Annotated in this window: 105 protein-coding genes, 2 tRNA genes and 1 pseudogene (2 of these 108 cut by a window edge); 66 read left to right on the top strand and 42 right to left on the bottom strand. The window is 68.7% G+C overall.

What is annotated here, in order from left to right; genetic code table 11:
- Window positions 1-162, top strand: partial view of a hypothetical protein gene (locus ED208_RS06030; protein WP_123210971.1) — the 3' portion only. 525 nt of this gene lie to the left of the window's left edge; the window shows 162 of its 687 coding nt (coding positions 526-687); the start codon falls outside the window, past its left edge; the stop codon is at window positions 160-162.
- 49 nt (window positions 163-211) lie between these two features.
- On the opposite strand, the gene ED208_RS06025 is transcribed toward ED208_RS06030, so the two are convergent.
- The 6 genes from ED208_RS06025 to rnt all read right to left on the bottom strand — a co-directional run bounded on the left by ED208_RS06025 (window position 212) and on the right by rnt (window position 7,263).
- A complete protein-coding gene (locus ED208_RS06025; RefSeq protein ID WP_123210970.1) occupies window positions 212-670 on the bottom strand; it encodes a CoA-binding protein in 459 nt (152 codons plus the stop codon).
- Between the two features lie 41 nt (window positions 671-711).
- Window positions 712-1,494, bottom strand: a complete 783-nt coding sequence (locus tag ED208_RS06020) for a lysophospholipid acyltransferase family protein (RefSeq protein WP_158608461.1) — start codon at window positions 1,492-1,494, stop codon at window positions 712-714.
- 91 nt (window positions 1,495-1,585) lie between these two features.
- Window positions 1,586-2,374 carry a GNAT family N-acetyltransferase gene (locus ED208_RS06015; RefSeq protein ID WP_233574879.1) on the bottom strand — a complete coding sequence of 263 codons (789 nt, stop codon included), beginning with the start codon at window positions 2,372-2,374 and terminating at the stop codon, window positions 1,586-1,588.
- A gap of 112 nt (window positions 2,375-2,486) precedes the next feature.
- Window positions 2,487-4,910 carry a glucans biosynthesis glucosyltransferase MdoH gene (gene mdoH, locus ED208_RS06010; protein ID WP_123210968.1) on the bottom strand — a complete coding sequence of 808 codons (2,424 nt, stop codon included), beginning with the start codon at window positions 4,908-4,910 and terminating at the stop codon, window positions 2,487-2,489.
- A 16-nt stretch (window positions 4,911-4,926) separates the two neighbouring features.
- Window positions 4,927-6,519 carry a glucan biosynthesis protein G gene (locus ED208_RS06005; RefSeq protein WP_123211225.1) on the bottom strand — a complete coding sequence of 531 codons (1,593 nt, stop codon included), beginning with the start codon at window positions 6,517-6,519 and terminating at the stop codon, window positions 4,927-4,929.
- Between the two features lie 102 nt (window positions 6,520-6,621).
- The gene (gene rnt, locus ED208_RS06000) at window positions 6,622-7,263 is read right to left on the bottom strand and encodes a ribonuclease T (protein ID WP_123210967.1); all 642 of its coding nucleotides are present in this window, start codon (window positions 7,261-7,263) and stop codon (window positions 6,622-6,624) included.
- A 126-nt stretch (window positions 7,264-7,389) separates the two neighbouring features.
- On the opposite strand from rnt, the gene ED208_RS05995 reads away from it, so the two are divergent.
- The 3 genes from ED208_RS05995 to ED208_RS05985 all read left to right on the top strand — a co-directional run bounded on the left by ED208_RS05995 (window position 7,390) and on the right by ED208_RS05985 (window position 11,857).
- A complete protein-coding gene (locus tag ED208_RS05995) occupies window positions 7,390-9,876 on the top strand; it encodes a TonB-dependent receptor (protein WP_123210966.1) in 2,487 nt (828 codons plus the stop codon).
- A 63-nt stretch (window positions 9,877-9,939) separates the two neighbouring features.
- On the top strand, window positions 9,940-11,163 hold the full coding sequence (locus ED208_RS05990) for an argininosuccinate synthase (RefSeq protein ID WP_123210965.1): 1,224 nt from the start codon (window positions 9,940-9,942) through the stop codon (window positions 11,161-11,163).
- A 118-nt stretch (window positions 11,164-11,281) separates the two neighbouring features.
- On the top strand, window positions 11,282-11,857 hold the full coding sequence (locus ED208_RS05985) for a YjbF family lipoprotein (protein WP_123210964.1): 576 nt from the start codon (window positions 11,282-11,284) through the stop codon (window positions 11,855-11,857).
- A 67-nt stretch (window positions 11,858-11,924) separates the two neighbouring features.
- Here the strand turns inward: ED208_RS05985 and ED208_RS17045 are convergent, their stop codons facing one another.
- A complete protein-coding gene (locus ED208_RS17045; protein ID WP_148044701.1) occupies window positions 11,925-12,191 on the bottom strand; it encodes a hypothetical protein in 267 nt (88 codons plus the stop codon).
- Window positions 12,192-12,386: 195 nt separating this feature from the next.
- Here ED208_RS17045 and ED208_RS05980 point away from each other — a divergent pair, with 195 nt between their 5' ends.
- Genes ED208_RS05980 through ED208_RS05970 form a run of 3 tightly spaced genes read left to right on the top strand, consistent with a single transcriptional unit; the run spans window position 12,387 to window position 18,352 of the window.
- Window positions 12,387-15,329: an SLBB domain-containing protein gene (locus tag ED208_RS05980; protein WP_123210963.1), complete on the top strand. Its 2,943-nt coding sequence runs from the start codon at window positions 12,387-12,389 to the stop codon at window positions 15,327-15,329.
- 3 nt (window positions 15,330-15,332) lie between these two features.
- On the top strand, window positions 15,333-17,474 hold the full coding sequence (locus tag ED208_RS05975) for a YjbH domain-containing protein (RefSeq protein ID WP_123210962.1): 2,142 nt from the start codon (window positions 15,333-15,335) through the stop codon (window positions 17,472-17,474).
- Entirely contained in the window at window positions 17,471-18,352 is an 882-nt protein-coding gene (locus ED208_RS05970; RefSeq protein WP_123210961.1) for an alpha/beta fold hydrolase, read from the top strand. Before ED208_RS05975 ends, ED208_RS05970 begins: the two co-directional genes overlap by 4 nt.
- 21 nt (window positions 18,353-18,373) lie before the next feature.
- On the opposite strand, the gene ED208_RS05965 is transcribed toward ED208_RS05970, so the two are convergent.
- From ED208_RS05965 to ED208_RS05925, 9 genes are read right to left on the bottom strand one after another with little or no spacing between them, the layout of a single operon-like run.
- Window positions 18,374-19,375 (bottom strand): STELLO glycosyltransferase family protein, encoded by a 1,002-nt coding sequence (locus ED208_RS05965; protein WP_123210960.1) that lies wholly within the window; start codon window positions 19,373-19,375, stop codon window positions 18,374-18,376.
- Window positions 19,376-19,388: 13 nt separating this feature from the next.
- Window positions 19,389-20,615 (bottom strand): glycosyltransferase, encoded by a 1,227-nt coding sequence (locus tag ED208_RS05960; protein ID WP_158608460.1) that lies wholly within the window; start codon window positions 20,613-20,615, stop codon window positions 19,389-19,391.
- Window positions 20,615-21,511, bottom strand: coding sequence for a glycosyltransferase family 2 protein (locus ED208_RS05955; RefSeq protein WP_123210958.1), 897 nt, complete (start codon window positions 21,509-21,511; stop codon window positions 20,615-20,617). Before ED208_RS05955 ends, ED208_RS05960 begins: the two co-directional genes overlap by 1 nt.
- A 3-nt stretch (window positions 21,512-21,514) precedes the next feature.
- On the bottom strand, window positions 21,515-22,411 hold the full coding sequence (locus tag ED208_RS05950) for a glycosyltransferase family 2 protein (protein ID WP_123210957.1): 897 nt from the start codon (window positions 22,409-22,411) through the stop codon (window positions 21,515-21,517).
- Complete coding sequence (locus ED208_RS05945) at window positions 22,408-23,598, bottom strand: glycosyltransferase family 4 protein (RefSeq protein ID WP_123210956.1); 1,191 nt, start codon at window positions 23,596-23,598, stop codon at window positions 22,408-22,410. The genes ED208_RS05950 and ED208_RS05945 overlap by 4 nt, the downstream gene beginning before the upstream one ends.
- A complete protein-coding gene (locus ED208_RS05940) occupies window positions 23,595-24,824 on the bottom strand; it encodes a glycosyltransferase family 4 protein (RefSeq protein WP_158608459.1) in 1,230 nt (409 codons plus the stop codon). The genes ED208_RS05945 and ED208_RS05940 overlap by 4 nt, the downstream gene beginning before the upstream one ends.
- A 38-nt stretch (window positions 24,825-24,862) precedes the next feature.
- Window positions 24,863-25,990 carry a glycosyltransferase gene (locus tag ED208_RS05935; protein WP_123210954.1) on the bottom strand — a complete coding sequence of 376 codons (1,128 nt, stop codon included), beginning with the start codon at window positions 25,988-25,990 and terminating at the stop codon, window positions 24,863-24,865.
- Complete coding sequence (locus ED208_RS05930) at window positions 25,987-26,559, bottom strand: LbetaH domain-containing protein (protein WP_123210953.1); 573 nt, start codon at window positions 26,557-26,559, stop codon at window positions 25,987-25,989. Before ED208_RS05930 ends, ED208_RS05935 begins: the two co-directional genes overlap by 4 nt.
- Window positions 26,556-28,007, bottom strand: coding sequence for an O-antigen polymerase (locus ED208_RS05925; RefSeq protein WP_123210952.1), 1,452 nt, complete (start codon window positions 28,005-28,007; stop codon window positions 26,556-26,558). Before ED208_RS05925 ends, ED208_RS05930 begins: the two co-directional genes overlap by 4 nt.
- Window positions 28,008-28,132: 125 nt before the next feature.
- Between ED208_RS05925 and ED208_RS05920 the strand changes: the two genes are divergently transcribed.
- The 20 genes from ED208_RS05920 (at window position 28,133) to ED208_RS05830 (ending at window position 49,439) form a co-directional block, all read left to right on the top strand.
- Window positions 28,133-29,176, top strand: coding sequence for a glycosyltransferase family 4 protein (locus ED208_RS05920; protein ID WP_123210951.1), 1,044 nt, complete (start codon window positions 28,133-28,135; stop codon window positions 29,174-29,176).
- An 81-nt stretch (window positions 29,177-29,257) separates the two neighbouring features.
- Window positions 29,258-30,484 carry an outer membrane beta-barrel protein gene (locus ED208_RS05915; protein ID WP_158608458.1) on the top strand — a complete coding sequence of 409 codons (1,227 nt, stop codon included), beginning with the start codon at window positions 29,258-29,260 and terminating at the stop codon, window positions 30,482-30,484.
- 23 nt (window positions 30,485-30,507) lie between these two features.
- Window positions 30,508-31,071 carry a polysaccharide biosynthesis/export family protein gene (locus tag ED208_RS05910; RefSeq protein WP_158608457.1) on the top strand — a complete coding sequence of 188 codons (564 nt, stop codon included), beginning with the start codon at window positions 30,508-30,510 and terminating at the stop codon, window positions 31,069-31,071.
- Window positions 31,068-33,272, top strand: coding sequence for a GumC family protein (locus ED208_RS05905; protein WP_123210948.1), 2,205 nt, complete (start codon window positions 31,068-31,070; stop codon window positions 33,270-33,272). Before ED208_RS05910 ends, ED208_RS05905 begins: the two co-directional genes overlap by 4 nt.
- A 3-nt stretch (window positions 33,273-33,275) precedes the next feature.
- Entirely contained in the window at window positions 33,276-33,968 is a 693-nt protein-coding gene (locus ED208_RS17280; RefSeq protein ID WP_158608456.1) for a tetratricopeptide repeat protein, read from the top strand.
- The gene (locus tag ED208_RS05900; RefSeq protein ID WP_158608455.1) at window positions 33,965-35,434 is read left to right on the top strand and encodes an O-antigen ligase family protein; all 1,470 of its coding nucleotides are present in this window, start codon (window positions 33,965-33,967) and stop codon (window positions 35,432-35,434) included. The genes ED208_RS17280 and ED208_RS05900 overlap by 4 nt, the downstream gene beginning before the upstream one ends.
- A 2-nt stretch (window positions 35,435-35,436) precedes the next feature.
- On the top strand, window positions 35,437-36,516 hold the full coding sequence (locus ED208_RS05895) for an OmpA family protein (RefSeq protein ID WP_148044700.1): 1,080 nt from the start codon (window positions 35,437-35,439) through the stop codon (window positions 36,514-36,516).
- Window positions 36,517-36,812: 296 nt separating this feature from the next.
- Window positions 36,813-39,101 carry a TonB-dependent receptor gene (locus ED208_RS05890; RefSeq protein WP_123210945.1) on the top strand — a complete coding sequence of 763 codons (2,289 nt, stop codon included), beginning with the start codon at window positions 36,813-36,815 and terminating at the stop codon, window positions 39,099-39,101.
- Between the two features lie 23 nt (window positions 39,102-39,124).
- Window positions 39,125-39,805, top strand: a complete 681-nt coding sequence (locus ED208_RS05885) for a Fe2+-dependent dioxygenase (RefSeq protein WP_123210944.1) — start codon at window positions 39,125-39,127, stop codon at window positions 39,803-39,805.
- A 7-nt stretch (window positions 39,806-39,812) separates the two neighbouring features.
- Window positions 39,813-40,487, top strand: a complete 675-nt coding sequence (locus ED208_RS05880) for an energy transducer TonB (protein ID WP_123210943.1) — start codon at window positions 39,813-39,815, stop codon at window positions 40,485-40,487.
- A 26-nt stretch (window positions 40,488-40,513) separates the two neighbouring features.
- Window positions 40,514-41,251: a MotA/TolQ/ExbB proton channel family protein gene (locus ED208_RS05875; protein ID WP_123210942.1), complete on the top strand. Its 738-nt coding sequence runs from the start codon at window positions 40,514-40,516 to the stop codon at window positions 41,249-41,251.
- A 2-nt stretch (window positions 41,252-41,253) separates the two neighbouring features.
- The gene (locus tag ED208_RS05870; protein WP_123210941.1) at window positions 41,254-41,691 is read left to right on the top strand and encodes an ExbD/TolR family protein; all 438 of its coding nucleotides are present in this window, start codon (window positions 41,254-41,256) and stop codon (window positions 41,689-41,691) included.
- Window positions 41,691-42,329, top strand: a complete 639-nt coding sequence (locus tag ED208_RS05865) for a PepSY-associated TM helix domain-containing protein (RefSeq protein ID WP_123210940.1) — start codon at window positions 41,691-41,693, stop codon at window positions 42,327-42,329. The genes ED208_RS05870 and ED208_RS05865 overlap by 1 nt, the downstream gene beginning before the upstream one ends.
- A gap of 20 nt (window positions 42,330-42,349) precedes the next feature.
- Window positions 42,350-42,922, top strand: a complete 573-nt coding sequence (locus tag ED208_RS05860; RefSeq protein WP_123210939.1) for a DUF2271 domain-containing protein — start codon at window positions 42,350-42,352, stop codon at window positions 42,920-42,922.
- Window positions 42,923-42,945: 23 nt separating this feature from the next.
- The gene (locus tag ED208_RS05855; protein WP_123210938.1) at window positions 42,946-43,764 is read left to right on the top strand and encodes a DUF4198 domain-containing protein; all 819 of its coding nucleotides are present in this window, start codon (window positions 42,946-42,948) and stop codon (window positions 43,762-43,764) included.
- 22 nt (window positions 43,765-43,786) lie between these two features.
- Complete coding sequence (locus ED208_RS05850; protein ID WP_233574878.1) at window positions 43,787-44,788, top strand: FAD:protein FMN transferase; 1,002 nt, start codon at window positions 43,787-43,789, stop codon at window positions 44,786-44,788.
- The gene (locus ED208_RS05845; protein WP_123210937.1) at window positions 44,785-46,200 is read left to right on the top strand and encodes a flavodoxin domain-containing protein; all 1,416 of its coding nucleotides are present in this window, start codon (window positions 44,785-44,787) and stop codon (window positions 46,198-46,200) included. The genes ED208_RS05850 and ED208_RS05845 overlap by 4 nt, the downstream gene beginning before the upstream one ends.
- A gap of 121 nt (window positions 46,201-46,321) precedes the next feature.
- Entirely contained in the window at window positions 46,322-46,885 is a 564-nt protein-coding gene (locus tag ED208_RS05840) for an HNH endonuclease (RefSeq protein WP_123210936.1), read from the top strand.
- Window positions 46,886-46,969: 84 nt separating this feature from the next.
- Window positions 46,970-47,998: a ParM/StbA family protein gene (locus ED208_RS05835; protein ID WP_123210935.1), complete on the top strand. Its 1,029-nt coding sequence runs from the start codon at window positions 46,970-46,972 to the stop codon at window positions 47,996-47,998.
- A gap of 112 nt (window positions 47,999-48,110) precedes the next feature.
- Entirely contained in the window at window positions 48,111-49,439 is a 1,329-nt protein-coding gene (locus ED208_RS05830) for a DNA recombination protein RmuC (RefSeq protein WP_123211223.1), read from the top strand.
- Window positions 49,440-49,621: 182 nt separating this feature from the next.
- Here the strand turns inward: ED208_RS05830 and arsS are convergent, their stop codons facing one another.
- Together arsS and ED208_RS05820 are read right to left on the bottom strand one after the other, a co-directional pair.
- The gene (gene arsS / locus ED208_RS05825; protein ID WP_123210934.1) at window positions 49,622-50,647 is read right to left on the bottom strand and encodes an arsenosugar biosynthesis radical SAM (seleno)protein ArsS; all 1,026 of its coding nucleotides are present in this window, start codon (window positions 50,645-50,647) and stop codon (window positions 49,622-49,624) included.
- Between the two features lie 62 nt (window positions 50,648-50,709).
- Complete coding sequence (locus ED208_RS05820) at window positions 50,710-51,045, bottom strand: arsenosugar biosynthesis-associated peroxidase-like protein (protein WP_123210933.1); 336 nt, start codon at window positions 51,043-51,045, stop codon at window positions 50,710-50,712.
- A 94-nt stretch (window positions 51,046-51,139) separates the two neighbouring features.
- On the opposite strand from ED208_RS05820, the gene ED208_RS05815 reads away from it, so the two are divergent.
- The 15 genes from ED208_RS05815 (at window position 51,140) to ED208_RS05745 (ending at window position 60,465) form a co-directional block, all read left to right on the top strand.
- On the top strand, window positions 51,140-51,406 hold the full coding sequence (locus ED208_RS05815; RefSeq protein ID WP_123210932.1) for a hypothetical protein: 267 nt from the start codon (window positions 51,140-51,142) through the stop codon (window positions 51,404-51,406).
- Between the two features lie 21 nt (window positions 51,407-51,427).
- A tRNA-Gly gene (locus tag ED208_RS05810) sits at window positions 51,428-51,501 on the top strand.
- Window positions 51,502-51,552: 51 nt separating this feature from the next.
- Window positions 51,553-51,756: a sulfur carrier protein ThiS gene (gene thiS, locus ED208_RS05805; protein WP_123210931.1), complete on the top strand. Its 204-nt coding sequence runs from the start codon at window positions 51,553-51,555 to the stop codon at window positions 51,754-51,756.
- Window positions 51,757-51,947: 191 nt separating this feature from the next.
- On the top strand, window positions 51,948-52,730 hold the full coding sequence (locus tag ED208_RS05800; protein WP_123210930.1) for a thiazole synthase: 783 nt from the start codon (window positions 51,948-51,950) through the stop codon (window positions 52,728-52,730).
- The gene (locus ED208_RS05795; protein WP_199720525.1) at window positions 52,727-53,131 is read left to right on the top strand and encodes a helix-hairpin-helix domain-containing protein; all 405 of its coding nucleotides are present in this window, start codon (window positions 52,727-52,729) and stop codon (window positions 53,129-53,131) included. The genes ED208_RS05800 and ED208_RS05795 overlap by 4 nt, the downstream gene beginning before the upstream one ends.
- Before the next feature lie 2 nt (window positions 53,132-53,133).
- Window positions 53,134-53,751 carry an FMN-binding negative transcriptional regulator gene (locus ED208_RS05790; RefSeq protein ID WP_123210929.1) on the top strand — a complete coding sequence of 206 codons (618 nt, stop codon included), beginning with the start codon at window positions 53,134-53,136 and terminating at the stop codon, window positions 53,749-53,751.
- Window positions 53,752-53,782: 31 nt separating this feature from the next.
- Window positions 53,783-54,457: a tRNA (guanosine(46)-N7)-methyltransferase TrmB gene (gene trmB, locus ED208_RS05785; protein ID WP_233574876.1), complete on the top strand. Its 675-nt coding sequence runs from the start codon at window positions 53,783-53,785 to the stop codon at window positions 54,455-54,457.
- A gap of 31 nt (window positions 54,458-54,488) precedes the next feature.
- Window positions 54,489-55,361 carry a phosphoribulokinase gene (locus ED208_RS05780; RefSeq protein ID WP_123210927.1) on the top strand — a complete coding sequence of 291 codons (873 nt, stop codon included), beginning with the start codon at window positions 54,489-54,491 and terminating at the stop codon, window positions 55,359-55,361.
- A gap of 13 nt (window positions 55,362-55,374) precedes the next feature.
- Window positions 55,375-56,406 carry an NADP(H)-dependent aldo-keto reductase gene (locus ED208_RS05775; protein ID WP_123210926.1) on the top strand — a complete coding sequence of 344 codons (1,032 nt, stop codon included), beginning with the start codon at window positions 55,375-55,377 and terminating at the stop codon, window positions 56,404-56,406.
- Window positions 56,397-57,044 (top strand): glycerol-3-phosphate 1-O-acyltransferase PlsY, encoded by a 648-nt coding sequence (gene plsY, locus ED208_RS05770; RefSeq protein WP_233574873.1) that lies wholly within the window; start codon window positions 56,397-56,399, stop codon window positions 57,042-57,044. The genes ED208_RS05775 and plsY overlap by 10 nt, the downstream gene beginning before the upstream one ends.
- Entirely contained in the window at window positions 57,041-58,027 is a 987-nt protein-coding gene (locus ED208_RS05765) for a biotin--[acetyl-CoA-carboxylase] ligase (protein WP_123210925.1), read from the top strand. The genes plsY and ED208_RS05765 overlap by 4 nt, the downstream gene beginning before the upstream one ends.
- Complete coding sequence (locus tag ED208_RS05760) at window positions 58,024-58,758, top strand: type III pantothenate kinase (RefSeq protein ID WP_123210924.1); 735 nt, start codon at window positions 58,024-58,026, stop codon at window positions 58,756-58,758. Before ED208_RS05765 ends, ED208_RS05760 begins: the two co-directional genes overlap by 4 nt.
- Before the next feature lie 41 nt (window positions 58,759-58,799).
- Window positions 58,800-58,874 (top strand) — tRNA-Thr (locus ED208_RS05755).
- A 287-nt stretch (window positions 58,875-59,161) separates the two neighbouring features.
- Window positions 59,162-60,220, top strand: coding sequence for a GGDEF domain-containing protein (locus ED208_RS05750; RefSeq protein WP_123210923.1), 1,059 nt, complete (start codon window positions 59,162-59,164; stop codon window positions 60,218-60,220).
- Window positions 60,217-60,465 carry a DUF1653 domain-containing protein gene (locus tag ED208_RS05745; RefSeq protein ID WP_123210922.1) on the top strand — a complete coding sequence of 83 codons (249 nt, stop codon included), beginning with the start codon at window positions 60,217-60,219 and terminating at the stop codon, window positions 60,463-60,465. The genes ED208_RS05750 and ED208_RS05745 overlap by 4 nt, the downstream gene beginning before the upstream one ends.
- On the opposite strand, the gene ED208_RS05740 is transcribed toward ED208_RS05745, so the two are convergent.
- Together ED208_RS05740 and ED208_RS05735 are read right to left on the bottom strand one after the other, a co-directional pair.
- Window positions 60,462-61,244 carry an alpha/beta fold hydrolase gene (locus ED208_RS05740; protein WP_123210921.1) on the bottom strand — a complete coding sequence of 261 codons (783 nt, stop codon included), beginning with the start codon at window positions 61,242-61,244 and terminating at the stop codon, window positions 60,462-60,464. The genes ED208_RS05745 and ED208_RS05740 overlap by 4 nt on opposite strands.
- Window positions 61,241-62,266, bottom strand: a complete 1,026-nt coding sequence (locus ED208_RS05735) for a M14 family zinc carboxypeptidase (RefSeq protein ID WP_123210920.1) — start codon at window positions 62,264-62,266, stop codon at window positions 61,241-61,243. The genes ED208_RS05740 and ED208_RS05735 overlap by 4 nt, the downstream gene beginning before the upstream one ends.
- 158 nt (window positions 62,267-62,424) lie before the next feature.
- Between ED208_RS05735 and ED208_RS17275 the strand changes: the two genes are divergently transcribed.
- On the top strand, window positions 62,425-62,562 hold the full coding sequence (locus ED208_RS17275) for a hypothetical protein (RefSeq protein WP_158608454.1): 138 nt from the start codon (window positions 62,425-62,427) through the stop codon (window positions 62,560-62,562).
- Window positions 62,563-62,569: 7 nt separating this feature from the next.
- Here ED208_RS17275 and ED208_RS05730 read toward each other — a convergent pair whose 3' ends face one another.
- Both ED208_RS05730 and ED208_RS17270 read right to left on the bottom strand, forming a co-directional pair.
- Window positions 62,570-63,094: a TlpA family protein disulfide reductase gene (locus ED208_RS05730; protein WP_158608453.1), complete on the bottom strand. Its 525-nt coding sequence runs from the start codon at window positions 63,092-63,094 to the stop codon at window positions 62,570-62,572.
- Window positions 63,091-64,155: a phospholipase A gene (locus ED208_RS17270; protein WP_158608452.1), complete on the bottom strand. Its 1,065-nt coding sequence runs from the start codon at window positions 64,153-64,155 to the stop codon at window positions 63,091-63,093. Before ED208_RS17270 ends, ED208_RS05730 begins: the two co-directional genes overlap by 4 nt.
- Before the next feature lie 115 nt (window positions 64,156-64,270).
- Between ED208_RS17270 and ED208_RS05725 the strand changes: the two genes are divergently transcribed.
- Window positions 64,271-66,079, top strand: a complete 1,809-nt coding sequence (locus ED208_RS05725; RefSeq protein ID WP_123210918.1) for a monovalent cation:proton antiporter-2 (CPA2) family protein — start codon at window positions 64,271-64,273, stop codon at window positions 66,077-66,079.
- Window positions 66,076-67,386, top strand: a complete 1,311-nt coding sequence (locus ED208_RS05720) for an adenylate/guanylate cyclase domain-containing protein (protein WP_233574870.1) — start codon at window positions 66,076-66,078, stop codon at window positions 67,384-67,386. The genes ED208_RS05725 and ED208_RS05720 overlap by 4 nt, the downstream gene beginning before the upstream one ends.
- On the opposite strand, the gene ED208_RS05715 is transcribed toward ED208_RS05720, so the two are convergent.
- From ED208_RS05715 to ED208_RS05695, 5 genes are all read right to left on the bottom strand, one after another.
- On the bottom strand, window positions 67,383-68,573 hold the full coding sequence (locus ED208_RS05715; protein WP_123210917.1) for a GGDEF domain-containing protein: 1,191 nt from the start codon (window positions 68,571-68,573) through the stop codon (window positions 67,383-67,385). The two genes, ED208_RS05720 and ED208_RS05715, sit on opposite strands and share 4 nt — an antisense overlap.
- A 116-nt stretch (window positions 68,574-68,689) precedes the next feature.
- On the bottom strand, window positions 68,690-70,045 hold the full coding sequence (locus ED208_RS05710) for a hypothetical protein (protein ID WP_123210916.1): 1,356 nt from the start codon (window positions 70,043-70,045) through the stop codon (window positions 68,690-68,692).
- Window positions 70,027-72,288: an efflux RND transporter permease subunit gene (locus ED208_RS05705; protein WP_158608451.1), complete on the bottom strand. Its 2,262-nt coding sequence runs from the start codon at window positions 72,286-72,288 to the stop codon at window positions 70,027-70,029. The genes ED208_RS05710 and ED208_RS05705 overlap by 19 nt, the downstream gene beginning before the upstream one ends.
- 1 nt (window position 72,289) lies before the next feature.
- Window positions 72,290-73,087, bottom strand: a complete 798-nt coding sequence (locus tag ED208_RS05700) for an outer membrane lipoprotein-sorting protein (RefSeq protein WP_123210914.1) — start codon at window positions 73,085-73,087, stop codon at window positions 72,290-72,292.
- Window positions 73,088-73,156: 69 nt separating this feature from the next.
- Entirely contained in the window at window positions 73,157-74,137 is a 981-nt protein-coding gene (locus tag ED208_RS05695; protein ID WP_123210913.1) for an isoaspartyl peptidase/L-asparaginase family protein, read from the bottom strand.
- Between the two features lie 111 nt (window positions 74,138-74,248).
- Between ED208_RS05695 and ED208_RS05690 the strand changes: the two genes are divergently transcribed.
- Together ED208_RS05690 and ED208_RS05685 are read left to right on the top strand one after the other, a co-directional pair.
- Window positions 74,249-74,908 carry a CsgG/HfaB family protein gene (locus tag ED208_RS05690; protein ID WP_123210912.1) on the top strand — a complete coding sequence of 220 codons (660 nt, stop codon included), beginning with the start codon at window positions 74,249-74,251 and terminating at the stop codon, window positions 74,906-74,908.
- A gap of 10 nt (window positions 74,909-74,918) precedes the next feature.
- A complete protein-coding gene (locus ED208_RS05685; RefSeq protein WP_123210911.1) occupies window positions 74,919-75,737 on the top strand; it encodes a CsgG/HfaB family protein in 819 nt (272 codons plus the stop codon).
- Window positions 75,738-75,856: 119 nt separating this feature from the next.
- On the opposite strand, the gene ED208_RS05680 is transcribed toward ED208_RS05685, so the two are convergent.
- Window positions 75,857-76,531 (bottom strand): DUF4386 domain-containing protein, encoded by a 675-nt coding sequence (locus ED208_RS05680; protein ID WP_123210910.1) that lies wholly within the window; start codon window positions 76,529-76,531, stop codon window positions 75,857-75,859.
- A 163-nt stretch (window positions 76,532-76,694) separates the two neighbouring features.
- Here ED208_RS05680 and ED208_RS05675 point away from each other — a divergent pair, with 163 nt between their 5' ends.
- Window positions 76,695-78,068, top strand: a complete 1,374-nt coding sequence (locus ED208_RS05675; RefSeq protein ID WP_233574868.1) for a high affinity choline transporter 1 — start codon at window positions 76,695-76,697, stop codon at window positions 78,066-78,068.
- Here ED208_RS05675 and ED208_RS05670 read toward each other — a convergent pair.
- The 6 genes and pseudogenes from ED208_RS05670 to ED208_RS05645 all read right to left on the bottom strand — a co-directional run bounded on the left by ED208_RS05670 (window position 78,065) and on the right by ED208_RS05645 (window position 87,282).
- Window positions 78,065-79,159: a CaiB/BaiF CoA transferase family protein gene (locus tag ED208_RS05670; protein WP_123210908.1), complete on the bottom strand. Its 1,095-nt coding sequence runs from the start codon at window positions 79,157-79,159 to the stop codon at window positions 78,065-78,067. The two genes, ED208_RS05675 and ED208_RS05670, sit on opposite strands and share 4 nt — an antisense overlap.
- Entirely contained in the window at window positions 79,156-80,217 is a 1,062-nt protein-coding gene (locus ED208_RS05665; protein ID WP_123210907.1) for an STAS-like domain-containing protein, read from the bottom strand. Before ED208_RS05665 ends, ED208_RS05670 begins: the two co-directional genes overlap by 4 nt.
- A 73-nt stretch (window positions 80,218-80,290) precedes the next feature.
- Window positions 80,291-82,561, bottom strand: a pseudogene (locus ED208_RS05660) (acyl-CoA dehydrogenase); the annotation flags it as partial.
- A gap of 30 nt (window positions 82,562-82,591) precedes the next feature.
- Complete coding sequence (locus ED208_RS05655; protein ID WP_233574907.1) at window positions 82,592-83,722, bottom strand: SMP-30/gluconolactonase/LRE family protein; 1,131 nt, start codon at window positions 83,720-83,722, stop codon at window positions 82,592-82,594.
- 157 nt (window positions 83,723-83,879) lie between these two features.
- Window positions 83,880-86,015 carry a 3-hydroxyacyl-CoA dehydrogenase NAD-binding domain-containing protein gene (locus tag ED208_RS05650; protein ID WP_123210904.1) on the bottom strand — a complete coding sequence of 712 codons (2,136 nt, stop codon included), beginning with the start codon at window positions 86,013-86,015 and terminating at the stop codon, window positions 83,880-83,882.
- 61 nt (window positions 86,016-86,076) lie between these two features.
- The gene (locus tag ED208_RS05645; protein ID WP_123211219.1) at window positions 86,077-87,282 is read right to left on the bottom strand and encodes an acetyl-CoA C-acetyltransferase; all 1,206 of its coding nucleotides are present in this window, start codon (window positions 87,280-87,282) and stop codon (window positions 86,077-86,079) included.
- A gap of 194 nt (window positions 87,283-87,476) precedes the next feature.
- Here ED208_RS05645 and ED208_RS05640 point away from each other — a divergent pair, with 194 nt between their 5' ends.
- The gene (locus ED208_RS05640) at window positions 87,477-88,115 is read left to right on the top strand and encodes a TetR/AcrR family transcriptional regulator (RefSeq protein WP_123210903.1); all 639 of its coding nucleotides are present in this window, start codon (window positions 87,477-87,479) and stop codon (window positions 88,113-88,115) included.
- Window positions 88,116-88,130: 15 nt separating this feature from the next.
- Here ED208_RS05640 and ED208_RS05635 read toward each other — a convergent pair whose 3' ends face one another.
- Window positions 88,131-88,763: a LysE family transporter gene (locus ED208_RS05635; RefSeq protein ID WP_123210902.1), complete on the bottom strand. Its 633-nt coding sequence runs from the start codon at window positions 88,761-88,763 to the stop codon at window positions 88,131-88,133.
- 172 nt (window positions 88,764-88,935) lie between these two features.
- Between ED208_RS05635 and ED208_RS05630 the strand changes: the two genes are divergently transcribed.
- The 4 genes from ED208_RS05630 (at window position 88,936) to ED208_RS05615 (ending at window position 91,389) form a co-directional block, all read left to right on the top strand.
- Complete coding sequence (locus tag ED208_RS05630) at window positions 88,936-89,517, top strand: RNA polymerase sigma factor (protein ID WP_436286621.1); 582 nt, start codon at window positions 88,936-88,938, stop codon at window positions 89,515-89,517.
- On the top strand, window positions 89,514-90,164 hold the full coding sequence (locus ED208_RS05625; protein WP_123210900.1) for a hypothetical protein: 651 nt from the start codon (window positions 89,514-89,516) through the stop codon (window positions 90,162-90,164). The genes ED208_RS05630 and ED208_RS05625 overlap by 4 nt, the downstream gene beginning before the upstream one ends.
- Before the next feature lie 11 nt (window positions 90,165-90,175).
- Complete coding sequence (locus tag ED208_RS05620; RefSeq protein ID WP_123210899.1) at window positions 90,176-91,054, top strand: DUF4097 family beta strand repeat-containing protein; 879 nt, start codon at window positions 90,176-90,178, stop codon at window positions 91,052-91,054.
- Window positions 91,055-91,164: 110 nt separating this feature from the next.
- Complete coding sequence (locus tag ED208_RS05615) at window positions 91,165-91,389, top strand: hypothetical protein (protein ID WP_123210898.1); 225 nt, start codon at window positions 91,165-91,167, stop codon at window positions 91,387-91,389.
- 33 nt (window positions 91,390-91,422) lie between these two features.
- Here ED208_RS05615 and putA read toward each other — a convergent pair whose 3' ends face one another.
- Complete coding sequence (gene putA, locus ED208_RS05610) at window positions 91,423-94,584, bottom strand: bifunctional proline dehydrogenase/L-glutamate gamma-semialdehyde dehydrogenase PutA (RefSeq protein WP_123210897.1); 3,162 nt, start codon at window positions 94,582-94,584, stop codon at window positions 91,423-91,425.
- Between the two features lie 46 nt (window positions 94,585-94,630).
- Window positions 94,631-95,119 carry a GNAT family N-acetyltransferase gene (locus ED208_RS05605; RefSeq protein ID WP_199720524.1) on the bottom strand — a complete coding sequence of 163 codons (489 nt, stop codon included), beginning with the start codon at window positions 95,117-95,119 and terminating at the stop codon, window positions 94,631-94,633.
- Window positions 95,120-95,227: 108 nt separating this feature from the next.
- Between ED208_RS05605 and cutA the strand changes: the two genes are divergently transcribed.
- The 10 genes from cutA (at window position 95,228) to purH (ending at window position 103,301) form a co-directional block, all read left to right on the top strand.
- Window positions 95,228-95,554, top strand: a complete 327-nt coding sequence (gene cutA / locus ED208_RS05600) for a divalent-cation tolerance protein CutA (protein WP_123210895.1) — start codon at window positions 95,228-95,230, stop codon at window positions 95,552-95,554.
- Window positions 95,551-95,976 carry a protein-disulfide reductase DsbD N-terminal domain-containing protein gene (locus tag ED208_RS05595; RefSeq protein ID WP_158608449.1) on the top strand — a complete coding sequence of 142 codons (426 nt, stop codon included), beginning with the start codon at window positions 95,551-95,553 and terminating at the stop codon, window positions 95,974-95,976. The genes cutA and ED208_RS05595 overlap by 4 nt, the downstream gene beginning before the upstream one ends.
- The gene (locus tag ED208_RS05590; protein WP_158608448.1) at window positions 95,973-96,557 is read left to right on the top strand and encodes a TlpA family protein disulfide reductase; all 585 of its coding nucleotides are present in this window, start codon (window positions 95,973-95,975) and stop codon (window positions 96,555-96,557) included. Before ED208_RS05595 ends, ED208_RS05590 begins: the two co-directional genes overlap by 4 nt.
- A gap of 119 nt (window positions 96,558-96,676) precedes the next feature.
- The gene (aroQ, locus tag ED208_RS05585) at window positions 96,677-97,123 is read left to right on the top strand and encodes a type II 3-dehydroquinate dehydratase (RefSeq protein WP_123210892.1); all 447 of its coding nucleotides are present in this window, start codon (window positions 96,677-96,679) and stop codon (window positions 97,121-97,123) included.
- A 74-nt stretch (window positions 97,124-97,197) separates the two neighbouring features.
- The gene (gene accB, locus ED208_RS05580; RefSeq protein WP_123210891.1) at window positions 97,198-97,686 is read left to right on the top strand and encodes an acetyl-CoA carboxylase biotin carboxyl carrier protein; all 489 of its coding nucleotides are present in this window, start codon (window positions 97,198-97,200) and stop codon (window positions 97,684-97,686) included.
- 378 nt (window positions 97,687-98,064) lie between these two features.
- Complete coding sequence (gene accC, locus ED208_RS05575; protein ID WP_123210890.1) at window positions 98,065-99,414, top strand: acetyl-CoA carboxylase biotin carboxylase subunit; 1,350 nt, start codon at window positions 98,065-98,067, stop codon at window positions 99,412-99,414.
- A gap of 120 nt (window positions 99,415-99,534) precedes the next feature.
- Window positions 99,535-100,341 carry an HDOD domain-containing protein gene (locus ED208_RS05570; protein ID WP_158608447.1) on the top strand — a complete coding sequence of 269 codons (807 nt, stop codon included), beginning with the start codon at window positions 99,535-99,537 and terminating at the stop codon, window positions 100,339-100,341.
- A gap of 57 nt (window positions 100,342-100,398) precedes the next feature.
- Window positions 100,399-101,277, top strand: coding sequence for a 50S ribosomal protein L11 methyltransferase (gene prmA, locus ED208_RS05565; RefSeq protein ID WP_123210888.1), 879 nt, complete (start codon window positions 100,399-100,401; stop codon window positions 101,275-101,277).
- 108 nt (window positions 101,278-101,385) lie between these two features.
- Window positions 101,386-101,703 carry a helix-turn-helix domain-containing protein gene (locus tag ED208_RS05560; RefSeq protein ID WP_123210887.1) on the top strand — a complete coding sequence of 106 codons (318 nt, stop codon included), beginning with the start codon at window positions 101,386-101,388 and terminating at the stop codon, window positions 101,701-101,703.
- Window positions 101,704-101,744: 41 nt separating this feature from the next.
- Entirely contained in the window at window positions 101,745-103,301 is a 1,557-nt protein-coding gene (gene purH, locus ED208_RS05555) for a bifunctional phosphoribosylaminoimidazolecarboxamide formyltransferase/IMP cyclohydrolase (protein ID WP_123211218.1), read from the top strand.
- A 59-nt stretch (window positions 103,302-103,360) separates the two neighbouring features.
- On the opposite strand, the gene ED208_RS05550 is transcribed toward purH, so the two are convergent.
- Window positions 103,361-103,714: a hypothetical protein gene (locus ED208_RS05550; protein WP_199720523.1), complete on the bottom strand. Its 354-nt coding sequence runs from the start codon at window positions 103,712-103,714 to the stop codon at window positions 103,361-103,363.
- A gap of 143 nt (window positions 103,715-103,857) precedes the next feature.
- On the opposite strand from ED208_RS05550, the gene ED208_RS05545 reads away from it, so the two are divergent.
- Entirely contained in the window at window positions 103,858-104,730 is an 873-nt protein-coding gene (locus tag ED208_RS05545; RefSeq protein WP_123210886.1) for a UDP-2,3-diacylglucosamine diphosphatase, read from the top strand.
- 12 nt (window positions 104,731-104,742) lie between these two features.
- Here the strand turns inward: ED208_RS05545 and ED208_RS05540 are convergent, their stop codons facing one another.
- Window positions 104,743-105,552: an FHA domain-containing protein gene (locus ED208_RS05540; protein WP_123210885.1), complete on the bottom strand. Its 810-nt coding sequence runs from the start codon at window positions 105,550-105,552 to the stop codon at window positions 104,743-104,745.
- A gap of 124 nt (window positions 105,553-105,676) precedes the next feature.
- Between ED208_RS05540 and ED208_RS05535 the strand changes: the two genes are divergently transcribed.
- On the top strand, window positions 105,677-106,582 hold the full coding sequence (locus tag ED208_RS05535; RefSeq protein ID WP_123210884.1) for a recombination-associated protein RdgC: 906 nt from the start codon (window positions 105,677-105,679) through the stop codon (window positions 106,580-106,582).
- A 162-nt stretch (window positions 106,583-106,744) separates the two neighbouring features.
- Here the strand turns inward: ED208_RS05535 and ED208_RS05530 are convergent, their stop codons facing one another.
- The 3 genes from ED208_RS05530 to ED208_RS05520 all read right to left on the bottom strand — a co-directional run bounded on the left by ED208_RS05530 (window position 106,745) and on the right by ED208_RS05520 (window position 110,070).
- Entirely contained in the window at window positions 106,745-107,140 is a 396-nt protein-coding gene (locus tag ED208_RS05530) for a tautomerase family protein (protein ID WP_123210883.1), read from the bottom strand.
- A gap of 3 nt (window positions 107,141-107,143) precedes the next feature.
- Entirely contained in the window at window positions 107,144-108,841 is a 1,698-nt protein-coding gene (gene ilvB, locus ED208_RS05525) for a biosynthetic-type acetolactate synthase large subunit (protein WP_123210882.1), read from the bottom strand.
- A gap of 344 nt (window positions 108,842-109,185) precedes the next feature.
- Window positions 109,186-110,070 (bottom strand): DMT family transporter, encoded by an 885-nt coding sequence (locus tag ED208_RS05520; protein WP_199720522.1) that lies wholly within the window; start codon window positions 110,068-110,070, stop codon window positions 109,186-109,188.
- Window positions 110,071-110,292: 222 nt separating this feature from the next.
- Here ED208_RS05520 and ED208_RS05515 point away from each other — a divergent pair, with 222 nt between their 5' ends.
- Window positions 110,293-111,139, top strand: the 5' portion of a protein-coding gene (locus ED208_RS05515; protein ID WP_123210880.1) for a WG repeat-containing protein. 842 nt of this gene lie beyond the right edge of the window; 847 of the gene's 1,689 nt are visible here — the first part of the coding sequence; the start codon lies at window positions 110,293-110,295; the stop codon falls past the right edge of the window.

Here is a 111,139-nt window from a genome sequence, read left to right as displayed (position 1 = left end):
GGCTATTACCGCGACATGGGCGCCTCGCGCTTCCACATGGCTTCGCGGCATCCGCTGGCAGACGAATTCGGTCTGACCGCGACCTACCGCGAACTGGCGCAGCGCTTCGACTATTACCGTGGCGGACTGCAGAAGATGGCCGCCGAGCACTTGTACAACTGAGTCCGAGGCCCGGTCGTCGTTCGGGGAGAACCGCTCGCTGCGTGCGGCCTCAGGCGCGCGACCGGCCTGGCTGGTCCCGGTTCCGGTACTCGACCATCAGGCAGCGGTCCTGCACCACCGCGATGCCGGCTTCGGTCAGACGCTGCGCCACCTCGTCGTTGCGGATGCCCAGTTGAAACCACACCGCCCTTGGGGCCTTGGCCCGCAGATCGTCGAAATGTGCCGCGAGATCGGCCGGGCGGCGGAACACGTTGACCAGGTCCACCGGGCCGGGAATCTCGGACAGCCGGCGGTATACCGGTCGGCCGAGGATCTCCCGCGCCTCCGGGTAGTAGACCGGCACCGGCACGATCTCCACGCCGCGCGCGGCGAGATCGGCGGCGACGTAGTAGGCGGGCTGGTCGCGTTGCTGTTCGGTCTTGATGCCGAGCACCGCGACCCGGCGAAGCTCGCCGAGCAGGCTGGCGATGGCCTCGTCGGTATCGAGCAGCAAGGGGTTTCCGGACATGACGGCATCATGCCGCAGGCAATCGCCGCCGTCGCGGCGGCCTAGGCTGCCGCGCGGGCCTGCTGCTGATGCCTCAGCAGCGCCGGCTGGCGCGACAGCCGCTCCGGCGACACCAGCCGGCGGATCGAATCCTCGGCACGCAGCGCGAGGCTCTGGCGGTCGTCCTGCTCCTGCGGAAACACCGGTGTGCAGTAGTGCAGCTCGGCGGTCAGCCCCGGCGCCTTGAGCAGTCGGACGATGTGCGAGACCAGGTCGTCGTCGCCGATGAAGGGAGCGAGATCGCGGCCGTCGGGCGTAGTCCCGTAGCGCAGCGCCACCGGCTGCACCGGGCAGCCGGCGTCCAGCGCGCCCTGGAACAGCCGCGCGTGGAAGCCGAGTACCTCCTTGCCGTCGGTGGTGGTGCCTTCCGGGAAGATCACCACCGAGCCACCGGCGCGCAGGTGCGGACGCAGCTTTTCCAGCAGCGGCCGGCTGCCGCCGGGGCCGCGCCGGATGTAGAAGGTGCCGATGCACTTCGCCAGCCAGCCGGCCACCGGCCAGTGCTGGATCTCGCTCTTGGCGACGAAGCGACTGCACAGCGCTGCGCCGACCAGGGGGATGTCCAGCCAGGAGACGTGGTTGCAGACGATCAGCTGCCCGCCTTCGACCGGGCTGCCGTGGATGCGGAAGCGGATGCCGAGGATGCGCATCAGCCGCTTCAGCCAGCGCCGTGCCCAGTCGTCGGCGTCGATGCGACGGGTGAAATCGAGATTGATCAGCGTCGCCAGCGTCATGCCCAGCGCGATATGCACCAGCAGACGCAGGCTGCGCAGCAGGAAGAGCATGTTCGTGCGGAGGGCGGAGTCGACCGGGGTCGGTGCAGGCATGGCAAAACGGCGGCCGGGGAGGCCGCTGTCGAAGAAGGCCGCCAGAACCTTACGCAAGCGCGACCGCCTCGCGGGCTTCGCTGCGGCCCTTGCCGAGGAAGTGACGGGCGTAGCGCGGGTTGAGATCGCTGACGTTGAGCAGCATGAACACGTCGGCGCAGTTGAAGTCGCGGTCCCAGTAGGCCTCGCCGCAGGCCTTCGCGCCCAGGCTGACGTAAGCCTTGAGCAGCGGCGGCATGCGCACCGCGCCTTCCGGACGGCGGTCGGCCAGCGGCAGCGGGTAGTAGGGGCGCACCCGCTGCGAGGCGGCGGTCATGTACTTGCCGCGCAGGGTTTCGAGGATGCTGTGGGCGGCGGCACCGCCGTCTTCCAGGCCGATCGAGGCGCAGCCGAACAGGTAGTCGTAGCCCTCGCGGGTGATGGTCTCGGCGATGCCCTGCCAGAGGGTGGCGATCACCGCGCCGCTGCGGTGCTCGGCGGCGACGCAGGTGCGGCCGATCTCCATCACCCGGCCGGGCAGGGCGCGGATCATTTCGAGGTCGAACTCGCTCTCCGAATAGAAGCCGCCGGCGCGCTCGGCGGCGGCGTCGGTGAGGATGCGGGTGCAGGCGACGATCTCGCCGCTGTCGGCGTCGCGCACCATCAGGTGGCGGCAGTGGCCGTCGTACTGGTCGGCGTCGATGCCGGCGTCGCCGCCGTCGATCTGCGCGCCCAGTTCGCCGGCGAAGATGCGGTAGCGCAATTGCTGGGTGGCCAGGATCTCGGCCTCGGTTTCCGCGAAGCGCACTTCAAAGCGCGGCGTGCGGGTCTGCGGCAGCAACTGGATCATCTCGGTCATGGTCAGCATCCGGTTTGAGGATGCTGCGCAATCTATGACCAGTTTCTTGCTCGCTTCTTACTGCCTGATGAAATCTCCATGACAACGCCGGCACGGCCGGGCAGTCAGGACTTCAGCGGCTCCAGACCTTCTCGTGCATCGCCGCCAGCACCGCACGGTCGCTGAGCAGGCGGTTGCGGGCATAGACATCGAGGGTGTCGAGCCGGTCCAGCGAGGCCGCCTGGGCCAGCTCCTTGGCCGGATGGGCACGAGCGATCCGGGTGGGGGCGAGCGCCAGCACCAGGGCATTGGTGAGCGGCGAGCGGATCGCCCGCCGGAAGCCCTGCGCGTAGTCCTCGGAGCTGTGCAGCAGCACCTTCAGGCGGCGCAGCTCGCGCGGTGGCGAGGCTTCCTCGGGGATCAGGAACAAGCGCGCGCTGCGCGCGGCACGGCCCCAGCTCACCCGGCTGCTGAACACCGAGGCCGGGATCGAGATCAGCAGGGCGCCGGCCACCGGCAGCAGCCAGGTGATGAATTCCGGATTCAGCCGGTACACCGCGTACAGCCAGACGCCGCCCAGCAGCGTGCCCCAGCCGTGGCGGAGCAGGGCCTCGCTCCAGGGCGTCTGCGAATCCTCGCGCGGCGGCGACTTCCACTGGATGGCGATGCCCAGCAGCGCCGAGGCGACGAAGCGGGTGTGGAAGAGCATGCGCACCGGCGCCAGCAGCGCCGAGAACAGCATTTCCAGCAGCAGGCTGGCGGACAGCGCCAGGCCGCCGCCGAACCAGCGCCGCTCGGCCGGCTTGAGCAGCAGCAACAGCGCGGCCAGCACCTTGGGCAGGAACAACAGGCCGGCGGTGATGCCGAACAAGCGCATCGCCCATTCCGGATGCCACTCCGGCCAGGTGGGGAACAACTGGTAGGGCTGGCTGAAGTACACCGGCTCGGCGGTGACGTTGACGTAGAGCAGGGCGGTGGACAGCGCCAGGAACAGGAACCACAGCGGCGCCGACAGATAGGCCATCACGCCGGTCATGAACACCGCCCGGTGCGCGGGGTGCAGGCCGCGGGTGAAGAACAGCCGGAAGTTCTGCAGATTGCCCTGGCACCAGCGGCGGTCGCGCTTCAATTCGTCGAGCAGGTTGGGCGGCATTTCCTCGTAGCTGCCCTGGAGGTCGTAGGCGATCCACACGCTCCAGCCGGCGCGCCGCATCAGCGCCGCTTCGACGAAGTCGTGGCTCAGGATCTCGCCGGACAGCGCGCCGCGTCCGGGCAGGCGGCCGAGCGCGCAGTGCTTCATGAACGGCGCGACCCGGATGATGGCGTTGTGGCCCCAGTAGTGGCTCTCGCCCAGCTGCCAGTAGTGCAGGCCGGCGGTGAACAGCGGGCCGTAGACGCGGGTGGCGAACTGCTGGATGCGCGAGTACAGGGTCTCGCGGCCGGAGGCGCGCGGCGCGGTCTGGATGATGCCCGCGTCGGGGCGGGCCTCCATCAGTTGCACCAGGCGCTTCAGGCAGGCGCCGGACATCACGCTGTCGGCATCCATCACCACCATGTATTGGTAGCGGCTGCCCCAGCGCCGGCACCAGTCGGCGACGTTGCCGCTCTTGCGCTTGATGCGGTGGGTGCGGCGCCGGTAGAACACCCGGCCATAGCCCTGCACCGCCTGGCAGAGGTCGCGCCAGGCTTCCAGCTCGGCCACCCGGATGTCCGGGTCGCCGGTGTCGGAGAGGATGAAGTAGTCGAACTGCCGCGCCGCGTCGGTGCGGTCGGTGGACTCGATGGTGGCGCGCAGGCCGGCGAAGACCCGCGCCACGTCCTCGTTGCAGATCGGCAGCAGGATCGCGCAGCGGTGCTCGGGATTGATCGCCTGATCGGCGGCGGTGCCGCTGTCGATGGCGTGCTTGTCGCCGCCCTTGAGCAGCACCATGAAGCCCATCAGCGCGGTCCAGAAGCCCAGGCCGACCCACATGAACAGGATCAGGTAGAGGCTGAGGATGGCGGCAACCAGCCAGTGTTCGATGGCCAGCGTGCCCTTGTAGGGCAGGATGGCGCGCATGTAGTAGGTCGCCGCCAGCGCCTGTCCGACCGTCAGCAGGGCGAGCACGAAGCGGCGGTTGCGGCCGGCACTGCGCCAGCGCGAGCGCCGCCCCTGAGCCTCTCCCGGGGCCTGATCGGGAGCGGCGTCACCGATCGGTTGCAGACCGCGTCGGCCCAGCAGCCAGGCGCGTGCCGCCTCGATCACCCGCCGCAGCGGATTGGCCGACCAGGGCGTGGGCGACATGCTGGCGCGCGCCAGCGGCGGTGTGGTGATCAGCCGGGTGGTGCCACGGCTGTCGTGCTGGATCGGCGCCGTGCTGCCCAGGGCCAGTTGCAGCCGCGCTTCCAGCGGGTCGCGGGCGGCGGTCAGCGCCACCAGGCCCTGGTTCAGCGCCGGCAGCGCCTGGGCCGGCTCGGCGCCGTCGATCTGCTCCGCCAGTTGCCGGGTCTGCGCGGCCAGCAGCGGCAGCTCGTTCAGGTAGTCGCGCGCGGCGGAGCGGGGATCGGGGGCAGCCATCGTCGGATCGCGGGCCTCAGCTCGGCGGGTAGACGTAGCTCCAGGTCTCGGAGACCTGGGCATTGCCGCGCTTCAAGTAGGCGCGCATCTCCACCGGCTTGTCGTTGTCGCGGCGCCGGAAGCGGAAGCTCATGCGCCAGCCGCCGGTGACCTCGTTGCGGAAGGTCTGCCGCTCCAGCAGCTCGGCGTTGTCGTCCAGCCAGAGCACGCCGTTGACCGGCTCGGGCGCCGGGGCGGGCTCGGGCTTGGCCTTCTTGCCCTTCGCGGTCTTGGTCTTGCCGTCGGTAGCCGCGACCGGCGCCGGCAGCGCGTCGAAATCGACGATCAGCCGCTGGGTGTCGTCCACGGTCTTGATGTAGCCGTGGCCGCGCCGGGTCTGCAACACCCGCGCGACACCGCTGTTCGCCGGGTCGTGCAACTGCCAGCGCAACTGGTACTGCAGGTCCATGGCCTGGCCGGGCGCCGGCGGTGCGTTCGGCACCCAGTAGGCGACGATGTTGTCGTTGGTTTCGTCCGGGCTGGGGATCAGCACCAGCTCGACGCGGCCGGCGCCCCAGGCGCCCTTGGGCTCCACCCAGGCGCTGGGGCGCAGGTCGTAGCGGGCCTCCAGATCCTCGTAATGGGCGAAATCGCGGCGCCGCTGGATCAGGCCGAAGCCCTTGGGATTGGTCAGGCCGAAGCTGGTGACGATCAGCCGGCGCGGGTTGACCAGCGGCCGCCAGATCCACTCGCCGTTGGAATTGGCGACCAGCAGGCCGTCGGAATCGTGCACTTCCGGACGGTAGTCCTCGGCGACCCGGGTCTGGTTGGAGCCGTGATAGAACATGCTGGTCAGCGGCGCCAGGCCCAGCTTGCCGACGCTGTCGCGCAGGAACAGCCGCGCCTGTACGTCCATCACCGTGTCGGCGCCGGGTCGGACCACGAACTTGTAGGCGCCGGTCACCCGCCGGGAGTTGAGCAGGGCGTAGATGGTCAGGCTCTGCGACTTGGCGCTGGGGACTTCGATCCAGAAGTCGGTGAAGCTGGGGAATTCCTCGCCGGCCGCCAGGCCGGTGTCCACCGCCAGGCCGCGCGCCGACAGGCCGTAGCGCTGCTTCTCGCCGAGCGCGCGGAAGTAGCTCGCCCCCTGGAACACCAGCAGCTCGTCCTTGTACTGCGTCGAGTTGAGCGGGTAGTGGACGCGGAACCCGGCATAGCCGACGCCCTTGAGCCGGGTCTTGTCGAGGTTGTTCTTGCCGTAGTCGAAGTAGCTGGGGTCGAACTGCAGCGGTCGGGCGACGCCGCCGGAGATCATCGAGATCTTGACTGGCGTCGTGTAGTACAGCCCGGGGTGGAACAGTTGCAGCTCGAACGGCAGCTTGTTGCCGCGCCAGATCGCGCGCTCCGGCTTGAAGCGGATGTCGCGGTACTGGTCGTAGCTCAGCTCGCGCAGCTCCTTGGGCAGTTCGGTGTCGGGCGGCGAATAGCTGGACTGCGACAGCCGCTGGGCCCGCTTGGCGACATCCTCGAAACCGAAGCCGGCCTGCGCTGCGGGCGCGCACAGCAGCGCCAGCAGGGAGAGCAGCGCGAGGGCGCGGCGCGGCGCGGCAAACAGCGGGGCAGACGGCATGGCGGTGGGCGCGGCGAGGGCGATGGTGCAACGCACTATTTTATGGAGCCTGCCACACAAAGTCTTGCGGCGGCGCCGGTCCTGGCCTGCTGGCGGCCGGCTTCAGGCCGGTTCGCCGCCCTCGCCAGCCCGCAGCAGCAGTTGCTGGCGGACCTCGCGGGCGCTGTTGTAGAGCAGGCAGAACAGGTCGGCGGTCTTCTCGGCGTCGTAGATCGCCGAATGCGCCTCGCGGGTGTCGTGGCCCAGGCCGGTGGCCTCCAGGGCCTTGGCCAGCACGGTCTGGCCGAGCAGCACGCCACCGAGGGTGGCGGTATCGAACACCGAGAATGGGTGAAAGGGATTGCGCTTGATGCCGCTGCGCTCCACGGCGGCATTGACGAAGCCCAGGTCGAAATGGGCGTTGTGGCCGACCAGCACTGCCCGGCTGCAACCGTTCTCGGACACCGCGTTGCGGATCGGCCGGAACAGCTTGTCCAGCGCCTCCCGCTCCGGCACCGCCATGCGCAGGGGGTTGTCGATCTTGATGCCGTTGACCTCCAGCGCCGCCTTCTCGATGTTGGCGCCGGGGAAGGGTTCGACCTGGGCGAACACCGTCTGCCGCCGCACCAGACGACCGTCGTCCTCGGTGCCGAGGATCACCGCCGCCACTTCCAGCAGGGCATCGGTGCGGGCATTGAAGCCGCCGGTTTCGACATCCACCACCACCGGCAGAAAGCCTCGGAAGGTGTGCTTGAGCTGCTGCATGGGAAAGGCGGGTGGGAGTCGGGGCGCGACATGATACGGGAGGGCCGGATTTACCGGCGCCGGCTGGCCGGCAGTGGCGCGCTCTTTGTATGGTGTCGGCACCCCTATTCCATGGATGGTCCTGTCATGTTTCCGCTGTCCACGCGCCGCGCTCGCGGTCGCCGCCCTTGGCTGTGTGCCCTCGCCCTGTCCCTGCTGGCGACCAAGCTGCTGGCCCAGGAGGCGCCGCCCGAGCCGCCGCTGGCCGACATCCCGGTCCAGGCCCTGCCCGAGACCCCGGCACCGGCCGCCAGCGAGGCGCTGGCCGAGAACACCCGCTTGCAGGACGTGGTGGTCACCGCCCAGAAGAAGAAGCAGAGCCTGCAGAAGGTGCCGGTCTCGGTCGGCGTGGTCAGCGGCGACACCCTGGCGCAGGCCGGCAGCTTCGATGCCGGTGGCCTGGAGAACTTCGTCGCCAACGTCGAGATCGACAGCGATCCTCAGGCGCCGGTGATCGGCATCCGTGGTTTCTTCACCGAGACCGACAACGTCGGCTTCGAGCCCTCGGTGGGCCTGGTGTTCGACGATCTCTCGCTGGGTCGGCCGGAGTTCATCCCCGACGGTCTGTTCGACCTCGACCGGGTGGAGGTGCTGCGCGGCACCCAGGGCACCCTGTTCGGCAAGAACACCATCGCTGGCGTCATCAACTTCCAGACCGCCGAGCCGGTCGGCCAGCCGCAGGCCAGCGTCACCCTGACCGGTGCCCGGCCCTTGCAGCGCCGGGTCGAGACGATGTTCAACCTGCCGTTCGACGAGGACTACGCCGCCCGTCTGGCCGGAGTGAACTGGTTGCAGAACGGCGAGATTTACAACTCGACGCTGAATCGCGACGAGGGCCGCTCGCAGCAGACCGCCGGCCGCCTGAAGTTCCTGGCGCGCCCCAGCGAGGACTGGCGCATCAGCCTGTCCACCCAGTTGTCGAAGACCGAGGTGGACTACGCCACCTGGCAGCTCTACGACATCGACCAGGACGCCCTCGACTACGCCCGTGGCTTCGACGCCAGCACCGAGGACAATCCGCTGGACCGCCACACCGCCTTCAACCTGCCGGGCTATGTGAACCGCGACTCCAACGTCTCGCGACTGCTGGTCGCCTACGAGCCGCAGCGGGCGCCGGCCGGGCTGGACGACTTCAGCCTGACCCTGATCGGCGGCCATGCCGGCACCAAGTTCCAGGCGCTGATCGACTCCGATGTCACCGCCGCCGACATCATCAGCACCTATTTCAGCCTCGACTACCAGCAGGATTCGGTGGAACTGCGCACTGCCCTCGGCAGCAAATCGCTGTTCGGGCTGGGCGGCGCGGTGGACGCGGTGTTCGGTGTCTACGGCCTGCGCGCGCGGCTGCACAGCAGTCTCGACAACTATGCCGGCGACGACCTGATCAACTTCGCGCTCAGCCCGGCTGGCTTCGAGGTGCTGGGCCTGCCGGCACCGGACTTCCTCGATCCCATTCTCGGCGCCATCCCGGATTTCAGCCTGCCGCTCAACGACGGCGTGCTGCGCGGCTTCCGTCAGGACGCCAACAGCGAGGCGCTGTTCGGCCAGATGAGCTGGCACTTCACCGAGCGCTACGCGCTCATCCTCGGCGGTCGCCTGGGGCAGGAGACCAAGAAGGCCAACTTCAACACCGAGCAGGTGGGGCCGGGCGTGGTGGCCCTGGTGGTCGGCGCCGATCCCTTCACCGACCGCCGCGAGCGCAAGGAGAAGGACTTCTCGCCCAAGCTCGGTCTGGAAGCGCAGTGGACGCCGGACCTGATGAACTACCTGAGCTGGACGCGCGGCTTCAAGGGCGGTGGCTTCAACGGCGCCGCCGACACCAACGAAAATCTGGAGTTCGAGCCCGAGCACGCCAGCAGTTGGGAAGCCGGCCTCAAGAGCCGCTGGCTGGGGCGCAGCCTCACCCTCAATCTGGCGCTGTACCGCACCGACATCCAGAACCTGCAGGTGGTCGATCTCACCGACTTCACCTACGTGATCGGCAACGCCGCCGAAGCGCGTCTGCAAGGCCTGGAGCTGGAGGCGCGCTGGCGGCCGAAGCGGGCGCGCTGGTTCGAGTTCAACGCCTCGGCGGCGGTTTCCAAGGCCGAGTACCTGAGCTATCCGGAGGCACCGCTGTCGCAGACCGAGGCCGCCGAACGCAGCCAACGCAGCGAGTGCCAGGGCTCTGCGCAGAACCAGCCGGCGAGCTGTCGCTCCCAGGACCTCAGCGGCCGCACGCTCGCCAATGCGCCGACCGTGACCCTGAGCGCCTCGCCGACCCTGCTGTTCCCGGTGCCCTACAGCGAATCGCTGGGCCTGGCCTGGTCGGTCGATGTCAGCTACCGGGGCGACCAGTACTCGGCGACCGATCTCGATCCGCACAGCCACCAGGCCGGCTACACCCTGCTCGGCTCGCGGCTGGTGCTCGCGCCCAAGAGCCGGCGCTGGGCGATTGTCGCCAGCGGCAGCAACCTCACCGACGAGCGCAAGCTCGACCTGGTGTTCGACCACAGCGTGTTCAACAACAGCTTCGTCGGCCAGCAGATCACCGGCCGCGTGCTGCTGCTGTCGTTCCAGGCCAGTTGGAAATAGGGCGCGGTGGCGGGGCGGCGCCCCTATAATCCGCGCGCCGTCCCCTCCAACGCTCGTACAGACATGGCCTCCAACAAGAACACCGTCCGCAAGGTCGCGCTCGCCTATTCGGGCGGCCTGGACACCTCCGTCATCCTCAAGTGGCTGCAGGACACCTACAACTGCGAGGTGGTGACCTTCACCGCCGACATCGGTCAGGGCGAGGAACTGGACCATGTGCGGCCGAAGGCGAAGGCGCTGGGCGTGAAGGAAATCTTCATCGACGACCTGCGCGAGGAGTTCGTCCGCGATTTCGTCTTCCCGATGTTCCGCGCCAACGCCATCTACGAGGGCGAGTACCTGCTCGGCACCTCCATCGCCCGCCCGCTGATCGCCAAGCGGCTGATGGAGATCGCCGCCGCCACCGGCTGCGACGCCATCGCCCACGGCGCCACCGGCAAGGGCAACGACCAGGTGCGCTTCGAGCTGGGCGCCTACCACTTCAATCCCAACATCAAGGTCATCGCGCCCTGGCGCGAGTGGGACCTGACCAGCCGCGAGACGCTGCTGGCCTACGCCGCCAAGCACAAGATCCCGATCACCAAGAAGAAGGGCGGCGGCTCACCCTATTCGATGGACGCCAACGCCCTGCACATCTCCTACGAGGGTGGCGGTCTGGAAGACCCCTGGTGGGTGCCGGACGACAGCATCTGGCGCTGGACCAAGAATCCCGAGGACGCGCCCGCCACGCCGGAGTACATCACCCTCAAGTTCGAGAAGGGCGATGTGGTGGCCATCAACGGCAAGCGCATGAAGCCCTACAAGGTGCTGGCGACGCTCAACGAACTGGGCGGCAAGCACGGCATCGGCCGTCTCGACATCGTCGAGAACCGCTACGTCGGCATGAAGTCGCGCGGCTGCTACGAAACCCCGGGTGGCACCATCTTGCTCAAGGCCCACCGCGCCATCGAGAGCATCACCCTCGACCGCGAGCAGGCGCACCTCAAGGACGAGCTGATGCCCAAGTACGCCAGCCTGATCTACAACGGCTACTGGTTCAGCCCCGAGCGCCGCGCCCTGCAGGCGCTGATCGACGACACCCAGCAGAAGGTCAATGGCGAGGTGCGGCTGAAGCTCTACAAGGGCAATGTCTACAACGCCGGCCGCCGCTCCAAGGACTCGCTGTTCGACGCCCGCGTCGCGACCTTCGAGGACGACAAGGGCGCTTACAACCAGAAGGACGCGGAAGGTTTCATCCGCCTGAACGCCTTGCGCCTGCGCACCGGCGCCAAGCGCGACCGGCGTTGATTTGGTGAATACCGCTGGCCGCCGGGTGTAGACGACGAACGTGATTAACTTCCGGCGCCGGTCGGTATTGCTTGGGCTCGGTGGGCTTGCTGTCTCTGGCTGCTCGCCCAATTCGAGCATGGGCCAGATGCTCCAGGGTTATCGAGACATCCAGCGGGCCAAGGCTGAGTACCCGCTGTCCGTAGCCAGGATTCGCGCATTTCCCAAGCCGTTACTGGGTATGCAGGTTCGTGGCGGCCTCAAGGGCTTGATGTATCTCGATGATCGAGAAGGAGGTCAGGAGCGCTGGCTTTCCAGCAACGGCGTGCTACTGGTCCTGGATGCCGGCCGGGTTGTTCGCAGCCGAGGCTTCGCCTCCGACGTTCTCGGAAATGTTCCGCTGAAGTGGCAGGATCCCCTGGGCAGCCGCCTTGATCCGGGGAAGAGCTACCAGTTCAGTCGGCAGCTGGATCTGGGGCCGGATCGCTATGGCATTGTGACCGAGCACCGGATGGACTATTTGGGCAAGGAAGCGCTGCAGGTTTTGGACCGGCCTCAGTCGGCCGCCGTCTGGACTGAGACCGTGCGTCTGCCCCGACTGCGACTGCAGTGGTCCAATCGCTACTACCTTGATCCTGCCTCGGGCTTCGTGCTGCGATCAACGCAGCACTTGGACCTTGATGTCGAACTGACACTTGAATATCTGAGTGTCTGAACGGCTTGCTTCGACCCTCATTTACAAAAAAACCGCGCCGAGGCGCGGTTTTTTTTCTACTTGAGCCTTAGCGGCGGGTAGCGGTCGAAGTGCTAGTAGCGGTCGAAGTGCTAGTAGCAGTGCTAGTAGCAGTAGAAGTGCTAGTAGCGGTCGAAGTGCTGGTGCCTTCCGGGTTGTTGTCGTCGGTGGTAACGGCAACCAGTGTGGCAACCAGAACAGTCGCTCCGACTGCGGTGGCGGTGGCGGTGCTCACGCCCGGCAGAATCTCGGTTTCTGCAGAGGCTGAGGTGGCAGCGATCATGCCCAGCAGGGCGATTGCAAGTTGCTTCTTCATATTCAGTGGCTCCGCGGAAGAAATTGGATTTATGTCCCAGTCAGCATTCGCACTAACAGAGCCTAGAAGAAAGTTGGAGTTTTAACTTTCCAACTCTGCCAGCGCGTATCTATATTGCCCCAGATTTCCTAAAATCGGAACTGATCGGGGCAAAAGTTTTTGACTTCCGATACCTCCATAAGCCCAAATTCGATCATGCGCTCACCCTCTCTCGCACGCTGGCTACTGCTGGGCGTCGTTTTTTTGTCCCCGACTGTCCTCGCGCAGACCGCCGCTGATTTGAGCTTGTTGCAGGGCTTGTCTGCCGAGGATCGGCAGAGGGCGCTGCAAGCGGTTCAGGGCAGTCGCGGCGAAAGCTCGGATACCGCCGTGCTTGGCGAAGATGCCGCCCAGAGTGGCGCTCGTTCGCTTGGCAACCAGTCCGGCGTAGGTGCGCGGTCAGCAGGGTTGACTTCCGGGGCTGGCGATGCTTCCCCCGCCAAGCAGGACCAGGCTGCCGAGGCTTACGACGAGACAACCGGCCTCCCCCTATTCGGGTACGCCTTGTTTGGCGGCAAGCTTGCCAACGCTCCCGCAGCCAACATTCCCACCCCTTCGGAGTATTTGCTTGGGCCGGGCGATGTGGTGCGGGTGCAACTGTTCGGGAATCAGAACGAGACCCTGAACCTTTTGGTCATCCGGGACGGTGCCATCAATTTTCCCAAGCTCGGCCCTATCCAAGTGGCGGGCCTGCGGCTCGATGATGTCCGGCAACTGATTGAGCGTCGGGTGAGCAAAGAGCTGATCGGAGTGCAGGCCAACGTCACCCTTGGACCGTTGCGTAGCATGCAGGTCTTTGTGCTGGGTGATGCCCAACGTCCTGGCGCCTACTCGGTCAGCGGGCAGTCGACCATCAGCCAAGCCTTGTTCGCTGGCGGCGGCGTGGCGCTTTCCGGATCGCTGCGCAACATCCAGCTGAAGCGGGAGGGCAGGGTGGTGCGCACACTCGATCTCTACGATTTTCTGCTGGGAGGCGACGCCCGGGACGATCTGCGACTTCAGTCTGGAGACGTGATCTTCATCCCCGCCGTGGCGGGTCGTTTGTCGGTCGCCGGTTCGGTTAAGCGTCCCGCAGTCTACGAGCTCAAGGGCAGCTTGCGCCTTAAAGCCGCGCTGGAGATGGCGGGTGGTCTTTCCGCCGAGGCCAGACGGGGACAGGTGCTGCTGGATCGGGTGAACCGCGATGGGCAGAGGAGCCTTCAGGAACTGGATCTGTCGCTGCCGGCAAACCAGGAGATCGAACTACGTGATGGCGACCGTCTGCATGTGCAGTCGGTATCGGGGCAGGTGGACAACCGGGTGGCAGTTCTTGGGCATGTGCGGTACCCCGGCCCCTATGCTTGGTCTGAGGGAATGAATCTGTCCCGCTTGCTTTCGCTCGCGCAGGTGCGCCCCAGCCAGGCCGGATTGGAGTTGTACCCAGTATTGGGACTGATTGAGCGCAGCAACCCGGTATCAGGTCTGCGCGAGTGGTCAGCTTTCGATCTCCAGGCGGTTCGCGCCGGCGCTCAGGATATGCCCCTGCGTCCCGAAGACCGGGTGGTGATCCTCAATCGCGGTCACATTGAGTATCTCGCCGCGCCGGAAGTCAGTGCCGCCCTGCGCGGTGAGTTGCCGCCGATTGTTCCCCTAAGCAGCCAGGATCGTCGTTCATACAAGGCCCAAGCGGCTTACCCGCCTTCGACGCGCCTGCCGCAGCATCAGAGCGTAGAGCCCCTGTTTGCTGGCGCGGACCAGGATTCCCGCGATCAACGCGCCACTAGGCCCGAGGGCATCTGTCCAGCACTGGTCGAGGTGGCGAAAATCGCGACTTCGGCGCGCGCGCTGACCATTCGCATGATGCTGAGTGCCGAGAAAGGGCGCGAAACCGAGGTTGGCCCGCAACGGCAGCGAGGCAGTATGGGGAACTCCGGGGCGAGCGATAGAGCACCGGCAATAGATAGTCTGGAGGTGGCTGCCGATGCCCCGGCACGGACGGTTCAGGCCGGTGCGGACACCATCACTGCTGCCGCAAATGGCGAGGCGGAAATCTCGAAACTCAAGGAATGCCCCTCGGTGTTTCGCGAGGCGCCGACAGCCCTGGTCTATCTGCTGGAGCGTGGCGTCAGTCTGATCGGCGAAGTACGGCGTCCCGGCCTCTATCCGGTGCCGGATGGTGTCAGCTACGAGCGCCTGTTGGCCAGTGCGGGTGGTGCCACTGATGAAGCGGATGGCACCAAGCTCGACCTATTCGCGGCGAGCAATGCTGATGACGGCGGTGCGTCGCGGTTCCAGACCTTCGAACTTGACCCCGCCGAGCGCAGCCGTGTGGTGCGGCCGGGCGAGATCTACCAGCTGCGGCCTGGACGGAGCCTCCCAGAGGTCGGGGCGATCACCTTGCGTGGCGAGGTCCGCTTTCCTGGGCGTTATCTGATCTCCCGCGGCGAGCGTCTCGCCGAGGTGCTGGCGCGGGCGGGCGGACTCAGCGAAACCGCGTATCCCTACGGAGCGGTGTTTATACGTGAGAGCGCGCGCCGGGCCGAGGCCGAGTCCAACCGCCGCGCGGCCAATGACCTGCGCGATGCGCTGGCTACGGCGACCACCAAGGGGGTTCTCAATCAGGTACAGGGGCAGTCGGCTGCATTCTTGGGTGACCTGCTGAACCGCCTGGAAACCACGCCGCCAGTTGGCCGAATCGTGATCCAGGCCGACCCGACCCTGCTGAGTGCGCAACCGGAAGACAACCTGTTGCTGGAACCTGGAGACGAGCTCTACGTCCCGAAGCGCCCAAGTGCCGTCACCGTAACCGGACAGGTGCTGAATCCGGGCACCTTGGCGTTCCGAAGCAGTGCGACCGCGCGGGATTACCTTCGCCAAACCGGCGGCTTCAGCAAGTCCGCAGACCAGAAGCGTTTGTTCCTCGTACTTCCCGACGGCTCCGCCCGACCGTTGCAGATCTCCGCCTGGAACTATCGCCAGGAGGCTATCCCGCCGGGCAGCGTCATCGTGGTGCCTCGCGACGCAGCTCCGCTTACCGGACTGCTGTTGACCGAACGCATCGCAGGCATCGTTTCCAACCTGGCGCTCTCTGCGGCCGCCTTGGTCACCATCAACAAGTAAAGGATGAACAGTATTCGGCGCGGCCGGACCCTGGTTCCGTGCTGGCTGCTGCTAGTGGCGGCCCTTGCTTTTCAGCCCGCTTGGGCGCAGCCGATCTTGTCGGTCAACGATTACGGAGGGACCGGACTCTGGCAGACCCCCACAGCCCGCTACGGCGGCGACGGGGATTTCTCGCTCGGTGTTTCCAGTGGCGCGCCCTACAACCGCTTGTTTGTCACCTTGGTGCCGCTGCCCGGTATCGAAACCACACTGCGTTACACCGATATCACCAACCGCCTTTACTCGGACATTCCCGAGTTCAGTGGAGAGCAGTCGTATAAGGACCGTTCCTTCGACGCCCGCCTACGCCTGGCGCGCGAGTCGGATCTGCTGCCGGAGTTGGCGCTGGGGTTGAGGGACGTTGGCGGCAGTAGTCTGTTCGCCAGTCAGTACTTGGTGGCGAGTCGTCGCCATTATTCGTTCGACTGGAGCCTGGGAGTTGGCTGGGGACGCATGGCGGGTTCCGGTGTGCTGCCCAATCCTTTTGAGGGTTTGACGGGCCAAGCGGAGGAAGTGCCGCGCGCCGGCAGCCTGGGAGTCAAAGGTTACTTCGGCGGCCGGCGACTCGGGCTGTTCGGCGGCGTGGTTTGGCAAACCCCAGTGTCGGGATTGGAGGCGGTGGCCGAATACGACGCCAATGATTTCAGCAAGGAGCCTAAGGACAATAATCAGACGGTCCGCTGGCCGGTTAATGTCGGCCTTAAGTACCGGCTTCCATTCGGCGTCCAGCTGGGTCTGTCCTACCAGCGCGGGGACATCCTGGCCTTCCAGCTGGCATTGCAGAGCAATTTCGTCAGCTCGCCCGGCTTCCCGAAATTGTTTGACCCGCCGCCCCCCCCTCCTCACCGGTCGTCGGCTGCTGCAACCGTAGCCGTATCCCCTGTAGCGAACCCCGAAAAACTGGGGGGGGAGGTTCAGTCGGTTTTGCAGCGGCAACGGATCGGCCTGACTGGGTTCGCGCTTGATCCAGAGCAGCGGCGTGCTGATCTCTGGCTGGGCAGCCTGCCCTACAACGAGCCCCTGAAGGCCGTCGGGCGCGCTGCACGTGCGGCCTCAACGGTGTTGCCTGACTCGGTGTCCGAGTTGCGTCTGACTGGCAAGGTTGCCGGTGCCGAGATCTATCAGGTTTCGGTGCACCGACCGTCGCTGGATCGAACCGTGCTTGGCGCCATATCGGAAGATGAGTTCCGGCGCACCTTGATCATTAGCAGTCCGGAACCGAACAAGCCGGCACCCCAGTTTCCACGCCGTCTCGACTTTCCTTCGTTTCGCGGCGGATTCAGCCCCCAACTGCGGTCCAGTGTTGGCGGGCCCGATGGGTTCTACTTCGGGCAGATTTGGCTGCGTGCGGCAGCCGGTGTCAGCCTCACTGAACGCTGGAGTCTGAGCGCCCAGCTGGGCGCCAACGTCTATAACAACTTCGACCAGATCAAGCTGAAATCAGACAGCGTGCTACCGCATGTTCGTAGCGACATCGTGCGCTACCTCCAGGAGGGTGAGCAGTCGCTGGTCCGCTTGGAAAGCGACTACATTCGCCAGCTCGGCTCGAACTGGTACGGCCGATTCTCTGCGGGCATTTTTGAAGAGATGTACGGCGGTGTCGCTGGCGAACTGCTGTATCGCCCCGACGATCCTCGCTGGGCGGTTGGGATGAACCTCAATCGCGTGCGTCAGCGCGACTTCGATCAGCGTTTTCGCTTCCGGGACTACGAGGTCACTACCGGCAACCTCACCGGGTACTTCCAGCTGCCTCGTCCCAACCTGTTGCTCAAGCTGAGTCTGGGCCAGTACCTGGCCGGGGATCGTGGTGGAACGGTCGAACTCTCCCGGCGCTTCGCCAATGGTATGCGGGCAGGCGTGTTTGCGACCAAGACCAATGTCTCTGCGGACCAGTTCGGCGAGGGCTCGTTCGATAAAGGCTTTTACTTCGTGATTCCGTTCGACCTCTTCCAGCCCCGGTCCACCCGCGCCTCGGGCAGTTTCGTGTTCAGGCCTCTGACCCGCGATGGCGGTCAGATGGTGCGTGATGGCCCGGCTTTGTACGATCTCACCTATGACGCCGTGCAGCTGCGTATCCCCGAGCGGCCATCGCTGTTTTTTGAATGAAGCCATTCGCCCCCCCGCCGGTATTCCGTTTCCAGCCCGCCAACGGGCTGGAGTTTGGCTTGCTCGAGGCCGGCCCGGTCGATGGGCCGCTGGTGCTCTGCCTGCATGGCTTTCCGGATTCCGCGCTCAGCTTCCAGCCGTTGATCCAGGGGCTGGCCGCCGAGGGCTATCGGGCAGTCGCGGTGGCGATGCGCGGCTATCAGCCGACCAGCCTGCCGACCGATGGCGATTACAGTGCGGTGGCGCTGGCGCGCGACGCCATCGCCTTGATCGACCACCTGGGGGCCAAGCAGGCGGTCCTGGTCGGCCACGACTGGGGCGCGGTGGCCACCTATCTGGCGGCCGCCCTGCGGCCGGACCGCGTGCGTGGCGTGGTGACGGCGGCGATCCCGCACCTGCGCCGCTTCCTGCTGCGGCCGACCGCCGCGCAGCTCTGGCGCTCACGCTACATGCTCAAATTCCAGTGGCCGGGCACCGAATCCCGGCTGCTGGCGGAGCAGCTGCGGCCCTTGCAGGCGCTTTCCAGGGACTGGTCGCCGGGTCTGGAGACGGTTGCGGCGTTGGCGCCGGTCTGGGCTGGGTTCGCCGAGCGTTCCAGGCTGACGGCGGCTTTGTCTTACTACCGGGCCCTGCCTGCGGCGCTGCTGTCTTCGGAGATCTGGCAGCTGGTTCTGGCACCCACCCCGGTACCGGCCTGTGTCATCCACGGGCAGGACGACGGCTGCGTCGCGGCCGAGATGTTTGCCGGCCAGTCGCACCTGTTCGCCGCCGGGTTGCAGGAAGTGGCCATCGCCGGCGCCGGCCACTTCATGCACCTTGAGCAGCCGCAGCGCTTCAACGCGGCGGTGCTCGACTTCTTGCGCCAGCTTTCCGGGTAGCCCGGCTTCGGCGCCCTCCGGTCAGGCGGGCGGCAGCCCAGCCAGCCAGAGATCCACCAGCGCCAGCTCCTTTTCCGGGATCACTCCCAAGCTCACCAGCGCCTGGTAGCAACGGCGCAGGTCGCCGCGCACCTCGCCTTGCAGCGCGCAGTCGGCCAGAGCGACGACGATGCGCTCGTTGTTGAGATAGCCCGGCACCTCGTCGGCGAAGTCGCGCAGCAGGTTGTGCTCATTGCGCTCCTGGCGGACGCTGGGGGCGGTGAAAATGACTCTCTCGCCCAGCGCCCAGAGGCAGCGCTGTGCCACGAAGCTGCGCCAGATGTCGGTCATCCGGAAGCTGCAATACGAGGGCAGATAGCAGAGCGCGGCGATGTCGCGGCGGAACCAGGTGTTCTGACTGTTGAACGGACACCAGAGGCCGGACTCCAGCGAGATCGCCGCCGCCTGGCGGTCGAAGTTGACCGGCAGCGGCCGGGTCAGGCGGTAGACCGCATCGACATCGGGGTTGTCGTCGGCCAGACCCTGCACCAGCGCCGGGCGTTCCAGCTCCCATTGCTCGCTGGCCTTGCTGGCCAGGTCTTCCGCCAGCTTTTCCAGCGGATAGCCGCGCGGCCACACCGGCTCGCTGGGCGAGAAATAGCGATAGGCATTGAGCCAGCGCGACTCGCTGCGCAGCCGGCGTGCGCGCAGCTCGTCGCCGCGCACCAGGCTGAAGAAGTTGTCGAGCGGATAGTTGTCGTCGTCGGTTTCCACCAGCCATTCGCAGCCGCGTTGCAGGGCTAGCAGATAGCCAAGGTTCTTGCGCGCGTAATGGCCCACCGGCAGTGCCTGGCTGAACTCCGGCAGCACCGCATTCTGGCGGGCGAGGTCGTAGTAGTCCGCGCCTTCCAGCTCGAATACCGGCGGCGACTTGCGGTCGCCGATCACCACGAACTCGGCCTGGCTGGCCTGCGCCTGCGCGGCCAGCGCCTGCATCACCGGGTTGGGCGCCTGTATGGTGGTGACCACCAGTCCGATCTTCATGTCCGCGCTTCCTTTAGTTGTTCGCGTTGAGGGAGTTGTAGAGCTGTTCCAGGCGGTCCAGCCAGGCCTGGTTCTGGTAATGCGTATCGACCCGCGCGCGGCCGGCCCGGCTGAGCAGGGGCCAGCGTTCGCGGTCGTCGAGCAGCCTGGCGATGGCGGTGGCCAGGGCCGCCGGCTCGCCCGGCGGCACCAGGGCCGCCGCAGCCTCGCCCAGGGTTTCCGGAATGCCGCCGACCGCGCTGGCGATCACCGGCAGACCGCAGGCGAGCGCCTCCAACAGGGCCACGCCCTGGGTCTCGGTATTGCCCTCGGCATCGACCACCACCGGCGCCACATAGAGATCAGCGCTGTCCATCAGAGCCTGCACCGCCTCGCGCGGCTGGGCGCCGAGAAAGCGCACGCGCTCTTGCAGCCCGAGTTCGCGCGCCTGCGCTTCCAGCGCGGTGCGCAGCGGGCCGTCGCCGACCACTTGCAGGCGCAGCGGGCGCTGCGCCAGCGCCGGCTCGGCCAGCGCCGAGAGCAGAAATTTCAGGCCCTTGAACTCCACCAGCCGGCCGACGCTGAGCAGCTCCACCGGCCGCCCCTGCGGCGCCTCGCGCAGGCGCCAGTGGTAGCGCTCCGGGTCGATGCCGTTGGCGATCAGCCGCAGCTTCTGGGCCGGCGCACCGAGCGCCAGCAGCCGTGCGCGCATGAACTCCGAACACACCACCAGCGCGGCGGCGCGGGCGAATAGCGGCGCGTAGTAGTCCGCCGGACGGCCTTGCAGATAGCCGTGCACGTCGTGGCCGTGGAAGGTCACCACCAGCGGCGCGCGCAGCAAGCCGGCGGCGTAGAGCGGCAGCAGCCGCTGGCCGTTCTGGCCGGAATGCGCGTGCAGCAAGTGGTAGTCGCCGCCCTGGTTCCAGAACGGCAGCGCGGCGTAGAAGCGGCTCCAGAACTGATCGCGCGGCCCGGCCCGCCAGAGCGCGCGCAGCCGTGCCGGATGGCCGAGCAACGGCCGCCAGACACGGCGCAGGGCATCACGCCAGACCGCGCTGCGGCCGTGCGGCGGTACCGGCAGGTAGTGGGTCCGGGCGCGCAGGCCGAGACGCGCGACTTCGGGATGTTCGGCACTGTCCTTGCCGGCGCGCCGCGCGTGAATGTCGACCGCATGGCCGCGTGCCAGCAGGCCGCCGACATGGTCGAGCACGAAGGTCTGCGACACCGCTGGGAATTCGGTGGCGACGATGGCGACACGCACTAGTGCTGATCCTTGCTGGGCGGCTTGCGCAGCACCGACAGCGCGAAGTGGTAGTAGAGCAGGATGCAGATGGCGACCACCCCGACCCGGCGCGAAACGGGCAGATGCCCGGTCTTCTCGTGGCCGGCGAGCATCCGCCACCAGTAGCGCGGTCGCGGCCGCAGCATCACCCGCAGGTCCTTGACCACCTCCCAGGTGCCGCGTCCGCGCAGCTCGAACTCGCGGCGGCGGAAGCCACCGGCTACGCGCCGGTTCTTGCGCAGCAGGGCGTCGAGATTCTCGCGCGCCGGATGCAGCACCAGCGCTTCGGCGGAATAGATCAGCCGGTGCCCGCCCTCGCCGGCGCGGCGGCACAGCTCGAAGTCGCCGCTCGACTGCAGGTCGGCATTGAACGGCCCCACCGACTCGAACACCCGGCGGCGCACGAACAGGTTGGCGGTCACCGAGGTGCCCTGGCTGACGTAGCGCTCCTGCGGGAAGGCGAACACGCTGTCGTAGTCGGCGACCAGGCCGGGTTGCTCGACCAGGATGCCGATGCGTCCGCCGACCAGCCCGGCCTCGCTGTCCTGCAGCGCGGCCCAGCCGGCGGCGAGCCAGTCCGGCGAGGGCTGGCAGTCGGCGTCGGTGAAGGCCAGCACCTCGCCGCGCGCCAGCGCCAGGCCGGCGTTGCGGGCGGCGTAGGAGTGGCCGCGCGGCTCCTGCAGCAGGGTCACGCCGGCCGGCAGCCGGAACTCCGCCGGCGGCGGCCGGTGGTCGTTGTTGATGGCGATGATCTCGAAGTCCTCGGCCGGCCAGGTCTGGCGGGCGAGGGCATCGAGGCAGAGGCTCAGGCGGTCCCAGTCGCGATAGACCGGAATCAGCACCGAGATGCGAGGAGCAGGTGCGGCTTGTGACATGGATTATCGAATGTGGTGTTCGACCCGACGGTCGCTGAGCCGGCTGCGCAGCATGCGCCAGGCGATCTGGTAGTGCAGGCCCAGCCGCAGCAGCATCACCGGCAGCCGCTGCGCCGGCGTGTAGATCTCGCTGCCGCGGCCGCCAGCGAGGATGTAGTACCACTCGCGTGGCCGTGGCCGGAAGGCGTGCAGCAGCAGGGTGTAGAAGCGTCGGCGGCTGCCGGCGGAGTCGCGCAGCAGGCGGTCGTACTGGCCGCTGGCGATACGGCGGTTCTTGTCGAGGATTTCCGTCAGCGTCTCGCGCGCCGGGTGGCGTACCAGAGCGGCGTCGGCATACCCGATGCGGTGGCCCTGCGTGCCCAGGCGGGTGCAGAACTCGGAGTCGCCGCAGGATTTCAGCGCGCCGTCGAAGCCGCCGCGCGCCGCATAGACCGCATGGCGCACGAACAGGTTGGCGGTCACCGAGTAGCCGCCCAGCTCCACCAGTTGCTGCTGCTGGAACTCGAACAGGCTCTCGTAGCGCACGGCGGTGTTCTGCTGGCCGGCGATGATGTCGATGCGGCCGCCGACCAGATCCCATTCCGGATGTGCCTCCAGCGCCGCAAGGCCGGCTTGCAGCCACTGTGGCGCCGGCTGGCAGTCGGCGTCGGTGAAGGCCAGTACCGCGCCACGCGCCAGGCCGGCGCCGGCATTGCGGGCGGCGTAGGAGTACCCCGCCGGCGCATGCACATAGCGCACGTCCTCGGGCAGCTGCGGCGGGTTCGATGTGGCGTCGTTGTCGGCGACGATGATCTCGAACTCGTCGGCCGGCAGCGTCTGCTGGCGCAAGCCTTCCAGGCACAGCGCCAGCCGTGGCCAGTCGCGGTAGGTGGGGACGATCACCGAGACGCGGAGGCTCATGGCGTCGCCGCCTCACGCACCTGCTGGCGCAGCAGGCCCAGATAGCGCTGCGCCTGCTCGGCGGAGGCGTAGCGGCGCAGGGCGGTCGCGCGCGCCTGGGCTCCCATCGCAGCCCACTGCGTTTTCGCCGCCAGCGCGCGTCGCAGTGCGGCTGTCAGCGCGGCGCTGTCGGGCGATGGGTAGTGCCAGCCGGTCTGGCCGTCGTCGATGGTCTCGGCCGGCGCGCCCAGGGCGTGCACCAGCACCGGCTTCTGCATCAGCATCGCCTCGACGATGGCGAGACCGAAGGGCTCGGCATCGATGCGGGTGCTGGCGGCGAAGTCGGCCATCGCCCAGTAGCGCTCGGGATCGCTGACGGTATCGACCCAGTGCAGGCGCTCGGCGATGCCCAGCGCCTGCGCGCGGGCCTGTAGCGCCTGCGCGTAATCGGAGGCGAGTGGGCCGCCGACCAGCAGCAGGTGCAGGCGGGGCTCTTCGGCGGCCAGCGCCGCGACCGCGTCCAGCAGCAATGCCGCTCCCTTGCTGGGATCGAGGCGGGCGATCTGCGCCAGCAGCAGGGCGTCTTCGGGGATGCCCAGTGCGGCGCGCGGGATGGCGCTGACCCGCGCTGGGTCGAAGCGCGCGGCATCGACCGCTGGCGTCACCACCGACAGCGCTCGTACCTTCGCCAGATGCCGCGCGCTGTACTCGCTATTGGCCAGCACCCGGATGCGCCAGCGCCGCGACATCGCGTCGTAGATGCGCTGGTTGAGCGCGAACGGGTAGGGCGAGGGCGTGTTGGGCATTTCCAGCACCAGGCCTATCCCCAGTTGGCGGCAGATCGGCCCGGCCAGCGGCATCAGATCGGGCCAGGGCAGGCAGAGCAGATCCGGGCGCTCGGCGCTGAGCGCTCGGCGCAACGCGGCGCGCAGCGTCCACAGGATGCCGGCGCGGCCCAGGAGCCCACGCGGCGAGAAGCGATGGCTCAGGTAGCGCGTGTGCAGCGCGCCGTCCGGCTGCACCTGGCGCACCGGCCAGCCGCGTGAGCGGGCTGCCTCGCACAGCGGGCCCTCGGCCAGACTGAGCAGCGAGACCGGCTGCTCCAGCTCGGTCAGCAGACGGCCGTTGTTGAGCACCGCGCTGGCGACGCCGCCGGGCTCGTCGCCCCAGACCAGCCAGGCGATGCGCAGGGCCGCAGGCTTACTCATCGCCAGGGCTCCGCGCGCAGGCAGCGTTCGTAGGCCGGCAGGCTGACCGCGAGGCTGTAGTGCGCGATGGCGCGCTGGCGCGCCGCCGTACCCATCGCCTGCCAGCGCGGCCGTTCGGCCAGGGCGCGGGCAATGCCGGCAGCGATGGTCGCCGGTTCGGCGTCGGCCAGATGCCAGCCGGTGACGCCGTCCAGCACGGTTTCGGCGGGGCCGCCCAGTGCGCGCGCCAGTACCGGTTTCTGCATCAGCATGGCCTCGACGATGGATAGGCCGAAGCCCTCGGCGTCGGGCCGGCAACTGAGGATCACATCCATCATCGCCTGCGCCGGCGCCGGGTCGTCCACCGCCGGGATGAAGTGCACAAAGGCGCCGAGTTGGAGCTGCCGCACCAGGGTACGCAGCGTCTCGGCGTAGGGGGAGTCGAGCGGCCCGCCGACGAAGACCAGATGCAGGCGCGGCTCCTTGCTGCGGGCGAGGGCCAGGGCCTGGATCAGCGCCTCGCCGCATTTCTGCGGCGACAGCCGCGCCACCGCGCCGAGCAGGATCGCGTCCTCCGGCAACTGCCAGTCAGCACGCCGCCAGGGCTGCACGCGGGCCGGGTCGAACTGCGCCGGGTCGGAGGGCGGGTAGACCACCGCCAGCCCGCGCGGCTGGCCCAGCCGCTCGCCGCTGAAGCGGCTGTTGGCGACGGGCTTCACCCGGTACCAGGCCAGCAGCGCGGCGTAGATGCGCTGGTTGAGGCGGAAGCGGTAGACCGAGGGCACCTCCGGCATCTCCCACAGCAGGCGGATGCCGAGCTGGCGGCAGGGGCCACCGGCCAGGAGCAGAAAGTCTGGCCAGTAGACGCTGACCACCGCCGGCCGCAGTTGCCGCAGCGCCGCCGTGAGCGCCGGCCGGTAGCCGCGCAACTGGCGCAGTGCAGCGAGCTGGCCGAGCCGGCCACTGGCGGCGGTCGCGGCGTAGCGCGCGTGTTGCTGGCCGTCTTCGTGCAGGCAGTGCACGGTGTAGCCGAGGGATCGCAGGGTCTCGGCCAGCGGACCGTCGTCCAGGCAGAGCAGTTGCACCGGCCAGCCGCGCGCGCGCAGGCCGCCGGCGAAATTCAGCAGCGCCCGCCGCACGCCGCCGATGGGCTCATCGCCCCACAGCAACCAGCAGACCGGCGGCCGCGCGTCGTCCGGGTCGCGGGTCGCGTTGGCGCTGGCGGCGGGGACGGGGTGGGAAGACATCGGCGGGCTTGGCAGCGTGGAGCGCGGGGAAACAACGCTCATGCCGGCACTTTCGCTGACCGGCCGGCCTGCAGCCGCCGGTACAGGCCGAGGCTGAGGTCCGCCGTTCTCGCCCAGCCGAAATCGGCGGCCAGCCGCCGCGCCCGCTCGCCCATGGCTGCCAACTGTTCTGGCGACCGTGACAGCGCTTGGCGGAGTGCGTCACGCACCGAGTCGGCGTCGGCCGGCACCCACCAGCCGGCCTCCTGTTCGCGCAGGCGGGACCAGGGCATGCCCTGGCAGGTCAGCGCCGGCAGGCCGGCGGCCAGGGCCTCGGCGACGGCGAATCCGAAGTTCTCTTGCAGGCTGGGTTGCAGGAACAGCTGGCTCTGTTCCAGCCAGGCCTGCTTGGTGGCGCCGCTGACCAGGCCGAGAAAGCGCACCTGCTCGCCCAGACCCAGCTCCGCGACCAGGGCGTACAGCTGCTGCTGGTAGTCGGGCGCGCCCTCGCCGGCAATCAGCAGCTGCCAGCCCGGCGGCCGCAGTTCCGACCACAGTCGCAGCAACAGATCGACCTGCTTCTTCGGATGCAGCCGGCCCAGGAACAGCGCCTGCCGCTGGCGCTCGACGCCCGGCGTCGGCGCCGGCAGGTCGATGCCGTGCGGAATCCGGGCGACCTCGCGGCCGGGTTGCGGCGGCAGGGGCAGTTCCCTCGCCTCGTCCTCGGAAGTCACCACCACGGCAGCGGCGCCCGCCATCAGCCGACGCTGATAGAACCGCCAGGCCAGCGCTTTCTTGTAGCGGCTCTGGCTCAGCGACCAGGCTTGCAGCATGCCGCAGGGCTGGGCGACCAGCGGGATGCCCGCCCGCCGCGCCGCCGCCATCGCCGCTGCGTTTTCCGGCAGCCAGAGGCCGTGGTCGTGCAGCAGTTCGATCTGCCGTTCGCGGATCAGCGCCTGCAGCCTCAGGCGGAAGCGCCGGTAGCGTTGCCAGGGGCCCCGGACGCGGGGAACCGCGACGGCATGGATGCTGGCCGGCAGTGGCAGCTCCGCCACCGCCTCGCGGTGGCTGTAGGCGAGGCTGACCGCATGCCCCTGCGCGGCCAGTTCGCCGGCCAGGCGCAGGGCCGCCAGTGGTTGGCCGCCCGAGGCCAGCTCGAGGTCGGGGACGGTCAGCAGGATGTTCACTGCGAGGGGCTGGACCGATCCGCCAGGCGGCGGTCGCGGATGTAGCGGGCCGGGTTGCCGGCGTGGACCTGCCAGGCCGGGACATCGCGCATCGCCACCGCGCGTGCGCCCAGCACGGCGCCGGTGCCGATGGTCACCGAGGGGCCGACGAAGGCGTCGGCGCAGATCCAGCAGCCGTCGTCGAGGCGGATCTGTGCGCGGATCAGGCGGAAGGCCGGGTCGGCGTCGTCATGGCTGCCGCCGCAGAGATGGGCGCCCTGCGAGACCGTGACCCGGGCGCCGATCCGCAGCGGCCCGAGGTTGTAGAGCCGGGTATCGGGGCCGATGGTGGTCTGGTCGCCGACCGCCAGCAGACTGGGCAGGAAGATGCGGGCGCTGGGATAGACCTGCACCTGCCGGCCAATCTGGGCGCCGAACAGTCGCAACAGCAAGTTGCGCCAGCCGTAGAGATGGCGCGGGCTGAACCGGAACAGCGGCTGGCACAGGCCCCAGAGCACCCGCTCGATCAGCTCGCGGCGGCGGTACTTCGGGCTGCGGCGATTGCCGGCGATGTCCAGTTCCGCCGTCATCGGCGCAGGGTCCGGGTGAACGGCAGGCGGCTGTCCGGCAGCCAGCTGGTGAGCTTGCTGAACAACAGCAAGGCCAGGATCGGATAGCTCATCAGGATCAGTTCCAGATAGCTGCGCAGACCGATGAACAGGCACATCGCGCCGAGGCTGTAGAGCACGGTGTTGCGCACCGTCGGGCGCATCCAGTGCAGCACCAGCTTGCCGCCGAGAAAGCCCATCATCAGTCCGGCCAGCAGGATCGAGATCAGACCGAAAGCGACGTACCAGTCGCCGATCGCCGAGACGGTGAGGGTGAAGCCCTCGCCCCAGCGTTCGCCCAGTTCCCAGGGCAGGTCGATGCCGGGATTGATCGGTTTGCCCGGCCACAGCACCCGGGGGATGGGCCGCACCGCCCAGTAGATGATCGCGTCCCAGCCGGTGTGCGGCATGAATTCCGGGATCAGGTCCAGGGTCTTGACCAGGAACTTGAAGTTGTTGTCGACCCGGATGCCCTCGTCGAGCGGGTTTTCCTCGAAGGCGCGGCCGCTGAACAGGCGGCTGATGATGCCGCCCTCGGAGGTTCGGAACACCAGCATCACCTCCAGCAGCGCCAGCAGGGCGACGCCCGCGACTCCGCCGATGGCGAACTGGCGCAGGCCGATGCGTGGCTGCAGCAGCAGCCAGGTCAGCAGCGCGGCGCCGGTGACCATGCCCACCAGCCGGCGGCCACCGTCGCGGATCAGGAACAACAGGAAGATGGTCGACAGGATCAGGCCGATCACCACCCGCCAGTCGATGCGCCCGACCCGGTGGTGCAGGGCGACGGTCAGCGGCAGCGACAGGTAGCCGAAGTAGGCGAGCTGATAGATCAGGGATCCACCGGTCACGCTCTGCTGCCAGGGGCCGTCGGCGCGGCCGCTGAACAGGCCATCGACCATGCAGGCCGGGGAAAAATCGCAGGGCACCAGCTTGGACAGCATGCCCAGCAGCGAGCTGTAGATCAGCACATTGAACAGCCAGCGGTCGCTGAACTCGGCGGTCGCCGGCCGCAGCGGCGCGATCTGCGAGTGCCAGCGATGGGCGAGCAGCGAGCCGATCTGGATCGTGGCGGCGAACAGGCCCATGTAGAGGTAGGCGCGCAGCACCCCGTCCTGGGTGATCTCGTAGGCGTCGTAGCTGGGGTAGAGCAGTTCGGTGAGCAGCCAGTAGACCAGGCCGATCATCATCACGCTCTCGGCACGCAGCCAGCCGCGCAGGTCGGTCAGCGACGAGGCGATCGGCCCCACCAGCAGTCCCAGGGCCATGCACACCGCCGAGGCGCGCAGCTGCCCCGGCTCGAAGTAGTCGGATGGCACCAGCAGGATCGCGGCCAGGGTGCCGACGAGGATGCCGAGCAGGGCCGTGGCATAGCTCACCGGCGGCGGCGGGCTTTCGCCGGGCAGGGGCTGGGGTTTGAGGTTGGGGGACAAGGTTGGGGAGATTCTGTGGAGGCTGCAAACGGCGTCGTCTGTCAGCTCTGGGATGCTATTTTGCGGCGGCGGTCTTGCCAACACGTTACCACCCGGGCGCGGCCGTCATTTCCTTGGGATCGTCCTTGCGCATCACCCTCTTCGCCCGCCAGCTGGCGCCTTACACCATCAGCTTCCTGCAGGCGCTGGCGGCCCGGGGACATCGCCTGGAGCTGATCTACGAGCCGGCCAGCGGGCAGGCGCCGTTCCGGGCCTTTGATCTTTCCTGCTGTGAACGGGCGGTGGCCGACGGCGACCGCAGCTACCGGCGTGCCTGGCTGCGTCGTGGACCCGAGGCGCTGCCGGACGCCGCCTATATCGCCGGCTGGACCGAGCCGCTGGAGCGGGCGGCCGGCCGGCTGTTGCGGCGCCACGGCCGGCCGGTGGTCTGCGGCATCGACAATCCCTGGACCGGCTCCTGGCGCCAGCAACTGGGCCGGCTGGTGGCGCCGTTCCGGCTCTGGCCGATGGCGCGCGCCGCCTGGGTGGCGGGCGCGCCGCAGGCCGAGTTTGCCCGCCGGCTGGGCTATCGCTGGGTGGAGACCGGCCTGTATTGCGCCGACCTCGAGGCCTACCGCTGCGAGTTGCCGCTGCGCCAGCGACCGCGTGCCCTGCTGTTCACCGGCCGGCTGGTCGCCGACAAGGGGGTTGATCTGCTGGTCGAGGCCTACCGGGCTTACCGACGCCAGGTCGAATCGCCGATGGAGCTGCTGGTCGCGGGTACCGGCCCGCTGGCCGCCCTGACCGAGGGGGTGGACGGCCTGCACGCCCTGGGCTTCGTGCAGCCGGACCAGCTGCCGGCTTGGATGGCGCGCTGCCAGGCCCTGGTGCTGCCCAGCCGGGACGAGCACTGGGGGGTGGTGATCCACGAGGCGGCGGCAGCCGGACTGCCGGTGCTGGCCAGCGAGGCCTGCCGGGCGGCGACGGCCTTCGTGCGCGACGGCGACAGCGGCTATCTCTATCCGCCGAACGTGCCGGCGCTGACCGAAAGCCTGCTCCGGTTCCACCGCTTGGACGACCCGGCCAGGGAAAACATGTCTCGGCAAAGTAAAGACTTGGCATTAACATGGTCACCGCGTCAGCAGGCCGAGGCTTTCGAAAAGCTGCTGCAACGGATGACGCGCGGTTAGCGTATGGCTGTTGGTTGCCGTGCCGGAGCGCGGCAATTTCCCCCGGGGTATTTGAGAACTTCACATCTGGAGCATCAGCCAGTGATCGTCACTCGTCGTCAGTGGGGCCTTGCCCAACCGATTTCCCTTCTGGCGGCCTCGCTCGCCCTGGTCAGCCTGCCGGCGCTGGCGCAACAGCCGCGCCTGTATCAGGTGGGTGGTGGTTTTCTCGGCGGCGTCACGGTCGAGGCCAGCGCCATCCAGGTGGAGAATTTTTTCTACGAAGACAGCGAAAGCGTGTCCGCCAACGGATACCGGGTGCGGCCCTCAGCTTCGCTCACCCGCACCGACTCCATCGGCAGCCTGCGCCTGGACGGCTACGGCGAATACTCCGACTACGATCTGCGCGGTTCGCTGGACAGCAATTTTGATTACGGCGCCAGCGCCCGCTACGACTGGCGGCCGCTGACCAAGCACAGCTTCGACCTGGCGGGCGGCTACCAGCGCGGCCACGATCCGGCCGGCTTGGTCCGCACCGAAGAAGGACGGCCGCTGTTCGACCAGGGCGAGGTGGACGAATGGGACCAGACCCGCTTGTCGCTCACCTACGGCTACGGCTCGCCCAGCTCGCTGGCGCGTAACGAACTGAGCGTCGGGGTGCGCAACCGCGAGTACGTCACCAATCGCGACGCCACCCGCTTCCTGAATTACGACACCCTGCAGCTGGGCTACCTGCTGTCCTACGCCTATTCGCCGAAGACCGCGTTCCTGTTCGTGCTGAACAACAACGCCATCGACTACGAGATTCCGGTGCGTGCCAGCGGCAACCGCAACCTCAACGAACTTGCCGTGCGCACCGGTGTGCGTTGGGTGGCCACCGCCAAGACCTCCGGCGACGTCCAGGTCGGCGTCCGCAGCGTGTCGCTGGACGGCCGCGCCCGCCCGTCGCGACAGGCCTTCGCCTGGCGCGCCAACCTCGAATGGGTGCCGACCGCGCGCTCGACGCTGCGTCTCTCCACCGGCGAGTCGACCTCGGAAACCTACCGCAACGACACGCTCTACATCGACAACAAGAGCTACTCGCTGAGCTGGCGGCAGTCCTGGACCAGCCGTCTCGATACCTCGGTCAGCACCAGCTACGTCGAAAGCGAGTTCGTCGGCTCCGGCCGCAAGGACGAAACGGTCAATGCCAACCTCGGCATCGACTACCAGGTGCTGACGCCGCTGACGCTGTTCGCCGATCTCAGCTCGCGCAACCGCGAGTCCACCTTCAATGGTCTGGACTACGATGCGCCGCAGGTTCGACTGGGGGTACGCTGGACGCCTTAAGCGACCGCGAACGTACGATGATCTTGAAGTCTCTCTCTAGCCTGCTGCTTCTCGGCGGCCTTGTTGCCTGTGTCTCCGCGCCACCGCCCCGGCTGGCCGACAACGTGTCCCGCACCCAGTTCGTGGCGGCCACCTATCGCCTCGGTGTCGGTGACCGCATCCGTATCGACGTGTTCCGCGAAGCCGACCTTTCCGGCGAGGCTTCGGTGGAGTCCACCGGCTACATCAACTACCCGTTGATCGGTTACGTGCCGGCGGTCGGCCTCACCACCCGCGAGCTGGAACTGGATCTGGCCCGCCGGCTGCGCGGCGGCTACCTACGCAACCCGGACGTACGTGCCTACGTGGTGCGCTACCGGCCGGTATTCGTCTCCGGAGCGGTGCGCAACACTGGCGCCTATCCGTTCACCGAAGGCCTGACGGTGGAGAAGGCCCTGACCCTGGCCAGCGGCATGACCCCGCTGGGCTCGCCGCGCCGGGTCTACGTGCTGCGCGAAGGCGCTCCCGCCAGCGCCCGCGAAAAGGTGGCGCTCGACGCGCCGCTGTACCCGGGCGATACCTTGTTCGTTGAAGAGGGCGTGTTTTGACCTCCACCTCCGTCGCACCGCTGCCGGCCCCGGCTGATGCCGGCCGGCAGAACTCCTCCGAGATCGCCGCGCTCTGGCGCTTCTTCCGCCGCTACCGTGGCGGCATCCTGCTGGTGACGGTTGCTTTTGGTCTGCTGGGGCTGCTGATCGCCCTCTCGCTGCCGCCGATCTACCGCTCGACCGTCACCCTGTTGATCGAACCCCGCACCCAGCGGGTAGTGCAGGTTGCCGAAATCTACGACCCCACCCAGGGCGGGCTCGACGAGTACTACGCGACCCAGCACGAGCTGCTGCGCTCGCGCGGCCTGGCCGAGCGGGTGGTGAAAAAGCTCAAGCTCGACGACAACGAGGCCTTCCTGCACGACGCCGCCAGCGAGAGCCTGGGCACCAGCCTCAAGCGCAAGCTCGACTGGTCCCAGTGGTTGCCCGGCCTGCCGGAGCCGGAGGCGGAGAGCAGCAGCACCGCCGAGCAGCGTCGTGAGCGCGCCACCTCCTTGGTGATGAGCCAGATCCTGGTGCAGCCGGTGCCGAAGACCCGCCTGGTGCGCGTGCACTTCCATTCCGGAGACCCGCAGCTGGCCCAGCAGGTGGCCGAGGCGCTGGGGGATGTCTTCATCGAAAGCGGTCTGGAAGCCCGACTGGAAGCCACTCAGCGCGCCAGCCGCTGGCTCACCGACAAGCTCGGCGGCCTCAGCGAAGACCTGAAGAAATCCGAGAAGGCCTTGCAGGCCTTCCGCGACAGCAACCAGCTGGTGGTGGTCGGTGGCAACCGCGGTCTCGTCGATCAGGAAGTGATGGAGAATTCCTCGCGGCTGCGCGAGGCGCAACGCACCAAGGCAGCACTGGCCAGCACCTACGCGCGCATCCGCGCGGCCGGTAGCGACGGCGAGCGCCTGGAGCAGATCACCGCGCTGTTGCAGGACGCCGGCGTGCAGAAGGCGCGCTCCGGCGTGCTCGATGCCCAGCAGGTGTTGAAGGGCGTCGAGGAGCGCTACGGCTCCCGGCATCCGCAGATGGCTGCGGCGGTGGCCAGTTTGCAGGCGGCCCGCCGGGCCTTCCACGAGCAGTTGCTGAATGCCGCAGAAGGCGTGCGCAACCAGTACGAGATCGCGGCCGATACCGAGCGCCAGCTCTCGGATGTGGTGAGCACCACCACCTCCCGCGTGCGCGAGCTGGACCGCAAGCAGTTCGAGTTGGGCGTGCTGGAGCGCGAGGTGCAGACCAACCGCCAGCTCTACGACATGTTCCTTCAGCGATTCAAGGAAAACGACAGCACCACCAGCTACGAGCCCCTGAACGCCCGGGTCACCGATGCTGCCCTGGTGCCGAAGGGGCCGATCCTGCCGGAGCGGCCGAAGATCGTCGTGGTCGCTGCGCTGTTCGGCTTTCTGCTGGGCGTGATCATGGCCTCGCTGCGGCATGTGCTGAGCGAGGGGCTGCGTAGCGTCGAGGATCTGGAGGCCGTGGCGCAGGTGCCGCTGTTCGGTGTGGTGCCGCGCGTGGCCTTCAAGCGTTCGGCGGGGGTCATCAACCAGTTCCGCGACGATCCGCGAACCCCGTTCGCCGAGGGCGTGCGCTCGGTACGCACGGCCGTGCGACTGGCGGAAGTGGCCGGCCGCAAGCAGTGTTTCGTGATTACCTCGGCGGTGCCGGGCGAGGGCAAGAGCAGCCTGGCGACCTGCCTGGGCCTGACCCTGGCGGCGACCGAGAAAACCCTGCTGATCGAAGGCGATCTGCGCGCGCCGACGCTGCGCAAGATTCTCGGCCTGCCCAAGCAGCAGCGTGGCCTGATGGAAGTGCTGCTGGGCACCGCCACGCTCGACGAGGCGATCCACGTCGATGCCGCCTCCGGCCTGCACGTGCTGGCGGTGGTGCAGCGGCCGCCGAACCCGGCCGAAACGGTCAGCTCCATGGCTTTCGCGGCACTGCTGCTGCAGCTGCGCGAGCGCTACGAGCGCATCATCATCGACTCGCCGCCGGTGCAGGCGGCCAGCGATGCCCTGGTGCTGTCGCGCCTGTCGGACGCGGTGCTGTTTGTCGCCCGCGCCGATGTCACCAGCACCGCTACCGTGCGCCGGGCGATCCACCAGCTCAACAACATCCAGGCGCCGCTGGTGGGCTGCGTGCTCAACCGCGTGGACGTGCGTCGCAACCCCGACGCCTACGGTCACTACCAGTACGCCTACCGGTACTACGGCTAAGCCATGGCGGGCCTGGGCCGTTGGCTGACGCTCGGTCTGGCCCTGCTGCTGGTGGTTGGTGGTCTGTTGAAGCTGGCCTCCAGCCTCTACTACGAGGTGGCGCACCAGAGCCGCTGGCTGGGCGATCTGCGCCGCGCCGCCGCCGCCGCCGAGCTGGCGGCGACGGTGCTGCCCGGCGCCGATGCCGCCCGCGCCCTGAGTGGCCGTCTGGCCTCGGTGCAGGGTGACCCGCAAGGTCTGCTGACCGCCTACCGGACAGTGCTGCGCCACGCCCCGGCCGACGCCTACCGCTGGGCCGAGCTGGCGCGCTCGCTGGCGGTCATCAACGACTTCGGCCCCGAGTTTGACCGCGTTGCCGCGCGCGCCCACCAGCTGGCGCCCTGGTCGCCGGCGGTGCACGCGGTGCTCGCCGACGTGCTCTGGCGCTACAGCGGCCGGCTGTCGGAAGCGCAGCGGCAATGGCTCTATCCCAGCCTGCGCTACACCATCTACAACCAGGCCGAGCGCTTCCGTCTGCTGGATTCGGTGGCGCGTTCGCGTCGTCACCACGCCTTCTGTGCCGAGTACGGCTACGCGCTGGGGCGGCGCAAATGGTGCAACACCATCGACGCCGAACTCGCCCGCTGCGCCAGCAGCCGCAAGCTCGACCGCGCGCAGATCCGCTGGTGCGAGCGCATGCAGGCGCTGCCGCCATGACCGCGCCGGTGCAGTCTTCGCTGCGCGACCGCCTGGCCTATGGGGTCCTGCTGCTGGTGGTGCTCGCCTTGCCCTGGCCCTGGGGTAGCGTCGGCGAGGCGGCGCAGGGCGTCCTGCTGGCGCTCACCGGGCTGGGCTTGCTGCTGTCGCTCAGTTCCGCCGAGGGTGCGCGCTGGCCGGTGGGGCTGGGCTTTCGCATCGCGGTCGGGGCCTGGCTGCTGTGGTTGCTGTGGCTGTGTCTGAGCCTGCTGCCCCTGCCGCTGTCCTGGTTACAGCAGCTGTCGCCTGCTGCGGTGGCGGTGCATGACGGCGTGCGTCTGCTGGGGCTGACGCCGAGCTACACGCTGTCCACCGAGCCGGGCGCGACCTGGCACTACCTGATCGCCACCCTGGGCCTGTTCGGCCTGTACCTGCTGGCCGCACGCACCGTCAGCGACAACCCGCGACGCAAGGGCCTGCTGGCGGCGATGGCGCTCACCGCCGGCGTGCAGGCCTTCTACGGCCTGGGCATGACCCTGACCGATACCGAGATTGGCTATCTGGTTCGCAAGACCTTTGGTCGTGGCTCGGCCACCGGCACCTTCGTCAACCGAAACCACTTCGCCCATCTGCTGGCCCTGGGCGCGGTCGCGGCACTCGGCTTGCTGCTGGCGCAACGCGCCAGCGAGGAATTGCGGGAGGGCTGGCGCGGCACCTTCCTGCGGGTCTCGGCCTGGATCATGAGCCCGGCGGCGGTGTGGCGCGTGCTGCTGCTGGTGATGCTGGCGGCGGTGGTACTCAGCCAGTCGCGCATGGGCAATGTCGCGCTGATGGTGGCCCTGGTGTTCGCGGTGCTGCTCTGGGTACTGCTGCACAACCGCCGCCGCTTCGTGCCGGCGCTGCTGCTGCTGGCCAGCTTCGCGATCGCCGACATTTGGATTCTCGACAACTACTACGGCCTGGAGAAGGTGGTCGAGCGCATCGACGATACCGAGCTGGAGACCGAACAGCGCACCCTGGCCTGGCAGGATCTGCAACCGCTGATCGGCCAGTATCTGCGCACCGGCTCCGGCGGCGGCAGCTTCCAGAGCCTGTTCATGGGCGTGCAGAGTCCGCAGCTGTACGGGCTCTACGACCACGCCCACAATGAGTACGCCGAATTTCTCATCGAGCACGGTCTGTTCGGCCTGGTCTGGCTGCTGGCCATGGGCGTCTTGCACTTCCGGCACGCGGTCTGGCTGCTGATCGGCCGACGCAGCGGTGGCGCCCGGGCGCTGGGCATCGCCGCCGCCGCCGCGCTGGTGGCGGTGGCACTGCATTCGCTGACCGATTTCATCCTGCACATCCCGGCCCTGCGAGGCTGGCTGGCGGTGCTGATGGGCGCACTGATGGCGGCGGGTTTGCGCCACCGTCGCGACACCCGTAAGCCGGAGCGGATGCGCCATAATGCTGACACTGACCTCAGTCCCACCGCACCGGTAGCTTGAACGTGAGCCACAATCGATCCAACCGCGGTCTCCGGATTCCCTTCGTACTCGCCGCCTTGCTGCCTTCGGCGGCGATGGCGCAGAGCAGCCTGCTGTCGACGCCCTGGTACGTCGGCGGCAACGTCGGTGTGGTGCAGCCGGAGTCGCTGCGCGGCCTGTCCACCGGTGGCCAGGCGCGGTTGCTGGTCGGTGTGCCTCTGCGTCCCCAGGCCTTCCTCGAAGTGACCGGCTTCGGCATCAGCGTCGAAGGCAAGGACGGTCAGCCCAAGGAAGACACGCTCGGCGGCGGCCTCGACCTGCGGCTGGAAAGCCTGGGCGAGGACCTCAACTTCCTGTTCCTGGTTGGCGGCGGCTATTCGCAGACCAAGCGCGATTCGGTGAAGGTCAACGCGCCCTACGTGAACATCGGCTGGGGCGTGGAGACCGACCTGCTGCCCAGCCTGTCGCTGCGCGCGGAACTGCGCGGCCTGGCGCGGTTCGGCGAGGAGTTCATCCCCGGACGCGGGGTCAGCTACGACGCCCTGGCGACCGTGGGTCTGGTGAAGCGCTTCGGGGGTCGTCCGGCGGTCGCCGTTACTCCGCCGGCCCCGCCCGCGCCGCCGCTGCTGCCCAGCCTGCCGCCGCCGGTGGCGCCGGTGATCGCTGCTGCGCCGGTTGCGGCGGTGGACTACTCCGGCGGTTGCCCGCCGGCACCGGAAGGCACCAAGACCGACAGCAGCGGCTGCCTGGTGGCCCAGAACTACGTGCTGCCGCGCTCGCGCCTGTTGCAGGGCGAGAACGGCGTCCTGCGTCCCGACGCGGACCAGGTGCTGGCCCCCTTCGCCGCCGCGCTCAGCCGCCAGTCCGGCCTGGGCCTGGAGCTGGTGGTTCATACCGACACTCTTGGCCAGCAGTCCTACAACCTCGACCTGACCATCAAGATGGCCGAGCGCCTACGTGACCGCTTGGTGGAACTGGGTGCCGCCAGCAGCCAGATCGAAGCCATCGGTGCCGGCGAATCGGAGCCGATTGCCAACGAGGCCGACGAAGCAGGGCGTGAGAAGAACCGCCGCGTCGAACTCAATCTGCGCCCGCGCCGCTGAAGTCCCGCCAGCCCCGGCCGCCGCAACCGGCGGCCGGGGCTTTTTTGTGCTCGTCGCCCACCGCTGCCCGCGACGCGAGGGGCGGTCGCGGCGCCCTGAGCGGCAGCAAATCGAAGCCGGATGCGACCAGCCTGGAGTCCTTGGGCTTCAGATAACAATGGTTCTCATATAGAATTGCATTCGTCTCGTAGGCAAGGTTGCGGACTGTCCCCGGCCAGTACCGAAAGCAGACATTCCAGGCGCGCCGTCGGCGCGTCTCTTCGGTAGGCCAGACCATCACAGGGAGTTGCACCCACATGAAGTTCCGCAAGAGTCCGATGACCGCCGCGGCTGCTGCCGTCCTTGCCATCTACGCCCTGCCGGGCGCCGCCCAGGACGCCGCTGCTGGCGCCGCGCCCACGCCCGAAGCCGCGACCCAGCTCGAGGGCGTCAAGGTTCAGTACGAGGCGGTCAGCCCCTACAAGGCCGAGGAGATTTCCTCGCCGAAGTACACCGCGCCGCTGCGCGACACCCCGAAGTCGGTGACGGTGATTCCCTCGCAGCTCATTCAGGATGTCGCTGCCACCTCCTTGCAGGAGGCGCTGCGCACCGTGCCGGGTATCACCTTCATGGCCGGCGAGGGTGGCCAGCCGATTGCCGACCGTCCGGTGATCCGCGGCCTCAACTCCGCCAACAGCCTGTTCATCGACGGCATCCGCGACATCGGCTCGCAGACCCGCGACGTGTTCGCACTGGACGGCATCGAAGTCACCAAGGGCGCCGATTCGGCCTTCGGTGGCCGTGGTTCGGGCGGCGGCAGCGTCAATCTGGTGAGCAAGCAGGCCAAGGCGGAGGACTTCGCCAACGCCAGCCTTCTGCTCGGTACCGCCGACACCCTGCGTGCCACCGTCGACCGCAACTGGAAGGTCAATGAGCACACGGCCGCGCGCCTGAACGTCATGGGCAACCACGCCGGCGTCGCCGGTCGCGACAGCGCCGTGGTGTCGGACAAGTGGGGCGCCGCCGGCGCTCTGGCGTTCGGTCTGGGTTCGCCGACCCGCATCAGCCTCGACTACTACCACCTCTCCGACGACGGGATGCCCGACTACAGCATCCCCTACGACCTCGCCACCGGCCTGCCGGTGACCGAAACCCTGGGCGTTGATCGCAAGAACTTCTACGGTCTGAAGAACCGCGATTTCCTCAACACCCAGACCGACATCGGCACGGTCAGCATCAGCCATGACCTGAGCCCGGCGACTACGCTGAGCAGCAGCACCCGCTACGGCATCAGCAGCAACGACTACCTGGTCAGCAATCCCGACGACAGCGCCGGCAATGTCGCCAACGGTCTGGTTTACCGCTCGCCGAAGAGCCGCATCTCCGAGACGGAAACCTTCGCCAATCTCACCACGCTCAGCACCCGCTTCGACACCGGTTTCATCAAGCACAGCCTGAGCACCGGCGTCGAGTTCTCGCGCGAGCAGCGCGACCAGGACACCTATACGGTCAACCGCGTGCCCGCCGGCACTGCGCGCGTCTGCACCCAGGCGCTGCAGGACTCCAAGGACTGCGCCAGCCTCTACAACCCCAACCCGAACGACCTCTGGCTGGGACAGGTGCTGCCCACCAACACGCCGACGCACTTCACCACCACCGCCGGTGCGCTGTTTGCCTTCGACACCCTGGAGCTGCACAAGCAGTGGCTGGTCAATCTCGGCCTGCGCTGGGACAGCTACGAAACCGAAGCCCAGCGCAATGCCGGCGCCACGCCCGCCACCACGCCGGTGCCGGTGGCGGCGCTGTATGCCTCCCGGGAAGACAACTTCCTCAACTACCAGCTGGGCCTGATCTACAAGCCGGTGGAGACGGGCAGCATCTACCTTGCCTACAGCACCGAATCGACGCCGCAGGCCATCGCCGCTGGCGACGAGGACGCGGTCACCGCCGTCAACGCAGTGGGCAAGCCGGAAAAGGCGCGCACCGCCGAACTGGGCGCCAAGTGGGAGCTGTTCGGGCAGCGCCTGCTGCTCACCGGCGCGCTGTTCGATACCGAACGCAAGGACGCGCTGCTGCAGCTCGACACCACGACCTACCAACAGGTCGGCAAGACCCGCGTGCGCGGCTTCGAGTTGAGCGCCAGCGGCAACCTCAGCGACAACTGGTCGCTGTTCGGCGGCTATTCCTACCTCGACAGCAAGCTGGTGCGTGGCAGCCTGTATATCGCCGCCCCCTCCGAGATTCTCGATCCCTCGCAGGGCAAGCAGCTGCCGAACACTCCCAAGCACAGCCTGAGCCTGGCGAGTACCTACAAGTTCCTGCAGAAGTACTCGGTGGGCGGTGGGGCCTACTATGTCAGCGAGGTCTACGGCAGCACCCAGACCACCCGCAACACCAGCACCGGCGTGGTGTCGATTCCCAAGCATGTGCCCGACTACTGGCGCTTCGACCTCAACGCCGGCTGGCAGGTGAACCCGAACATCGGCCTGCAGTTCAACGTTCAGAACCTGCTCGACGAGGTCTACTACACCAAGGCCTACAGCAATCACTACGCGGCGCTCGGCACCGGCCGCCAGTACCTGCTGACCGCCAACTTCTCGTTCTGAGCCTCGGGGTAAACGGAGCCGACATGCTGTTGCGGATTCCCCAGTTGCTGTCGGCCACGCAGGTGGTGCAGGCCCGCAAGGTTCTGCTGGCGGCCGAGTGGGTGGACGGCAATGTCACTTCCGGTCACCAGTCGGCCAGGGCCAAGAGCAATCTGCAGGTTCCCGAGCAGCATCCCGCCGCCCGCGAGGTCGGCGGGATGATCCTGCAGGCGCTCAGCAGCAACCCTCTGTTCATGTCGGCGGCGCTGCCACAACACGTGTTCCCGCCGCTGTTCAACCGTTACGGCCTTGGTCAGAAGTTCGATACCCACGTCGACAACGCGGTGCGTCAGCACCGGCTGTCCGGGCTGCGCATCCGCACCGATCTGTCGGCGACCCTGTTCCTGGCCGAGCCCGCCGACTACGACGGCGGCGAGTTGCTGATCGAGGACACCTACGGCAGTCAGAGCATCAAGCTGGCGGCCGGCGATCTGATTCTTTATCCCTCCACCAGCCTGCATCAGGTCACCCCGGTCACCCGTGGCGAGCGTCTGGCCTCGTTCTTCTGGATCCAGAGCATGGTTCGCGACGACGGCCACCGCCGTTTGCTGTTCGAGATGGACCAGTCGATCCAGCAGTTGGGCGCCGACCTGCCCAGCCACCGTGGCGTGGTGCAGCTCACCGGCGTCTATCACAACCTGCTGCGCCAGTGGGCCGAGGTCTAGGCGGCGCATGCGTTCCGCTGCCGTCCCGTCGCGGACGCCCTATCGCCGCCGTTCCGCCGACGCACCGCGCTGGCTGGTCTGGCTGCTGATCGGCGGACTGCACGCGGCGGCGCTCGCAGCCTTGGCGGTGGCCGGCGTTCAGGTGCCGCTGCCTTCCGCGCCACAGACCCTGATGGTCAGCTTCCTCAGCGAGCCGGCTCCCGCCGTAGAGCCGCCACGGCCGCCTCCACCGCCGCCGCCCAAGGCCGAGCCGCCGCGCATGCTGGCGACGGCCAAGCCGGCGCCGGCGGCGATGCAGGCCCTGGCGCCGGAGCAGCCGCCCGCCGTGGCCGAGCCGGCACCGCCGGTGCCGGCCGAGCCCGGCCCCGCCGCGCCGGCACCCGAGCCGGCGGTGGTACCGCCCAATTTCGCCGCCGCGCATCTCAACAACCCGGGCCCGCAGGTTCCCTACCAGTCACGCAAGCTGGGCGAGCAGGGCACTGTGTGGCTGCGGGTGCTGGTGAGTCCGCAGGGTTTGCCGCAGGAGGTGCAGGTGGAGCGCAGCAGCGGCTATCCGCGCCTCGACGAGGCGGCGGTCGCCGTGGTGCGCGACCGCTGGCGCTTCGTGCCGGCCCGGCGTGGCGAGGAAGCGCTCGCCGCCTGGGTGCGGGTGCCGATCAGTTTCGAGCGCAACCAACACTAGTCGCCATTTTCGTCAGGGCAGGAATCATGGACACGATGCAGGGCATGGGCTTCGGCCACTTCATTTCGCAGGCGGACGGCGTCGCCAAGGGCATTCTGGTGCTGATGTTCCTGGCCTCGGTGACCAGCTGGTACCTGATCGTCACCAAGCTGGTCGGCCACTACCGGGCGCGCCGGCGCAGCGCGCAGTTCCTCGACTTCTTCTGGAACGCGCCCTCGCTCGACGCGGTCGCCGCCAAGATCGAGCAGCAGCATCCGGACGAGCCGTTCTCGCACCTGGCCTACCACGGCATCGCCGCCAGCCGGCATCACGAGCGGCACGGCATCAATCGCCTGAACGAGGCCGGCAGCTCCAGCGACTTCGTCACCCGCACCCTGCGCAAGACCATCGACGAGGAGACCGCCAACATGGAGTCCGGCCTCACCGTGCTGGCCTCGGTCGGCGCCACCGCGCCGTTCGTGGGCTTGCTCGGCACGGTCTGGGGCATCTACCACGCGCTGATCGCCATCGGCGTATCCGGTGCCGGCACGCTCGACAAGGTGGCGGGGCCGGTGGGCGAGGCGCTGATCATGACCGCCATTGGTCTGGCGGTCGCGATCCCGGCGGTGCTTGGCTACAACTTCATCGTCCGCGCCAACCGCCTGGTGCTGGCGCAGCTCGACGCCTACGCCCACGACCTGTTCACCTTCCTCGCCACCGGCGTCAAGTACGACGCCCACGCCGCCTCGGTGGCGGCGCCCGCCAAGCCGGCGGAGCGGAGCTAGTCATGGCCTTCGGCAGCTTCCACGCCCGGCCCAACAGCGCGCCGATGGCGGAGATCAACGTCATCCCCCTGGTCGACATCATGCTGGTGCTGCTGGTGATCTTCATCATCACCGCGCCGCTGCTCACCCATGCGGTGAAGATCGACCTGCCGAAGGCGAGCAGCGCCGCCAATACGTTGAAAGCCGACAACATCCAGTTCGCCATCGACGGCGAGGGCCGCATGTACTGGAACGGCGAACCGCTGGCGATGCCGGAGCTGATCCGCCGTCTGCAGGCCGCCGGTCAGCAGCCGGTCACGCCCGAGCTGCATCTGCGGGTCGACCGCAATACCCGCTACGAGGTGATCGCCGAGGTGATGAGCGAGGCCGCCAAGGCCGGCCTGAACAAGGTCGGCTTCGTCACCGACCCGAGCGGCGCACCGGTGGCGGTCCCGCCCTGATGCGCTCGGTGGCCGATCCCAGCCAGCAGGCGCGGCGCCGCTCCTATTGGCTCAAGACCCTGCACCAGTGGCACTGGATCAGCGCCGCGCTGTGCCTGGTCGGCATGATCCTGTTCGCGGCCACCGGCATCACCCTCAACCACGCCCAGCAGATCAAGACCAAGCCCGAGGTGCTGCTGCGCAAGCAGAGCTTGCCGCCCGCGCTGCACAGCGCCTTGCAGGCCGGCCCGGCCGAGGGCGCCGCAGCGCTGCCGCCGGCGCTGCGCGACTGGCTGGCCGAGAGCTGGGACTTGCGGCTGGCCGGGCGCGAGGCCGAGTGGTCGGCCGAGGAGGTCTACCTGTCGCTGCCGCGACCGGGTGGCGATGCCTGGCTGAGCATCGACCGCGCCACCGGCGAGGCCGAATACGAGCAGACCGACCGTGGCTGGATCTCCTACTTCAACGACCTGCACAAGGGCCGCAACGCCGGCGCCGCCTGGGGCTGGTTCATTGACGTTTTCGCCGGGGCCTGCCTGCTGTTCGCGCTGACCGGACTGTTCCTGCTGGCGCTGCACAGCCGTCAGCGCGCCCTGACCTGGCCCAGCGTCGGCCTGGGGCTGCTGCTGCCGCTGCTGCTGGCGCTGTTGTTCATCCACTGAGTTCCACCCACGAGGTCCGCATGCGTACTCCCTCCCTCTCTCCGATGACGCTGGCGCTCGGTGGCGCTCTGCTCAGCGCGCCGGCCATCGCCGCGCGGCTGGACCTCAGCGTGCAGATTCCGCAGCTGGAGGTCGCCGAGTACCACCGTCCGTATGTCGCGGTCTGGCTGGAGCGCGACGACCGCAGCCCGGTCGGCACCCTGGCGCTCTGGTACCAGCAGCCGAAGAAGGGCGACAAGCCCGCTGGCGAAGGTCCCGCCGGCATGGCCGCCGGTGCCGAGGGTGGTGGCAAGTGGCTGCCCGACCTGCGCCAGTGGTGGCGGCGCGGCGGCCGCGAGCTGAGCCTGCCGGCCGACGGCGTCAGCGGCGCCACCCGGCCGGTCGGCGAGCACGCGCTGAGCCTGGTCGAGGGCGGTGCCGCGCTCAAGGCGCTGCCGGCCGGCAACTACAAGCTGCTGGTGGAGGCGGCCCGCGAGGAAGGCGGCCGCGAACTGCTGGAAATCCCGTTCCAGTGGCCGGCCGCCGCCGGCCAGACCCTGAAGGCGCAGGGCAAGAGCGAGCTGGGCGCGGTGCGCCTGGCGCTGTCGCGCTGATCCGCCACCCCACGGAGAATCCCATGAGCCACCCGCTGCTTCGCGCTTCGCTGCTGCTGTCGCTGTCGCTGCCGTTCGCCGCCCAGGCCCACAAGGCCTGGCTGGAGCCCTCCAAGACCGTGCTCGGGGTCAACCAGTGGGTGACCGTCGACGCCGCCGCCTCCACCGATCCCTTCGTCAAGGACCACAACCCGCAGCGCCTGGATTCGCTGGAGATCACCGCGCCGGACGGCAGCCGCCTGACGCCGGAAAACCCGGTCACCGGCAAGCTGCGCAGCAGCTTTGATCTGCAACTCGCCCAGGCCGGCACCTACCGCATCGCCCTGGTCAGCAACGGCCTCAGCGCCAGCTGGGAGGAGAACGGCCAGCGCAAGATGTGGCCGCCACGCGGCCAGCCGTTCAGCGCCGAGGGCTTCGCCAAGGAAGTGCCGGCCAAGGCCGACCAGCTCAAGGTGCTGGCCTCGCAGCGGCGGGTGGAAACCTTCGTCACCGCCGGCAAGCCCAGCGAGGGCGCGCTCAAGCCCAGCGGCGTCGGCCTGGAGTTGCAGCCGATCAGCGGCGTCAATGATCTCTACACCGACGAGCCGGCGCGCTTCCGCTTTCTGCTCGACGGCAAGCCGGTGGCCGGCCTGAAGGTGGAGCTGATCGCCGACGGCGTGCGCTACCGCAATGCCGTCAACGAGATCGAGCGGACCACCGGCGCCGACGGCAGCTTCGAGCTGCGCTGGCCGCAGCCGGGGCTGTACTGGCTGTCTGCGACCGTGGTCGACCAGCAGGCGCCGGCGCCGGCCAGCGAGCGTCGCGCGGTGTACAGCGCGACGCTGGAAGTGCTGACGCCCTGAGCGCCTGGTCGCGGAGTTGCCAGTGAGCGAGGCCGAACGGCGGCTGCTCATTCCCACCCGCTTGAGCGCTGCCGCCGAGGCCGGCCCGGAGCCGGCGGCGCGGCTGCTGGAGCTGTCCGGCGAGAGCATGGGCACGCGCTGGTCGGTGAAGCTGGCGACCGCGCGTGCGCTCGCGGTCGAGGACTTGCAGTCCGGCCTGCAGGCCGAGCTGGACCGGGTGGTCGCGCAGATGAGCCACTGGCGGGAAGACTCCGACCTCGGCCGCTACAACCGCGCCGCTGCCGGTAGCTGGCAGACCTTGCCAGCGGACTTCGCGGCGGTCCTGCGCGAGGCGCTGGCGGTGGCGGCGCTCAGCCAGGGCGCCTACGACCCGAGTGCTGGCGCCCTGGTCGACTGCTGGGGCTTTGGCCCCGCGCCGGCGCGCCGGCAAGCGCCGGCCGCCGCCGAGATCGCCGCCGCCCTGCGCGGGGTCGGCTGGCAGCGGCTGCGGCTGGATGGCGAGCGCCTGTATCAGCCCGGCGGCTGCCGGCTCGATCTGTCCGCCATCGCCAAGGGTTATGGCGTGGACCTGCTCGCGCGCTACCTGCAGGCGCGCGGACTGAGCCACTACCTGGCGGAAGTCGGCGGCGAGCTGCGCGGCCAGGGCTGCAAGCCCGACGGCAGTCCCTGGTGGGTGGCGCTGGAGAGCCCGGACGGCACCGGCAGCGACCTCTGGCTGGCGCTCGACGGTGTCGCCATCGCCACCTCCGGCGACTACCGCCGCTATTTCGAGGCCGACGGTCAGCGCTACCCGCATAGCCTGGACCCGCGCAGCGGCTATCCGGCCAGCGGGCTGGCCTCGGTGAGCGTGTTGCACAGCAGCTGCATGTCGGCCGACGCACTGTCGACCGCGCTCACCGTCCTGGGCTGGGAGCCGGCGCAGAACTTCGCGCTGCGCCACAACCTCGCGACCCGCTTCCTGCGCCGGCGCGGTGCGGGGTTCGAGGAATGGCTGTCGCCGAAACTGCAGGCCCTGCTGGAATGAGCGCGCGCCGCATCCAGGCTGCCCTGCTGGGGCTGCTGGCGGCGCTGGCCGTGCTGGCCTGGCAGGCGCAGCCGGAGGGCTGGTACTGGCGCGACCCGGGCCCCGCACGCGGGTGCGCGGCGGCGCTGGCGCTACTGGGCTATCTGTTGTTCTGCGCGGCGCTGCTGCGCCGCCGCCGGCGCCCGCCGGCGCCGGTGTCCGACCAGGCTAGGCTGCGGGTGCTGTACGCCAGCCAGACCGGCTTCGCCGAGCAACTGGCCCGGCAGGCCGCCGCCGCGCTGACCGCTGCCGGTCGGCCGGCCTCCGCGCAGCCGCTCGCCGAGCTGGACGCCGAAACCCTGGCGGCCGGCGGCGCCTGCCTGTTCGTGGTCAGCACCACCGGCGAGGGCGACGCGCCGGACTCGGCGTTCCGCTTCGTGCAGCAGGTGATGGTCGCCCGGCCGACGCTGGCGCCGCTGCGCTACGGTCTGCTGGCGCTGGGCGACCGCAGCTATCCGCGCTACTGCGCCTTCGGCCGCCGGCTCGATGAGTGGTTGCGGCAGCAGGGCGCGCAGCCCCTGTTCACGATGCTGGAGGTCGACAACGCCGACCCGGCGGCGCTGCTCCGCTGGCAGCAAAGGCTTGGGGAACTGGCCGGCACGGCGCTCGCCGCCTGGACGCCGGCCGCCTTCCGGCGCTGGCGGCTAATCGAACGGCGCCTGCTCAACCCCGGCAGCGTCGGCGGGCCGGTCTGGCATCTGGCGCTGATGCCGCTGGAATCCGTCGCCGACTGGCAGGCCGGAGACATCGCCGAAGTGCAGCTGCCGGACGGCACGCAGCGCGACTACTCGATCGCCTCCTTGCCCGGCGATGGCCGGCTGGAGCTGCTGGTGCGCGAGTCGCATCGGGCCGACGGCAGCCTCGGCGCCGGCTCCGCGTGGTTGTGTCGCGACGCGGCGGTCGGTGGCGAGATGGCACTGCGCCTGCGCGAGAACCGTGGCTTCCATCCCCCCGGCGACGCGCGTCCGCTGATCCTGATCGGCAACGGCACCGGGCTCGCCGGCTTGCGCGCCTTGCTGAAGGCGCGCGCCGTGGCCGGTCAGCATCGCAACTGGCTGATCTATGGCGAGCGCAATGCCGCCTGCGACCACTACTACCGCGCGGAGCTGCAAGCCTGGCAGACCGAGGGGCTGCTCAGTCACTGCGACTACGCCTGGTCGCGCGATCTACCGACGCCCGTCTACGTGCAGCAGCGTCTGCGCGAGCAGGCCGGGCGGCTGCGTGCGTGGCTGGTGGCGGGCGCAGCGATCTACGTCTGCGGCAGCGCCCAGGGCATGGCGCAGGCGGTGGACGCGACGCTGCGCGAGCTGCTCGGAGAGGCCGAACTCGGCCGCCTGATCGAGCAGGGTCGCTATCGCCGCGATGTCTACTGAGCCCGGGAGGGCGATGAAGATTCGGTGACGACCCTGGTCAAAGACTGGTCAAAGCAGGGGAAAGTCCGTAGATTCGATCCGTAGCGGCGAACAGCAGCGAACATTGCAGGTTGAACAGGTAATGATTCCGGCGATTCTGAAGCTCGATGCAGGCGGTCTTCCGGTGGGTTGGATCCACTGGCAAACCGCTGCGACGCTCTACGCCCGCAAGCGCGTTTGCTGGGAGGCTGGCGAGGAGCGATTCGCCGTCGCCGGCGGCATCAACGCTCGCACTGGCGAGCGTTCGTTTTTTGAGCTGGGCTCGATCATCGCGGTTGCCGACCGCTCCAAGCGCTACAGCCAGGGCGAGCCGCTGCTCACCAACCGCACGCTGTTCCAGCGCGACCAGAACCTCTGCCTGTACTGCGGCGACGAGTTCCACAACGGCGAACTCACCCGCGATCACATCGTGCCGGTCTCGCGCGGTGGCGAGAACACCTGGGAAAACTGCGTGACCGCCTGCCGCGACTGCAATCAGGCCAAGGACGCGCGCACGCCTGAGGAGGCCGGCATGAAGCTGCTGGCGGTGCCCTACACGCCCAATCTGGCCGAGTACCTGATCCTCCAGAACCGGCGCATCCTCGCCGACCAGATGGAGTTCCTGAAGAGCTTCGCGCGCAAGAAGGCGCAGGCCGCGCGGCGCTGAAAGCCGATCTGCCCGGCGCTTTGACCGCGCCGAAACCGGCGTGCTAAACCGTCGGCGTTTCTTCTCCGGACGACGGCAAACGCCATGCGCATCCTCGCTGTAGACATCGGTTTCGGTTACTGCAAGGCCACCGACGGCCGGCGCTCGCAGGCCTTCAAGTCCATCGTCGGCGAGGCCAATCCGGCGGCCTACTCCGAGTCCCTGCTGCCCGGGCAGGAACAGGCCGCGCGGCATTTCGACATCGGTGGCGAGTCGGTATTTGTCGGCGAGCTGGCCGAGACCCAGAGTCGCGGTCGCGGCTTCACCCTGGATCCGGCGCAGTTCCTCAGCCAGTACGCCAAGACCCTGGGGCTGGCGGCGCTGGTGCCCTTCGTCGATCACAGCGATCCGGTGCGGCTGGTCACCGGCCTGCCGATCAGCCTGTTCCGCCGCCATCGCGAGGCGCTGGCGAACAGCCTGATCGGCCGCCACCAGATCGGCGTCTACAACGCCGCCGGCCAGCGTGAGGAAAAGACCCTCTACGTGGAGAAGGTGCGGGTCATTCCGCAGCCGTTCGGCTCGCTCTACAACCTGATGCTCGACAGCGCCGGCCGGGTCAGCCAGCAACGCTATACCAGCGAGAAGATCGGGGTCATCGACGTCGGTTTCCGCACCTGCGACTTCGCCATCGCCGACAAGACCCGCTATTCCGAGCGTGGCAGCCAGTCCACCGACTCCGGCATCTGCCTGGCCTACGACGCCATCGCCAACGCGCTGCGCGAGAAGAGCGGCGTGCAGGTGGAGCTGTACCGGCTCTACGAGGCGATCAATGCCGGCTCGATCAAGATCCGTGGCGAGCGCCATGATCTGGGGCCGCTGGTGCAGCGCGCCTTCAGCCAGCTCGCCGGCCGCATCGCCACCGAAGCCAACCGCCTGTGGGCGGAAGATTGGGACATTGACACCATCGTGCTCTCCGGCGGCGGCGGCGCGGTGCTGGCGCCCTACCTCAAGGGCCAGGTTGCCGGCGAGGTGCTGCCGGTGCCGGCCGACCAGGACGCCCGCCTCAACAACGTGCTCGGCTACTGGAAGTACGGCAACCACGTCTGGGGCCAGGCGCAGGCCTTGAGCGCCTAGGCTTCGGTAGCCCCCGGGAGGGTGCCGCGCCTTCCGTCACGGTGGTCTCTGCGGGGTTGACCGGCGCCAGGGCCGGATCGTCGTCGGCGCAGGCGATAATGCCGCCATGGACATGCTCTCTCTGTTGGTGGTGATCGCCGTCGCGCTGATCGCGGCGGTACTGGGTGCCTTGCTGTCGGTGCTGCTGGGGCGCGGTCGCGGCAAGCCCGCCGAGGAGTTGGCGCCCCTGCTGGCCCGCATCGAGCAGCAGCTCGCCGCGCAGTCACAGGCGCTGCCGGCCGAGCTGGGCCGCAGCCGCGACAGCCTGCTCGCCGCGCTGTCGCAGCAGCGCCAGGAGTTCGGCGGCCAGCTCGCCAACAGCCAGCAGGCGGTGGCGCAGCGCACCGAGGCCATCGCCCAGCTCATTGCCCGCTCCTTCGAAGGTTTCGAGCAACGCCTGGCTGCGCTCACCGCGCAGACCGATGCCCGCGCCGAGGCGCTGCGGCTGGCGGTGGAAACCCGGCTCAAGGAGTTGCAGACCAACAACGAGGCCAAGCTCGACGAGATGCGCAAGACCGTCGATGAGAAGCTGCACGCCACGCTGGAAGCGCGCCTGGGCGAGAGCTTCAAGCTGGTCAGCGAGCGCCTGGAGCAGGTGCACCGTGGCCTGGGCGAGATGCAGACCCTGGCCACCGGCGTCGGCGATCTCAAGCGCGTGCTCAGCAATGTGAAGACGCGCGGTGGCTGGGGCGAGGTGCAGTTGGAGACCCTGCTGGACCAGTTGCTGACGCCCGAGCAGTACGGCCGCAGCGTCGCCACCCGGCCGGGCTCGGAGGCGCGGGTGGACTTCGCCATCAAGCTGCCCGGCCGCGAGGCGCAGGGCGTGCCGGTCTGGCTGCCGGTCGATGCCAAGTTCCCGCGCGAGGACTACGAGCGCCTGGTCGATGCCGCCGAGCGCGGCGAGCTGGCTGCCATCGAGGCGGCCGGCAAGGCGCTGGAGACGGCAGTGAAAGTGCAGGCCAAGTCCATCCACGACAAGTACGTGGAGCCGCCGCACACCACCGACTTCGCGCTGATGTTCCTGCCCACCGAAGGCCTCTACGCCGAGGTGCTGCGCCGCCCCGGGCTGGCCGACGGCCTGCAGCGCGACTACCGCGTGACCATCGCCGGCCCGACCACGCTTACCGCGCTGCTCAACAGCTTGCAGATGGGCTTCCGCACGCTCGCCATCGAGAAGCGCAGCAGCGAGGTCTGGAAGGTGCTGGGTGCGGTGAAGACCGAGTTCGGCAAGTTCGGCGAGGTGCTCGACAAGGTTGGCGAGAAGCTGGAGCAGGCGCAGAAGCAGATCGAGCAGACCGGTGTGCGCTCGCGCGCGATCCAGCGTCAGTTGCGCGAGGTCGAGGCCTTGCCGGCCGGCGAGGCGGTGGGCTTGTTGCCGCTGGCGCCGCCCGAGGAGCACTGAGAGCGAGGCGATCTGGCGACGCCTTGCGCAAGGCCTGGATTGCAAGCGCGGCGTCGGCGAAGTTCTCCGCAGTTCCACCAAAGCGCTTGATGGCGCAGGCAAAAAAGCCGCCCGTACAGAGTTATCAACAGACTCATCCAGTCCGATTGGGGACAACTGTCGGGGTTTTGCTGAAGCTTTGCTCAGCCGGCGGTCGCACCGCCGCAGGAGGATCCGGCGCCTGCCGTGCAACCGAGGCAATGGCTGCCCCAGCGGATCCGGCGCGACATCAGCGCCTGGTAGTCGAAATCGAACAGGCTGGCCGAAGCCCCGGCCTCGGCGACGAGTCCGAGTTGCTGGTTGAAGTCGCAGTCGTAGAGCCGGCCCCGGTGATCGACACTGATCAGGCTGCGGCACATCACGCCCTCGGCCGCCGCCGGGTTGAACGCCGCGAGTAATTTGTCCATGTAGGCCTGGTACTGGCCGCTCTTGCGCAGGTGCAGCGCGAAGCGGTGTATCGGCATGTTGGTGATGGTGTAGAGATTGTTGAAGTGCAGGCCGAATTTGTCGCGCAGCTCGCGCTTGTAGTCGGCCTCCAGCCCGGCCTGCGCCGCCGGCAGGTAGGGGCCGACCGGGTTGTAGACCAAGTTGAACACCAGGCCGGAACCCTCGATGCCGTAGCCGACCGCGTTGAGTCGCTGCATCGCGGTGATCGACTTGCCGAACACGCCCTTGCCGCGCTGGCTGTCGGTGAAGAACTCCTGCCAGTAGGGCAGGGAAGAGATCACCTCCACGCCCTGCTCGGCGAAGAAGGCCGGTAGATAGGCCTTGCTCTCGCCGGTCTGCGGGTGGCCGTCGAGCTGCACGGTGAGGTTGTGGCGGACCATCACCTGCTTGCCGAGCCGCACCGCCGCCCGCACCAACTCGTCGAACTGCGGGTGTAGCTCGGGCGCGCCGCCGGTGAGATCGAGCTTGCCGATCTGCGGATGCCGCGCCAGCACCTCCAGCACGGCGGCGACGCCCTCCGGCGACAGTGCCTCGGTGCGGCTGGGGCTGCTGTCGACGTGGCAATGCCGGCAGGCCTGGTTGCAGAGCTTGGTGAGGTTGACCTGCAGGGTCTCCACCGAGCGCGGTGGCAGCTGCAGCGCGCGCGCCGCGAGCAGAGCGGCGAAGTCGTGGCGCGGCAGCTCGCCGTCCAGCTGCGTCAGTGTGATCGGGGCGTCGTCCATTTCGGCTCCTCTCGGAAATCCTGGCGGGCCTGGCGGCCGCGCACCGGCTCAAGCCGTCCGGTTCACAGCACCAGCTTGTCGAGATGGTTGTACATCTGCACCGAGTGGGCGAGGGTGATGCCGGCCTGCATCACCGCCGCTACATGCACGGCTTCCATCATCTGCTCGGGATTGCTGCCGGTTTCCAGGCACTGGGTGGTGTAGGCGTCGATGCAGTAGGCGCACTTCTGGGCGTGCGCCACGGCCAGGGCGATCAGTGCCTTCTCGCGCTTGCTGAGTGCGCCGTCGGTGGCGGTGACGTTGCCGTAGTACTTGAAGAAGTCCTCCGCCAGCTTCGGGGCATGGCGGCCGATCTGGCCGAACTTGGCGAGGTCTTCGGATTCGAAATAGTTGCTCATCGGGTCTGCTCCGGGGTGGGTCAAGCCAGTGTAGGCGCGGCGCGCGGTGGACGCCCTGCTAAGCTGCCAGCGGGCTTACGGCGGGAGTGAAGTCATGGACGCCTTGCTGAACCTGGTGGCGGTGCATCCCTGGTGGACCTTGCTCCTGCTGGGCGGTGCCTTTGCGGTGTTGGCAATCTCGGCTTCGGCCCGGGGCGATGTCCGTGAGGGCGAGCACCCCGAGTCGCGGCTGCTGCCGTTCTACAAGCGCTTCAACCGGCGCGATTTCGAGCTGGGGGACCGCCGCCATCGAGCGTCGCCACCGCCACCGCCGGCCAATCAGCCGGAGCGCCGGCACGGGCCTCGGCGCGACGGCGATTGAGGCGCTAAAATGGCGGCCAACGCGGGTGTAGTTCAATGGTAGAACTGTAGCTTCCCAAGCTACTAGCGTGGGTTCGATTCCCATCACCCGCTCCAAACCTTTCCAAGGCCCTCCCCGCGAGGGCCTTTGCACGACGCGGGATCACCATGCCCCTGCTCACCGTCAACGGACGTCCGGAGCCGCTGCCGGCGCCGGCCACCCTGGCCGGCCTGATCGAGGCCTTGCAACTGCAAGGCCAGCGGCTCGCCATCGAACACAACGGCCAGATCGTGCCGCGCAGCTTGTGGTCCGAGACCCGGCTGGTGGAGCAGGACCAGATCGAAATCGTCAAGGCGATCGGAGGTGGGTGAGCCGAATAAAACGGTCCAGTGGACCGTTTTATTCGGCGAACGGGCGCACATGGATGTGCGCCCAGGGGGTCGTTCAAGGCGCTGCGGTCTCGCCATGGACGGCAGCGCAAGGGAAGCGACCGAGAGAGCGGTAGGCCCTTGCTTCGGTGCTTCACCAAGGACACGCAAGGCCAGAATCACCAGAGACCAAGATGAGCACACACAGCATCACCATCGCCGGCAAGACCTATGGCTCGCGGCTGCTGGTTGGCAGCGGCAAGTACAAGGACTTCGCCGAGAACGCCGCTGCCGCCGAGGCCAGCGGTGCCGAGATCGTCACCGTCGCCATCCGCCGGGTGAACCTGGGCCAGGACGCCGGCGCGCCGAACCTGCTCGATTTCATCCGCCCCGAGCGCTACACCCTGCTGCCCAACACTGCCGGCTGCTACACCGCCGAGGACGCGATCCGCACCTGCCGGCTGGCGCGCGAGCTGCTCGACGGCCACCGGCTGGTCAAGCTGGAAGTGCTGGGCGACCCGAAGACGCTCTACCCGGACATCACTGCCACGCTGGAGGCGACCAAGGTGCTGGTGAAGGAGGGCTTCGAGGTGATGGTCTACTGCACCGACGACCCGATCCAGTGCAAGCGCCTGGAAGAGCTGGGCTGCGTCGCGGTGATGCCGCTGGCCGCGCCCATCGGCTCCGGGCTGGGTATCCAGAACCGCTACAACATCCTCAGCATTGTCGAGAACGCCAAGGTGCCGATCATCGTCGATGCCGGCGTCGGTACCGCCAGCGACGCCGCCATTGCCATGGAGCTGGGCTGCGACGGCGTGCTGATGAACACCGCCATCGCCGAGGCGAAGAATCCGGTGCTGATGGCCAGCGCCATGCGCCACGCGATCATCGCCGGCCGCGAGGCTTTCCTTGCCGGGCGCATGCCGCGCCGTCGCTATGCCTCGGCGTCCTCGCCCCTGGACGGCGTGATCGGGTGAGCCGCCGCGTAGCCGCCACAGATTCCAGCGCGGGCGCCGGTCAGCGGGCGTTTGCGCCGGACGCGGCGGCGCGCGCCGAGCAGGCGGAGCTGGCCGAGCTGCGCCAGATTCCCGGCATCGGCGTCTCGCTGGCGCGCGATCTGCGCGCGCTGAGCATACGGCGTGTCGCTGACCTCAAGGGGGTGGACCCGCAGGCGCTGTACGAGCGCCTCTGCGAACGCAACAGCCAGCACCAGGACCGCTGCGTGCTCTACACCTTCCGCTGCGCCGTCTACTTTGCGAGCACCGCCGCGCCCGACCCGGAAAAGCTGAAGTGGTGGCATTGGAAGGACGCGCCCGGCGTCGCGCTAGCCGCGCGCAAGGCGGCGGCGCGGCGCGGCCTGCGGCCGGCGGGAGCCTGACCATGAGTCTGTACACGCCGCCGTCGTTCGCGCTCAGCGACCAGGAACAGCAGGGCCGGTTGATCCGCGACTATCCCTTCGCCACCTTCATCACCAGCCTCGCCGGCGCGGAGCCGCACATCAGCCATCTGCCGCTGCTGCTGGAAGCCGACGGCAGCTTGAGCGGCCACCTGGCGCGCGCTAATCCGCACTGGCAGGCCTTCGCCGAAGGCGAGACGGTGGCGGTATTCCACGGTCCGCATGCCTATGTCTCGCCGCGCTGGTATGTGCATCCAGAGCGCGAGGTGCCGACCTGGAACTACGCGGTGGTGCACGTCCACGGCCGACCGGAGCTGGACGAGGACGCCGGCTTCAAGCTCGATCTGCTCGACCGCAGCAGTGCCGCCTTCGAGCCCGCCGTCGGCGGCTGGACCCGCCAGCTCGACGCCGCGCGCCAGAACGCGCTGCTGGACGCCATCGTCGCCTTCCGCCTGCGGCCCAGCCGCATCGAAGGCAAGTGCAAGATCAACCAGAACAAGACCCCGGCCGACCGCGCCCAGGTGGCGGCGCAGTTGCGCGCCAGCGCCCACCCGGAGCTGCTGACCATGGCCGCATGGATGGAAGCCCTCGATGTCCGCTGAAACCGAAAACGAAGCTGCAACCGAAATCACGATGGCCGCGCCCTACCGGCGCGAGATCAAGTCCTTCGTGCGCCGCGAAGGGCGCATGACCGATTCCCAGAAGGAGTCGCTGGAGCGGCTGTGGCCGCGCTACGGCCTGGACGCGCCCGCGCCCGGCCAGCCGCTTGATCTCGACGCGCTGTTTGGCCGCGCCGCGCCCAAGGTGTTCGAGATCGGCTTTGGTGCTGGCGACGCCCTGCTGTTCCGCGCCGAACAGGCGCCGGAGCGCGACTACCTCGGCGTCGAGGTGCACCGTCCGGGCGTCGGCCGGGTGCTCAATCGTGCCGACAAGGCCGGCCTGGGCAATCTGCGTGTCGCCTGCCACGACGCGGTGGAGGTGCTGCGCGACTGGCTGGCACCGGAAAGCCTGGACGAACTGATCCTGGAATTCCCCGACCCCTGGCACAAGACCCGCCACCACAAGCGCCGCATCGTGCAGCCGGCCTTCGCCAGCCTGGTCGCCAGCCGGCTCAAGCCGGGCGGGCTGTTCCGTCTGGCGACCGACTGGGTTCCCTATGCCGAGCACATGCGCGAGGTGCTGGATGCCGCGCCCGAGTTCGAAGGCGGCCCGGTGCCGCGCCCGGACAGCCGGCCGATCACCCGCTTCGAGGCGCGCGGCGAGCGCCTGGGGCATGTCACTACCGACTTCTGCTACCGGCGGCGCTGACAGCGCGCGGTTAAGCAAGACACACTAGGTTATGTCCGCCCGCCATCCCATCATCGCTGTCACCGGTTCCTCGGGGGCCGGCACCAGCACGGCCAAGCGGGTGTTCGAGCGCATCTTCGCCGACCTCGACCTCAAGGCCGCCTATGTCGAGGGCGACAGCTTTCACGCCTACGAGCGCGACCACTGGCGGCAGATGCTGGAGCGGGCTCGCATCCGTGGCGAGACGCTGTCGCTGTTCGGCACCCAGGGCAATCTGCTCGGGCGTCTGGAAAACCTGTTCCGCGAGTACGGCGAGACCGGCGGCGGCCAGACCCGCCACTACCTGCATACCGAGGAGGAGGCCCGCGCCGCGCGTCAGAGCCCGGGCAGCTTCACGCCCTGGCAGCGCATCGAGCCGGGCACCGACGTGCTGTTCTACGAGGGCTTGCACGGCGGTCTGGTGACCGGCGAGGTGAACATCGCCCAGCATGTGGATCTCTTGGTGGGGATGACGCCGATCATCAATCTGGAGTGGATCCAGAAGATCAACCGCGACACCGCCGAGCGCGGCTATACCTCGCAGGAGGTCACCAATACCATCCTGCGCCGCATGCCCGACTACGTGAACTACATCCTGCCGCAGTTCTCGCGCACCGACGTCAACTTCCAGCGGGTGCCGCTGGTCGATACCTCCAACCCTTTCGAGCCGCAGGCGATCCCGGCCGCCGACGAGAGCCTGATCGTCATCCACTTCAACAAGGCGGCGCGCTTCGAGGCCAGCTTCGAGGGCATCCTGGCGCTGATCCCCGACGCCTTCATCTCCAGCCCCAGCACCGTGGTGGTGCCGGGCGAGCAGCAGGAGCAGGCGATGGAGCTGCTGCTCGGCGATGCCATCGAGCGGCTCGCCAACCGCCGTCACCGCTAGCGCAGGAACCCGCATGGACTACCGCCCGCTGGGCCGCACCGGCCTCAAGGTTTCACTGATCGGCCTCGGCACCATGACCTGGGGCGAGCAGAACAGCGAGGCCGAGGCCCACGCGCAGATGGACCGCGCCGTCGCCGAGGGTGTGAACTTTTTCGACGCCGCCGAGATGTACCCGGTGCCGCCGCGTGCCGAAACCCAGGGCCGCACCGAGGACTACATTGGCAGCTGGTTCGCCAAGACCGGCCGGCGCCAGGACATCGTGCTCGCCACCAAGGTCACCGGGCCGGGCATGTTCCCCTACCTGCGCGGCGGCTCCTGTCTGGACCGCGCCAGCCTGATCGCCGCCTGCGACAGCTCGCTCAAACGCCTGCGTACCGACTGGATCGACCTCTACCAGGTGCACTGGCCTCAGCGGCCGACCAACTTCTTCGGCCAGCTCGGCTACACCCCGCAGGACCGCGACGGCCCGTCCATCGAGGAAACCTACGGCGCGCTCGTCGAGCTGGTACGCGCCGGCAAGGTGCGCCACATCGGCATCTCCAACGAGACGCCCTGGGGCCTGGCCGAATACCTGCGCCTGGCGCGCGAGCAGGGCGGCCTGCGAGTGGCGAGCATCCAGAACCCGTATTCCCTGCTCAACCGCAGCTACGAGGTGGGGCTGGCGGAGTTCGCGCACCGCGAGGCGGTGGGCCTGCTCGCCTATTCGCCACTGGCGATGGGCGTGCTCAGCGGCAAGTATCTGGGCGGGGTGAAGCCCGAGGGCGCGCGGTTGACGCTGTTCAGTCGCTTCCAGCGCTACAGCACGCCCGAGGCCGAGGCGGCGACCGCCGAATACCAGCGCCTGGCGCAGGCCCAGGGCATGGATCTGGCGCAGATGGCGCTCGCTTATGTGCACAGCCGGCCGTTCGTCACCAGCACCCTGATCGGCGCCACCAGCCTGGCGCAACTGGAAGCCAATCTCGCCTCCGCGCAGTTGCGTCTGAGCGCGGAGGTATTGGCCGCCATCGAGGCCATCCACCGTCGTCACACCTATCCATGCCCCTGATCCTCACCACGCCGCTGCTGATGCTGGCGGCCTATGCCCTGGGCTCGCTGATGGGCGGGCTGATCGTCGCCCGCCTCAAGGGCGGGGTGAATCTGCGCGCCAGCGGCAGCGGCAACATCGGCGCCACCAATGCCCTGCGTACCCAGGGCAAGGCCTTTGCGCTGGCGGTGCTCGTGATCGACGTGGCCAAGGGCGTGGTCGCGGCACTGCTGCTGCCGCGCCTGGCCGGGGCGGCGGCGACCCCGGAACTGGCCTATGCCTGCGGCGCGGCGGCGGTGCTCGGCCACTGCTATCCGCTCTGGCACCGCTTCCAGGGCGGCAAGGGCGTGGCGACGGTGGCCGGCGTGTTCGCCGCCCTGCTGCCGGCCAGCTTCCCCTGGATGCTGCTCGCCTTCGTGCTGGTGGTGTTGCTCACCGGCACGGTCAGCCTCGCGACCCTGGCGGCCAGCGCGGCGGCGCTGCTGCACGTCGCCTGCTTCAGCGAGCAGGGCCTGTTTTCCGGCGCCGGCGCCTTCACCGCCGCGATGGCGCTGCTGGTGCTGGTCAAGCACCGCGCCAACTGGGCGCGCCTGCGCGCCGGCACCGAGCCGCGCTTCGAGCGCGCGCGGCTGCTCGGCCGCGCCCTGGGCCTCAAATGAGTAGCGATCCGCTGCTGGACCTGCTCGACGCCCTGGCCGACGGCGAGCGCCATTCCGGCGAGGCCTTGGCGGAGCGTTTCGGCATCAGCCGCGCAGCGCTGGCCAAGCGCGTCGACAAGCTGCGCGACTGGGGCGTCGCACTGGACGCCCAGCCGGGCGCCGGCTACCGGCTCGCGCATCCGCTGCAACGTCTCGATGCCGCCCGCATCGCCGCCGCGCTGCCGGCCGGCCTGCGTGCGCTGGGGCTGCATGTGGCGGTGGAAGCCCGCGTGGACTCCACCAACACCCGCCTGCTGGAAGCCGAGCCGGCGCAGGACCCGCAGGCGCTGTTCGCGGAAAGCCAGACTGCCGGTCGTGGCCGCCGGGGCCGCGACTGGGTGTCGCCGTTCGGCGCCAATCTCTATCTCTCGCTGGCCTGGAGTTTCCCGGCCTGGCCGGCGCGGCTCACCACGCTGCCGTTGGCGGTGGCGGTGGCGTTGGCGCGGGCGCTGTCGGCGCTGGGCCTGCCGGAGGCCGGCATCAAATGGCCCAACGATCTGCACGCCGACGGCCGCAAGCTGGCCGGCGTGCTGATCGAGCCGCGCGGCGAGGCTGGCGGCCCCTGCCGGGTGGTGGTCGGCGTCGGCCTCAATCTGCAAATGGAAGCGGTGCAGGCGCAGGCGGTCGGCCAGCCCTGGACCAGCCTGGCCGCCGCGCTCGCCGCCCGTGGCCGCGCACTGCCGGCGCGCGAGGCGGTGGCGGTGACCGTGCTCGCCGAACTGGCGACGGCCGTGCAGCACTACCAGGACTTCGGCTTTACGCCCTTCGCCGGCGAGTGGTCGCAGCGTGATCTGCTGCGGGATCGGCCGGTGCGGGTCGAGGCCCAGGGCGGTTACGAGGGCGTGGCGCGTGGCATCGACGCCGACGGCGGCCTGATCGTCGAAGTCGGTGCCGAGCGCCGGGTGGTGCATGCCGGCGAGGTCAGCGTGCGGGTCGCGGCATGAAGCTGCTGGTCGATGTCGGCAACACCCGGCTCAAGTGGGCGCTCTGGGATGGCACGCTCCGGCCCGGCGAACCGTTGCCGCACGGCGGCTATCCCTGGGCCGCATTCGCCGGCCAGCGCTGGCCGGTGGTGCAGGAAGTCTGGCTCTCGGCCGTGCCGCGTCTGGGCGAGGCCGCGCGCTGGCAGTCGGTGGTGCAGGCCGCTTGCGGCGTCGCGCCGCAGTTGCCGCGCAGCCGCGCCGAATGGCAGGGCCTGCGCAACGTCTACCCGCAGCCGGAGCGGCTGGGCATCGACCGCTGGCTGGCAATGGTCGCGGTCTGGCAGCAACGGCGCGGGCCTTTCGTGGTGCTCAGCGCCGGCACCGCGCTGACCTTCGACCGCGTTGATCGCGAAGGCTGTCACCTCGGCGGCATCATCGCGCCCGGCTACGGCAGCGCCCTGGCCAGCCTGTTGCAGGTGACCGCCACCGCGACCCCGGCCGCCGTGCCGGCCGATCCGCGCGGGCTGGGCAGCAACTCCGAGACTGCGATCCGCCAGGGCGCGCTGTTCGCCGCGCTTGGCGCGGTGGAGCACTGCCTGCGCGCGCCGGGCGGCGATCCCGATGAACTGCGGGTCCTCACTGGCGGCGACGCCTTGCTGTTGCTGCCGCAATTGCCGGGCGCCTGGCAGTTGCGTCCGCAACTGGTGCTGGAAGGCCTGCTGGCGCTGTCCGAGGCCGGCGCCACGCCATGAAATAAACGGCCGCAGGCTCTACACTGCGCGCCTTCCGTCGGGCCGGCTTAGCACAGCGGTAGTGCAACGGTTTTGTAAACCGTAGGTCGGGGGTTCGAATCCCTCAGCCGGCACCACATTCCAGAGTCGCGCCCCGGTCGCCGCAAAGGCCGCCGTGGCGCCTGCGCCCGTCGCCACCGGGCGTGCAGGCCCGAAAGTTGCCGGCTGCCAGTGCACTGGGGCGCGGCAGGTCGGCGCAAGCGCGCCGCAACGGGCTCAGCAACGAGGTAGCCGTCTTGGCAGCAGGTCGTACCAGAAAATTCCATCGTCTCCCGGTCACCGGCAGTTGTGGCCGTGCTTGGTCGGCAACTGCCGTGGCCGGTCAACCGGCTGTGCGCGGTGCCCGTCCTGGGCGGGGGTGGCGATGAACGCCGCCGTCACGCTGCCGACCATCCTGCTGGTCGGCGAGGTTGCCGAGGATCTGCGCCTGGTCCGGCAGATGCTCGACGGCGTCGAGGCGGAGTTCGGCCTGCGCAAATCGCTGGAACAGGCCGGGCAGGTGTTCCTGGAACAGCAGCCGGCGCTGGTGATCGTCTGTCAGGAGCCGGCTGCGGTGCCGGCCGCCGAGGCCGAGGCGCCGCCGGTCTGGGCGGAATACTTCGGCGACAGCCCGGTGATCTTCCTGGCTTCCGAGGCCTCCAGCCGCGATCCCCAGCGCCTGCAATGCTTCGACGCCGCCAATCTCGACTACGTGCTGCGGCCGCTGCAGAAGCACAACCTGCTGCCGAAGGTGCGGGCCTACCTCAATGCCTACCGCAGCAAGCTGGGCCTGCAGGCGGCGCTGGAGCAGCTCTACGAGCGCGGCCGCGAGGTGCAGGAGTTGCAGGACACCTTCCGCAAGCTGGCCTATCAGGACCCGCTCACTGGCCTGCCCAACCGTTTGCAGTTCATGGACCGCCTGGCCAATGCCATCGCCCGCGCCGACCGCAACCGCAGCCGGCTCGGCGTGCTGTTCATCGACATCGACGGTTTCAAGGGCGTCAACGACCAGCACGGTCATGCCGCCGGCGACGAACTGTTGCGGCAGATCGCCACCCGGCTGTCCTCGGCGGTGCGCCGGGCCGATACCGTCTCGCGTCTGAGCGGCGACGAGTTCGCGGTGCTGATCGAGCAGCAGGCCGACGCCGGCAGCGCGCTGGCGGTGGGCAACAAGATCTGCCAGATCGTCGCCCAGCCGTTCGAACTGGAACTGGCCCCGGGGCAGCCGCTGGGCCTGGGATGCAGCGTTGGCGTGGTGCTGTACCCCGATCATGGCCGCGACTGCGATTCCCTGCTGCGCGCCGCCGACCAGGCGATGTACGAGGCCAAGCGCGGCGGCAAGGGCATCGCCCGGCTGGCGCCGCTCGCCGGCCCGCAGGCCGATCTGCCGGCGGCAGCCGCTGCGCCCTCGCTGGCCGCTGGCCTGCCCGGGACGGCGTCATGAGCGAGTCCGGCGAACTGTCCGGGTTCCGCGCCGGGGTCTACCGCCACTACAAGGGCAACTGCTATCTGGCGCTGGGCTTGGCCCGCGAGGACGAGAGCGAGGAGGTCGTGGTGGTCTACACCCGGCTCTACCCGCGCGAAGGTTTGCCGATGAGCACCCGCCGGCTGCGGGTCTGGAACCAGATCGTGGACACCCCGGAAGGTCCGCAGCCGCGCTTCCAGTACCTCGGCCAGCAGACGCCCTAGGGCGAATCGGCGCCGGCCGCGAGGCGCTGGCGTTCCCAGTCGCCGATCTGCTGAGCCACCCACTCGCCATCGTCCAGCGGCAGGTCGTGGCCGGCGCTGGGGTGCACCCGCAGCGGCGCCCGCCAGAGTGCCGCCAGGGCCTGCGAGCAGCGCGGCGATACCAGCCGGTCCCCGGCGCCGCAGAGCAGCAGCAGTGGCACGGCGGGCGCGCTCGCCGGCGCGCGGAAGCGGATCGCCGCGCCGAGCTGGCGCAGGCCGTTGGCGCGCGACACCGGATGGCTGCGGCGCCACTCGGTCCAGATCGGCAGTTGCTGGCGGGTGCGCTCGTGGTGGCGGCTGGTCAGGTCCAGCACCGCCCGTTCGGCAGCGGCCGGGCTGGGCTCGCGCAGCGTCTGCCGCAGCAGCAGCGGGTAGGCCACCGGCCGCAGACGGTGATAGAAGGGACTGACCGGCCGCAGACTGGTGTTGGACAGCACGCAGCTCTCGACCTCCGCCGGGTAGGCGCTGCTCCAGGCCACCGCCACCATCGCGCCCAGCGACATGCCGAACAGCCGGTAGGGCGGGGCAATGCCCTGGCGGCGCAGCTCCGTGCGGTAGAGGTCGGCCATGGCCTCGACCCTGGCCGGGCTTTCCTCGCGGTTGCGCTGGCCGTTGCCGGGCAGGTCCGGCGTCAACAGCCGCGCGCCGGGGAACTGGGCCTGGAACAGGGCCGGGAAATCGCCCCAGTGACGTTGATCGCGCATCAGGCCGCGCAGCAGGATCCAGGGCGTTTGGCTCATCGGGGGGCTCGGGTGTACCAGTGTTTCAGGGCCTGCGCGCGCAAGGGCTCGCGCTGCTCGTGGCTGGGCAGCCAGCGCGGATGGCTGCGGGCGGCGCGGGTGAAGAATTCCAGCAGCGACAGGTGCCGGCGCATCACCCGCTGCTGCCGGTGGCCGATCAGCGGGTTGAAGATGCCCATGCGCGAGAACAGTTGGCGCGGGTTCTTCTTCACCCACAGCCAGGAGCCCATCTCCAGGGTCAGCGGCAGGAATACCCGCTCGGGCTTGCCCAGGGCGCGCAGGTAGAGGTGATCCCAGAGATCGCCGTGGGTGAGGTATTGCAGGCTCTGCGGCTCGAAGACGTACTGGTGGTGCACATGCGCCTGCTCGAAGATGCGGCGCAGCGCGTGCAGCTCGGGCAGGTGCTCGATCGGCTCGGCGGTGTGCGCGTGCGGGAACCACAGCCGGTCGCGGGTGCCGAAGCCGGAATGGCAGTCCACCGCCAGGCTGAAGCGGCGGCTCAGCAGCTCCTCCTCGACCAGGCTGCAAAGAGCGGCGCTCTCCGCCTCCATCGGCGCGCCGGCCAGGCCGCGATACCAGGGCAGGCCGGGGCTCAGACGCTGGCCGCCGATCAGCAGGGGCACCGGCTGCAGCGCCTCCACCGGCGCGTTGCGCATCAGATCGACGCCGTTGGGATTGGCGCGGGTGCCCAGCCAGAGGCCGCCGGGGTTGACCAGTGGCATGAATACCAGACGCATCTCGCGCAACTGCTGGTGCAGCAGTTCGTCCCAGGCCAGGCGCTTGACCAGGCTGCGCAGGAAGGCGATCACCACTTCGGCGCCGATCCGCTCCAGGCCGTGCACGCCGCCGAAGAAACCCACAGCCGGTACGTCCAGCGAAGGATTGCCGAGCGTGATCGCCTGTACCGGGAAGCGCCGGCTGCCGACCCGCGCCTCGCACAGCGTCCGCGCCTGCAGATGACTGCCGCCCTCGGCGATCAGTTGCTGGAGCTCGTCCAGCTCGGGCAGGGGGCGGTCGTGCACGCGCGTTTGGGGAGTGGAAGACGCGGGAGTCTAGCCCGCGCGGCTGGCGAAATGCGCCGGTCATGGCCGCTGTCATCGGACTGCCACGGAGATTTCACGGAGGCTTGATACGGTGCCGTCCGTTCAACACCAGACCACAGTCGCACAGGAGTTCCGCCATGCGTGAAATCGTCCGCAGCTTCCGCAGCTATCCGGCGCTCAGCCTGGGCAGCGCCGTGCTCTGGGGCGTGATGGAGCTGGTCGCCCTGCAACGCTCGCAGCGGCTTACGCGCAGCCAAGAGGCTGACGCTGCCTGAGCCTGGCTCAGCCGGCCGCCTCGGCGGCCAGCAGTTCGCGCAGCTTTTCCTCGAGGGTTTCCGCATAGCCCTCGCCGTGACCGTAGTAGATGAACTTCACCTGGCCGTCGGCGCCGACCAGATAGGCGCTCGGTAGCTTCGGTGGGGCGTAGCGCTTCGCCGCCAGACCGATCAGGTCGGAAATCACCGGATAGCGCACCGGGTGCAGTTCCAGGAAGCGCCGCGCCCGCGCCGGATCGTCATCGACATTGACGCCGATGATCTCGAAGCGCTCGCCCAGGCCCTCCGCGTGCAGCTTGTCGCGCAGGCCATCCAGTTGCGGCATCGACAGCACGCAGGGGCCGCACCAGGTGGCCCAGAAATCGACGATCACCAGCTTGCCGCGCAGCTCGCTGAGCCGTACCCGCTGATCCGCGTGCAGCAGATGCCGGCCGGCGACTTCCGGCGCCGCCTCGCCCGGGTCCAGCGCCCACGCCGGCGCGGCGATCAGGCCCAGCGCCAGGCAGGCGCCGAGCAGGCCCAGCCGGCTCACCGCTGCAGCGCGACGCCGAGGGCGACGCGGGTGACGCTGCGGTTGTAGTCGATCAGGCTCTCGCCATAGCCGTTGAACACGCGCAGGAACAAGGCGCCGACCGGGCCGACCTCCAGGCTGTAGTCCACCTGCACGGCGCCACGGCCGGTGGCGGTATTGCCGCGCAGCATCACTTCGATCAACTGGTTGTTCCAGGGCAGGTCGCGGCGGTAGCGCAGCTCGCCGTAGCCGTAGTAGCTGCCGAGGTCGGGGTTGTCGTCGCGCTTGGGGTCGGTAACCGCGCGGCCGTCGTCCTCAGGGATGCGCCACCAGGTCTTGAGCTGCACCGCCTGCCGGCCCTTGATCCAGTAGGGCGCGAAGAACAGGCGGTTGTAGGAGCGCGAATCGGGCAGGTCCTGGCCGTTGGACTCGTGTTCCAGGCCGGCGTCGAACGACCAGTCCGGCAGCAACTTGAGCGGCTTGGGCAGACGCACGAACAGTTCCGGGTTGTAGTTGCTCTCGCGGAAGGCCTTGCTCTTCTTCTCGTTGAAGATCTGGAAGTAGGAGCGCTGCGAATAGCCGAAGTAGAGCGCCCCGGGGCCGAAGTCCCAGAGCTGTGCCTTGCCGCTGATCTGGAAGATGAACTCGCTCTCGTCGCCCGGGAAGCGCGGGCTGTAGCTGAACGGCAGGATGAAATTGGCCTTGTGCAGCGACACGCCCGAGCAGGTGTTGAAGATCGCGCTGGCGATCTGGCCGCGTTCCACCGGGGCGCCGTAGTCGCGCAGCGAGCAGCCGGTCTGCACCCGCGCCGGCGTCGCCAGCACCGGCTTGGCGTCGAGATTGCTCACCGGCACCAGCGGCACCGGACCACTGGAGAGCGTGGTGCCGGCGCTGTCCTCCGGGGCGTCGGCCGGGGCCGGCGCCGGGTTTTCCAGCGGCACCTCGCCGGGAGCGGTCGGCGCCACCGCCGGCAGGGCGCGCACCGGCGTCGGCTGCCCTCCGCTGGTGCTGGCGGCAGGGGTTTCGGCCAGGGTCGGCAGGGCGCAGACGGCGAGCAGGACGAGACTGGCTGAGCGGAGCATGGGTGTGTTCATTCGCGAGGGTGCCACTAGCATACGCAGAGCCGTGATCGCCTGCCCCGAAGTGCGCGGCGCAGGCCCTTACAATGCCGGCACTTTCCGTCGGCCATCAGGGCTCATGCTTCAGGAAGCCGCGCTGTTTCTCGCCGCCGCCGTGCTCTTCGTGCCGCTGTTCAAGCGGGCGCGGCTGGGCTCGGTGCTGGGCTATCTCGCGGCCGGCCTGGTGATCGGGCCGCACGGGTTGGGCTATGCCCGCGATGCCGAACAGGTGCTCCATGCCAGCGAGTTCGGGGTGGTGCTGCTGCTTTTCGTGATTGGCCTCGGATTGCAACCGCGCCGGCTGTGGACGCTGCGCCGCGAGGTGTTCGGCCTCGGTGGCGCCCAGGTGGCACTCACCGCGTTGCCGCTGGCGCTGGTCGCCCACAGCTTTGGCGTCGCCTGGGCCGGCGCGGCGGTGATCGGCCTGGCGCTGGCGATGTCGTCCACCGCCCTGGTGCTGCAACTGCTCGGCGAGCGCGGCGAGCTGACCGCCCATCACGGTCGCGGCGCCTTCGCGGTATTGCTGTTCCAGGACATCACCGTGATCCCCTTGCTGGCGCTGATCCCGCTGCTCTCGGCCCCGGCCAGCGCCGGCATCGGCTGGCCAGAGATCGCCAAGGCGCTGGCGGTGGTGGCGGCGGTGATCGCCAGCGGCCGCACCCTGCTGCGGCCGGCGCTGCGGGTGCTGGCCAATGCCCAGGTGCCGGAGATCTTCACCGCCGCCTCGCTGCTGCTGGTGATCGGCGTGTCGCTGGCGATGCAGGCGGTGGGCCTGTCGGCCTCGCTGGGCGCCTTCCTGGCCGGCGTGCTGCTGGCCGACTCCGAATACCGCCACGAATTGCAGGCCGATCTCGAACCCTTCAAGGGCCTGCTGCTGGGCCTGTTCTTCATCGCCGTCGGCATGGGCGCCGACCTCGGCCTGCTGGCGCGCGCGCCGCTGACGGTGCTGGGCCTGACGCTGGGGCTGCTGCTGCTCAAGGCGCTGGTGCTGTACGGGCTCGGCCGGCGTTCCGGCATGGATCATCAGGGCGCTCTGCGCCTCGGTGGTTCGATGGCGCAGGGCGGTGAATTCGCCTTCGTGCTGTTCGCGGTGGCCGCCGCCGCCGGCCTGCTCAGCGCCCAGCAGGGCGCGCTGCTGACGGTGGTGGTGACGCTGTCGATGATCGCCACGCCGCCGTTCTATGCGCTGTGCGCGCTGGCAGCGCGCCGGCACGCACCGGCGCCGGCGCCCTATGACGAGATCCGGGTCGCGGAAACACCGGTGGTGATCGCCGGCTTCGGGCCGTTCGGGCAGATCATCGGCCGCGTGCTCAGGGTCAAGAAGATCCCCTACACCGTGCTCGACAAGAACGCCGAGCACGTGCAGTTCGTGCGCAGCTTCGGCAACCCGGTGTTCTTCTCCGATGCCGCCCGCCCCGAGGTGCTGCGCGCCGCGCACGTGCACAAGGCCAAGTTGTTCATCATCGCCATCGCCGACGAGGCCGAGAGCCTGCGTGTCGCCCAGGCGGTGCGCGCCTTCGCGCCGAAGCTGCGGGTGATGGCCTCGGCGCGCACCCGCCAGCACGCGCTGCAACTGATCGACGCCGGAATCAATCCGGAAGACGTGATCCGCCGCGCCTACTATTCCAGCCTGGAGATGACCCGGCGGGTACTGCTGGCCCTGGACCTGCCGCCGAGGGAAGTGCACCGTGCCGTCGATTTGTTCCACCAGCAGGATCAGGAGACGCTGATGCGCCAGCACGCGGTTTACCAGGACGAGGCAGCCCTGCGTGCCGCCGCCAGCCAGTTTGCCCGTGAGCTGGAGCAGCTGTTCGAGGCCGACAACGAGGCCGAGCGCGCCGCCGCCAAGACCGCCACGGCCGCCAAGGCCCGTCAGGAGAGCCCGTGATCGCCCTCGCGCCGATGCTGCCGCACCTACTGGTCGCCCTGGTGGCGGTCGGTATGGCCCTGGCCTTCCTGCTCGCCGACGGCCGCGCACCGACTTCGCGGGCACTGGCGCTGGCGCTGTCGAGCATGGGCGTCGGCATCGTCGTCAATTTCGGCTACATCCAGATGAGCGTGCCGGAAGTGGTGCCCGGCTGGACCGGCTGGCTGGCGCTGCCGGAAGCGCTGGCGATGGCGGCCTTCCTGGAATGGCTGCTGCGCGTGCGTCGCACCATCCCCAGCGGCAATCTCGACGTGCGCGGCGGCGATGGCGTGATCCGCCTCGGGCAGGCGGCGGCCCTGGTCTACCTGGTGGAGTCGCTGCTGTGGCCGGAGCTGCGGGTGCAGCAGTTCTACGGCGCCGCCCGCCACGGCGCGCTGGGGTTCTCCGGCAGCGGCTTCTGGCGCTTCGCGGTGCCGGTGCTGCTGGTGGCGGCCTCGGGCCTGTTCTCCACCCTGCTTCTGCTCAACCGCCGGCCGGATGTCTCCGAGAAGCTGCGGGTGCTGGGCTTCGTCGCCGCCTCGCCGTTCATGCTCGCCGCCTTCGTGCTGCCCTACGACTACGCGGCGCTGTCGGTGACCGCCGGGCTGATGACCCTGCTTGCCGGCGCCACCCAGTACCACGTGCTGCAGGGCCAGCGCGGGCAGTTCATGAGCCGCTTCCTGTCGCCGCAGGTGGCTGACATCGTCAGCCGCAAGGGCCTGCGCGGCGCCATGCAGGAGGCGCATCTGGAGATCAGCATCGTCTGCTGCGACCTGCGCGGCTTCACCGCCTACGCCCAGGCGCATCCCAGCTCGCGGGTGCTGGAGGTCTTGCGCGACTACTACGCGGCGGTGGGCGCGGTGGTGGCCGAGTACGGCGGCACCATCAAGGACTACGCCGGCGATGGCGTGCTGATCCTGGTCGGCGCGCCGCTGGCGATCCCCGACCACGCCAAGGTCAGCCTGGAAATCGCCGAGCGCATCCGCAAGGACTGCCACACCCTCACCCAGCGCTGGAGCAGCCGCAAGGGCAAGCTCGGCATCGGCATCGGGGTGGCCAGCGGCTATGTCACCGTCGGCGTGATCGGCTCCGCCTCGCGGCTGGAGTACACCGCCGTCGGCCCGGCGGTGAACCTCGCCTCGCGACTCTGCGAGCAGGCCGAAGACCGCGAGGTGCTGGTGGCGCCGCGCACCGCCGAACTGGCCGGGCGGGAGCTGGAAGCGCAGCCGGCGAGGGCGATGAAGGGCTTCGCCAATCTCAAGCGCATTTACGCGCTGGAAGCTGCCTAGGCAGTGCCGGCGCTCAGCACCGGCCCGCTCCAGCGCGCCAGCCGCACCTGGTTGCGGCCGCCGCGCTTGGCTTCGTAGAGCGCCTCGTCGGCGGCTTCCAGCAGCTGTTCCCGCTGGGTGTCGGCGGTCACCGTCAGGCTCAGGCAGCCGGCGCTGATGGTCAGCGTGCCGCCGGGGCTGTCGGCATGGGCGATGCCCAGCTTCTCGATGCGGGCGCGGGTGCTTTCCGCCAGCTTGCCGGCAGCGCCGGCCTCGACGTTGTACCAGACCACCGCGAACTCCTCGCCGCCCAGCCGCGCCGCGAAGTCGAAGCCGCGCCGGGCGGCGTGACGGCGCAGGCTCTGGGCGACGGCGGTCAGCGCGCGGTCGCCCTCCGGGTGGCCGTAGCGGTCGTTGTAGTGCTTGAAGTGATCGACGTCGATCAGCATCAGCGCCAGCGGCTTCTGCTCGCGCCGGGCCTGCCGCAGCAGCTCCTCGAAGCGCTCGTTGAAGCCGCGCCGGTTGAGCACGCCAGTCAGCGCGTCGTGTTCGGAGCGGTGGTGGCTCATCTTCGCCAGCAGGTAGTTGACCCGCGCCAGATACTCCTGGGCATAGCCGGCACCGGCCGCCAGCAGGCCGATCGCGGTCAGGTTGTAGGCCATCTGCGCGAGTTCCGGGGTGTCCTGCGGATACATCCACTGGAACAGCAGCGCCTGCGCCAGCCACACCAGCGCGATCAGCAAGGCCGGCAGGAAGCGCAGGCCGGAGAGCAGGAAGATCAGCAGTGTCGCGTAGCTTTCGGTGCTGTACGGGTAGTGCAGGCCCTGTTCGGCGAACTTGCAGCGGGTCAGCAGATGCAGGCCGGCGCCCGCGATCATCGCGCCGGCCATCAGCTCCGGCAGGCGGCGGCCCTCGCGGTCGAACGAGAAATGCAGCAGCAGACCGCCCAGTCCCAGGAAGCTGACCAGCAAGGTCAGCAGATTGAGGATCAGCGCCGGGCCGTCGGGGACGTAGACCTCGCTGTTGAGCAGGCCGTTGAGCGCCAGCAGGGGCAGGGTGATGCCCAGGCCGAAGCGAACATGGGTCAGGCAGAAGCGCCGGTAGAAGCGGCGGAAACCGGGCTCCAGTTCGCCTTCGAAACGCAGCCAGCCGACGCCACGGTGGAGTTGCTCGACATAGTCGCTTTCGTTGAGTTCCGTGCTGTTCATGCCGAAGTGATGTGGGGCGGCCGAAACGATCCGGGCCCGAGGGTGGGGAGGGATTTTCCGGCCCGGACTGCGGCCTGTCCATCACCCCGCGTGGGTCGCGGTGAGGGGAGCCCGGCTCAGAAATAGCGCTCCAGCGTCAACCGCAGCTCGTCGGCATCTTTCACCACATTGGCGAGGTCGCTGGGGTCGCCGCCGGTGAAGGCGCGCAGGCGCAGGCCCAGCTTCCAGTCGTCGCCCAGCCGCCGGCTGGCTTCCAGCGACCAGGTCTGGCCGGCGCCGGTGCTGTCGATCAGCACGCCGCCCAGGGCCTGGCTGCCGGCGACATCGTTGAGCGACCAGCGGCCGCCGAGGAACACCTCGTGGTCGTAGCGGGCCGACAGCAGACCCGGCTGGGTGTCGCGCAGGGCCTCGACGATCAGGCCCAGGTCCTGGGCGCTGCCGAACAGGCCGGAGAGGTTGTACTCGAAGCCGGCCACCGCCGCGTAGCTGCGCGCGCTGCGGGTGTCGCGCACCAGGCCCTCGAACTTCAGCGCCAGCGCCTCGTGGATGTACTGCGCCTCCAGCCCCAGCCGCCGCTCGCGCTGGTAGACCGGCACCAGCACTAGATTGGCGTAGGCGCGCTGTTCCAGCTCGGCGGCGATCTCGGCATTGCTGGGCGCCAGACCGAGGGCCTGCAACAGCGGGGTGAGCAGGTTGCGGCGCGGCGCGGCGGCAGTGACGGATTCCAGCAGCGCGCAGTTGGCCTCGTCTTCGGTGCCGGGAAAGCCCGAGCCCTGGCGCAGGCAGGGCAGGATGTCCGGCTCGCGGCCGATGCCGTCGAACCAGGACAGCGCCAGGTCGAGGTCGCCGAACTGGCCGCTGGCGCGCGCCGCGTAGTCGGCGTGCAGCAGGCCGGCGCCGGCCTCGATGCGGGTTTCCTCCGGCGCCAGCGGGAAGGGATAGACGATGGGCCCGCCCGGCCCCGGCAGGCGCCGCTCGCGGAAGCCGGGCAGGGCGTAGAGGCTCAGCGCCGTGGTCTCGCCGCCGAACACGAATTCCAGCATCGGCTGGCCGAGCTTGGTCTCGCCGTCGAGATCGTCGGCGAGGTCGGACTGGTTGAGGGTATCGACCAGGTGCCGCGACTCCGCCACGCCCCAGTAGACGCGCCGCGCGCCCAGGCGGGTGGTGAGCAGCCCGGCCTGCGCCTCGTAATAGGCCTCGCGCAGGTCGGCGCGGCTGCGGGCATCCTCGCGCGCATCGGCGCGGACAAAGGCCTCCAGCACCAGCTGTTCGCCGGGGCGGGGGGCATGGCTGGCGCGCAGTCCAGCGGCCACGGCGGCGTCGCCGCGCGACTGGGCGGTGAACAGGCGGGTCTCGGTCTCCAGCCGCAGATCCAGGTCGGCGGCGGCCGGGCCGGCGGCGGCCAGCGCGAGCAGCAGCGTCAGCGCTGGCCCCGGCACCGGGCGCGGCCGGCTCAGTCGCGGTCCAGCCATAGCAGCAGGGTGGGGGTGAGCACGAACTCGGCGATCAGCGCCAGCGCCAGGATCAGCGAGGTGAGCAGGCCCAGATGCACGGTGAGCAGGAAGTTGGAGAAGGCCAGCACGCCGAAGCCGATCACCAGGGTGGCGCTGGTCACCCACAGCGCCGCGCCGACATCGGCATAGGCCTCGCGCAGCGCTGCCAGCGGCGTGGCGCCGCGTCGGCGGGCGGCGCCGTAGTGGCTGAATACGTGCATGGTGTCGTCCACCACGATGCCGATGGTGAGGCTGGCGACCACCGCCAGGCTCATGCCCATCTTGCCGACGGTGAGCCCCCAGATGCCGAAGCCCACCGCGATCGGCGCGAGGTTGGGCAGCAGGCTCACCAGCCCCAGCTTCAGCGAGCGCGACAGCCAGATCAGCAGGCCGGCGATCAAGGCGCAGGCGGTGAGCATGCCGGAGGACATGCTCTGGAAGTTGCTGCGCGCGATCTTCGCGAACAGCGCCGAGATGCCCGAGCTGCGCGCCTTCATCGGCGGCGGCCAGTGGCTTGCCACCCAGGCCTGCGCGCGCTGGTCGAAGGCCTCCAGCTCGCTGCTGGAGATGGTGTTGAGCAGCACCGTGAGACGCACCGCCGACTTGTCGAGATCGACGATGTGGGTGAGGTCCTGGCCGCTGGGCAGACTCATCTCGTAGAACAGCAGGTGCTGGGCGGCCTCCTCGCGGCTGGCGGGCAGCCGGCGCTCGGCCGGGTCGTCGCCGTGCATGGCCTGGTTGAGGCGCTTGGCGATGTCCACCAGGCTGGCGACGCGGCGCACCTCCGGTTGCTGCTTGAGCCAGTCGGAATAGGCGTCGATGCGCGCCAGGAAGTCCGGCTCGAACACTCCGCCGGGGCCCTCGGCCTCCACCGCGTATTCGATGAACTGCATGCCGGTGAGGCGCTCGTTGATGAATTCGGTGTCGGTGCGGAACTCGACGCCCCGGGTGAAGTATTCGACGTAGTTGTCGCCGAAGCGGTTGAGCGCGATGCCGGCGCTGAGCCCGGCGGTGGCGAGCAGTGCCAGCGGCAGCACCCAGCGGCGCTGGCGGATCACCGCCTCCACGAAGCGCTTCACCAGCTCCACCTGACGCAGCGCGCTGGGCGAGACGCGCGGCGGCGAGAGCTGGGTCCAGGCGGCGACGAAGCTGATCGACAGCAGCCAGGCCAGCACGGTGCCGATGGCAACCAGGTTGCCGAGGTCGCGGTAGGGCGGCGAGTCGGAGAAGTTCATCGACAGGAAGCCCAGCGCGTTGACCAGGGTGGTCAGGAAGATGGTGCGGCCGTTGATCCGCAGGCTCGCCGCCATCGCCGCGCGCGGCGCGGCACCCTTGGCGCGCTCGGCGGCGAAGGTGGTCAGCAGATGCACCGCGTCGGCGATCGAGATGGTGAGGATGATGATGCCGGCGGTGAGGCTGGCCGGATTGATCGCCAGGCCCGCCCAGCCGGCCAGCCCGAAGGTGGCGGCCACCGCCAGGCTCATCGCCGACAGCGTCGCCAGGGTCGCCGAGCCGCTGCGGAAGAAGGCGAACAGCAGCGCCGTCATCACCAGGAAGCACAGCGGGTAGAGCGTCGAGGCGTCGCGCAGCAGTTGCTCCTGCAGGGCGGCGTCGAACATCAGCACGCCGCCGAGGGCGATGCGCAGCTCGGGGTGGGCCGCACGCAGCCTCGCCACCTCGGCGTTCACCGCCGCGCGCACCGCGTTGAGTTCCACCGGCGGGTTCTGGTGCGGCAGCTCGAAGTAGAGATAGACGCCGGCGACATCGCCCTTCACCGACAGCAGGCCGCCGCTCAGGCGCTCGTCGGCCTTGGCGCGGCGGGCGATGGCGGCGAGGTCGGCCTGGGCGAGATCGTCTGGCAGCAGTGGTTCGGCCAGGAGGTCGTCGCCTTCGGCGCGCGCCTCGATGTAATTGCTGATCGAGGACGCACCCTTGGCGTAGGGCAGGCGGCTCCAGGCATCGGTGAGCGCGCGGATCGCTTCCAGGCGCTCGCGGGTGAACAGCTCGCCGTCGGCCGGCGCCACCGCGATCACCACGGTCTCGGCGCGCGAGAAGCGCTGCTCCAGCGCTTCCAGCGCGATCAGGTCGGGGTTGTCGGCGGCGAAGAAGGCGCGGTAGTCGGGATTGAATTTCAGGTCCTTGACGCCGGCCGCGCAGAGCAGTGTCAGCAGCAGCGCCAGCAGCAGCACCAGCCGGGGCCGGCCCAGCACGAAGCCACTCATTTCAGCGCGCCGAGCCGAGGCGGTTGAGGTCGAAATCGGCCTCGCGCAGGCCGCTGCCGAAGCGGATGTCGCTCCACTCGAGGCTGGTGCTGGCGCCGGTGCGGGCATTGCTCATCAGCAGACGGTCGGCGCGCCAGAACCTGCCCTGGTACTGCCGGTAGCCCTCGGCGGTCAGCGTCTTGATGCGCTGGTTCTGGGCGTCGTAGTAATCGGCCTGGTAGAGCCGCCGCTGGGCCTGGTCCATCCAGATCTCCTGGCGCGCGTAGCCGCTGCCGGACTCCTTGGGGATGCGCTCGATCAGGTCGCAGCGCTCGCCCTGCGCCGGCGCCGGGCAGGGCGCGGCGCGCAGCCATTTGTAGCGGTAGCGCTCGGTGCTCTGCGCGGAGAAGTCGTCGAAGGAAAACTCCGAGCCCATGAACGGCCCGGAACGGCCGGAGCTGGCGATGCGCTTGGTGCGGCCGGCGGCCGGCAGGTAGATCCACTGCTGGTCGCTGGCGTCGGCGGCGGTGTGGGTGAGCAGGGCGGTACCCTTCACGTCCTTGGGCGCCTCGACCACGGTCAGGCTCTTGCTGGCCGCGCCCGGCAGGTCGAGCAGGGCGATCTTCAGGCTGCGTCTGGCCTCGCCGCCACGGCCGTTGCGGATCAGCATCTGCGCCTCGGCGGAGAGATCGCCGAAGTTCTCGCCGCGCTTCTCGGCGTCCTGGATGATCGCCAGGCCCTTTTGCTCCGGCGTCTCGGCGCGGGCGGGCAGGGTGGCGAACAGGCCCAGCAGGGCGATGGCGAGCGGCAATGGCTTCATGGCGCTGTTAACGAGGGAAAGAGGTCGCCGGATGCTATCCGTCCGACGCGGGGCCTTGCTTGGTCCGGCTTACTGATCGGGGCCGTCGCTCGGGTCAATGCCGGTGCGCACCTCGCCGTCCTCGCCGACCCAGGCGCGGAACATCACATAGGAATTGAACGGCAGGCTGATGCGGCCCTGGTGGTCGATGGCGATGCAGCCGCCACGGCCGCCGTAGTGCAGCACCTCGTCCAGCGCATGGCGGCAGGCGCGCGCCAGTTCCCAACCCTGGTAGCTCATGCGCGCGTGCACCTCGTGGCCGAAGCCGACCTTGATGAAGCTCTCGCCGGTGCCGGTGCAGGAGATCGCCGCGCTGCGGTCGTCGGCGAAGGTGCCGACGCCGACCAGCGGGGTGTCGCCGATGCGGCCCGGATGCTTGTTGGTGAGCCCTCCCGTGCTGGTTGCCGCCGCCAGGCCGCCCCAGGCGTCGCGGGCGACCGCGCCGACGGTGCCGAAGGCGGCATCGGCGCGCTCGCTCTTCTGCGCGCGGTCGAAGTCGGAGTCGTGGTCGAGGGTGATGATGCCCTTGCGCCGCGCGTCTTCCAGTTGCACCAGGCGCTCGTGGGTGACGAAGTGGGCGGGCTCGACTTCCGGCAGGCCCAGCTCGCGGCCGAGCTGCTCGGCGCCGGCGCCGAAGAACAGCACGTGCGGCGAGCGCTCCATCACCGCCCGCGCCAGGCGGATCGGGCTCTTGGTTCGCATTACGCCGGTCACCGCGCCGCAGGCACGGTCGCTGCCGCGCTGGATGGCGGCGTCCAGCTCCGGCAGGCCGTCGCGGTTGAGCACCGCGCCGATGCCGGCATTGAACAGCGGGCAGTCCTCCAGCAGGCCCACCGCCAGCTCCACCGCGTCCAGCGCGCTGCCGCCTCGCAGCAGCAGGGCCTGGCCGGCGGCGGCGATGCGCGCCAGGGCGGCGCGGTGCTCGGGCTGCGGGCCGGCGTCGGGGGCGAGGTCGCCGGCGCCTCCGTGGATGGCGAAGCGGATACGGCTGGGATCGGCGGAAGCGTTCATCGACAGGACTCGGGATTCATCAAGTGTTCAGCCGCGCAGTCAAGGCTTGCGCACCTTTTCGCGGCACTACAGTCTAACGGCTGGTCTGCCGTTCCCCCCTGGAGCCACCCCATGCGTCTGCCCGTCGCCGCCCTTGCCGCCCTGTCCTTCTCGCTGACCGCCTGCGCCGCCTCGACGGCGACCGTGGTGTCCTCCTCGGGGCCCGGCATCGCCGCCGTGCAGAACGCGCCTGCGCACGGGCCGCAGCCGCGCATCGCGGTGCAGCCCTTCGAGTTCCGCTCTTCGGAAGGCAGCCCCGGCGTCGGCGCCGGCATGGCCGACATGCTCACCGACTCGCTGGTCAACACCGGCAAGTTCATCGTCGTCGAGCGCGACCGCCTGAAAGACCTCACCGCCGAGCAGGATCTCGCCGAGAGCGGCCGCTTCAAGCGCGACACGGTGGCGCCGGTCGGCGAGCTGGAAGGCGCGGAGCTGTTGATCCGTGGCTCCATCACCTCCTTCGAGAAGGAGTGCAGCGGCGGCTCGGCGATCATCGTCTCCGCCAAGGAGGCCTGCATCGGCATCAACCTGCGCATCGTCGATGTGAAGACCGGCCGGGTGGTCAATGCCACCACGGTGGAGGCGACCTCCGCCAATCGCGGCATCGGTCTGGTCTACACCAAGTCCGACCTGCCGATCGGCCTTGGCGCCTTCAGCAAGACGCCGATGGAGAAGGCGATCCGCAACGCCATCGAGGCGGCGGTGCAGCACATCGCCGCGACCAAGCTCTGAGCGCGTAGCCATGCGCGGCGCCCTGCGCCGGCTCGGCATCGTCGTCTCGCTGGCGCTGCTGCTGCCGGCCTGCAACTCGGCCCAGGTGGTGCGCGGCGAGGGCGATGCCATCGCCGCCATCCGCGCGCTGCCGGAAAACGCCCGGCCGCGCGTCGCCGTGCTGCCGGTGCTGGACCACACGCCGCCCTACGGCGTGCGCTCGCTCGATCTCAATCTGGTGCTGATCAACCTGCGCCGTCCGCAGAACGAGCAGTTGGGCCTGGCGCAGTTCACCGGCGCGGTGCGCGACATGCTGGTCACCGAGCTGTTCAGCTCGCAGGCCTTCATCGTGCTCGACCGCGACAACCTGCCGGCGGTGCTGGCCGAGCAGGCCTTCGCCGAGAGTCCGCGCTTCAACGCCGCCACGGTCGCGCCCGGCGGCGGTCTGGAAGGCGCGCAGTACCTGATCGCCGCCGCCATCACCGCCTTCGACACCGGCAGCGAGGGTGGCGCGGTGCCGATCCCGATTCCGGGCGTCATCAACAGCGATGTCGCCGCGCTCGGCGTGCTCAATCTCGGCTTCAAGAAAGGCTATGTGGCGATGGACGTGCGGGTGCTCGACGCCCGCACCGGCCGGGTGCTGCACAGCGGCGCGGTGGAAGGCAGCAACACCAAGTTCGGCGTCGATCTCGCCGCCGTCGCCGCCGCGCGCGGTCTGGGCGTGACCCAGGTGCCCGAGGTCATCAAGCTGTTCAAGAACACCCCGGTGGAGCAGGCCCTGCAGAAGATGAGCATTGCCGCCGTCGCCGAGATTGCCGCCAGCTTCCAGCGCCCTGCTGCGGCGCCCTAGTTACCTAGCGCGGCCTGGCTTTGCGTAGGGTGGGCTTCAGCCCACACGGATGCTCATCGCCGCCGCGTGGGCATGCTGCGCTTCGCCTGGAAGCGCCTACTTTTGGTGCCCGCCCTACCTCACCGACCGGTCCGCACGCCCACCAGCAGCAGCCACAGGCAGATGCCGATCTCGCCCACCGCAGCCGGCAGCATCACCCAGCCGGGGAGGCTGCGGTCCGGCAGCAGAATTTGCCCGAACACCTGGGTCACATAAGCCAGGCCACCAAGGATCAGAAACACGCCCAGCAGCTTCGGCAGAAAGCCGGAGCGGATCACCAGGTATCCGAAGGGCAGCAGCCAGAGGCCCCAGAACAAGGTGGTCACCAGCAGTCCGTGGCGATACGCACCGAGCGCCAGGATGGCTTGTGCTTGCAGCGCATCAGCGGCGAGCGCCGGGCCGTAGCTGCCGGTGAGGATGTCGAGCGCATCGAGCCGGTGGGCGAGGCTGACCAGGGCGATGGGCACGCTGACCACGGCGAGCGCGACCATCAGCACCGCCGCGCTGTGGCTGACCGGCCGCAGCAGCCTGTACAGCGCCAGAGGCAGCAGCAGAAACGCGATCTGCTTGAGCAGGAAGGCCGCGATGCCAGCCCGGAACAGCGGCTCCGCGCCCAGGATGTCGCGGACCGTGTCCTGGAGGTCGCCGGAAGCGCCGATCTTGGAGGGCACATACATCAGGCTGAACAGGCCGGTCAGCACCACCACCAGATACAAGGCGCCTGCCAATCGGCTGGTCGCGTTCGCGTCGCTCATCCCAACACTCCTGTGTACGGTCCAGTCCCGACCTTAGCGCCAAGCGCGGTCGGCGAGCCAGTCGCGGGGTGTACGCGCGCATCTCCGCAGCCGAGTCAGGCCGCAGCCTGGCACGGCGCTGGCTAGACTTCGCCAGCTCTCCCTCCACCGAATGCGGACGCCCGTGAACCTGATCCTGTTCGCGCTGCTGGCCTACATCCTGTTGCAACTGCTGATCGCCTGGCGCTTCCGGCGCAAGACCGTCAGCGAGTCCGACTATCTGCTCGCCGGGCGTTCGCTGGGACCGTGGATGGCGACCTTCGCGGTGTTCGCCACCTGGTTTGGTGCCGAGACCTGCATCGGCGCCGCTGGCGAGGCCTATGCGCATGGCCTTTCCGGCGTGGTCGCCGATCCCTTCGGCTACACCCTGGGCCTGCTGGCGGTGGGCCTCTTGTTCGCGGTGTCGCTGTGGAAGCGCGGCGTCACCACGCTCGCCGACCTGTTCCGCCAGCGTTACGGCCTGGGCGTGGAGCGGCTGGCGGCGATCATCATGATTCCCTCCTCGCTGCTCTGGGCGGCGGCGCAGGTGCGCGCCTTCGGCCAGGTGCTGGCCTCGGTCAGCGAGCTGGGCCTGCTGCTGGCGATGACCCTGGCGGCGGCGGTGGTGATCGCCTACACCGCCTTCGGCGGCATGTGGAGCGACGCGGTCACCGATCTGGTGCAGGGCCTGGTGCTGATCGCCGGCCTGCTCGGCCTGGGCGCGGTGTTTCTCTGGCAGGGCGGCGCCGAGCAGTTGGCGGCACTGCCGGCCGAGCGCCTCGATCCGCTGCACGAGCGCAGCGGCTGGGACTTCGCGGAGACTCTGCTGACGCCGGTGTTCAGCACCATCGCCGCGCAGGAGCTGGCCTCGCGCGTGCTGGCCACTCGCAGCCCCGGCCTGGCGCGTGGCGCCACCCTCGGCGCGGCCGGGCTGTACTTTCTGATGGCCTGCATCCCGCTGGCCCTGGGCCTGGGCGCGCTGGGGCTGATGGGCGCCGGTCTGGAGCCCGAGCAGGTGCTGTCGCGCTACGCCCAGAGCCAGCTGCCGCTGCCCTTGTATGTGCTGTTCCTGGGTGCGCTGGTGTCGGCGATTCTCTCGACGCTGTCCGGCGCGCTGCTGGTGGCCGGCTCGCTGGCCGCGCACAACGTGCTGCTGCCGCTGCGGCCGCGCTGGGGCGAGCGCGACAAGCTGCGCGCCAACCGCATCGCGGTGGTGCTGTTCGGCTTCGTCGCCTACGGCATCGCCCTGGCCAGCGACAGCGTCTACGGGCTGGTCGAGGAGGCCGCCGGCCTCGGCTCTGCCGGCATCTTCGTGCTGCTGCTGGCCTCGCTCTGGCGCCGCGACGCCGGCTCCCGCAGCGCTGCCTACGCGGCGCTGTTGAGCGGCACCGGGGTGTTCCTGCTCGGCTCCCATGTCTTTGACTGGGAGACGCCCTATCTCGCGGCCCTGCTGGCGGCGGCGCTCAGCTACGCCCTGCCGGCGGGGTGGGCAGGCACCCGGCCGCGTGCCGCCGCCTAGCGGCCGAGCAGGCGGAGATTGTCGGCGCCCAGCTTCGGCGCTTCCGCCAGCGGCGCCGGACGCTCGCCGTCGAACACCAGCGCAGCACCCAGCGCCGGCTTGCCGCCGACCTGCTCGACCAGGCCGCGCGCCTGCACCTGCTCGCCCTGCAAGGCCTCGTCGGGGCTGAGGATCGGGGTCACGCAGCAGTCGGCGCCGGCCAGTTCGACGGCCCACTGGTCGCGGGTCTTGCTGGCGATCAGCTCGGCCATCGCCGCGCGGGTCGCCTCGCCACCCGGGCCGGGCGCCAGCTTGCCCTTGGCGAGATCGGGCCGGCCGACCGCCGCGCAGAAGGCGAGAAAGAACTTCTGCTCCAGCGCGCCGACCGCCAGGTACTTGCCGTCGGCGCAGGCGTAGGTGCTGTAGTTGGGCAGCGCACCGCTGAGCATGTCGGCGCCGCGCGGGTTGGCCCGGCCCAGGGTGCGCTGGGTGGCGGTGGTGACTGCCTGCAGCGCCAGGGTGCCGTCGAGCATCGCGGCATCGACGAAGCAACCCTGGCCGCTGCTGCGCGCGCCGTGCACGGCGGCGAGGATGCCCAGCGCTGCGGTCAGCGCGCCGCCGGCGAGGTCGGCGATCTGGAAGTTGCTCAGCGTCGGTGGGCCGCCGGCGCTGCCGGTCTGGTCGAGCACGCCGGCATAGCCGCAGTAGTTCATGTCGTGGCCAGCGGCGTCGCGCAGCGGGCCGGTCTGGCCGTAGCCGGTGAGCGCGCAGTAGACCAGCTTCGGATTGATGCCCTTGAGCGTCTCGTAGCCGCAGCCGAGCTTGTCCATCACGCCCGGGCGGAACGACTCCAGCAGCACATCGGCGCTCCGCACCAGCGCGTGCAGCCGGGCCTGGTCGGCGGGCTGCTTGAGGTCGAGGGTGATCGACTGCTTGCCGCGATTGACCAGCGCGAACAGTTCCGGCGACAGCAGGCGCGTGTAGTCGCCGGCCGGCTCCTCGACCTTGATGACGGTGGCGCCCATCTGGGCCAGGGTCAGCGCGCAGTAGGGGCCGGGCAGCAGACGGGAGAGGTCGAGGACGGTCAGGCCTTGCAGCAGGGGATTGGTCATTGTTCTGGATTAGGCGCTTCGAGCTTGTCTTCGCTTACGCCGACATGCAGGAGCATTTTTTTGACGGATTCATTGAAGTGGACTGGGATCAACTCCACATCGGGGTGAGCGTTGGCGAAAACGCGGAAAATCTCATCGGCGAAAGCCTGTCCGATGCTTTGTACTTCAGTGAAGTCGAATAGCACGGTCTTGAAACGGTCCACCCGCGATAGCGCGCGTTTGGCTTGGGAACGGGATAGCAAGTTCTCGTCGCCCAGACGGGCCATTCGCAACGGAACAATGGTTTTGCTGAAGCTAAATTCTTCCGGTGCGGCGAAGCGATCGAAGACGCTCTGCAGATCCCGTTTCGACTCTCTCGCAAGCATCATGAAAACTCCCGTTCCTGTCTCGGGCATTTTTGTCTCAGTAAGTCCGTCTTCCTCTTGCAGCCAGTCAGCATTTGCGTCGTGCGTAAAAATCAATCCTCCCGACAGAATTGCAAAATGGTCGAACGCCCGCGAGGTGAAGAAAATGCCTTCTCCGCTGTGGTTTGCCGGATCGGTAGTCAATTTTCCTTTGGCTAGTTCAAGGAGGGCCAGTCTGTCGTCGGCCAATCCGCACAGACGCCTAATGCGACGAAAAATGCCTTCACCGTCGTCATAGATCGCGAGAGTCACTTGGCTGGGGCTTGCCATGAATGCACAGCTCAGAGTCGCTCCTCCAGAATGGTCCTTAACGTTATTGACCATCTCGGTAAAACCGTGCTCCAAGATTTGGCGGACGTTCTGGCTCATGTCACCGGCGAGCACGGAAAACTCCTCGCGCCAAATCTGGCTTTCGTCTAAGTCTTTAGAGATGGGCAGTGCTCGGAGCCTCAGTCGCTTCGCCCCGAGGCGATAGGTCTTGTGTGTTGTGCCAATGCTCGTGATCCAGCCATCACGTTCAAGCTTGCGGATGTGGCTTGAAACCGTAGGCCGACTAACATTTGCTCGTTCTGCTACTGCAGTGACTAAATCCCGGGAGTGGGTTGGCAGTAGCTCCAGAATCATTGGTGGCAGTTTTTTTGCTGGCCGCGCCATTTCTTTCTAACTTTTAAAGATTAGAAAGAAATTCTGAGCCATCTCTTGCACCATCGCCAGCCACCGTCTTCGCTCAGCCGTTAACCACCCGCTTGGGCTCGGGTGCGCCGAAGTAGATGCCCTGGCTGCCCTTGCTGTCGGTGTAGTACTGCTCGGGCTTGAACACGTCCACTTCGACCGCTTCCAGGCGTGCCGCCAGGGCGGCGGCGACCTGGTTGGCCTCCTCGCGCTCGATCACTCCCAGATGCGCGGCTTCGCCGGCCAGTTCCTCGGCCGTGCCGCGCGGCAGCTTGCGGGCCTTCTGCGCGGCGTGGATCTTGGCGAGGATGGGCTGCACCTCGGTCACCAGGCGGAAGGCGCGCAGCAGCCGGCCCAGGCCGCCGGCGTTCTCGGGCGGGGTGAACACGTACTCGGTCAGGCGCTGGAACTGCGCGTTGTGGCTCTGGATGGTGAGCGCGGCGGCGTGGCTGAGCCGGTCGCTGGGCAGGGTCGCCAGCGGATTCAGCCGCAGGCCCGGCGTGACCAGCAGACGCAGCAGGCTGCCGAGCAGGCCGTCGAAGTTGGCGATGATGCCCTCGTAGGCCTGCTGCACCTGGGTCAGCGAATACTCCAGCGCGTACTGCACCAGCGGCAGGTCTTCGGCGCGGCGGCCCTCGGCCTCGAAGCGGCGCAGCGCCGAGAAGCCGAGCAGCTGCCAGGCCAGGGCGTCGGCATAGCGGCCGGTGAGTTTGCCGCGCGCCTTCAGCTTGCCGCCGATGGCGAACATCGCGAGGTCGGTATACAGGCCGTAGCGCGCCGCCGCCCAGCCAAGGCGGCGGTAGTAGGTCCGGGTTTCCGGCGCGACTTCCGGCACCGACACCGTCCAGCCACGGGTGAGCCCGCGCACCAGGGTGCGGCCGAAGCCGGCGATGACGTGGCCAAACCAGCCGAGCAGATGCTTGCGGAACTTGCCGACATCGCCCTCCTCGACGCCGTGCACCACCTCCAGTGCGTGCGGATGGCAGCGGATGGCGCCCTGGCCGAACACGATCAGGGTGCGGGTCATGATGTTGGCGCCTTCCACCGTCACGCCCACTGGCGCGGTCGAGTAGCCGATGCCGAGGATGTTGTTGGGGCCCTGCATGACGCCGGCGCCGCTGAACACGTCCATGCCGTCGATGATGAGCTGGCGGCTGAGCTCGGTGGTGTAGGCCTTGAGGATCGCCGAGGTCACCGGCGGCTCCTGGCCGGCATCGAGCGCCGAGCAGCCGAACACCCGCGAGGCTTCCAGCAGATAGCTGAGCGCGGCGATCTTGCCGACCTTGTCCTCGACGCCTTCCATGCGGCCGACGGCAATGCCGAACTGCTGGCGCACCATCGAATAGGCGCCGGTAGCGGCCGCCACCGCCTTGGCACCGCCGACCGCGCCGGCCGGCAGCGATACCGCGCGGCCACCGGCGAGCTGTTCCATGAGCATCTTCCAGCCCTGGCCGGCGCGCTCGACGCCACCGATGATGTTGCCGGCCGGCACCACCACGTCCTTGCCGTAGAGCGGACCGTTGTCGAAGGCGTCGCCGATCGGCATGTGGTGGTCGCCGCTGCTAAAGCCCGGCGTGCCCTTGTGGATCATCAGGCAGGTGATGCCCGGCTCCTGGCCCTTGCCGAGCAGCTCCTGCGGATCGCGCAGCTTGCAGGCCAGGGTCACCAGATTGGCGACCGGCGCCAGGGTGATGTAGCGCTTGCGGAAGTTGAGCCGGATCTTGATCTCGCCGTCGGCGTCGCGGAACACCTCGCCCTCGGCCTTGATGCTGGCGGCGTCGGAGCCGGCGGTGGGCTCGGTGAGACCAAAGCAGGGGATGTACTCGCCGCGCGCCAGCTTGGGCAGGTAGTGGTCTTTCTGCTCCTGGGTGCCGTAGTGGATGATCAGCTCGGCGGCGCCCAGGGTGTTCGGGATCACCACATAGGTGCCGACCCCGGCGTTGTAGCTGGTGACCTTGGCCATGATCGTGGAGATGGCCAGCTTGGAGAACTTCAGACCGCCGTACTTCTTGTCGATCAGGAAGGACATGAAGCCCTTGCTCTTAAGGAACTCGAGGATCTCCGGCGGCACCTGCTTGGTGCGGTTGATCTCGTAGCGGTCGATCATCCGCATCAGCTCCTCCACCGGCCCGTCGAGGAAGGCCTGCTCCTCCGGAGACACCCGCGAGTAGGCCTCGGCGAGCATCTTGCTGAAATCGGGATTGCCGCCGAAGAACTCGCCGTCGATCCACACCGATCCGGCCTCCAGCGCCTGGCGCTCGGTGTCGGAAATCTGCGGCAGCATCTTGTTGGACTTCATCCAGTTCAACAGTAGACCGAACATGGCATTGCTCCTAAGCGGGGAAAGGAAAGGGGGTCAGTGTCCGGCCGCAGCGCTTGCGCCAGGCTGAAAGCGGAACACCGGGTAAGGGGCGTGGGCGGCGACGCTGGCCGCCGGCAGGCCGATCACCTGCTGCAGCGCCGAGCCGGTGACGTAGAGCCAGCCGTCCGGTCCGAAGGAAAATCCGTCGGGCCAGCGTAGGGCTTCGGTCTTGATCAGCGTTTCCAGCGCGCCGGTCTCCGGCGTGTAGCGGACGACGGCGGAGTGTTCGAGGTCGGAGAGGTAGATGCGGCCCTGATCGTCGCTGCTGAGGCCGTCCGACATGGTCTTGGGCGCGAGTGTTTCCACCTGGCCGGCGAGCTGCTCCGCTTCCAGCGCCGGGTTGCGCAGGTCGGCGGTGCGGATGCGGTAGAGATGGCTGTTGCTGATGGGCGCGTAGTACAGCCACTGGTCGTCGCGCGAGAGTGCGATGGAGTCGACGCCGGGACGGATCGCGACCAGGCCGAAGGCCTCCATCCTGCGGCCCTGCACCACCGGGATGTACTTCTCCGCCACCACCGAGGGATGGCCTTCGAGCAGGCGCCTTGCCTGGCCGCTGGCGACATCCACCACCACCAGCGCCGGCCTGAGGCCGAAGAAGCTGGCATCGGCGATGTAGACGGTGCCACCGTCGGCCGAGACCTGCAGATCGTTGTAGTGCGAGCCGAGGCCGGCGAGGGCGCGCGGGAAGACGATCTCGCGCAGCACTGCGCCGGTGGCCAGGTCGAAGGCGGTGAGCTTCACCGCCTTCAAGCCATGACCGCCGTTGTCGAGCGTCCACAGCCGCTGCTGGCCGTCGATGCGGATGCCCAGCACGTCGGTGAACCGCGCCTGCGCCGCGGCGCTCGGCCAGGGGCGCATCTGGCCGTCCACCAGTTCCACCAGGGTCTGGCTGGGCCTGGCCTCCGGGTGCAGCGAGACAAACACCCGGCCCTGCGCCGAGACCGCGATGTTGCCGGGCGGCGTCGGTAGTTCGGCGACCACTTCCAGCGCCGAGGCCGGCAGGCTGGGCGTGCCGCTGCGATCCGGGAAGTCGGTGCTGCCGCCGCCGTAGCGCAGCTTCAGCGCCAGCAACAGCAGGGCGACGAGGCTCAGGAGAACCAGCAGCAGTCGGCCGAGTAAGCGCACGTTCAAGCCTCGCCCAAAACTCCCTCCCCCGCTTGCGGGGAAGGGTTGGGGTGGGGGCGTTTTGTCGGGCAATGGCGGGGCGTGGCAACGCCCCCCTCCCAACATCCCCCCGCAGGCGGGGGGAGGAGTAAGTGCGTGCGCGGGGCGGTGAACATCGCTACTCGAAGCGCCGGCCTTCGGCCGCCATCTTCTTCAGCAGCGCCGCCGGCTGGAAACGCGCGCCGTACTTCGCCGCCAGTTCCTCGCTACGGGCGACGAACTTCGCGACGCCGACCGCGTTGATGAACTGCAGCGCGCCGCCCTGGTGAGGCGCGAAGCCCCAGCCGAAGATCGAGCCGATGTTGGTATCGGCGACCGTCATCACCACGTTCTCCTCAAAGCACTTGGCAGCCTCGTTGGCCTGCACATACATCAAGCGGTCGATCAGCGCCGACTGCTCAAGCTGGTTCGGGGACAGCGGGAACTGCTCGGCCAGGCCCTTCCAGAGATGCTTCTCGCCATTCTGCGGATAGTCGTAGAAGCCCTTGCCGGCCTTCTTGCCCGGGCGGTCGAGCGTCTTGACCATCTTCTCGATCAGGGCATTGGCAGGATGTTCGGGCATGGCCTTGCCCTCGGCCGCGTAGTCCTTGCGGGTCTGTTCGAGGATGTGGTGGCTGAGCGAGAGCGAGACCTCGTCGTGCAGCGCCAGCGGCCCGACCGGCATGCCGGCCTTCAGACCCGCCATCTCGATCGAGCGCGGGTGCTGGCCTTCGAGCAGCAGCGAGGCCCCTTCCATGATGTAGGTGGCAAACACGCGGCTGGTATAGAAGCCGCGCGAGTCGTTGACCACGATCGGCGTCTTCTTGATCTGCTGCACGTAGTCGAAGCCCTTCGCCAGGGTTTCCGGCGAGGTCTCGGCACCGAGGATGATCTCGACCAGCGGCATCTTGTCGACCGGCGAGAAGAAGTGCAGGCCGATGAAGTTCTTCGGCCGCGTGCTGGCGGTGGCGAGGCCGGTGATCGGTAGCGTGGAGGTGTTGGAGGCGAAGGTGGCGGAGGCGGCGAGCACGGCCTCGGTCTTCTTCGTCACCTCGGCCTTGATGCTGCGGTCCTCGAACACGGCTTCGATGACCAGATCGCAACCTTCTATCTTCGCGAAGTCGGTGGTGGGCGTGATGCGGGCGAGGAATTCGTCGCGCGCGCCGGCGGTCATGCGCCCCTTCTTCACCTGCTTGTCGAGCAGTGTCGTGGAGTAGGCCTTGCCCTTGTCGGCGGCCTCCTGGCTGGTGTCGAGCAGCACTACCTCGATGCCGACCTTGGCCGAGACGTAGGCGATGCCCGCCCCCATCATGCCGGCGCCGAGCACGCCCAGCTTCTTCACCGAAGAGCGGGGGAAACCCTCCGGCCGCGACTTGCCCTTGTTGATGGCGTTGAGCTGGAACCACAGCGTGCCGATCATGTTCTTCGACACCTGCGACACCACCAGCTCGGCGAAGTAGCGCGACTCGATGCGGCAGCCGGTCTCGAAGTCCACCACGCCGCCTTCGTAGACGCAGGACAGGATGTTGTCGGCGGCCGGGTAGTTCTCCTGGGTCTTGGCGTGCGCCATCGACGGCGCGATGGCCAGCAGTTGCACCATCGCCGGGCTCTTGGAGTCGCCGCCGGGGAACTTGAACTTCTTGTCGTCCCAGGGCTGCACCGCCTTGGGATTGGCCAGTACCCAGGCCTTGGCCTTGGCGAGCAGCTCGTCCTTGTCCTTGGCCAGCTCGTTGATGAAGCCGGCGAGCTTGGCTTCCGAGGGTTTGAACTCCTTGCCTTCCAGCATCGGCTGCAGCGCCGCCTGCATGCCGATCAGGCGCGGCAGCCGCTGGGTGCCGCCGCCGCCGGGCAAGAGGCCCAGCTTCACTTCCGGCAGGCCGAACTTGGCTTTTGCGTCGTCGATGGCGACGCGGTAATGGCAGGCCAGCGCCAGCTCCAGGCCGCCGCCGAGCGCGGTGCCGTTGAGCGCGGCCACCACCGGCCGGCCGCACTTCTCCAGCCGGCGCAGGAAAGCCTTGTAGGCCTCGGCCATTTCGAAGGCTTCCTTCGGGTCGGTCATCGCGTAGACCTTCTCGATGTCGGCGCCGGCGAGGAATTCCTTCTTACCGCTGGTGATGATCACGCCTTTGATGGCGGCGTCGCCTTCGATCTTGCTGATGGCCTCGCCGAACGGCGTGGTCAGCTCGTCGTTGAGCACGTTCATCGAACGGCCCGGCATGTCGAGGACGAGGGTGGCGATGCCATCGGCATCAACAGTGAATTGGACTGCACTCATGGTTTGCTCCGTGTTCCTTGGCTGTCGCGCTTCTGCGCGCGAGACGTGTGAGCCCTCGGGCTCACACCCGTTCGATGATCGCGGCGATGCCCATGCCGCCGCCGACGCAGAGCGAGGCGAGGCCGGTCTGCTTGCCGCTGCGCTCCAGTTCGTCGAGCAGGGTGCCGAGGATGATGCAGCCGGTGGCGCCGAGCGGATGGCCCATGGCGATGGAGCCGCCGTTGACGTTGATCTTGTCGAGCGGGATGTCGAGGTCGCGGGCGGCTCGCAGCACCACGGCGGCGAAGGCCTCGTTGATCTCGTAGAGGTCGATGTCCTTGGCGCTCATGCCGGCCTGCTTCAATGCCTTCTTCGCGGCCGGGCCGATGCCGGTGAGCATGATGGTCGGCTCGCTGCCGGTGACCGCGCAGGCCTTGATGCGGGCGCGGGCCTTGAGGCCCAGCTTGGCGCCGATCTCCTGGCTGCCGATCAGCATCAGCGAGGCGCCGTCGACGATGCCGGAGCTGTTGCCGGCGTGGTGGACGTGGTCGATCTTTTCCACCGTGGTGTACTTGCGCAGGGCGGTGGCGTCGAAGCCCATCGCGCCCATGTCGGCGAAGCTGGGCTTGAGACCAGCGAGGGTTTCCAGCGTGGTGCCGGCGCGGATGGTCTCGTCGTGGTCGAGCACGACCAGGCCGTTGACGTCCTTCACCGGCACGCGGGTCTTGTCGAAATAGCCGGCCGCCTGCGCCGCCGCCGCACGCTGGTGCGAGCGCACTGCGAATTCGTCGACATCGCGGCGGCTGAAGCCTTCCAGGCTGGCGATCAGGTCGGCGCCGATGCCCTGCGGAGCAAAGCCAATGGCGCCGTTGACGCGCGGGTCCATCACCATCGCACCGCCGTCGCTGCCCATGGCCCAGCGCGACATGCTCTCGATACCGCCGGCCACCACCAGCTGTTCCTGGCCGCTCATCACCTTCATGGCGGCGAGGTTCACCGCTTCCAGGCCGGAGGCGCAGAAACGGTTGAGGGTGACGCCCGCCACCGACTGGTGCCAGCCGGCGTACAGCGCAGCGATGCGGGCGATGTCCGCGCCCTGCTCGCCGACCGCCGTGACGCAGCCGAGCACCACGTCGTCGACGTAGGAGGTATCCAGCTGATTACGCTCGCGCAGGGCGTCGAAGAGGTTCTTCAACAGGTGGATCGGCGTCACCTCGTGGAGGCTGCCGTCCTTCTTGCCCTTGCCGCGAGGGGTGCGCACGGCATCGAAAATGTAGGCGTCGGTCATGGTCTTGTTCGAGTTGGTAATCTGAATTACGATCAATGCTGTCTGAATCGCCTTGGTAAGGCGTTGGCAGGGTGCGTGCATACCGGCTGGCACGTTGCTGCCCGAGCATAGGTAGCAGGTATTCGGTCGTCAATGCAGCGCCGCCACTGGGGTGCTGTCGGTACTGTCAAAGCGGTAGTAAGGATAATTACGGAATGAAGAAGAAGCAGGTCGCCAATGCCGCTGCGCCGGCAGCCGTCGAGGGCAGGCCCGGGCAGATCGACCCGGCCACCCGCGCCCGCATCGAGCAGGCCGTTTTGGACATCTTCGCGGAGCGGGAATTCCATCGCGTCGGGCTCATCGAGATCGCTCGCGGCGCCAACGTCAGCCTGCAGACGCTCTACAAGTACTACGGCAGCAAGGAGGCGCTGCTGTTCTCCGGCCTGGACTCCTGGCTGGGGCTGCTGGCAGCGCGGATGATCGACCACCTGCAAGGCATCGAGGACTACAAGGAGCGCCTGCGCAAGGTGTTCTGGGTCACTCTCGATTTCTTCGAGAAGAACCCCAAGGTCGCGCAGATGCTGATGAGCAGCGTCTATGTGAACACCTGGCGCAAGCAGGAGAACTACGAGAACCCGGCGCTGTTCGGCACCTTCATCAAGGTGCTGCACGAGGGCCGCGAGAAGGGCATCCTCACCGACGAGGTGAGCGAGAAGGTGCTGCTCGACTACTTTTTCGGCGTGCTCGGCCGGCTGGTGCAGATGCACATCCACCGTGGCCAGCGCGAGCCGCTCACCGCCCAGGCCAATGTGCTGTTCGGCATGCTCTGGCGCTCCATCGCCAAGCAGCCCTGAGCGCTCGCACCGCGATCAGGTCGGCATCAGCGGCGCCAGCAGCATCCCCAGGCCGAGCAGCACCAGCACCAGGCCCATGGCGCGGTCGATCAGCCAGGCCTTGGCGGCCAGCCGCGCGCGGGCGGCCGGCAGGCCCAGCAGCAGGGCGACCAGGCTGAACCAGGCCCCGGTGGTCAGCACGATCCAGGCGGCCAGGCCGAGTTTCTGCGTCATCGGCGTCGGCGTGGTCAGCAGCGCCGAGCAGAGCGCGACGAAGAACAGCGTGGCCTTGGGGTTGAACAGATTGGTGGCCAGGCCGATCAGGAAATCGTGGCGCGCCGGCGCTGCCGTCTCCGCCGCAGCGGGCATGCCGACGCTCGGTGGCGCGCTGCGCAGGGCGCGGCTGCCCATCCACACCAGGAAGCCAGCGCCGGCGTAGCGCAGCAGTTCCAGCAGCAGCGGGTAGGCTTCCAGCAGCCAGCCCAGGCCGAACAGCGCATAGCCGACATGAAAGACGATGCCGGTGGCGATGCCCCAGGCGGTGCGCAGCCCGGCGGCGCGGCCGTGCGCCAGGGTCTGACGGCTGACCATCGCGAAATCCGGGCCGGGGCTCATCACCGCCAGCAGGTGGGCGCCGGCGGCGGTGACCAGCAGGCTGGCGCTATTCATCGTGGCTGCTCATGGCGGGGCTGTGCGAGGATGGCCGCAGACGGGCGCTGATCATAGGCGCCCCAAGGCCCGGTCTGAACGGGGAGGTCGGATGACATTCAAACCCCAGGACCCGGAGTCGCATCGAAGCGGCATGGATCTCAGTTCCGCCACCTTCGACATGTCTCTGACGATGCCCGACGCGGCCAACGAACCGCAGGTGGTGACCGGCCCCGCGCGCGCGCCGGCGCTCGGTGACGACGCCCAGGACGTGCGCGCCGCCGCCCGTGGTGACGCCCGCGCTTTTGAACGCCTGTACCGCCGCCACATCGGCAAGGTCTACGGACTCTGCTGGCGACTCTGCGACGGCGATGCCGCCAAGGCCGACCAGGCCGCCCAGGATGCCTTCGTGCGCGCCTGGGAGAAGCTCGACAGTTTCCGTGGCGAATCCGCCTTCTCCACCTGGTTGCACCGCCTCACCGTCAACGTGGTGCTGGGCGAACACCGGCTGCTCAAGCGCTGGACCAGCTTCGACCAGGCACTGGAGGACGGCGCCGCCGAACCCGGCCACAACCCCAGCGCCAGCCTCGGTGATCGCCTGGATGTCGAGCGCGCGCTGGCGCGTCTGCCAAAGGGCGCCCGCGCCGTTCTGGTGCTGCACGATCTCGAAGGTTGGCAGCACGACGAAATCGCCGCCGCTACCGGCATCGCGGTCGGCACTTCCAAGGCGCAGCTGCATCGCGCCCGCAAACTGATGAAGGAGTGGTTGTCATGAGCACCCGCCCGCAACGTCCCGAGCAGGGCGACGCCGGCCACGAGCAGGCTCCGGTCCCCGGCCTGGAGCAACTGGCGCGCGAGCGCCTGCCCGAGCGCGACCTCTGGTCCGGCATCGAGGCGCGCCTGCCGCCACGGCGGCGGCGCCAGCCGCTCTGGGCCTACGGCCTCGCCGCCAGCCTTGGCGTCGCCAGCCTGGTCGGCTTGATCCTGCGCAGCCCCAGCCCGGTGCCGGAGACCACGGCGGCGCTGAACCTGGCCTCGGCGCCGGCTGCGCCGGCAAGCACCGGCAGCGGTGCGGTCTGGCAGCCGCCGCAGGGCGAGCTGGTGGCGAGCCTGCCCCGGCAGCTGCGCAGCCTGCGCACCGAGAGCTGGGAAGGTTTGCCGGAGGCCGGCGACGATCCCGCCAGCGGGCTGGTCAATGTCGACTACCGCCCCTCGGGCCGTTTCGCTGCCCGCAGCTACAAGGCCGGCGGTCACCACCGTGGCCTGCTGCGCGCCAATCTGAAGATGGTCAGCCAGGCCGAGCGCGAGCTGAAGCGCGCCCTGCGGCTGGACCCGGAATCCGAATCCCTGCAGGACCTGCTGGCCGCCGCCGAGGCGCAGCGCCGCTCCCTGCAGGGTCTGTACAACAGCGAACACGATTGAAGGAGTTACCCATGCGTCGCATCACCTTCCCCGCACTGGCGCTGGCCATGGTGGCCAGCCTGGCTCAGGCCGCCCCGCGCGAGTTTGCCGAGCAGCGGCCGCTGAACGCCGAGGCGCGCCTGAGCGTGCGCAATGTCGCCGGCGTGATCCAGGTCGAGGCCTGGGACAAGGCCAGCCTGGACATCGCCGCCCAGCTCGCTGACAACGTCGAAAAGCTCGACATCAGCGGCACTCCGGGCGACCTCAAGCTGGAGGTCAAGACCAAGAAGTCCGACCGCTACGGGCCCTACGACGAAACCCGCCTGCACCTGCGGGTGCCGGCCGGAGTGGCGCTGACCCTGGACGGCACCAGTGCCGATCTGGTGGTGCGCGGCCTCAAGGGCGCGCTGGTGGCGCGCACGGTCAGCGGCGATGTCCAGGTCGAGGTCAACTCGCGCCAGCTCAGCGTGCAGACCGTCAGCGGCGATCTCACCGTGCGGGCGCCCCTGGCGGTCGACACCAAGGTCAGCACGGTCAGCGGCGATGCCAACATCGAGGGCCCGTCCGGCGCGCTGAGCGCGGAGTCGGTATCCGGCGATGTCCGCGTCGAGGGCGGCACCTTCAGTCGCCTGGAGCTGAAGTCGGTATCCGGCGACGTCGACCTGCGCGCGGCGGCGGCACTGGATGCGGTGGTGAAGGCCGAGTCGCTGTCCGGCGATGTCCGCTTCGACGCGCCGGCGGCGCTATCCGCCGAGGTAACGCTGAAGACTTTCAGCGGCGAAAAGCACAGCGACTTCGATGCCACCACCCCGGCCGGTGACGGCAAGCGCACGGTGCTGCGCCTGGGCGAGGGACGCGGCAACATCGTGCTCACCAGCTTCTCCGGCGACGTCAGCCTGGGCAAGCGCTGAGGCCCCGGGCGGGACGCTTGGTCGGCGCCAATGCGCCGCCCATCGTCCCCGGCGCTACCGGCGGTGGGTCTCCGGCGACAGTGTCGTCAGACCCGACTCGGACGCCACCCATGCTGCGAATCTACGACGAGGCCGACTGGCGCCGCCGCCGCCGCTGGCTGCTGCTGACGACCTTTGGCGCCGGCTCGCTGTTCGGTGGCCTGATACTCAATTCCACGCTCGCCGGCTCGGAGTCGGTGCCGCAGCCACGCCAGATCCAGGGCTGCGAGGCCGACGTCAGCGGCCTCAGGCTGGCCTGCAAGCTGCAACTGGAAACCCGCCTCAGCCCGCGCTGAGGCGCGCCGCTCCGGTCTTCGCCCGATCCTCGCTCAGGCGCTGGCCGCCAGCAGCCGGGCGTTGCCGCCCACCGCCGAGGTGTTCACCGACAGCGTGCGCTCGGTGACGAAGCGCAGCAGGTAGTGCGGGCCGCCGGCCTTGGGGCCGGTGCCGGACAGGCCCTCGCCACCGAACGGCTGCACACCCACCACCGCGCCGGTCATGCCGCGATTGATATAGCTGTTGCCGACCAGCGTGCGCGCCTGCACCCGCCGCCAGGTGCGCTCGATGCGCGAGTGCACGCCCAGGGTCAGGCCGTAGCCCAGCCCGTTGATCTGGTCGATCAGGGCATCGAGCTGATCGGCCCGGTAGCGGAGCAGATGCAGGATCGGCCCGAACTGCTCCTCGCGCAGCGCCGCCAGGTTGTCCAGCTCCACCGCCAGCGGCGCGACGAAGCTGCCGTGCGCGCAGCTCGTGGGGAGGGGCAGCTCGCCGATCAGCCGGGCTTCGGCGCGCATGCGTGCGGCGTGGGCCAGCAGCTTGTCGCGTGCCTCCTCGTCGATCACCGGGCCGATGTCGGTGGCCAGCAGCGCCGGGTCGCCCGGCACCAGCTCCTGCATCGCGCCCGCCAGCAGCTGCGAGACCTTGTCGGCGATCTCCTCCTGCACGCAGAGCAGACGCAGCGCGCTGCAACGCTGGCCGGCGGAATAGAAGGCGCTGTGGATGGCGTCCTTCACCACCTGCTCGGGCAAGGCCGAACTATCGACGATCATCGCGTTCTGGCCGCCGGTCTCGGCGATCAGGGTGGCGATGGGTCCGGGCCGCGCGGCGAGACTGCGGTTGATCTTCTGCGCCACTTCCACCGAGCCGGTGAAGGCGACGCCGATCACGCCCTCGGCGCCGACCAGCGCGCCGCCGACTAGGCCATCGCCCAGCGCCAGTTGCAGCACCGCGCGTGGCACGCCGGCCTCGTGCAGCAGGCTGGTGAAGGCGTAGGCGATCAGGTTGGTCTGCTCGGCGGGCTTGGCGATCACCGCGTTGCCGGCCGCCAGCGCCGCCGCGATCTGGCCGGCGAAGATGGCCAGCGGGAAGTTCCAGGGCGAGATGCAGACGAACAGGCCCTTGCCGTGCAGTTGCAGCTCATTGTGCTCGCCGGTGGGGCCGGGCAGGGCGGTCGGCCGGCTCATCAGCTTGCGCGCCTGCGCCGCGTAGTAGCGCAGGAAGTCCACCGCTTCGCGCACCTCGGCGTTGGCGTCGGCGAGCGTCTTGCCGGCCTCGCGCAGCAGCAGTCGCAGATACAGCGCCGGCTCGGCTTCCAGCCGGTCGGCGGCGCGTTCCAGAACCAGGGCGCGGGCGTCGGCGGAGAGCGCGTTCCAGCCCGGTTGGGCGCGGCGGGCGTCGGCGACCAGGGTGGGGATCGCGGTGAGCTGCAGCGCGGTCCACTCGCCCAGCGTCCGGCGGCGGTCGGCGGGGTCGCTGACCGGATGAGTCTCGCCCGGCATGGTCAGGCTGGCGGTGATCGAGGTCGCCCGCATCGGCGTCTGAACGCTGGTGAGTTGCGTGGCGAGCGCGGCGAGGTCGGGCTCCGAAGTCAGGAACAGCCCGGCGGAATTGCGCCGCTCGGCGCCGTAGAGCTCGGACGGCAGCGGCAGATGCGGGTTGGTCTTCACCGGCAGCGCGCGCACCGCCTCCACCGGATCGGCGACCAGCGCCTCGGGCGGGGTGTTGTCGTCGAAGATGCGGTTGACGAAGGAGGTGTTGGCGCCGTTCTCCAGCAGACGACGCACGAGGTAGGGCAGAAGATCCTCGTGCGAGCCCACCGGCGAGTAGACCCGGCAGGGCACTGGCAGGTCTTCCTTCACCACCTGGTAGAGCGCCTCGCCCATGCCGTGCAGGCGCTGGAACTCGTAGCCGAGTTCGTCACCGGCGTAGGCACGCACCGCTGCCACGGAGTGGGCGTTGTGGGTGGCGAGCATGGGGTAGAAGACCTCGCGCGCGGCCAGCAGGCGGCGCGCGCAGGCCAGGTAGGCGACATCGGTGTTGGCCTTGCGGGTGTACACCGGGTAGCCGGCCAGGCCCTGCTCCTGGGAGCGTTTGACCTCGGTGTCCCAGTAGGCGCCCTTGACCAGCCGCACCGCCAGACGCCGGCCGACGCGGCGCGCCAGTTGTTCCAGCCAGTCGATCACGGCCAGGCCGCGCTTCTGGAAGGCCTGCACGGCCAGGCCGAAGCCTTCGTAGCCGGCCAGCGAGTCGTCGGCGTACACCGCCTCGATCAGGTCCAGCGACAGTTCCAGGCGATCCGCCTCCTCGGCATCGACGGTCAGGCCGATGCCCTCGGCCTTGGCCTGCTGGGCCAGCGCCAGCAGCTTCGGTGTCAGCTCGCGCAGCACGCGCTCGCGCTGCGCCAGCTCGTAGCGCGGGTGCAGCGCCGAGAGCTTCACCGAGATGTTGGGGCGGCCGTAGACCGGCGCACTGGCGAATACCGCGTCCTCGCGCACCGCCTTGCCGATGGCGGCGATGGCGTCCTGGTAGGCCTTGAAGTAGCGCTCGGCGTCGGCGCTGGTCAGGGCCGCCTCGCCGAGCATGTCGTAGCTGTGCAGGTAGGCGCGGTGGGCCTTGCTGCGGGCGTTCTTCAGCGCCTCGCCGATGGTCCGGCCCATCACGAACTGCGAGCCCATCAGCCGCATCGCCTGGCGCACCGCGAGCTGGATCACCGGCTCGGTGGACTTCGCCACCAGCTTGTTGAGCGCGCGGCGGAAGTCGGAGGTGGTGTCGGGTGCGAGCTTGACGATCTTGCCGGTGAGCATCAGGCCCCAGGTGCCGGCGTTGACGAACAGTGAATCTGATTTGCCGAAGTGCGATTCCCAGTCGGCATCGCCGAGCTTGTCGGCGATCAGTTTGTCGGCGGTGGCGTCGTCGGGGATGCGTAGCAGCGCCTCGGCCAGGCACATCAGCAGCACCCCTTCCTCGCTGGAGAGGTCGTACTGCTGCATGAAGGCGTCAAGCGGCGACTGCTCGTTCTTCAGGCGCCGCACCCGCTCCACCCAGTCGGCGGCCTGGCGCACCACCAGGCTGGCGTGTTCGGGCGGCAGCGCGGCGAGGCCGAGCAGCTTGTTGACCAGGGCGGTCTCGTCGGCCAGGTAGGCGGCGGAGATGGCGCGGCGCAGGGCGTCGCGCTCGGGCGCGGCGGCGGGGTAGACGTAGGAAGCAGTCATGGCGGAAGCCGGCGTCGCCGGCGGCAAGGCGGAATTGCCGGAGAGTTTACGTCTGCGCCTGCTTCGCCAGGGTGTTCAGGGCCTCGCCAGTGATCCGGTAGATCGTCCATTCGTCCTGGGGCCGGGCGCCGAGGCTCTCGTAGAAGCGGATCGCCGGGCTGTTCCAGTCCAGCACGCTCCATTCGAAGCGGCCGCAGCCGCGCTCGACCGCCAGCTTGGCCAGCGCCGCCAGCAGCGCCTTGCCGAGCCCGAGCCCACGCGCCGCCGGGCGCACGTAGAGGTCTTCCAGATACAGGCCGGGCTTGGCCAGGAAAGTCGAGTAGTTGTGGAAGTACAGCGCAAAGCCCACCCCCTGGCCGTGCTGTTCGGCGATCAGGCATTCCGCCCAGGGGCGCTGGCCGAACAGCGATTCCCGCAGCGCCTCCGGAGTGGCCTGGCACTGGTCGAGCAGCTTTTCGTACTCGGCGAGTTCGCGGATCAGGGCAACGATCAGTTCGCAGTCGTCGGCGCGGGCAGGGCGGATCTGGGTGGTCATGGCGGCTCTCGGTGGCCCCGGCATTGTGCCGCTATGCTTCGCCGCAATCCGCAATCCGCAATCCGCAATCCGCAATCCGCAATCCGCAATCCGCAATCCGCAATCCGCATGTCCGCCCTGTTGGTCCTGATCTCCGCTCCCGCCGACGCGGCGCCCGTGCTGGCGCGCGCCCTGGTGGAGTCGCGGCTGGCCGCCTGCGTGAACCTGCTGCCGGGCCTGCGTTCGGTCTACCGCTGGCAGGGCGAAGTCTGCGAAGACGGCGAGACCCTGCTGATCGCGAAGACCGCCGAAGGCCGCTTTGCGGATCTGCGCGCCGCCGTTCTGCGTATGCACCCCTACGAACTTCCCGAAATCGTCGCGGTCAAGCTCGACGACGCCCATCCTCCCTACCTGCAATGGCTGCTATCCCAGGTTTCCGACTCTCCCTCGCCTTGAGCGGCGTCCTCCTGCTGAGCGCGCCGGCGCTGGCGGCCGGCGGCCTGCTCCAGCCCAAGGTCAGGCCCGACGCCCTGCTGCCGGTGGATCAGGCCTTCCAGTTCCTGGGCGCGCGCCGCGACGGCGGCAATCTGAAGCTGGAATGGAACGTGGCGCCCGGCTACTACCTCTACCGGCACATGCTCAAGGTCAGCGTCGACAATCCGGCCAAGCTCAGCCTGGCGGCGGCGCAGTTGCCCAAGGGCGAGAGCAAGCAGGATCCGGAATTCGGCAGCGTCGAGATCTACCGCGATCAGTTGCAGGCGAGCATCCCGCTGGCTGCGGGCGCGCCGCTGCCGCGCACCTTGCGGGTGCGCTACCAGGGCTGCGCCGACATCGGCGTCTGCTACCCGCCGCAGACCAAACTGGTCGCGGTCCCTTGAGCGCGGTTTTTTCCCGGCAGGCGCTGGGCGCGCTGCTGATCGCGGTGGTCGCCGCCAGCGGCGGCTATGGGGTGGCGCGGCATTTCCAGCCGGTCGCGCCGGTGATCCCGGAAGGCGTGCCCCGGGTTCCGCCGGCCAACGGCGCACTGGAGGGGCGGCCGGCGCCGGAAGTCACTCTCAACGACCTCGACGGCAAACCGCGCAAGCTCTCCGAATGGCGGGGGCGCTGGCTGCTGGTCAATTTCTGGGCGACCTGGTGCGGGCCCTGCATGGAAGAGATTCCGCTGCTGATCCGGGCCCAGGCCGAGCAGGGCGCGCGTGGCCTGCAGGTGCTGGGGGTGGCGATGGACGACCCCGAGGCGGTCCGCAAGGCGGTGCAGGAAATGGGCTTCAACTACCCGACCCTGGCCGGCGACGAGGCGGTGCTGACCGCCATGGAGAGCCTGGGCAATAGCCTGGGGGCGATCCCCTACACCGTGCTGATCGGCCCCGACGGGCTGATCCGGCACCTGGAAATGGGCGGAATCGACGCCGCCAAACTGGCGATGCTGCTGGACCGCTTCCTGCCCGCCGAGGGCTGATGCACGAGTCACCAAGTGGTCATCAAAATCCGCTAAGTGGGCCCCATCTCCTTTGATTTGCTTCCCGGCGGGCCCTTGGGGCAGACTCCGTTCATGTTCGTGAACCGCGTCACGCTCCCTTGAGCCACCTGCTGCTGGTCAACGGTCCCAATCTCAACCTGCTCGGCAGCCGTGAGCCGGGTATTTACGGCCACCAGAGCCTCGCCGCCATCGAGTCGGCGCTCACTGGCGAGGCAGTGATCCTCGGTCACCGGCTGTCCTGCTTCCAGTCCAATCACGAAGGTGCTTTGGTGGACCGCATCCAGCAGGCGGCGGTGGAGGGCGTCGACGCCATCATCATCAACCCCGGCGCCTACACCCACACCAGCATCGCCCTGCGCGATGCCCTGGTGGCGGTCAATCTGCCCTTCGTGGAAGTGCATCTGTCCAACGTCTACGCCCGCGAACCGTTCCGGCAGCACTCCTACCTGTCGGACAAGGCCGCCGGCGTGATCGTCGGTTTCGGTCCGGCCGGTTACCGGCTGGCGTTGCAGGCGCTGCACGAGCGGCTGCGACCGGCGCTCTGAGTTTCTTCTCCGTTCCCTTCCTCATCCGGTCAACGGCAACGAACCGCTGATCCTCCCTTGGAGCCTCACCCGTCATGGACCTGCGCAAGATCAAGACGCTCATCGACCTGGTAGAAGAGTCCGGCATCGCCGAGCTGGAAGTGAAGGAAGGTGAGGAGAGCGTGCGCATCAGCCGCTATCCCACCGGTGGTCTGGCCCAGCAGGTGATGCTGCCGCCCGCCGCCTACGGCCAGTACCCGCAGCCGCCGGCACCCGCTGCGGTCGCGGCAGCCGCGCCCGCCGCGGCGGCACCGGCCGCCGCACCTGCCGCCCCGGCCAGCAACCAGCACATCGTCAAGTCGCCGATGGTCGGCACCTTCTACCGCTCGCCCTCGCCGGGCGCGAAGTCCTTCGTGGAAGTGGGGCAGACGGTGAAGGCCGGGCAGGTTCTTTGCATCATCGAAGCCATGAAGATGCTCAACCAGATCGAGGCCGACAAGAACGGCGTGATTGCCGCCGTGCTTGCCGAGAACGAGAAGCCGGTGGAGTTCGACCAACCGCTGTTCGCCATCGACCCCGCCTAGGACCTGTGAACGCTATGGGAATCGCTGCGTTGCGAGTCAGAAAGCCGCCAGGCGAGGCGCGAGGAGCGTGGTTTAGTCGTTCTAAACGAGCGACGAGCAACGCGGCATGGCGGCTTTCTGGCCGCAACCCTTCGGGGCGTGCTCGTGCCACGGGGCCTTCGCGCAGCGAGGTGGGTGCGGGCACGAGCACCTCCGGCGCCTCCCGCACCCCTTGCTTCGCAAACACCGTGTCGGCGCCGGACTGTTTTGGCGCATCGCGGCGTCAGCGAGTCCTTCGATGGTATCAACCATCGCGCGGCCTCCCTTCCTTGCGCTGCGCCAAAACAGCCTTCGGCCGCAGCGACTCCCATAGCGTTCACAGGTCCTAGCGCCGGCGCCATGTTCAACAAGATCCTGATCGCCAACCGTGGCGAAATCGCCCTGCGCATCCAGCGCGCCTGCCGCGAGATGGGCATCAAGACGGTGGCGGTGTATTCCACCGCCGACCGCGACTTGAAGCACGTGCTGCTCGCCGACGAGTCGGTGTGCATCGGCCCGGCGGCCGCCTCTGGCAGCTACCTCAACATGGCGGCGATCATCTCCGCCGCCGAGGTCACCCAGGCCGACGCCATCCACCCAGGCTACGGCTTCCTCTCCGAGAACGCCGACTTCGCCGAGAGCGTCGAGAAATCCGGCTTCGTGTTCATCGGTCCGCGCTCGGAAACCATCCGGCTGATGGGCGGCAAGACCAGCGCCAAGGCCGAGATGATCGCGGCCGGCGTGCCCTGCGTACCGGGCTCCGACGGCGTGCTGCCGGACGACGAGGCCAAGTGCCGCGAGATCGCCCAGAAGGTCGGCTACCCGGTGCTGATCAAGGCCGCCGCCGGTGGCGGTGGTCGCGGCATGCATGTGGTGCGCGAGGAGGCCGAGCTGATCAACAAGATCCAGCTGGCCCGCACCGAGGCGCTCAATGCCTTCAAGGACGGCTCGGTGTTCCTGGAGAAATTCCTCGAAGAGCCGCGCCACATCGAGATTCAGGTACTCGCCGACGGTCACGGCAACTGCGTGCACTTGGGCGAGCGCGACTGCTCCATGCAGCGCCGCAACCAGAAGGTGATCGAGGAAAGCCCGGCGCCCGGCATCACCGCTGCCCAGCGTGCCGAGATCGGCGCACTTTGCGTCGAGGCCTGCAAGCGCATCGGCTATCGCGGCGCCGGCACCATGGAGTTCCTCTACGCCAAGGGGCGCTTCTACTTCATCGAGATGAACACCCGCATCCAGGTCGAGCATCCGGTGACCGAGCTGGTGACCGGGGTCGATCTGATCCAGGCGCAGATCCGCATCGCCCAGGGTGAGACGCTGTGGATCGACCAGAACCAGGTCAATCCGCGCGGCCACGCCATCGAGTGCCGCATCAACGCCGAGAACCCCAAGACCTTCGTGCCCTCGCCGGGCGAGATCAAGCGCTACCACGTACCCGGTGGGCCGGGCGTGCGTATCGACTCGCACTGCTACGCGGGCTACCGGGTGCCGCCCAATTACGACTCGATGATCGGCAAGCTGATCACCTATGGCGTGACCCGCGAATCGGCGATGGCGCGCATGCGGATCGCGCTCTCGGAGATGGCGATCGACGGCATCCAGACCAACATCCCGCTGCAGCGGCGCATCCTTGATGACGCCACCTTCGTCGCCGGCGAGCACCACATCCACTACCTCGGACAGATGCTGGAGCGCGGCGAGGGTTGAGCGGTAGGGCGGCGCCGACCGAAGGCGCCGCATGGGATCAAGCTGGGAGTGGTCGGGGCCGATCTAGAGCGAACAGCCCCGCCGCCCGGTCTCGCCATGCTCGCCACGCCCGCCAACCTGATGTCCCGCGTCCACACCCTGCCGGCGGTGCCGAAGGTGGTGCAGGAGCTGATCGCCACCTTCGACCAGCCGCAGATTGATCTGACGCGCATCGCCCGGCTGGTGAACACCGATCCGGTGATCGCCGCCAAGGTGCTGCGTCTGGCCAATTCCGCCTACTACCGGCGCAGCCGCACCGTCACCAGCGTCAACGACGCCATCGTGTTCATGGGCCTGGATGCCCTGCGCATGCTGGTGGTCGGCGCCGGCTTCGCCGCCAGCGTCAAGGTGCCGGCCTCGCTGGGGCGTGATCTGTTCTGGCGCTATTGCCTGCACACGGCGGTCAGCGCCCGCTACTTCGCCGGCCAATGTGGCGAGGACGCGCAGGCCGCGTTCACCGCCGGACTGCTGCACGCCATCGGTGAGCCGCTGATGGTGATGGCGATGGAGGAAGAACTCCGCGAGGTGGAGCGTCAGACCCGCTTCTTCGACCGCGAGCGCGCGGTCTGCGAGCGGGCGCAGGTCGGCTTTGCCTATTCCGATCTCGGCGCCGAGCTGGCCGAAAGCTGGCGCTTTCCGCCCGGCATGGTCGACGCCATCCGCCACGCCCCGGACCCGCTCTATGCCGAGGACTTTTCGCGCCCCGCCGCCTGCGTCTATCTGGGCAGCCATTTCGCTGCCGGCTACGAGCGTCACGACAGCGCCGACACCAGCCTGATGACCCTGGACATCCGCGTGCTCGACCATCTGGGTCTGGAACTGGCGGCGGCGGAGAAGATGCCGCCGGTCAACAAGCTGGCCAGCGGTCTGGAGGAGTTGGTGGCCTGACGCGGCGAGGGGCTGGGTCGCGCTACCCTAGGCGCCCCTAGATTCCACGGAACTGCCATGGCCTGGCTGCAACTGCGCGTGTTTACCCGGACTCCCGACTTCGCCGAGGAGTTGCTGAGCGCCCACGAAGCGGCGGCGGTGAGCTTCATCGACGCCGCCGACAGCCCGATCCTGGAGCCCCTGCCCGGCGAAACGCCGTTCTGGCCCGACACCATCACCCAGGCCTACTTCAAGGAAGACCACGACCTCGCGCCGGTGCTCGCCGCCTTGCGCGAGGCCTTGCCCGAGCGCGAGGCGCTGCGCACCGAAACCCTGCTGATCGAGGACCGCGACTGGGTGCGGGTCTGGCTGGAGCACTGGCCGGTGCAGCGCATCGCCGAGAAGTTCTGGGTGGTGCCGCGCGCCAAGCGCCACGAGGTCACCGAGGCCGATGCCACGGTGCTGCTGCTCGATCCCGGCCTCGCCTTCGGCACCGGCACTCATCCCTCGACCTATCTGTGCCTGGAATGGCTGGCGCAGACCGATCTCAAGGGCCGCACCGTGCTCGATTTCGGCTGCGGCAGCGGCATTCTCGCCATCGCCGCCCTGCTGCTGGGCGCCGAGCGTGCAGTGTGCGTGGACATCGACCCGCAGGCGCTGACCGCGACCCGCGACAACGCTGCCGTCAACGGCGTCGCCGAGCGGGTGACCACGCTGCTGGCGGAAGACTTCCAAGCGGCACCGCACGGCGTGCTGGTCGCCAACATCCTGGCCAATCCGCTGATCCAGCTGGCGCCGCTGCTGGCGAGCTGCGCCGAGCCGGGCGCGCCATTCGCGCTGGCCGGCCTGCTGGAACGGCAGGCCGAGGAAGTGCGCGCCGCCTACGCGCCCTGGTTCAGCTTCGAGCCGGACGGCCAGCGCGAAGGCTGGAACCGCATCAACGGCCGGCGACAATGAGGCTGTCACAAAAATCCGGCGTACTGAACGCTTTTTAACCGCCGGCCTTGGGGGTATCATTGCCGCCCTTTTCGCTGCGCGCGGACGCCCCAAGCGTTCGTAAGACCCATGTCGTTCAAGCCCTACGAGCGTGATACCAAGCCGCTCAGCCATGCCGTCTCCGACAGCCTCAACGATTACTTCCGGGCGCTGAACGGCCACGCGCCGGAAAACCTCTATGACGTGATCCTGGCGCAGGTCGAGCCGCCGCTGCTGCGCGCCACGCTGGCCTATTGCCGGGGCAATCAGTCGAAGGCCGCCGACATGCTCGGCCTCAACCGCGCCACCCTGCGCAAGAAGCTGGGCCAGTACAAGATCAGCGCCAAGGCCACCGCCGGCGCGCTGGCGGCTGCCCGGAGCGAAGGTCTGTCCGAGCGTCGCCTGTGAGCATCGTCGCCGCGCAGGTCGCGCCCACGCCGCTCGCCAAGATCCGCCGCGCGCTGCTGTCGGTTTCCGACAAGGCCGGCGTGCTGGAACTCGCCCAGGGCCTGCAGCAGCGGGGCGTCGAGCTGCTCTCCACCGGCGGCACCTGCAAGCTGCTGCGCGACGCTGGCCTGAAGGTCACCGAAGTCGGCGAGCACACCGGCTTCCCGGAGATCATGGACGGCCGGGTCAAGACCCTGCATCCGAAGATTCACGGCGGTCTGCTGGGCCGACGCGGCCTCGATGACGCGGTGATGGCCGAGCATGGCATCGCGCCGATTGATCTCCTGGTGGTCAACCTCTATCCCTTCGAGCAGACCGTCGCCAAGCCCGGCGTGGCCGACGCCGACGCCATCGAGAACATCGACATCGGCGGCCCGGCGATGCTGCGCGCCACCGCCAAGAACCATGCCCATGTCGGCGTCTTGGTCGATCCCGCCGATTACACCGGCCTGCTGGCGGAACTCGATGCCCAGGGCGGCCTGACGCTCGCCACCCGTCGCCGGCTCGCGCTCAAGGCCTTCGCGCTCACCGCCCGCTACGACGCGGCGGTCGCGGCCTATCTCTCCAGCGTCGCCGAGGACGGCAGTCGCGATCCCTTTCCGGCGGTGTTCGGCCTGCAACTCAACAAGGTGCAGTCGCTGCGCTACGGCGAGAATCCGCACCAGCGCGCCGCCTTCTACACCGAGGCGAATCCGCCGGCCGGTTCGCTGGCGGCGGCGAAGCAGCTTCAGGGCAAGGAACTCAGCTACAACAACCTCGCCGACGCCGATGCCGCGCTGGCCTGCGTGCAGGCCTTCGTGAAGCCGGCCTGCGTGATCGTCAAGCACGCCAACCCCTGTGGCGTGGCGGTGTCGCTGGACGGCATCCGTGCCGCCTACGAGCTGGCCTACCAGACCGATCCCACCAGCGCCTTCGGCGGCATCATCGCCTTCAACCGGCCGCTCGATGGCGCCACCGCGCAGTTGATCGTCGGGCGGCAGTTCGTCGAGGTCATCATCGCCCCCAGCGCCGACGCCGAGGCGGTGGCGGCGGTGGCGGCCAAGCCCAATGTGCGCCTGCTGGTGACCGGCGAGTGGCCGTCACAGCCGGCCGCGAGCTTCGACTGGAAGCGCGTCGGCGGCGGCCTCTTGGTTCAGGACGCCGACCTCGCCCTGCCCAGCGAAGCCGGCCTCAAGATCGTCACCAAGCGCGCGCCGACCGAGGCCGAGATCCACGATCTGATCTTCGCCGCCAAGGTGGCGAAGTTCGTGAAGAGCAATGCCATCGTCTACGCGCGCAACCGCCAGACCATCGGCGTCGGCGCCGGCCAGATGAGCCGCGTCTACTCGGCGAAGATCGCCGGCATCAAGGCGGCCGACGAGAAACTCACCGTCGCCGGCAGCGTGATGGCCTCGGATGCCTTCTTCCCGTTCCGTGACGGCATCGACGCCGCTGCCGCTGCCGGCATCAGCGCGGTGATCCAGCCGGGCGGTTCGATGCGCGACAGCGAGGTGATCGCCGCCGCCGACGAGCACGGCATGGCGATGGTGTTCACCGGCGTCCGCCACTTCCGTCACTGAAGTCCGCGCGCCTAAAGAAAAGCCCGGCTCCGGCCGGGCTTTTTTGTGCCTGTGCCGACTCAGCGACGGTAGCCTCCATGGCGATGGTCGTCGCCGCCACGCCAGTAGCCGCGATCATCATCGCGTCCGCGCCAGCCGCCACGGTCGTCGTCGTGGCGGCAATGGCGGCCGTGCTCGTGACGGTCCCAGCCCCGGTCGTAGTAATAGACCGGGGCCGGACGGTAATAGACCACCGGCTCGGAGTAGTAGCGCGGCGGCGGGTAATGGCGGTGGCGCGGTGATTCGATCACCACGGCGGGCGGGTAGGGCAGGCCGATGCCGACGTAGACCCGGGTGTCGGCGAGGGCTGTGGTCGGCAGCAGGCTGAAGCTGGCCAGGCCGGCCAGCAGACCGCAGACGATGCGCTTGTTCATGGGGTGTGCCTCGGAGAACGCGGACCGGAAAGTCGGCCGCAGCGGCAGCCTCGCGCCGGCGCCTGAACCCGTTCTGAACTCCGACCGCAGGCCCCGGATTCGCGTCACGCAATCGTCACGCGCCGGCTGGAAAATCCGTGCCCATGAAAAGAGCCCGTACCAGTAGCAAGGCCGTCAGTGCCAAGCCCGGCAAGGCCGAGTCGGAAGCCGGCAAGACCCACTACCGCACGGTCTGGATCTCCGACGTGCATCTCGGCACGCCCGGCTGCAAGGCCGAGCACCTGGTCGAGTTCCTCAAGAGCCACACCTGCGACACGCTCTACCTGGTCGGCGACATCATCGACGGCTGGAAGCTGAAGAACAATTTCTACTGGCCGCAGGAGCACACCAACGTCGTGCGCAAGGTGCTGACCAAGGCCAAGCGCGGCACCCGGGTCTACTACGTCACCGGCAACCACGACGAGTTCCTGCGCAAGTTCGTCGGCTTCCGGCTGGAGCTGGGCAACATCAAGTTCGTCAACGAGCTGGTGCACCAGACCGCCGACGGTCGCAGGCTGCTGATCACCCACGGCGACGCCTTCGACGTCATCACCCGCTACCACGCCTGGATCGCGATGGCCGGTGACAGCCTCTACGAAGGCACCATGCGCTTCAACTACTGGTTCAACCGCGCCCGCAGCCTGCTCGGCATGGGCTACTGGAGCCTGTCGGCCTTCGCCAAGCAGCACGTCAAGACGGCGGTCAACGTGGTCTCGACCTTCGAGGAGTCGGTGGCGCACGAGTGCCGCCGGCGGGGCCTGGACGGCGTGGTCTGCGGCCACATCCACCACGCCGAGATGCGCGACATCGGCGGCGTCAGCTACCACAACTGCGGTGACTGGGTGGAAAGCTGCACCGCGCTGGTCGAGCACCTGGATGGCCGCATCGAGGTGCTGCGCTGGGTGCAGCTCGACCACCTCAACCAGACCCGCAAGCCGGTCAAGCAGGCGATGCCCGTGATGGCCGAGGCCGCCTAAGGGCCTGTCAGCCTAGGCGAGGAACAGCGCCAGTTGGGAGACCAGCTCGCGCACCGCCTCGGCGGACTTCTCGTAGCGGCGATCCTGCACGCCCGAAGCGCGCACCCAGATGCCGTCCGGAGCCTTGTCGCGCTGGTCCGGGTGGCCCCAGGTGAGTGACAGCAGGCGGTTCGGCTGCCCCTCGCTGCGCACCACCCGCAGCACGATCTCGTGGCGGCGCTCGGACACCTCGAAATAGCGGATGCGACTCTCGCCGGCCAGCCGGGTCTTCATCGCCTCGGCGTAGGCGAGGGTGGTGCGCCACTCGCGCAGCAGCTCGGCCTGACGCTGGCGCTGGGCGTCTTCCTCCTGCTCGCGGAAGCTGCGGATCGAGCCCAGCAGGCGATCCAGCTCCTGCAGGTCCGGAGCGCCGTCGTCGGCCATCTGCGGACGGGTGTCGCCGTCCGGCGGTAGCTGCGGGACTTCCGGCTCGGCATTGGCGGCCATGACCGGCCGTGGCAGCGTGGCCGCGAACTTCGGTTCTACCGCCGCCGGCGCCTCGTCGACGAAGCGCATCGCCACCCGGCCGAAGGCGACGGTATCGCCGTGCACCAGTTCCTGGCTGTCGATGCGGCTGCCATTGACCCAGGTGCCGTTGCTGGAATTGAGGTCCTGCACCGTGACCCTGCCGCCGCGCACGAACAGCGCCGCGTGACGGGCGCTGACCGCTGGCTCCGGCAGGCGCAGATCATTGCCGGCATCGCGGCCGACCGAGATCCGTTCGTGCCGGAGAGGGAAAGCGAGCGGCGCCTGTCCCGGCACCTGCCAAACCAGCTTCGCCATGGTGGGTTTCGTCGTTTTTGTTGGAAATATTGCCCGGTCGCTAGCCTGAACCAGCCGGCGGCCGGCCCGCAAGAGCCGGGCGGTCCACTATCATCGCCGCCCGGATACCGAGGGCAGCACCTCCATGTGGTTCAAGAATCTGCAGATCTACCGCCTCGCCAACGGCTGGGCGATGACCCCGGGCAGCCTGGAGGCGGTGCTCGCCAAGCAGCCGCTGCTGCCGTGCAGCGGCCTCAGCCTGCAAACCCGTGGCTGGGTGCCGCCGGTGTCCGGCGAGGGTGCGGCGGGGCTGGTGGCTTCGCAGGGCAAGCAGTTGCTGATCGCCATGGGCAGCGAGCAGAAGATCCTGCCGGCCAGCGTGGTCAATCAGGAAGCCCTGGAACGCGCCGCCGAACTCGAACAGAAGCAGGGCTACAAACCCGGCCGCAAGCAGTTGCGTGACCTCAAGGAGCGGGTCACCGCCGAGCTGCTGCCGCGCGCCTTCGCTAAGCGCCGCGTCACCCGCGCCTGGATCGACCCGGACGCTCGCTGGCTGGTGGTCGATGCCTCCAGTCCGGCGCGCGCCGAAGAACTGCTGGAACAGTTGCGCAACAGCCTCGGCGAGCTGCCGGTGACCCGCCTGGAAACCGAGATGTCGCCGCAGGGCGCGATGACCCAGTGGCTGACGCTGGGCAAGGCGACGCGCGACTTCGCGCTCGACAGCGAGTGCGAGCTAAAAGGCACTGGCGAAGACGGCGCCACCGTGCGCTATCTGCGCCACGACCTGTCGGTGAAGGAGATCCGCGAGCACATCAGCGGCGGCAAGCTGGCCACCCGCGTCGGCCTGGTCTGGCGCGAGCGCCTGAGCCTGCTGCTGGTCGAGCCCTTCCAGGTGAAGCGGGTGAAATTCCTGGAGATGGACAAGAACGGCGACGAATCCAGCTTCGCCACCCCCGAGCAGCAGTTCGAGGCCGACTTCACGCTGATGACCGGCACGCTCTCGGCGCTGCTGGCCGATCTGGTCGCAGCGCTGGGCGGCGAAAAGGCCTGACCCTGCTCCTTCCCCCGCGCGCGGGGGAGCCGTTGGCTCCGCTTTCGGAGCGATTCAATATCGCTCCGAAGTTGGCCGACGGCGGGATAGGGGCGTTCTTTACTTGGGCCAAACGCCCCCACCCTAACCCTCCCCCGCAGGCGGGTGAGGGGATTGAGGGTGCTAGACCTCGACCCGGAAGCCCAGGTCGACATCGCAGGCCGCCTGACCGCCACGGATGCCCCAGTTTTCCTGCGGCAGTTCGCGCAGCAGCACCTTGAGGTGATCGCGCGGGATGCCGAGCGGCTCCAGCCCGGCGACGATGGCCTGGTAGAGCGCGCGCTTGGCATCGAGCGAACGGCCGGCGAAGGCGTCGATGCTCACCAAGGTGAAGCGCTCCGGCTGCTTCAGCTTTGGCGAGCAGGCCATGCGCTGCGGCGCGTGCACCAGCAGGCGCACGGTCTTGTCAGTTTCGGGAATGCGGAAGGCGGACACCAGCGCCGCATGCACGGCGTCGATCAGCGCGAGTTCTTCTTCCGGCGAGTAGACGCGGCGGACTTCGATCAGGGTGGCGGGCATTTTTCAGGTCTCGGTATCGACCAGCTCGGAGCCGATCGCTTCCAGGTTGGAGCGCCCCGGCACCACCATCGGCAGTACCTGGCGGTCGGCGTCCACCGGCACCCGGATCAGCGCTGGGCCGGCGCTGCGGAAGGCGGCCTCCAGCGCCGCGCGCGGTTCGCTCAGGCGGCCGAGATCGTAGGCGGGGATGCCGAAGGCCTCCGCCACCTTCGCGAAGTCGGTGGGAGTGACGTAGTGCGAGGCCACATGGCGCTGCTTGTAGAACAGCGTCTGCTGCTGGCGCACCAGGCCCAGCGCAGCGTTGTCGAGCAGCACGATCTTCACCGGCAGATCCAGCTCGGCGAGGGTCGCCAGCTCCTGCACGTTCATCAGCAGGCTGCCGTCGCCGGTGAAGCAGACATTGGCGAGGTCCGGCCGCGCCAGCGCCGCGCCGATGGCGGCCGGCAGGCCAAAGCCCATGGTCCCGAGTCCGCCGGAAGTCAGCCAGCGATCCGGTCGCGCAAACGGGTAGTGCTGCGCCACCCACATCTGGTGCTGGCCGACATCGGTGCTGATCAGCGCCTCCGGGCCGGCGAGTTCCGCCACGGCGGCGATCAGGCCGCTGGGGTCGTGCAGGCTGTCGCGCGTGGGTTCGGCGGGGAAGGCCGCGCGTAGCGCGGCGATGCGCGCCAGCCAGCCGGGGCGGCTCTGCGCCCGCAGACGCGGCAGCAGGGTTTCCAGCGCCTGGCGGGCGTCGGCCTGCAAGGCCAGGGTCGGGGTCTTGATCTTGCCGAACTCGCGGGCGTCGAGGTCGATGTGGATGATCTGCGCCTGCGGGCAGAAGCCGCTGGGTTGGCCGGTGGCGCGGTCGTCAAAGCGCGCGCCGACGGCGATCAGCAGATCGCACTCGTCGAGCACATGGTTGGTGGCCTTGGCGCCGTGCATGCCGAGCATGCCCAGCGCCAGCGGGTGCCCGGCGGGCAGGCTGCCCAGCGCCATCAGGCTGGTGGCGGTCGGCAGCCCGGCCTTCTCGGCCACCGCGCGCGCGGCTTCCCAGCCGCCCGCCTTGACCACGCCGCCGCCCAGATAGAGCACCGGCTTCTGCGCGGCGTTGATCATTGCCGCCGCCGTCGCCCAGGCGGTGCCGGTGGGCTGGCGGCGCTCCTCGGCGGTCTCGCTCAGGCTCGGTGGCGGCGGCAGTGGCAGGGCGATGCGCTGCAACTGCACGTCCTTGGGCACGTCCACCAGCACCGGACCGGGGCGGCCGGACTCGGCGATGCGGAAGGCCTCGGGGATCATCCACAGCAGATCCTCCACCGAGCGCGCGAAGAAGTTGGCCTTGGTGATGGAGTCCACCAGATGCCCGGTCTTCACTTCCTGGAAGGCATCGGTGCCGATCAGGTGCTGCGGCACCTGGCCGGTGATGCAGACCAGCGGCACCGAGTCGAGCTTGGCGTCGGCGATGGCGGTGAGCAAATTGGTCACGCCGGGGCCGGAGGTGGCGAGGCAGACGCCGGCCTTGCCGCTCACCCGCGCCATGCCCTGGGCGATGAAGCCTGCGGCCTGCTCGTGGCGCGCCAGCACATGGCGCACGCGGGTGTCGCCGCCGAGCGCCTCGTAGAGCGGCAGGATGGCGCCGCCGGGAATGCCGGCGACCAGGTCCACGCCCTGGCGTTCCAGCAAGTGCACGATCAGTTCCGCGCCGGTCTGTGAGTGGTTCATCGTTCGTCCTTGGTACTGCGGTCGTTGCGACCCTGGGACGAGAAACCGGTGGGGTGAAGCGCAAAGAAAAACCCCCGCCGATTTCGCGTCGGCGGGGGTTGGTTGATTCAGCAGCTCCCCTACGACGCGTCGGTAACGACGGCGACGACGAGAATGGCTTTGAGGGCGCGGGAGAGCTTCATGGCGGCGGATTATGGCGAGGTCGTTGCCGGAATGGAAGTCTTCGGGCTTACCCCTCCGGCGCTGCGCGCCACCTCCCCTACAAGTAGGGGAGGCGCAGCGAATGCCTCCCCTGCGTGCAGGGGAGGTGGCTCCGTAGGAGCCGGAGGGGTCGCTTCTTGCCGCTACTGCGCCTCCGGCAGCACCGCCTTGGGACCACGCTCCTGGCGGATCAGGAACACGCCGGCCGCGACGATGATGGCCGCGCCGAGCAGGGTGATGCCGTCCGGCAGATGCCGCCAGAGCAGCAGGTCCAGCCCCAGCGCCCAGGCCAGCGCCGAGTATTCCAGCGGCGCGATCACCGAGGCCTCGCCGCGCGAGAAGGCTTCGGTGATGGCGATCTGCCCCAGCGTGCCGCAGAGGCCGATGCCGGCGATGATCGGCCAGTGTGCGGCTGCAATGCTCTGCCATTGCGGCGCCGCCAGCAGCGCCGCGCCGACGCCCATCAGCGTCATCAGCCAGAACACCATCGCCTGGCTGCTATCGCTGCGCGCCAGCACCCGCACGGTGATTGCCGAAAACGCATAGCCGCTGGCGGCCAGCAGCACCGCCAGTGCCGGCAGGCTCAGCAGGCCCTCGCCGCTGGGACGCAGGATCACCAGCATGCCGACGATGCCAAAGCCGATTGCCAGCCAGCGCGCCCGGCCCACCCGCTCGCCGAGCAGCGGGCCAGAGAGCGCGGTGATCAGCAGCGGCGCGATGAAGAACAGGCTGTAGGCGGTGGACAGCGGCAGCGTGCGCAGCGCGTAGGTGAAGCTCGCCATCATTGCGATGCCGAGCAGGCCACGGAACAGGTGCAGCGGCCAGCGGATGCGCAGCAGCGAGGCGGCGCGGCCGCTGGCGAGGATCCACAGCGCCACCAGCGGCAGCGAGGACAGGCCGCGCAGCGCCGCCATCTGCATGGGCGGGTAGTGCGGGCTCAGCGCCTTGAGCCCGGCATCCATCAACGAGAACAGCGCCACCGCCACCAGCATGGCGAGGATGCCTCTACGGTTGTCGGTGTGGGACATGGGTCTGCGCCTACGAGGGCCGGAAATCGGCGCGCAGCCTACACCGGAGGTCGCCGCCCTGCCGTCGCGGCGGTTCCGTGGCCCCCTCCCCATATGCGGAGTGGGCCCTGCCACGGGGTCTCCCTACAGTGACCGGGCCAGCGCAAGGCTTGGTGTGCCTACACGGCCTACCGCTTGCCGCTGGCGTTCCGGGGTCAGGGCCTCGTGCGGTCGGGAGCATCCATGCGAAACAAGGGTATCGGTTGGTGGTGCGGCGCGCTGATCGGCGTCGCAAACGTCTTTGGCGTGGCGGCTTCGGCTGCGGACATCCCGCTGGTTGGCGGTCTCAGCGCCCAGGGCCTGGAAGTGCCCTTCTACGAGGAGTTGATTCCGCCGCAGGAGGGCCTGCGCACGGTGCTCAGCAAGGGTCGCGTCGGGCTCGCCGACGCCGACGGCAACTGGGTGCTGCCGCCGCGCTACGGCTTCGCGCTGGTGCTCGGCCCCGACCGCTACATGGTCTGGGAAGACATGCAGTACGGCACCGGCCCCATGAGCGGCTATTTCAAGCTGATCCGGCCGCTGCACGTCGTCGACGGTCGGGGCAACAAGCTGGAGGAGGCGCCGCCCATCACCAGGGACCTGGAGTCGCTCTACACCACGCCGGTCGCGGGCCTGTTCAGATACCGGGCCGAGCGCGATGGTCAGGTCACCCGGGGGGTGCTCTCGGCCGATCTCAAGGTGGCGATTCCAGATGCCGAGGTGATGGACGATGAGAGCATCCTGATCGCCACGGCTGACGGCCGCCGCTCGCCGTGGTCCACCGAAAAGAGCAGCTCCTACGCCGAATTCATGACCGTGAAGGCGATTTATGACCGCGACGGCAAGCTGATCTCCGACCAGCCGCATCTGGGCAATGTCAAAGGCCAGGGCAGCGGCTTTCATCAGGGGCTGGCGGTGGCGTATGACGAGGCCAGCCTCCGCCTCGGCTACATCGGCCCCGATGGCGGCTGGAAGATCAAGCCGGAATTCTTCGCGGCCACGCCGTTCTACGACGAAGTCGCCCTGGTGGTCAGCGGGCGCAAGGGCAAGT

It is taken from the genome of Stagnimonas aquatica, from assembly GCF_003730135.1.
Classification (GTDB): domain Bacteria; phylum Pseudomonadota; class Gammaproteobacteria; order Nevskiales; family Nevskiaceae; genus Stagnimonas; species Stagnimonas aquatica.
The sequence above is the reverse complement of the archived record's forward strand: the minus strand, read 5'-3'. Positions and strand labels throughout refer to the sequence as shown.

What these genes read in the sequence shown, in the direction of transcription:
- ED208_RS06025 (WP_123210970.1), bottom strand. Translation starts at nt 670, where the DNA reads ATGTCCGGAAACCCCTTGCTGCTCGATACCGACGAGGCCATCGCCAGC.
- ED208_RS06020 (WP_158608461.1), bottom strand. Translation starts at nt 1,494, where the DNA reads ATGCTCTTCCTGCTGCGCAGCCTGCGTCTGCTGGTGCATATCGCGCTG.
- ED208_RS06015 (WP_233574879.1), bottom strand. Translation starts at nt 2,374, where the DNA reads ATGACCGAGATGATCCAGTTGCTGCCGCAGACCCGCACGCCGCGCTTT.
- mdoH (WP_123210968.1), bottom strand. Translation starts at nt 4,910, where the DNA reads ATGGCTGCCCCCGATCCCCGCTCCGCCGCGCGCGACTACCTGAACGAG.
- ED208_RS06005 (WP_123211225.1), bottom strand. Translation starts at nt 6,519, where the DNA reads ATGCCGTCTGCCCCGCTGTTTGCCGCGCCGCGCCGCGCCCTCGCGCTG.
- rnt (WP_123210967.1), bottom strand. Translation starts at nt 7,263, where the DNA reads ATGCAGCAGCTCAAGCACACCTTCCGAGGCTTTCTGCCGGTGGTGGTG.
- ED208_RS05995 (WP_123210966.1), top strand. Translation starts at nt 7,390, where the DNA reads ATGTTTCCGCTGTCCACGCGCCGCGCTCGCGGTCGCCGCCCTTGGCTG.
- ED208_RS05990 (WP_123210965.1), top strand. Translation starts at nt 9,940, where the DNA reads ATGGCCTCCAACAAGAACACCGTCCGCAAGGTCGCGCTCGCCTATTCG.
- ED208_RS05985 (WP_123210964.1), top strand. Translation starts at nt 11,282, where the DNA reads ATGGGCCAGATGCTCCAGGGTTATCGAGACATCCAGCGGGCCAAGGCT.
- ED208_RS17045 (WP_148044701.1), bottom strand. Translation starts at nt 12,191, where the DNA reads ATGAAGAAGCAACTTGCAATCGCCCTGCTGGGCATGATCGCTGCCACC.
- ED208_RS05980 (WP_123210963.1), top strand. Translation starts at nt 12,387, where the DNA reads ATGCGCTCACCCTCTCTCGCACGCTGGCTACTGCTGGGCGTCGTTTTT.
- ED208_RS05975 (WP_123210962.1), top strand. Translation starts at nt 15,333, where the DNA reads ATGAACAGTATTCGGCGCGGCCGGACCCTGGTTCCGTGCTGGCTGCTG.
- ED208_RS05970 (WP_123210961.1), top strand. Translation starts at nt 17,471, where the DNA reads ATGAAGCCATTCGCCCCCCCGCCGGTATTCCGTTTCCAGCCCGCCAAC.
- ED208_RS05965 (WP_123210960.1), bottom strand. Translation starts at nt 19,375, where the DNA reads ATGAAGATCGGACTGGTGGTCACCACCATACAGGCGCCCAACCCGGTG.
- ED208_RS05955 (WP_123210958.1), bottom strand. Translation starts at nt 21,511, where the DNA reads ATGTCACAAGCCGCACCTGCTCCTCGCATCTCGGTGCTGATTCCGGTC.
- ED208_RS05950 (WP_123210957.1), bottom strand. Translation starts at nt 22,411, where the DNA reads ATGAGCCTCCGCGTCTCGGTGATCGTCCCCACCTACCGCGACTGGCCA.
- ED208_RS05945 (WP_123210956.1), bottom strand. Translation starts at nt 23,598, where the DNA reads ATGAGTAAGCCTGCGGCCCTGCGCATCGCCTGGCTGGTCTGGGGCGAC.
- ED208_RS05940 (WP_158608459.1), bottom strand. Translation starts at nt 24,824, where the DNA reads ATGTCTTCCCACCCCGTCCCCGCCGCCAGCGCCAACGCGACCCGCGAC.
- ED208_RS05930 (WP_123210953.1), bottom strand. Translation starts at nt 26,559, where the DNA reads ATGACGGCGGAACTGGACATCGCCGGCAATCGCCGCAGCCCGAAGTAC.
- ED208_RS17280 (WP_158608456.1), top strand. Translation starts at nt 33,276, where the DNA reads ATGGCGGGCCTGGGCCGTTGGCTGACGCTCGGTCTGGCCCTGCTGCTG.
- ED208_RS05900 (WP_158608455.1), top strand. Translation starts at nt 33,965, where the DNA reads ATGACCGCGCCGGTGCAGTCTTCGCTGCGCGACCGCCTGGCCTATGGG.
- ED208_RS05890 (WP_123210945.1), top strand. Translation starts at nt 36,813, where the DNA reads ATGAAGTTCCGCAAGAGTCCGATGACCGCCGCGGCTGCTGCCGTCCTT.
- ED208_RS05885 (WP_123210944.1), top strand. Translation starts at nt 39,125, where the DNA reads ATGCTGTTGCGGATTCCCCAGTTGCTGTCGGCCACGCAGGTGGTGCAG.
- ED208_RS05880 (WP_123210943.1), top strand. Translation starts at nt 39,813, where the DNA reads ATGCGTTCCGCTGCCGTCCCGTCGCGGACGCCCTATCGCCGCCGTTCC.
- ED208_RS05875 (WP_123210942.1), top strand. Translation starts at nt 40,514, where the DNA reads ATGGACACGATGCAGGGCATGGGCTTCGGCCACTTCATTTCGCAGGCG.
- ED208_RS05870 (WP_123210941.1), top strand. Translation starts at nt 41,254, where the DNA reads ATGGCCTTCGGCAGCTTCCACGCCCGGCCCAACAGCGCGCCGATGGCG.
- ED208_RS05865 (WP_123210940.1), top strand. Translation starts at nt 41,691, where the DNA reads ATGCGCTCGGTGGCCGATCCCAGCCAGCAGGCGCGGCGCCGCTCCTAT.
- ED208_RS05860 (WP_123210939.1), top strand. Translation starts at nt 42,350, where the DNA reads ATGCGTACTCCCTCCCTCTCTCCGATGACGCTGGCGCTCGGTGGCGCT.
- ED208_RS05855 (WP_123210938.1), top strand. Translation starts at nt 42,946, where the DNA reads ATGAGCCACCCGCTGCTTCGCGCTTCGCTGCTGCTGTCGCTGTCGCTG.
- ED208_RS05845 (WP_123210937.1), top strand. Translation starts at nt 44,785, where the DNA reads ATGAGCGCGCGCCGCATCCAGGCTGCCCTGCTGGGGCTGCTGGCGGCG.
- ED208_RS05840 (WP_123210936.1), top strand. Translation starts at nt 46,322, where the DNA reads ATGATTCCGGCGATTCTGAAGCTCGATGCAGGCGGTCTTCCGGTGGGT.
- ED208_RS05835 (WP_123210935.1), top strand. Translation starts at nt 46,970, where the DNA reads ATGCGCATCCTCGCTGTAGACATCGGTTTCGGTTACTGCAAGGCCACC.
- ED208_RS05830 (WP_123211223.1), top strand. Translation starts at nt 48,111, where the DNA reads ATGCTCTCTCTGTTGGTGGTGATCGCCGTCGCGCTGATCGCGGCGGTA.
- arsS (WP_123210934.1), bottom strand. Translation starts at nt 50,647, where the DNA reads ATGGACGACGCCCCGATCACACTGACGCAGCTGGACGGCGAGCTGCCG.
- ED208_RS05820 (WP_123210933.1), bottom strand. Translation starts at nt 51,045, where the DNA reads ATGAGCAACTATTTCGAATCCGAAGACCTCGCCAAGTTCGGCCAGATC.
- ED208_RS05815 (WP_123210932.1), top strand. Translation starts at nt 51,140, where the DNA reads ATGGACGCCTTGCTGAACCTGGTGGCGGTGCATCCCTGGTGGACCTTG.
- thiS (WP_123210931.1), top strand. Translation starts at nt 51,553, where the DNA reads ATGCCCCTGCTCACCGTCAACGGACGTCCGGAGCCGCTGCCGGCGCCG.
- ED208_RS05800 (WP_123210930.1), top strand. Translation starts at nt 51,948, where the DNA reads ATGAGCACACACAGCATCACCATCGCCGGCAAGACCTATGGCTCGCGG.
- ED208_RS05790 (WP_123210929.1), top strand. Translation starts at nt 53,134, where the DNA reads ATGAGTCTGTACACGCCGCCGTCGTTCGCGCTCAGCGACCAGGAACAG.
- trmB (WP_233574876.1), top strand. Translation starts at nt 53,783, where the DNA reads ATGGCCGCGCCCTACCGGCGCGAGATCAAGTCCTTCGTGCGCCGCGAA.
- ED208_RS05780 (WP_123210927.1), top strand. Translation starts at nt 54,489, where the DNA reads ATGTCCGCCCGCCATCCCATCATCGCTGTCACCGGTTCCTCGGGGGCC.
- ED208_RS05775 (WP_123210926.1), top strand. Translation starts at nt 55,375, where the DNA reads ATGGACTACCGCCCGCTGGGCCGCACCGGCCTCAAGGTTTCACTGATC.
- plsY (WP_233574873.1), top strand. Translation starts at nt 56,397, where the DNA reads ATGCCCCTGATCCTCACCACGCCGCTGCTGATGCTGGCGGCCTATGCC.
- ED208_RS05765 (WP_123210925.1), top strand. Translation starts at nt 57,041, where the DNA reads ATGAGTAGCGATCCGCTGCTGGACCTGCTCGACGCCCTGGCCGACGGC.
- ED208_RS05760 (WP_123210924.1), top strand. Translation starts at nt 58,024, where the DNA reads ATGAAGCTGCTGGTCGATGTCGGCAACACCCGGCTCAAGTGGGCGCTC.
- ED208_RS05750 (WP_123210923.1), top strand. Translation starts at nt 59,162, where the DNA reads ATGAACGCCGCCGTCACGCTGCCGACCATCCTGCTGGTCGGCGAGGTT.
- ED208_RS05745 (WP_123210922.1), top strand. Translation starts at nt 60,217, where the DNA reads ATGAGCGAGTCCGGCGAACTGTCCGGGTTCCGCGCCGGGGTCTACCGC.
- ED208_RS05740 (WP_123210921.1), bottom strand. Translation starts at nt 61,244, where the DNA reads ATGAGCCAAACGCCCTGGATCCTGCTGCGCGGCCTGATGCGCGATCAA.
- ED208_RS17275 (WP_158608454.1), top strand. Translation starts at nt 62,425, where the DNA reads ATGCGTGAAATCGTCCGCAGCTTCCGCAGCTATCCGGCGCTCAGCCTG.
- ED208_RS17270 (WP_158608452.1), bottom strand. Translation starts at nt 64,155, where the DNA reads ATGCTCCGCTCAGCCAGTCTCGTCCTGCTCGCCGTCTGCGCCCTGCCG.
- ED208_RS05725 (WP_123210918.1), top strand. Translation starts at nt 64,271, where the DNA reads ATGCTTCAGGAAGCCGCGCTGTTTCTCGCCGCCGCCGTGCTCTTCGTG.
- ED208_RS05715 (WP_123210917.1), bottom strand. Translation starts at nt 68,573, where the DNA reads ATGAACAGCACGGAACTCAACGAAAGCGACTATGTCGAGCAACTCCAC.
- ED208_RS05710 (WP_123210916.1), bottom strand. Translation starts at nt 70,045, where the DNA reads ATGGCTGGACCGCGACTGAGCCGGCCGCGCCCGGTGCCGGGGCCAGCG.
- ED208_RS05705 (WP_158608451.1), bottom strand. Translation starts at nt 72,288, where the DNA reads ATGAGTGGCTTCGTGCTGGGCCGGCCCCGGCTGGTGCTGCTGCTGGCG.
- ED208_RS05700 (WP_123210914.1), bottom strand. Translation starts at nt 73,087, where the DNA reads ATGAAGCCATTGCCGCTCGCCATCGCCCTGCTGGGCCTGTTCGCCACC.
- ED208_RS05695 (WP_123210913.1), bottom strand. Translation starts at nt 74,137, where the DNA reads ATGAACGCTTCCGCCGATCCCAGCCGTATCCGCTTCGCCATCCACGGA.
- ED208_RS05690 (WP_123210912.1), top strand. Translation starts at nt 74,249, where the DNA reads ATGCGTCTGCCCGTCGCCGCCCTTGCCGCCCTGTCCTTCTCGCTGACC.
- ED208_RS05685 (WP_123210911.1), top strand. Translation starts at nt 74,919, where the DNA reads ATGCGCGGCGCCCTGCGCCGGCTCGGCATCGTCGTCTCGCTGGCGCTG.
- ED208_RS05680 (WP_123210910.1), bottom strand. Translation starts at nt 76,531, where the DNA reads ATGAGCGACGCGAACGCGACCAGCCGATTGGCAGGCGCCTTGTATCTG.
- ED208_RS05670 (WP_123210908.1), bottom strand. Translation starts at nt 79,159, where the DNA reads ATGACCAATCCCCTGCTGCAAGGCCTGACCGTCCTCGACCTCTCCCGT.
- ED208_RS05665 (WP_123210907.1), bottom strand. Translation starts at nt 80,217, where the DNA reads ATGGCGCGGCCAGCAAAAAAACTGCCACCAATGATTCTGGAGCTACTG.
- ED208_RS05650 (WP_123210904.1), bottom strand. Translation starts at nt 86,015, where the DNA reads ATGAGTGCAGTCCAATTCACTGTTGATGCCGATGGCATCGCCACCCTC.
- ED208_RS05645 (WP_123211219.1), bottom strand. Translation starts at nt 87,282, where the DNA reads ATGACCGACGCCTACATTTTCGATGCCGTGCGCACCCCTCGCGGCAAG.
- ED208_RS05640 (WP_123210903.1), top strand. Translation starts at nt 87,477, where the DNA reads ATGAAGAAGAAGCAGGTCGCCAATGCCGCTGCGCCGGCAGCCGTCGAG.
- ED208_RS05635 (WP_123210902.1), bottom strand. Translation starts at nt 88,763, where the DNA reads ATGAATAGCGCCAGCCTGCTGGTCACCGCCGCCGGCGCCCACCTGCTG.
- ED208_RS05630 (WP_436286621.1), top strand. Translation starts at nt 88,936, where the DNA reads ATGCCCGACGCGGCCAACGAACCGCAGGTGGTGACCGGCCCCGCGCGC.
- ED208_RS05625 (WP_123210900.1), top strand. Translation starts at nt 89,514, where the DNA reads ATGAGCACCCGCCCGCAACGTCCCGAGCAGGGCGACGCCGGCCACGAG.
- ED208_RS05620 (WP_123210899.1), top strand. Translation starts at nt 90,176, where the DNA reads ATGCGTCGCATCACCTTCCCCGCACTGGCGCTGGCCATGGTGGCCAGC.
- ED208_RS05615 (WP_123210898.1), top strand. Translation starts at nt 91,165, where the DNA reads ATGCTGCGAATCTACGACGAGGCCGACTGGCGCCGCCGCCGCCGCTGG.
- putA (WP_123210897.1), bottom strand. Translation starts at nt 94,584, where the DNA reads ATGACTGCTTCCTACGTCTACCCCGCCGCCGCGCCCGAGCGCGACGCC.
- ED208_RS05605 (WP_199720524.1), bottom strand. Translation starts at nt 95,119, where the DNA reads ATGACCACCCAGATCCGCCCTGCCCGCGCCGACGACTGCGAACTGATC.
- cutA (WP_123210895.1), top strand. Translation starts at nt 95,228, where the DNA reads ATGTCCGCCCTGTTGGTCCTGATCTCCGCTCCCGCCGACGCGGCGCCC.
- accB (WP_123210891.1), top strand. Translation starts at nt 97,198, where the DNA reads ATGGACCTGCGCAAGATCAAGACGCTCATCGACCTGGTAGAAGAGTCC.
- accC (WP_123210890.1), top strand. Translation starts at nt 98,065, where the DNA reads ATGTTCAACAAGATCCTGATCGCCAACCGTGGCGAAATCGCCCTGCGC.
- ED208_RS05570 (WP_158608447.1), top strand. Translation starts at nt 99,535, where the DNA reads ATGTCCCGCGTCCACACCCTGCCGGCGGTGCCGAAGGTGGTGCAGGAG.
- prmA (WP_123210888.1), top strand. Translation starts at nt 100,399, where the DNA reads ATGGCCTGGCTGCAACTGCGCGTGTTTACCCGGACTCCCGACTTCGCC.
- ED208_RS05560 (WP_123210887.1), top strand. Translation starts at nt 101,386, where the DNA reads ATGTCGTTCAAGCCCTACGAGCGTGATACCAAGCCGCTCAGCCATGCC.
- ED208_RS05550 (WP_199720523.1), bottom strand. Translation starts at nt 103,714, where the DNA reads ATGAACAAGCGCATCGTCTGCGGTCTGCTGGCCGGCCTGGCCAGCTTC.
- ED208_RS05545 (WP_123210886.1), top strand. Translation starts at nt 103,858, where the DNA reads ATGAAAAGAGCCCGTACCAGTAGCAAGGCCGTCAGTGCCAAGCCCGGC.
- ED208_RS05540 (WP_123210885.1), bottom strand. Translation starts at nt 105,552, where the DNA reads ATGGCGAAGCTGGTTTGGCAGGTGCCGGGACAGGCGCCGCTCGCTTTC.
- ED208_RS05535 (WP_123210884.1), top strand. Translation starts at nt 105,677, where the DNA reads ATGTGGTTCAAGAATCTGCAGATCTACCGCCTCGCCAACGGCTGGGCG.
- ED208_RS05530 (WP_123210883.1), bottom strand. Translation starts at nt 107,140, where the DNA reads ATGCCCGCCACCCTGATCGAAGTCCGCCGCGTCTACTCGCCGGAAGAA.
- ilvB (WP_123210882.1), bottom strand. Translation starts at nt 108,841, where the DNA reads ATGAACCACTCACAGACCGGCGCGGAACTGATCGTGCACTTGCTGGAA.
- ED208_RS05520 (WP_199720522.1), bottom strand. Translation starts at nt 110,070, where the DNA reads ATGTCCCACACCGACAACCGTAGAGGCATCCTCGCCATGCTGGTGGCG.